Here is a 115,343-nt window from a genome sequence, read left to right as displayed (position 1 = left end):
TCAGATCGGTGTGGATCTCTGCAAGAAATACAAGGAGTCCCCGATCGTTATCAACACGGTTGCGTCTCATCATGGTGATGTGGAGCCGGAATCTCTGATCGCGTGTATTGTACAGGCTGCTGATGCAATTTCCGCAGCAAGACCTGGAGCAAGACGTGAGACCCTGGAAACCTATACTAATCGTCTGAAACAGCTTGAGGATATCACCAATGAATTCAAAGGTGTAGAGAAATCTTTTGCTATTCAGGCAGGAAGAGAAATTCGTGTTATGGTCGTGCCGGATCATGTAAGTGATGCAGATATGGTTCTCCTTGCAAGAGATATTGCAAAGCAGATCGAGGCAGAGCTTGAGTATCCTGGACAGATCAAAGTTAATGTGATCCGTGAAAGCAGAGCGGTTGACTACGCAAAATAAGCTTTCAATGGAAGAAAGTTCTGGAAATATCAAAGGTCGGACAGCTTTTTAGCTGGCCGGCCTTTTTGTCATGTGGAAAAACGGTCATATTACCGGAAAAACAGGCGTAAACTGGTACAGGGTGAGTAAATGGAGAGTAAGACAGAGAACCGGAAGTGGAAAAATGCCGGACGTTTTCCGGCGGAGCTTCTTTTTATGACCGGATTTTTTGCGGGAAATGTGTTGCCAAATCTGATCTGGAAAATGGAGTGGAAACAGAAAACCCTGGCTTCTTTTTATCTGATCCGCAGCTTTGCAGGAAAAGATATTTCCGGCGGAGCTTATTTCCTGGAAGTGCTGCGACGAAGAGGAGGTTTTTTTCTTCTGTTGTTTTTATGCGGATTTACAATATTCGGAGTGCCTTTGACGGTCGCATATATGCTGTTTTTGGGAATAGAGACAGGAATGATCCTGGCATTATCGGTTCTGGAATTTGGTATTTATGGCGGTGTGGCCGGCGCCGGACTTCTGATGCCGCAGTATCTGGTCTATATTCCGGCGTATTTTTATCTTGCAGGTATCGTATACAGACAATCGTATGGGATCTGGAAAAATTATGGACTTGTGCCGCAGAAAACAGGGGCTTATTTTCGGCAGGGAATCACAGTTTTTCTGCTGTATACAGGAGGAATCCTCGCAGAAAGTTTTCTGAATCCCTGGATCGTAGAAAAAGTTATAAAGGGCCTGAAATTTTTTTGAGGAAAATTTCCACAATATCTAGTAATGGTTTCCATAAAATCTGCGATATTTGGTGGTTTGCGCCGGAAAGTGTTGAAATTGTGCGGTTTTACGATGAAAAACTGTTTGATTTTATGTAAAATTCACAGTATAATTCAGTCATAAACGAGTATGATTTTAGAGAAACGGGATGCAGAGAAATGGACATAGAGATACGGGAATTTATTACATATTTACATAATAGAAAAAGGACGTCACATAATACAGAAGTATCTTACCAGAGAGACCTGAAGAAGATGGCAGTGTATTTTGCAGATCGTGGGATCTATGATATCCGAGATGTAGGAGAACTGGAGCTGGAAGGCTATCTCAGCTATATGGAGAGAGGACAGTTCGCTTCCTCAACGATCTCCAGAAATGTAGCATCTATCCGTGCCTTGTTTCAGTATCTTTATCAGGAGAACAGGATCGAGAGGGATCCGTCTCTGGAACTGAAGCCGCCCAAGGTTGAGAAGCGGATGCCGGAGATCCTTACTGTGGATGAGGTAGACCGCCTTTTGAAACAGCCGGATCTGAATACACCGAAGGGAATCCGGGATAGTGCCATGCTGGAGCTTTTGTATGCTACAGGAATGCGCGTCAGTGAACTTTTGCGGCTGAATCTGGAGGATCTCAATCTGCGGCTTGGTTATGTAGTCTGTCACGATGAGGATAAGGAACGGGTGATCCCGATAGGAAATGTATGCAAAACAGCCATGGAGAAATATCTGAAGGAAGCCCGTGGAAAATTTGTGAAAGAAAATGAGACGGAGAGTCTTTTTACCAACTGTTCAGGAAAATCCATGAGCAGACAGGGATTCTGGAAAGTTCTGAAGGGATATGCAGAGGAAGCCGGGATTCAGCATGATATCACGCCGCATACACTGAGACATTCTTTTGCCGCACATATGCTGCAGAATGGAGCGGACGTGAAGAGTGTGCAGGAAATGCTTGGACATTCGGATATTTCCACCACACAGGTCTATCTGAATTTTGGCGTTGCGAAAATGCGAGACGTATATATGAAAGCACATCCGAGGCATTGATCTGTAAGAAATAATATAAAAAACGCGTTCAAAAAAGAACCGGCAGCTTCCAAAATGGGAGAATGCCGGTTCTTTTTTTGAACATAAAGTGTAAAAGGATCACAAATGTCTGTTCCCTGAAGTGCAGATCAGACAGAACTTAGCAATTTTCAGCGATCGTGTAAAGCAGCTTCTCAGACTCATCCCAACCAAGGCAGGCATCTGTGATGGATTTTCCGTAGATGTGATCTCCACCGATCTTCTGGTTGCCTGGCTCGATATAGCTCTCGATCATGAGACCCTTTACCATGGAGTGAAGCTCAGGATCTACCTGACGGCTGTGAAGAACCTCACTTGCGATACGAACCTGCTGCTCGTAATGCTTGTTGGAGTTGGAGTGGTTGGTATCCACGATCACTGCCGGGTTGGCAAGGTTCTTTGCATGGTATTTGTCATAGAGAAGACGAAGATCCTCGTAATGGTAGTTTGGGATTGCTTCCCCATGCTTGTTTACCGCACCACGAAGGATTGCGTGAGAGAGTGGATTACCGGTGGTCTCAACCTCCCAGCTTCTGTAAATAAAACGATGAGCGCCCTGTGCTGCAACAATGGAGTTCAGCATAACGCTGTAGTCACCACTGGTAGGGTTCTTCATACCAGCCGGAACATCCATGCCGCTGACAGTGAGTCTGTGCTGCTGATCTTCAACAGAACGTGCGCCTACAGCAACGTAGGAAAGCAGATCAGAGAGATAACGGTAGTTCTCTGGGTAAAGCATCTCATCTGCACAGGTGAAGCCGCTTTCGCGGATAGCGCGCATGTGCATCTTACGGATCGCGATCAGCCCGGCAAGAAGGTTCGGTTTTTTCTCAGGATCCGGCTGATGGACCATGCCCTTGTATCCTTCACCGGTCGTACGTGGTTTGTTTGTGTAAACACGCGGGATGATAAGGACTTTATCCTCGATCTTTTCCTGAACTTTGCGAAGTCTTAAAAGATAATCGCATACGGCATCTTCGTTATCTGCAGAACATGGTCCGATGATAGCGAGGAATTTATCGGATTTTCCGGTGAAAACGTCGCGAATCTCAGCATCGCGTTTCTCCTTGAGCGCCTGAAGTTCAGCATCGAGCGGATACTGATTGCGGATTTCCTCAGGAGTTGGCAGTTTTTTTATGAATTCAAAACTCATAGTACTTTATTCCTCCATAACTATAGACATTTCGATTATTTATTATAAACGATTATTGGCCGATTGTCGATAGGGAAATTTTAGCGCTTTCACGTGTAGAAGAGTAAGCAGCAGCTCACCCAGAAAAATTCCATAAAAATAGCCTCGGATCCCTGTTGCCGGAATTATAAAAACAACGGAGAAAATGCGGATGAGAATGCTGGCAATACTGTGGATCAGGCAGAGCCCCGGTTTTCCAAGTCCCTGCAGGATGCTGGTGAGCATGGTGTTTGTATAAAGAAAAGGACAGATAAAAGACAGGTACCGTATGTAGGTTCCGGCAGTCTGGCTGTGAAAAAGCAATGCTCCGAGGAATGGGCCAAAAAGAAAGAATCCGCTTCCGCATAGAAATCCCAGGAACATGCACAGAAAAAAGGTCTGATCTGTGACACGGCGAATCTGCTTCTGCTTTCCCAGTGCATCAAGCTGTGCGATGGAAGGCATCAGCATTACAGCGGCGGAAGACGTAAGTGTGGAAGGAAACAGGAGCAGGGGCAGTGCCATTCCTGTAAAGATCCCATAGATCTTCAGTGAGTCTGAGGCTGTCATGCCGGAACGCAGAAGCATCTGTGGGATCAGGACCGCTTCTATGCTGCCGAGAAGTGTCAGAAGGATCCTGTTCAGGGAAATGGGAAAAGACAGTGTGAAAAGGTCCTTTATCAGCGGAAAGATCCTGACGGGAGTCTTTTCGTGTACAGGGTGATTTCCGAAATGAAAGGAAACTACCAGCAGCGACACCAGCGAAGCGGCAGTCTCTCCGGCAAGGGAACCTCCCGCTGCGATCAATGCAGTGATCGGACGTCCTTCGGAAAGAAAGATCAGATACAGGATATAGGTAGTGCCGATCCGTGCAGACTGCTCCGAAAGCTGTACGACTGCCGGAACAGAGGCTTTTTTCCGGGCATAATAATAGCTGTTAATGCAGGAATGAATGGCACAGAGAGGAATACTGACAGCTGTTATGCGAAGAAGACCGGAAGTCTGCGGTGTTTTCAGAATTGCGGAAGCAAAAAAATATGCGTGCTGAAAAAGCAGAAAACCGGCTGCAGCAGAAAAAAAGACAGCCATAAGTGTTCCTGTGACCAGCGAAAAACGTGCCTCCTTTTTCTCCTGAAGGGCAAGTCTGGACGCGATCAGTCGGGAAAGGGCAGACTGGATCCCTGTATAGGATAAAGCGGCCATAAGTCCCTGGAGAGGAAGAACCAGCTGATACAAACCAAGACCTTCCGCACCAATGGCATGGGAGAGGAATATTCTATAAAAGAAACCTGCGATACGGCTGATAAGGCCTGTGCAGGCAAGAATCAGGGTTCCTTTGAGAAATATTTTTTTTGACATGGATAACCTTGAGTCTTTTTTGTCAGTATATGAAGAAGTTAGTCTTGACAGAACCATATGTTTCTGATAGAGTAAACATGAAATCCGAGGAAAACACTGGGAATTGAAAAAAGAGGTGAGCGGATGAAACTGTCAACAAGAGCAAAATACGGACTTAAGGCTTTGATAGACCTTGGTCTTTACAGTGAAAAAGAAGCGGTCTCGCTTCAGAGTATTGCGGGCCGTCAGAATATATCAGTCAGCTATCTGGAGCAGCTGATGGCACTTTTGAAGAAAGCGGGCCTTGTGAAGAGTGTCCGCGGCGCAGCCGGAGGATATTTCCTTGGAAGACCGGCAGAAGAGATTTCAGTGGGAGATATCCTTCGTGTCCTGGAGGGTGGCCTGGAGGCTGCAACATGTCCGGGAACAGAAGGTGACGGTGGCTGCCAGGGTTCCGATCTCTGTGTAGCTAAACTAGTGTGGAAGAGGATCAACGACAGCATCACAGATGCAGTGGATACCCTGATGCTCAGTGAGCTGATCGAAGAAAGCCGGAGAATACACGAAAAATAATTATCCTGAACAGGAGGAAAAGAAAATGGGAAAAATGATATATCTGGACAATGCGGCTACCACAAAGACCGCACCGGAAGTTGTGGAGGCTATGCTGCCGTATTTTACAGAGTTTTATGGAAATGCTTCAACCGTTTATGATTTTGCGGCAAACAGCAAGGCTGCCATCGCAAAGGCAAGACAGCAGATCGCAGATGTGATCGGAGCCAAAAAAGAGGAGATCTATTTTACTGCAGGTGGTTCCGAGTCTGATAACTGGGCTCTGAAAGCGACCTTTGAGGCATATAAAAATAAAGGAAACCATATCATCACAACAAAGATCGAGCATCATGCCATCCTTCATACCTGCGAGTACCTTGAAAAAGAGCGTGGTGCCAAGGTCACATACCTGGATGTAGATGAGAATGGTTTCATTGACCTGGATGAGCTTCAAAAAGCCATTACACCGGAGACCATCCTGATCTCTGTTATGGCTGCAAACAATGAGATTGGTACTCTTGAGCCGCTGAAAGAGATCGGACAGATAGCACATGAGCATGGAATCCTGTTCCATACAGACGCTGTTCAGGCATTCGGCCAGATCCCGATCAATGTAGATGAGTTCAATATTGATATGCTCAGCTCCAGCGGACATAAGATCAACGGACCGAAGGGAATCGGCTTCCTCTATATCCGTAAGGGTGTTAAGATCCGCTCCTTCGTACATGGCGGAGCACAGGAGAGAAAACGTCGTGCAGGTACAGAGAACGTTCCTGGTATCGTAGGATACGGTCTTGCAGCAGAGCGTGCAAACAAGTCCATGAAAGAGCGTACTGCAAAAGAAATCGAGATCAGAGATCATATGATCAACAGGATCCTCACAGAGATCCCGTACGTACGTCTCAATGGAGATAAAGTAAAACGTCTTCCGAACAACGTAAATGTAAGCATCCAGTTCATCGAGGGAGAGTCACTTCTTCTGATGCTTGATAATTTCGGAATCTGTGCATCCAGCGGTTCCGCATGTACATCCGGTTCTCTGGATCCGTCACACGTTCTGTTAGCTATCGGTCTTCCTCATGAGATCGCACACGGATCTCTCCGTATGACCTTAAGCGAGGAGACGACAATGGAGGATGTTGATTTTGTAGTAGATAAGCTGAAAGATATTACTGCAAACTTAAGAAGCATGTCTCCATTATATGAAGATTTTATTAAAAAGCAGAAAAAATAATAAAAATACTTGCCAGGAGGAAAAAATAATGTATAGTGAAAAAGTAATGGATCATTTTCAGCATCCACGTAATGTCGGTGAGATCGAGAACGCAAGCGGCGTGGGTACTGTAGGAAATGCAAAATGCGGTGATATTATGAGAATATTCCTTGATATCGATGACGAAACTCATATTATCAAAGACTGCAAATTTAAAACATTTGGATGCGGTGCAGCAGTTGCAACAAGCAGCATGGCAACAGAACTTGTAATGGGCAAGACCATTGAGGAAGCTATGGAAGTAACCAACAAGGCCGTTATGGAGGCTCTGGACGGACTTCCGCCGGTAAAGATCCACTGTTCCCTGCTTGCTGAGGAAGCAATTCATGCAGCTCTCTGGGATTATGCAGAGAAACATCACATTAAGATCGAGGGTCTTTCCAAACCGAAGTCTGATATCCACGAGGGTGAAGAGGATACAGAAGAGGAGTATTGATCCCTTTTATTTACGATCATAACCGGGGCATGAGCAAGCTTCAGTTGAACAGAACCGTAAGCCATTGAAAGGACAGGTAAGTAAGAAGCATGACAGGACTTACGAACGAAGAAGTTCAGGAAAGAATTGCGCAGGGCCAGGTAAATAATAACGAAAACCCCAACACCAGGACATATAAGCAGATCATTCTGGAGAATACGTTGACATTCTTCAATTTTCTGAACCTGGTGCTGCTGGTTCTCGTACTGCTGGTTGGTTCCTACAAAAACTCCATGTTTGTAGGAATCATTTTTATTAATACCGTGATCGGGATCATTCAGGAGGTCCGTGCTAAGAAGACGATTGACAAGCTGGCCATCCTGACAGAATCCAAGACGGTTGTTCTGCGTGAAGGAAAAAAATGGAAAATTTCTACAGAGAAGCTGGTTGTCGATGATCTGATATTTCTGAAGGCCGGAGAACAGGTTCCGGCAGATGCGAAGATCCTGGAGGGAAGCCTTGAGGTCAATGAATCCCTGCTTACCGGTGAGGCAGACAATCTTCCGAAGAATCCGGGAGATGAGCTTTTTTCTGGAAGTTTTGTGACGGCGGGACAGGCCTGCTGCCAGATCATCCATGTGGGAAGTGACAACTATGCGTCAAGGATCACCAGCGAGGCCAAGGAATTCAAACGCCATAATTCAGAGCTTAGAAATTCCCTGAATGCCATTCTGAAGGTGATCAGTATCATTATCGTACCAATGGGTGCGCTGCTTTTTTATAAACAGTATTATTTTGTGGGAGACAATATCCGGGATTCTGTTGTCAATATGGTTGCAGCGGTCCTGGGAATGATCCCGGAGGGGCTGGTCCTTCTTACCAGTGTGGCACTGACTCTGGGTGCGCTGAAGCTGGCCCAGAAGAAGACGCTGGTGCAGGAGCTGTACTGTATAGAAACTCTTGCACGCGTGGATACGCTCTGCCTGGATAAGACAGGAACTATCACAGAGGGTACCATGTGTGTGGAGGCGGTGGAGAGCTATCCGCCGGTGTATGATGAGATTTCAGAGAAAATATCCGGGAAAGATCCTGAATCCGGCGAAGGTGACGGCAATGGAACTGAGAGTTCTGCGACTTCTGCAGTTTCAGCAACAGATGCGATCGCAAAGGAGGATGGAAGCGCGAATCTCGTATTACAGGAAAAGTCAGAAGCTGACCCGGAGAAACATAGTCAGGAAGATCCGGAGAAGATCCGGGAGATCGAGCATATCATGGGAAATCTGCTTTCTGTGCTGAAGGATCAGAATGCCACTGCCGATGCACTCAGGGCAAGATTTAAAGTATCTCAGGATATGGAGCTGGATCATGTGATCCCGTTTTCTTCTGACAGGAAGTACAGCGGAGCTGCATTTACAGATACAGGTACTTATCTGATGGGGGCAGCGCAGTTTCTTTTTCCGGAAGGGAACCCGGAGTTGATGGAGTATTGTGGCAGATTTGCAGAGGAAGGTCTTCGTGTGCTGGTTCTTGCCCATAGTGTAAATGTGAGTGAGGGAGCGGAGCTTCCGGAGGGACTGGAACCTGTCGGACTTTTGCTTATTACCGATGTGATCCGTGCAGAGGCACCGGATACACTGGCATATTTCGAAAGTCAGGGTGTTGATCTGAAAGTGATCTCCGGTGATGATCCGGTGACGGTTTCTGCAATTGCCAGACGTGCAGGCCTTAAAAATGCAGAGCATTATATAGATGCGACAACGATCACAACCCAGGAACAGATGGACGAGGCAGTTGCAGAATATAGTGTGTTCGGACGTGTAACACCTCAGCAGAAGCAGGCAATGGTGAAGTCTTTACAGGCTCAGAAGCATACGGTTGCCATGACCGGTGATGGTGTCAATGATGTTCTGGCGCTTAAAGAGGCGGACTGCAGTATTGCCATGGCTGAGGGCAGTGATGCTGCCAAGAATATTGCCAATGTGGTATTGCTGGATTCTAATTTTGCAGCAATGCCGGAAATTGTGAATCAGGGACGCCGGGTTGTAAATAATATCCGTACTGCGGCATCTATGTTTCTGATCAAAACGATTTTTTCCGTGCTGCTGTCACTGATCACGATCTTCTTCGGGGATTCCTATCCCTTTGAGCCGATCCAGATGTCTCTGATCAGTGCCTGCGCTGTTGGTATTCCTACATTCCTTCTGGCACAGGAGAATAATTATGAGAAGATCGACCATACATTTTTGCGTCATGTATTTATGAATGCATTTCCGGCTGCTGTGACCATCACGGGCTGTGTGTTCAGTGTGATGCTGGTATGCCAGAATGTATACCATTCCAATGCTATGCTGAATACAGCCTGTGTGCTTGTAACAGGATGGAATTATATGGCGGCACTTAAGACAGTTTACGCACCTCTGAATAAGTATCGAAAGGTGATCATTTACAGTATGCAGGTGATCTTTTTCGGTGCGGCGGTGGTTCTGCAGAATCTTCTGACACTGGGATCGCTGGAATTCGGAATGATCATTCTGGTGTTCCTTCTGATGACATTTTCTCCGATCCTGATCGATGTGATCACGGCCTGGCTCAGAAATATTTACAGCCGTTCGCTGGATAGTGGGGAACAGGGGAAATTTGCTGCATTTATTGATAAGCTGAGAAAATAATAATATGAGAAATAAAAAAGGACACTGCCCGTTGAAAATGGCAGTGTCCTTTTTTTGCAAATAAACTGTGAAGCAGTTATCCAGTTATCCGGTGCAGAGCTGTGTAGAGAATGCAGATTGTGGATATCCGCCTGACAAAGCTATTATTTTGTGTGCATAAGCCAGATAAATCCGAAAGCCGGGATCTCTACAGCCTGTGCGTCTCTCTGAACTCCTGTGAGAAGATCTGTGTAGGTACCGTCCTGTTCGTTGATCCAGGCTACCTTATCCTGGTCGCTGAAGTTGTAGATGCAGATCAGCTTTTCTTCAGAAGTTTCTCTTACCAGGGCAAGGAGAGCTTTTTCCCAGGTTTCCAGTGTATGTGCAGAAACTTCAGGTGCAAATACCGGATGGCTGGCACGGATGGATTCCAGCTGCTCAAGACTGTTGAAAATGCGTCCCTGGATCGTTTCGGCATCGGCTCTGTTCCGGGCAAGTGCCCAGTTGAAACGTCCGTTGTGGAGCCAGCGGGGATCAGCTGCTTTGGAAATGTCTGTTTTATAGGTGTAGTCATTCAGCTGTCCGACCTCGTCACCGCTTCGAAGTACCGGAATTCCGGGGAGGGAAAGAAGCAATGCATGAAGTGCTACGTCATAGCGGATTCCCCGGCTGACACCCTCCATATTTCCTTCATAATCAAAACGCTCGATTCCTGCAAGAGATGCGGTTGTTCCGCAGAGCTCAGATTTCTCGGTTTCCGGATTTACATAAATTTCACCCCGGGCAAAGGAATCAGGGAAAATACCTGCCAGGAATTCATTCAGATAATCTCTGTGAGGCCCTTCTGTGATAAAGCTTCCTTTCAGGAAATCATAATCCAGATTCCAGCGTACCGTGTTGCGGTTACGGAGGTAATTCTGGAATACCGGTGCCTGCGGAAGGTCTGCAGCTCTGTCGATTCCCCGGCGGAGAAGGGCAGTGTCCTTTGTGGCAACGGTATGCCAGAGATCGGACATCAGCTGGGTGCTGTTTACAATGTGAAGTTCCGGCATATCGGAAGTTCCGCCAAATGCAGCAGCCTCTGCAGGTGGGCGGTCTGTTTCGCCAAGGAGAAGAATTCCGGGGCATACGATCTCACACACCATTCGGGTCATACGCAGCAGAGAGTGAAGCTTCCAGAGATTTTCTTCCGGCATCATCGGAAGGACACCAAGGCTGAATACAGAAGCACCTTCATTTGCAAGCTCCAGGATCTGAAGAAGCATTGCATTGAAATAAGCCGGAGTCTGGAGCACACATGGCGCACCGGACTGTGGGTCATCCACAGAAAGACTTAACGGGATCTCAAGAGCCAGGCGGATACCTGCTTTCCTACAGTTAGCTGCAAGTGTGTACAGATCTTCGGAAGTTCCGATCTCCGGGATAATGCGAAGAGAGCAGTTGGAGGTTGCCTGGAAAAGATCTGTCAGGTACAGAGTGTCTGCTTTGCATTCACTGATATAGTCCAGCTTATCGGACAGCCCGGAAAGAGTATCTGCGAAGTCAGCAGGATTTACAGCCATTCCGGTGAAAGTAGTCTTACGGAACCAGTCAGGATCTGCAGCGCAGTTCTGGTCGGCTTCCTTCATGGAAAGAGAACGCTCACGGTAGATTTCTTTCATCTTTTTTGTGAGGCTTGAGAATGTGCCGGCAACTTCCGGATGATCGCGGAACAGTTCGCAGTAGAGCCATTTCAGATCATTGTAGTAGTGTTTCAGACGTTTCTCGTAGAGGGCATCGTAAGCTGTGTCCTCCTTGGAAGTTTCGACTTTCAGAGGCTCAATCTTGGAAGTAGTAACTTTCGCCGGCTCAGTCTTGGAAGTCTCGACCTTGATCGGCTCGGTCTTGGAAGTCTCGACTTTGATCGGCTCAGTCTTGGAAGTCTCAACCTTGATCGGCTCAGTCTTGGAAGTCTCGACCTTGATCGGTTCGGTCTTGGAAGTCTCAACCTTGATCGGCTCGGTCTTGGAAGTCTCGACCTTGATCGGCTCGGTCTTGGAAGTCTCGACCTTGATCGGTTCGGTCTTGGAAGTCTCGACTTTGATCGGTTCAGTTTTGGAGGTTTCGACTTTAAGCGTTTCCTTCTTTACGGTTTCAAGTTTTTTCACTTCGGCTTTAGCATTTTCAACAGATTTGGCAGCACTGGAACTGGTGCCGGCAGCAGAGGTATTTTTTTTCAGCTGCTTTTCTTTTTTTGCCTGCATGGCAGCTTTCTTTTTCTGGAGTCTTTTTGTTGACATATAGAATTCCTCCTTAGATAAAATGATATTTTCGGTATAAAAATGTAAACTCTCTCACTGGAGAGAGAAACAGAGCTACAGCTTATGAAAAACAGGACGGAGGTTTTTAAATACAGCATAATAGGAAAAACCACATTCACGGAGAACATCAGCCGCCTTGTCAAAAGCATAGCCGATTTTATCCGGAGTATGGGCATCTGCACCGATGGTGATGATCTCACCGCCAAGCTCACGGTAACGTCGGATAATATTGACACATGGATTCGGTTCACCAAGCCCGTAGTGATAACCGCCTGTGTTCAGCTCGATTCCCACATTTTTGCGGATCAATGTCCGCAGGATCTCGTCCAGGATCTCCTTATATCTTCCATAAGAATACTGACGGTTCTGATTTGGACCATAACGTACTACATAGTCGATATGTCCGTATACATCCATCTCGTCAAAAGCAGCGATATTTTCCAGGATGGATTCAAAATATTCCATGTAGCATGCGGATTCCTTACGGCCCTCAAAATAAGAAGGATAATAAGGATCGTATCCGTGCACCACATGGGAGGAACCAATAACGAAATCAAAGGGAACTTCTTTCAGAAGATCGGAAAAAGATTCTGCAAGCTGAGGCTGAAGTCCAAGCTCGATCCCGAAGTTAACCTGAATCTGGTCTTTAAAAGCATCCGCAAGACTCTCAAGTTTCTGGCGGTATGCAGGGATGTTCAGGGAAAAATCAAGATTTTCCGGAGTATCGGGATAATCCGGATCAAAATGTTCAGTAAAACAGATTCCCGTGAGACCCTGGTCTGCGGCAGTCTGGATCATTTCTTCCATCGGTGTATCGGAATCTGCGGAAAAAGAGGAGTGCATATGGCAGTCCCATAAAATTTTCTGGTCCATTTTGTACCTCCATATTCAAGCCTTTATATTCTGTGACAATGATCGTATCTGCCTGTTATGAATCCGGGAAAGTCAAACTCCCAGCGGGAATATAGATATCCGTTTTGGGAATCAGCAGGACAGAACTTTCTATCAGAGAATTATAGCACATTTTTCAGAAATTTTCTTAATATTTATTTTAATGTTCTTTTTTATAAATAGCTCTTGAATTTTTGTTTGGAATTAGGTACAATATGAAACAGGTTGATGTTTCTTTAACAAAGGAACGATTTAAATCACCATTCAATTCATAGGAGGAATTTATCATGGCAGTAAAAGTTGCAATTAATGGTTTTGGACGTATCGGTCGTCTTGCATTCCGTCAGATGTTTGGAGCAGAAGGATTTGAGATCGTAGCAATCAACGATCTTACATCTCCTAAGATGCTTGCTCACTTATTAAAATATGATTCTACACAGGGAAGATATGCTCTTGCTGATAAAGTAACAGCAGGCGAGGATTCCATCACAGTAGACGGAAAAGAGATCAAAATCTATGCTAAGGCTAACGCTGCAGAGCTTCCATGGGGAGAGATCGGTGTAGACGTAGTTCTTGAGTGCACAGGTTTCTACACATCCAAAGACAAAGCTCAGGCTCATATCGATGCAGGTGCTAAGCACGTAGTTATTTCCGCTCCGGCTGGAAACGACCTTAAGACAATCGTTTACAACGTAAACCATCAGGGTCTTACAAACGAGGACAAGATCATCTCCGCAGCTTCCTGTACAACAAACTGCCTTGCACCAATGGCTAAGGCTCTTAACGATCTTGCACCGATCAAATCCGGTATCATGTGCACAATCCACGCTTACACAGGCGATCAGATGACACTTGACGGACCGCAGAGAAAAGGCGATCTGAGAAGATCCCGTGCAGCTGCAGTTAACATCGTTCCGAACAGCACAGGTGCTGCTAAAGCTATCGGACTTGTTATCCCAGAGCTTAACGGCAAACTTATCGGTTCTGCACAGCGTGTACCTACCCCAACAGGTTCTACAACAATCCTTACAGCAGTAGTTGAAGGAAACGTTACTAAAGAGCAGATCAACGCAGCTATGAAAGCAGCTTCCAATGAGTCCTTCGGATACAACGAGGATGAGATCGTATCCAGCGATATCGTTGGTATGAGATTTGGTTCCCTCTTCGATGCTACTCAGACAATGGTACTTCCACTTGAGAATGGCACAACAGAGGTTCAGGTAGTTTCCTGGTATGACAACGAGAACTCCTACACAAGCCAGATGGTTCGTACAATCAAGCACTTCGGAAAACTTCTGAACGCTTAATTTTCTGCGAACGGGTGTAGAAGAATAGACTCAGAAAGGGTCCGGTCTGAAGAGGACCGGGCCCTTTTTTTCCAAAAGATCAAACAAAAAAATGTCTGAGGAAATGACTGTTAACAGAGCGGACAACAATACCGCTCGCCCTTATTCATCTGCTTTTGCAGAAATAAAAGTTAAGGAGATATAGAGATGCTGAACAAAAAAAGTGTTGACGATATCAATGTAAAAGGACAGAAAGTACTTGTAAGATGCGACTTCAATGTTCCGCTTCAGGATGGAAAGATCACAGATGAGAACCGTCTTGTAGCTGCTCTTCCTACAATCAAGAAACTGATCGCAGACGGCGGAAAGGTTATCCTTTGCTCCCACCTTGGAAAACCGAAGGGAGAGCCGAAACCGGAGCTTTCTCTTGCACCTGTAGCAGTTCGTCTTTCTGAGCTTCTTGGCCAGGAAGTAAAATTTGCAGCAGATCCTGAGGTAGTAGGACCGAACGCAAAAGCTGCTGTAGCAGAGATGAAAGATGGCGATGTAGTTCTTCTTGAGAACACACGTTATCGTGCAGAAGAGACAAAGAACGAAGACAAGTTCAGCGAAGATCTTGCTTCCCTCTGTGATGTATTTGTAAATGATGCATTCGGAACTGCTCACAGAGCTCACTGCTCTAACGTAGGTGTTACCAAATATGTAAAAACAGCAGTTGTAGGATATCTGATGCAGAAAGAGATCGATTTCCTTGGAAACGCTGTAAACAATCCGGAGAGACCATTCGTAGCAATTCTTGGCGGTGCTAAGGTTTCCAGCAAGATCTCTGTAATCAACAACCTTCTTGACAAGGTAGATACACTGATCATCGGTGGTGGTATGTCCTATACGTTCTCCAAGGCTATGGGCGGACATATCGGAACATCCCTCTGCGAGGATGATTACCTTCAGTATGCTCTTGACATGATGAAGAAAGCAGAGGAGAAGGGCGTGAAGCTTCTTCTTCCTGTAGATAACAGAATCGGTGATAACTTCTCCAACGACTGCAACATCCAGGTTGTAAAACGTGGTGAGATTCCGGACGGATGGGAAGGAATGGATATCGGACCGGAGACTGAGAAGCTTTTTGCAGACGCTGTAAAAGATGCCAAGACTGTTGTATGGAACGGACCGATGGGATGCTTCGAGATGCCGAACTTCGCTCATGGTACAGAAGCAGTTGCCAAAGCTCTTGCTGAGACAGATGCAACAACGATCATCGGTGGCGGTGATTCTGCAGCAGCTGTAAATATCCTCGGATATGGCGACAAGATGACACACATCTCCACAGGCGGCGGTGCTTCTCTTGAGTTCCTTGAGGGAAAAGAGCTTCCGGGTGTAGCAGCAGCTAACGATAAAGACTGATAAAAAATAAAGTGTTCCAAGAACACAAAAAAGGAGATAAAACCATGGCAAGAAAGAAAATCATTGCTGGAAACTGGAAAATGAACATGACACCAAGCGAGGCTGTAAAGCTGGTTGAGACTTTAAAACCGCTTGTTGTTAACGACGAAGTTGATGTAGTATTCTGCGTACCGGCTATCGACATCATTCCTGTTGTTGAGGCAGCTAAAGGAACAAACATCCAGGTTGGTGCTGAGAACATGTACTTCGAGGAGAAAGGTGCTTATACAGGCGAGATCGCTCCTGCTATGCTCGTAGACGCAGGCGTTAAGTACGTAGTACTTGGACATTCCGAGAGAAGAGAATACTTCGGTGAGACAAACGAAGACGTTAACAAAAAAATGCTTAAAGCTTTCGAGCATGGTATCACACCGATCATGTGCTGCGGTGAGACACTTACTCAGAGAGAGCAGGGCGTGACAATGGACTTCATCCGTCAGCAGGTTAAGGTTGGATTCCAGGGTGTTACAGCTGATCAGGCTAAGACAGCAGTTATCGCTTACGAGCCGATCTGGGCTATCGGAACAGGTAAGACAGCTACAACAGAGCAGGCTCAGGAGGTTTGCGCTGATATCCGTAAATGCATCGCTGAGATCTATGATGACGCTACAGCAGCAGAGATCCGTATCCAGTACGGCGGATCTGTAAACGCTGCAACAGCTCCTGACTTATTCGCTCAGGCTGACATCGACGGCGGTCTTGTAGGTGGCGCTTCCCTGAAACCAGATTTCGGAAAGATCGTAAACTACAAATAAGATTCACTTAAAAAGGGGCTTCGGCCCCTTTTTTTATATCTTTTTATAAAAAAACCAGAAAAACTCTCCCTGACACGGATAGCACAGCCAACAAAAAAGCTGCATCTGATCACAGTCAGAGAGAGTTTTTCTTATCTTCAGAGTAAGGATTGTTTTTCTCTGAAGCTTTTTCTGTATGTTCGTTCCTTTCGTCAGGCTCGGGAACATGTTCCACAATGTCCTCGATCTCGCAGTGGAGAATGGAACACAGCCTGTCTATGGTATAAATTTCAACATTTTTATTTTTTCGAAGTCTGTCCAGAAGTGAACGGGTGATCTGGTAATGTTCATAAAGATCATACTGAGTGATCCCACGCTCCTTCATCGTGACCCAAAATCTGTCATATTTTATCATATATATATCCTGTCCGATTCATCCTTGAATTAATCTTATTATGAAGGTAAAATTGGAATCACAACAGTGTCCTTATATCGACACTACAGAAAGGAGAAGCAATGAGGAAGTTTTTTAAAATCTTAATTTCAGTGGTGATCACACTGTATTTTTCAGCTACCATGTTCTACTGCTTTGTGGCAGGAACACCGGATGACGGAAAAGGGGCAGTGATCTATATGATGTCAGCAGCAGGCCTGTCGATACTGTTTCCGACTTTTACCTGCGGCTGCATTCATTACATCCTTTATCTCAGAAAAAAAATGGATGAAAGGAGCAAATGATCAGGATTTATGGTATGATAACAATAAATATCTGGCAGGGTATGTCGTTTCAGAAAATGGTTATCTGATAACGGCAGAAACGCATCAGATGGCTGTGCTGTGATGCAGCCGTTACGTATTATAATAGAAAGAAAGCCTGCAGCTGTGCGTAAGACGCTTATATGATCATTTGCGGAGGATTTTATGGGGAATATTCTGGATTATCTTGACTGGAGAGGAGATCTTACCTTTGAGCAGTCACCCTTTAATGAAGTTGACAATCTGATACTGGCGTGTTTTTCCTATCTTGATCTGGATGAGATGGCAGAAGTAAAAAACGGAAATACTCTTTCTGTAGAAGAACTCTTTGCGGCTTTTTCCAGACAGGAAATGAAGAAGGATCTGAAAGCAGAAAGTGCATTTCTGCAGAATACACCGGTGCTCCTTGAAAAAATGGCCTGTGCGGAGAGATTCCGGAAATGTACAGTAGGGGGCTTTGTCAATGAAATCATTTCCAGTCAGGCTCAGCAGTTTGCGGCAGTGACTATAGGACTGGATGATGGAACCACATATATTTCATTTCGTGGAACCGATGATACCATTGTGGGATGGAAGGAGGATTTTAACTTAAGCAACGGAGTTGTTCCTTCGCACAGAAAAGCGTTGGAATATCTGGAAACGCATGGAACTTATATACAGTCCATGCTGCGGATCGGCGGTCATTCCAAAGGAGGAAATCTGGCTATGTATGCAGCGATGCAGTGCAGTGACATCCTGCAGGAAAAGCTTCTTTCTGTCTATGATAATGATGGCCCGGGTTTTCCAGAAGGATTTTTCAGTCCCGGAAGAGTGGAAAGCGTTTTGCCAAAAGTCACCCGTATCATTCCCGAGGCATCTGTGATCGGTATGCTGCTCAGCCATCAGAAAGATCCGCGGATCGTAGCCAGTACACAGAAGGGAATCCTGCAGCATGATGCTTTTACCTGGGAGGTAATGGGGTCATCCTTTATAGAGAAAGAAAGTTTGACAAGAAGAGCTGCGGCGTCAGATCGAAGTCTTCATAAATGGATCGACCATATGGATGAAAAACAGAGAGAGCATCTCATCGGGGAACTCTTTTCTGTGTTGGAAGCAACCGGAGCAGATACCATTTCCCAAATCCAGGAAGGTGGTCTGAAAAGTCTGGCTGCCATGGTGCGCCAGCTGGATAAACTGGATCCACAGTCAAAAGCTATGGTGCAGGAACTGATCACCGGACTTTTTGGCAGCTGGCTGGAATTGCTTCCTCTGCCGGAACTTGACAAAAAGCGTTTTCTGCCATAACATAGGAGTTACTCTGATAAAAATTGGAAAAAACGGAAAGGGGACATCAGAAAATGAACGAAAAAGTCGTAAATGCGGCCCTTCTTGGTCTCGGAACAGTAGGAACCGGTGTATATAAAGTGATCAAAAGCCAGGAGCAGGAAATGACAGCCAAGCTTGGATGCCAGGTAAAGATCACAAAGATCCTGGTGCGTAACCTTGAGAAAGCGTCCGGGAAGGTAGACGATCCTTCTGTTCTTACAACAGACTGGGCAGATATTGAGGGAGATCCTTCCATTGATATTGTGATCGAGCTGATCGGCGGGATCGAGCCGGCACGTACTTATATCCTTGCAGCACTGAAAGCCGGCAAGAACGTTGTAACTGCAAACAAGGATCTGATCGCAGTCCACGGAAAAGAGATCCTGGAAACTGCCAGGGCAGCGCAGAAGGATTTTCTGTTTGAGGCAGCAGTTGCCGGAGGAATCCCGATCATCAGCCCGTTGAAGAACAGTCTTGAGGCCAACCATGTAACGGAAGTTATGGGAATCGTAAACGGAACTACGAACTTTATCCTTACCAAGATGTCCCAGGAGGGAATGGAATTTTCAGATGCTCTTGCTCTTGCTACAGAACTTGGATATGCAGAGGCAGATCCTACTGCAGATATCGAGGGAATTGATGCTGGAAGAAAGGTTGCCATCCTTGCATCAGTTGCCTTTAATTCCAGAGTTACCCTTGATAATGTTCATATAGAAGGAATCACAAAGATCACGGCAAAGGATATCCGTTACGCAAAAGAAATGGGCTGCGAGATCAAGCTTCTGGGTGTTGCACGCTGTCAGGAGGACGGCGTTGAGGCCTATGTCTGCCCGATGCTGATCCCGGCAGAGCATCCCCTTGCATCCGTCAATGATTCTTATAATGCGGTTTTTGTACACGGAGATGCAGTAGGAGATACCATGTTCTACGGACGTGGAGCAGGTGAGCTTCCTACAGCAAGTGCGGTTGCCGGTGATGTATTTGAGGTAGTCCGTAATATGAAGGCAGATTGCTGCGGAAGAGTAGGCTGCACCTGCTATAAGACACTTCCGGTAAAAAATATGGCAGATACCCATAACCGTTATTTCCTCCGCCTGCAGGTAGAGGACCGCTGCGGTGTGCTGGCTGAAATCCTGGAGCATTTTGCAAAATATCAGGCAAGCGTGGCACAGATCATGCAGAAAGAAAGCAAGAGACCGGATACCGCAGAGGTTGTTGTGATCACCAAACTTGTAAGCGAGGGCGCTTTCTTTAAGGTTAAGGAAGAACTGGAAAACAGCGCATCTGTAAGAAAGATTTCTTCTATGATCCGTGTATACCAGAAATAATATCTTTCGCGTAAATTTACAGATCAGCCGTATCAGTTGTCGGGAAATTGAAAACAGACAAATTTTTGTCAAAGAAAACGTTGCAAAATTTCTGGATTTTGGTACTATATAAAATGGAAAACAAAAGAATCCTGAATGGTACAGAGGGTTTCAGAATCAGTGAAGAGCTGTGCCGGACAGATTTTCGATCAAAGATAAGAAGGGGAAAATTATGAGCAAAAAACCAACAGTTTTAATGATCCTTGATGGATACGGACTCAATGACAGACATGACGGAAATGCTGTATATGAGGCAAAAACACCGGTTATGGACGGACTCATGAAAGATTATCCGTTTGTAAAAGGCAATGCCAGCGGTCTTGCGGTAGGTCTTCCGGACGGACAGATGGGTAACTCCGAGGTTGGTCATATGAACATGGGCGCAGGCCGTATCGTATACCAGGAGCTTACAAGGATCACAAAAGAGATCCAGGACGGCGATTTCTTCAAGAATGAGGCACTTCTTACTGCTATGAAGAATGCAAAAGACAACGATTCCGCGATCCATTTTATGGGACTTCTTTCTGACGGTGGAGTACACAGCCACAATACACATCTCTACGGACTTCTTGAGATGGCAAAGAGAGAGGGACTCAAGAAAGTTTACGTACACTGCTTCCTGGATGGACGTGACACACCGCCTGCATCCGGTAAAGAGTTTGTAGAGCAGCTGGAAGCTAAAATGAAAGAGATCGGCGTTGGTGAGATCGGTGTGATCTCCGGACGTTATTATGCAATGGATCGTGATAACCGCTGGGATCGTGTTGAGCTTGCATATAAAGCTCTTACACAGGGCGAAGGCGTAAAGGGAACAGATGCTGCAGCAGCAGTTCAGGCTTCCTATGATGATGACAAGACAGATGAATTTGTGCTTCCGACTGTTATCGAGAAGGACGGCAAACCGGTTGCAACTATTTCTGATAAGGATTCCGTTGTATTCTTCAACTTCCGTCCGGACCGTGCAAGAGAGATCACAAGAGCTTTCTGTGATGACGATTTTAAGGGCTTTGAGAGAGCAAAGAGACTGGATACCACATTCGTATGCTTCACAGAGTATGATGATACCATCCAGAATAAGCTGGTAGCATTCCACAAGGTTCTTCTTCACAATACCTTTGGTGAGTACCTTGCAGCTCACGATATGACACAGGCACGTATCGCCGAGACAGAGAAATATGCACATGTTACATTCTTCTTCAACGGTGGTGTTGAGGAGCCAAACAAAGGAGAGGACAGAATCCTTGTAAAATCCCCGAAGGTTCCGACCTACGATATGCAGCCGGAGATGAGTGCACCGGAGGTTTGTGAAAAGCTTGTAGAGGCGATCAAATCTGACAAATATGATGTGATCATCATCAACTTTGCGAACCCGGATATGGTTGGCCATACAGGTGTTGAGGCAGCTGCGATCAAGGCTGTTGAGACTGTTGATGCGTGTGTTGGTAAGGCTGTAGAGGCAATCAAAGAGGTTGACGGACAGCTCTTTATCTGCGCTGACCATGGTAACGCAGAGCAGCTTGTAAATTATGAAACAGGTGAGCCGTGGACAGCTCATACAACTAATCCGGTACCGTTTATCCTTGTAAACGCAGATCCGAAATACACACTTCGTGAGAACGGATGTCTTGCAGATATCGTTCCGACTCTGATCCAGCTTATGGGTATGGAGCAGCCGAAGGAAATGACAGGAGAGTCTCTTCTTGTTGAGAAATAAATAAGCTTCACGGAATCCCGGCAGATTTTTACGGATCTGCCGGGATTTTTTCATCCGATTGTTTCTGTTTCCACACATGAAAAAATTTTTCAAAATCATCTTGTAAAATCATTCCATTTCAACTATAATCCCTCTGATACATAAAAACAGGTAACTTTTGAGCAACTGTAAAGTTACAGAAAGAATAATAAAAAGAATAACAAAAAGTAGCACAAAGGTTAGGAACGATCAAATTAAATGGGGGGAAAAAAGATTTCATGAAAACAGACATGACACAGGGAAAACCGATAAAAGTGCTCCTGGGATTTACGATCCCGGTATTTATTGGTAATGTATTTCAGCAGTTCTACAATATGGTAGATGCGGTGGTTGTAGGAAAATTTGTAGGAACAAAGGCACTGGCGGCAGTTGGCTCAACAGGAACTATCATCTTTTTGATCATAGGCTTTCTTCTGGGACTTACTGCCGGTTTTACCGTACTGACTGCACAGAAGTACGGTGCGGGAAAAATGGATGAGATGCGTCAGACCGTGGGAAATGCTCTGATCCTGACAGCGCTGATCTCGGCAGTGATGACAGCAGTCAGCATGACAGGTATGCATGCACTTCTGAAATTTATGCATACGCCGGATGATATTTTCAAGGATGCATATGCTTACGTTATGATCATCTGCGGAGGGATTTTTGCCCAGGCATTATATAATATCCTGGCCAGTATCCTCCGTGCACTGGGAAACAGTAAGGTACCACTGTATTTTCTGATCTTATCTGCAATGCTGAATATTGTGCTTGACCTTGTATTTATCATCGTGTTTAAGCTGGGAGCGCCTGGAGCAGCCTGGGCTACCATTATTTCCCAGGGAGTTTCAGGAGTCTTATGTCTGGTATATATCTGGAAGTTTGTGCCGGAGCTCCGTATGAAAAAAGAAGACTGGTATTTCAGATGTAACCTCGCAGCCAAGCAGATCGGTGTGGGAATCCCAATGGGACTGCAGTATTCCATTACGGCGATCGGAACCATGATGGTACAGTCAGCCTTAAATATGCTTGGCTCTTATGCGGTGGCGGCGTTTACAGCAGGAAGTAAGATCGAGCAGATCTTCACCCAGGCATATGTGGCACAGGGAACTGCCAGCGCTACCTACAATGCACAGAATATCGGAGCCGGAAAGCTTGAGAGAGTGCGGGAAGGCTTCCGGGCTTCGCATTTTATAGGAATTGTATATTCTGTTGTTGTTGGTAGTTTTCTGTTCTTTGCGGGAAAATATTTCGCATATCTGTTTATCTCAGATAACATTAAAGAAGTGCTTCCTATGGTAGCAATCTATGTAAAATGTGTGGCACTGTTTTTTATTCCTCTGTATTTTGTCAATGTACTGCGAAACGGTATCCAGGGAATGGGATATGGTCTTCTTCCTATGATGGCCGGTGTGGCTGAGCTTGCAGGAAGAGGGATCACCGCTACCATTGCAGCCGGAAAAAGTAGCTATATCGGTACCTGTCTTGCAAGTCCGGTGGCCTGGATCTTTGCGTCAGTGCTCCTTTGGGTAATGTACGTCTATGTTATGAAAGATATGGCGCGGAAGCTGTACGGTACAAATAAGTTATAAAAAAACCGTGAAATGAGATGCAATTTCCGGAAAGTATGATATAATGAAAAAGCTGGTGAGTAAGACCAGAAAGTATCAATGGAAAGATGCCTTTTTTGAAGGCACATGAACATAGAGGTGAATAAATATGAGCAACGATGAAAAGAGGGATATCGAGGACAGGATCAATGATGCCATGGCAAAAATCGTCAGTGATACTGCAGGAGAGCCTAAGCCTGAAAATAAAAATAACAGATCAGCTGCTCACAAGTCGGCAAGACCTTCGAAATCAGCAAGGCCAAGGAAGATCACCTACGTACCTATCGATGAATCTGAATTTGAACCTATCGTTATACCCGAAAAGAAAAAGCATAAGGCACTGAAGGTGACCGGAATGATCGCCGCCATGGTTTTGGTAGTGGCAGGCTGTGCATATGCAGGAGTATCTTATTATTACACCAGTCATTTCTTTGAGGGCACAACGATTAACGGGATCGACAGCTCCAACAGGACTGCATATGAGGTTGAGCAGGAGATCGCAAAAAAAATGGAAGGCTATTCCATCCAGGTAAAGGCCAGAGATCAGGAACCGCAGACTATAGAAGGAACGGATATCAGTTATCGTTATATATCCAGTGGTGAAGTTCTGAAGCTTTTGAAAGCGCAGAAGCCCTATGAATGGGTGAGAGGATTTTTTGAAAAGACGACTTACACAGCCAGTGAGCAGACAGCTTTTGACAAGTCAAAGCTGGAGTCAGAAGTGAAAGCACTGAACTGTGCCCAGAAAGAGAATCAGGTAGCACCGGAGAATGCGTACGTAAGCTTTAATGATTCCGAGTTTACGATCGTGCCGGAGACAGTGGGAAGTGAACTGAAGGTAAAAGAAGCCTATCAGATGATCAGTGATGCTATCAGCAGCGATGACGGGGAAGTAGATCTTGGCAGTAACCCGGATGCTTATGTGAAAGCAGATGTGACCAGCGACAGTGCAGATCTGCAGGCAACGGTGGATGCATATAATAACTTTGCGAGGGCAAGCATCACCTACACATTTGGAGATGAGACAGTAACACTTGATGGAAGCACCATCAAGAACTGGCTGCAGTTTGACGAAAAGGGCCAGCTGATCCAGGATGATGCATCCTTCAAACAGCATATCGTGGATTATGTGGCACAGCTTGCAGCGGATCATGATACAGTAGGTACAGAGCGACAGTTCCAGACAACAAGCGGAAGAACTGTTTCGGTTTCCGGTTCTGCATATGGCTGGAAGATCGATCAGGACGGAGAGGTGGCACAGCTTACCCAGGAGATCCAGTCCGGAGCTCAGACGACCAGAGAGCCGGTTTATTCCATGAGAGCCAATTCCTATGGTGTGAATGATCTGGGAAATACCTACATTGAAGTGGACCTTACAGAACAGTATATGTGGTATTATCAGGATGGAAATGTGATCTTTGAATCAGATATCGTATCCGGACTTGCAAGTGATCCGAAGAGAAAAACACCTCCTGGAATCTTCACCTTGTACTATAAGAAGAGCCCGGATGTGTTACGTGGCACCAAGAAACCAGACGGAACCTATTCCTATGAACAGCCGGTAACCTACTGGATGCCGTTTAACGGAGGCATTGGATTCCATGATGCAGACTGGCAGCCGTATTTTGGAGACGATCGGTATCTAACCGGAGGTTCCCACGGCTGTATCAATATGCCGCCGGATAAAGCGGGAGAGCTTTACAACATTATCCAGTATAATGTTCCGATCGTCTGTTTCTATTGATCGGATCAGTAGTCAAAAAACAAACAGGAGCCAGCCGGTGATCCGGTGTGTGGCTCCTGTTCTTTAGCAGGAGGAAAACATTATGTTTGATCAGTCATTCAGCTTTATACTTACAATCGCAGCACTGGTAGTAGGATTTATGCTTTTTACCGGACACGGTTCCTTTTTTATGAAAGGCGGAAACACACAGGCCAGAGCCCAGAAGTATGATGAGAAAAAAATGGAAAAGGTTTCAGGAATCTGTCTGATACTTATCGGAGTGGCTACAGGAGTTGACGCATTCACCACAAGTGTAGCAGCAAAGATTGCCTATGTAGTAATTCTGTTTGTGATACTTGCGGTATTTCTGTTTGTACTCAGAACAAAATGTATCAAAAAATGATCAGAAGTATCAGAACCATCCTTTAGGTAAAAAAGCAGAACTCCCCGTGAAACGGTAACCTGTCTGATCAGGCTCCGGTATCCGCGGGGAGTTTTTCTGTCTGTATTTAGTTTAATTTCGTTCGGCTGGTCTGCCGGAATGTCAGAGTAAAGATGATTCCCTTTACGATAGAAGTAAGGGAAAGTGCCCACCAGATACCATTGAGTCCCATTCCCGCATGAGTCAGCAGCATGGCAAGCGGGATTCTGGCCCCTGTCAGGATAATACTGATGATACTGCAGAGCTTGGTCATACCAAGGCCGGACAGTGCACCGATGGTCATCAGCTCAATGGCCATGAAAGCCTCACAGAAGCCGATGATGATCAGGTAATTTACAGAAATCCCAAGGGATTCCGGATCATGGAAAAACAGTCCGGAGATCGGGCGTGGGAGCAGCACAAAGGCTGCAGTTATGATAAGGCCCCAGATTGTCAGGATACCAAAGGAAATACGGTAGCCCTGGCGGATGCGGTCGTATTTTTTTGCACCGAAATTCTGTGCGGTAAAAGCATTTAAGGCAGAGGCAAAGCCGTCCGCGGTGTTCCAGGAAACGGATTCAATCTGTCCGCCCACACGCTGGACAGCAATGGCAGCAGCACCGAAGGCGGAAACCATTCTGGTCAGTACCATGGAGATCATACAGTAGAGCATGCTCTGGATAGCGGTTGGAAAACCAATGCGGAAGATATTTTTATAAAATTTTCTCGGAAAACGTGAAAAAAGATGAAGTTCACGAAGTACATTTGTTTCCAGCCCGGAAGTAAAGATCCGGAAAACCAGCACTGCAAAAACCAGAAACTGTGCAGTTACTGTGGCAATGGCAGCACCTGCCGTTTCAAGCCGTGGAAAAGGTCCAATGCCAAGGATTAGGAGCGGATCCAGGAGCATATTTCCCACAAGTCCAAGAAAATTGGCCATCAGTGGAGACCTGGAATCTCCCTGGGCTGTAAAAAGTCCGGTGAGAGTCAGGTTCAGGAAGGAAAAAATGATCAGTCCGCAGGTGATCAGCATATAAGATCTGGCAGAAGAATATGCTTCCGGGTCTGTCAGATTAAAAAATCCGATCAGAGGATCAAGAAATATAATACTTGCTGCAGCAAATAAGAGCCCGAAGAGAATGGTCATCTGCAGGGCACTGGCCGCGTAGGAACGTGCCTCTTTATAATCCTTCCGGCCGCAGGACTGTGCGGTGTTTACCTGTCCGCCCATTCTCGGAAGGGCTACAAGTCCCTGGGAAAGCCACACATACATGCCGCCCACACCGACACCGGCAACTGCCTTGGAGCCCAGAAGTCCGATCCAGGCCATATCTGTGATATTATAGGCAGTTCCAAGAAGGGAAGATGCCATGATAGGAAGAGCAAGCTCTGAAAGCGTTTTCAGGATCGGACCGGAAGTAAGGTCTATGGATTTTGATTTTTTCATACTCATCTGCATATCTCCGTAAGGTCAAAAGGCCTGGTGATCCGGTAATCCGGTTTATCCACCTGACCGAAACCGTATTCAGCAAAGATAAAAGGAACTCCTGCTTTCTGGCAGGCATTAAAGTCTCCTATAGTATCACCGATATAAACCGGATCGGAAAGATTATTATCCTCGCGGATCTTCATGATATTTTCCGCTTTGGCCATGCCGGTGTCACCTGGACAGAGATGGCCCTTGAAATAGTGTCCGAAGCCTGTGGATTTCAGGAACACTTCAATATATCCGACCTGGCAGTTACTGACGATAAAAAGAGGAAAACGGCTGGAAAGAATCTTCAGTGTTTCCTCAAGATCCGGATACAGCGGAGCACATTTGCGAAGCAGTGCCTCGTGCTCTGCCTGGCAGCAGCCGTCGATGATACGAAGCTGTTCTGCTTCCGGAAGCTCAGGGAAAAGAGCCTTTGCGATATCCGGCAGCAGCTGGCCGAAAAGCCCCATCAGTCGTTTGGCGCTTACGTCGGTATCCATGTGCTCCGTATGGATAAGGTAATCACTCCAGGCCTCAGCTACGATTCCGGTGGAATCCCAGAGCGTACCGTCAACATCAAAAATAATACTGTCCATCAGAAAAACCTCCCCAAAAAACTATGATATGTAAAAAAAGCAACCCTTTGTACTGGACATAGTACAAAACAAGTTACTGTTCACTCCGTTCTCAGCAATACGCTTCACGATGCACAGAATTTATGCTAATCGAATAAATTCGCGCGGTATGTCTCGGGTTTTCTGTGGCCTTCGCTCACAAAAAACACCTCGCAGAATATTACCAGTGAACAGTTATCAAAACAATTCTATATGAGAAAAGAAAAAAAAGCAACTGCGCTTTTGAAGATTTTATGTTATAGTAAGGGTTACGAGGGAAAAACTATGAATTATAAGAATACGATCAGAGGTATATTCAAAGACAGGCCTAACCGTTTTATCGCTCATGTGCAGATCGGGGATCAGCTGGAAACGGTCCATGTGAAGAATACAGGCAGATGCCGGGAACTTCTTGTTCCGGAAGCAGAAGTGATCCTGGAAAAGAGTGATAATCCTGCCAGGAAAACGAAATACGATCTGATCAGTGTGAACAAGGAGGGCCGCTGGATCAATATGGATTCCCAGGCCCCAAATAAAGCAGCAGAAGAGTGGGTGGCGGCCGGAAATCTTTTTCCGGAGAAAGTGACTGTCAGGAGAGAAAAGACATACGGAAATTCCCGTTTTGACCTGTATGTGGAATCCGGGAAGCGAAAGGCTTTTATCGAGGTAAAAGGCGTCACTCTGGAAGAAAATAATATCGTGCGCTTTCCGGACGCACCTACAGAACGGGGGATCAAGCATCTCTGTGAGCTGATGCATGCAGCAACTGACGGCTATGAGGCGTATCTTCTTCTGGTGATCCAGATGAAGGGTGTAAGGTATTTTGAACCAAATCGGGAGACACATCCGGAATTTGGAGAAACACTTAAGGCGGCAGCAGATGCCGGTGTTCACATTCTGGCCTATGACTGTGCTGTCACGGAAGATTCCATGAAGATCTGTGATCCGATACCGGTAAGATTATAGAAAGGAAACGATATGCCTGAAAACATTGCAGAACCCCTTCTGAAATGGTACGATAAAAACAAAAGGATCCTGCCCTGGAGAGATAAAGACAATGCCTATTATACCTGGGTATCTGAGATCATGCTCCAGCAGACCCGAGTGGAAGCTGTGAAACCTTATTTTCAGCGCTTTATCCAGGAACTTCCGGATGTAGCAGCCCTTGCGGCGGCACCGGAAGAGAGGATCATCAAGCTGTGGGAAGGCCTTGGCTATTACAGCCGTGTCCGCAACATGCAGAAAGCGGCTGTTCAGGTCATGGAAGAATATGGAGGCAGGATTCCTGAGGATTTTGAGACACTTCTCTCGTTAAAAGGAATAGGAAGATATACGGCAGGTGCCATTGCGTCCATTGCCTACGGAAAGAAAGTCCCTGCAGTAGATGGAAATGTGCTGCGGGTATACGCAAGACTCACCGAAAACCGTGGAGATATCATGAAACAGTCTGTACGGAAATCGGTGGAAAATGATCTTACAGAGCAGATGTCTGAGGACAGACCAGGGGATTTCAACCAGGCTATGATGGAGCTGGGAGCTGTAGTCTGTGTTCCAAACGGAGCAGCAAAGTGCGAAGAATGCCCGCTGGGGCATTTTTGCCTTGCCAGAAAGCATGGAACTGTAGAAGAACTTCCCGTAAAAGCACCGAAGAAAGCCCGCACCATAGAACAGCGAACGGTCCTTGTGATCCAGGACGGAGCAGGTACAGCGATCCGTAAACGTCCGGATACAGGACTTCTGGCAGGTCTTTATGAGCTTCCAAATGTGGAAGGACATCTGACGGAGAAGGCGGCACTTGCCCGGGTAAAAGCCATGGGGCTGGAACCACTGCGGATCGAAGCACTGCCGGATGCGAAGCACATTTTTTCCCATATTGAATGGAGGATGTGTGCTTATCGTATCGCTGTATCCTCTCTGGAAGAAGCACCGCAGGGGGAGTTCCTGTTTGTGGATAAGAGAGAATCCGATAAAAAATATGCAATACCATCTGCGTTTCGCGCATACACCAGATATATGAAGGAGGAAAACTCATGAAACTTTTGAGCGTAGCAATACCATGCTATAATTCAGAGGCTTATATGTCAAAATGCATCAATTCCCTGCTGATCGGAGGAGAGGAAGTGGAGATCATCATTGTAGATGATGGCTCCAGTGACCGTACTGCCGAGATCGCAGATGATTATGCCGAGAAATATCCAACTATCGTAAAAGCCATACATCAGGAAAATGGCGGCCATGGACAGGCAGTCAACACAGGAATCAAAAACGCAACAGGACTTTATTTCAAGGTTGTGGACAGTGATGACTGGGTAAATCAGGACGCCTACTATGAGGTCCTGAAAACACTTTATGAACTGACACGTGGGGCTGAGACCGTGGATCTTCTCATCAGTAATTTCGTTTATGAGAAGCAGGGAGCTACCCGCAAAAAGGTCATGCAGTACAGACACTGTTTTCCGACAAACCAGATTTTCGGATGGGATGAGGTACGCCACATGAAAAAAGGCCAGTATCTCCTTATGCATTCCATGATATACCGTACAAAACTTCTCCATGACTGTGGAATGGAGCTTCCGAAGCATACGTTCTACGTAGATAACCTGTTTGCGTTTGAGCCGCTTCCCTATGTAAAAAATCTCTATTATCTGGATGTAAATTTCTATCGATATTTTATTGGAAGAGATGATCAGTCTGTCAATGAGAAAGTGATGATCAAGCGTATCGATCAGCAGATCCGTGTAAACAAACTGATGGTGGACGCCTATCTGAAGGCTAATGTGAGCAACCGCAGACTTCGTGCTTATATGTTCAGCTATCTGGATATCATCACAACCGTTTCTTCGATCATGCTGGTAAGAGCTGCAACGCAGGAATGCCTGGATAAAAAACAGGAGCTGCAGGATTACATCAAAGACCAGAATATGGGACTGTACCGGAAGCTTCGGAGAAGTCTCTTCGGAAGGGTGTCCAATCTTCCCGGAAGAGGTGGAAGAAAGATGTTTGTGGCAGCCTATAAGATCTGTCAGAAGTTTTATGGATTTAATTAAAAAAAGCCCCCAACGGGGCTTTTTTTATAAATTCTGTTCCGGCTTCTTCTTGCGCATATGAGATAGGGAGCGCTGTTCCTCGTAATCCTCCACTCTCTGTGGATAGAACAGGAGATGTCCGAACAGTGCCAGTGTGGTACCAAGACATACATCGATCACGGAGTGCTGCTTGATAAACATGGTGGACAGGATGATCAGAACAGAAAGGATCAGGGCTCCTCGCTGAAGCCATTTCCTGTCTTTCAGTGCCTGGCAGTGATGAATGGCAAAATAAACAGCCAGGGAATTAAATACATGGATACTTGGCAGGATGTTGGTGGGAGTATCTGTCCGATAGAGCTCGGCCACCAGTCGTGTAAAGATGTTGCTTCTGGGGAATACCGCAGGGCGGAGATACTGAACGTTCGGATAGATGTAGGAAACAACAAGGAAAACCGTCATTCCCATCATCAGGTTGAAGATCAGCTGGAAATATTCCTTTTTATTCTTATTGCGAAACAGGAAATACACAACCGTTATTACCACATATGGAAACCATAAAAGGTACGGAATAATAAAAATCTCGCAGAACGGGATCATATCATCAAAAACAGTATGTACAACATGGTAGGCTCGTACAGGCCGCTGCTCCAGATATCCAAACAGGATAAGATAGGCAACGAAATAGATTGCTATGATAAAACCGTGCCTGTATTTTTTTATTTTACTCAACATTTTGCCGCTCCTTTTCTTGAGGTATGGCTGATGTCAGCCTTAAGCTTCTTTTTTGTTAAGTATCTACCTGCTACTATAACACAGGCATTATGATTTTTAAAGGTTTCTTTTCAATGGTCACAGAAAATTCACGCTGGATTCCGCCGGATTCTCCGTCTTTATGCACAGGAAGGGAATGGTCACTTGTAATATGTACGTTCCTGCACTGTAAAATATGTACACCGCGAATGCGGGTATGTTTTCCCCAGAGAGCGCTCGGCAGGCAGAACAGCATTTTCAGCTTGGAGATTCCTTCAATAACGATCACATCCAGTAAACCATCCTCCGGACTGGCGTTTGGACAGAATTTAAAGCCTCCGCCTTCATATTTCTGGTTCATTACAGCCGCAAACCAAGTCCTGCTGAAGGTTTGTGGCTTGTTCCCGTCAAGTGTTATCGTGACCGGGGACGGAGTAAGGAAGAGAAATTGCTTCAGTGCCACCATAAGGTAGATGAGTTTACCCATATGGAGACGGTTGAGAAATTTTTTGCCAGGTGTGATCAGGACTTCCTGACAGATTGCCGCATCGTAGCCCATTCCTGCACTGATGCCGAAACGGTAGGAATGGCTGCCAAGGTGGAGAACAGGAACATCCATGAAAATGGTCCGTCTGTTTTCAAGGATAGAGCGAAGCGCTTCAAAAGGATCAAAGGGCAGGCCCATACTGCGGCAGAAATCGTTGCCGGACCCGACCGGGATAAATCCGAAAACAACCGAAGACAGATCAATGATCCCGGTAAGTACTTCGTAAATAGTGCCGTCACCGCCTACTGTTACCAGAGTTACCGGATCCTCCGGTGTTCCGGCGGCACTGATCCTCTGTGCCAGTACTGTGGCGTGTCCCACATATTCTGTGAGAAAATACTGATATGAGATCCCCTGACTTTCCATGATGCTGCGAAGCCGGTTCCAGACATTACGTCCCTCACCGGATCTTGAATTGGGATTCACAATAAAAGAATACATAATAAAAAACCTCCAAACAACTCTCTGCTTTATCATAACATTGACGTTCGGCTTTTACAAATTAAAATTTCTTAAGGATTTCTATATTTTACATAAACTTAACCTTTTTTCTATGTTGGATTTTACGAATGCACTTTATACTTGCACGTATCAGATGAAAAATGAAGCTGGAGGAAAATTATGATATATCTTGTGGAAGATGATGAAAGTATCCGTGAACTTGTTGTATATACATTAAACAGTCAGGGTCTGGAGGCACAGGGTTTTGAACGGCCATCACTTTTCTGGAAAGCGCTGGAAAAAGAACTGCCTTCACTGGTGCTTCTGGACATTATGCTTCCGGAGGAAGACGGACTGTCTATTTTAAAAAAAATCCGTATCCGTCCGGATGTGCGGAAACTTCCGGTGATCATGCTTACTGCAAAAGGAAGTGAGTTTGATACCGTGGTAGGTCTGGACAGCGGTGCAGATGATTACATTCCGAAGCCGTTCCGTATGATGGAACTGATCTCCAGGGTACGTGCCCTTCTTCGGAGAGCAGAGGACAATGGCGCAGAGGAGTATCGTATGGAAAATCTTTATGTATGTCCGGGAAGACATGAGGTAACTGTTGATCAGGAGCCTGTGAATCTGACACTGAAAGAATACGAGATGCTTTGTCTCCTTCTGAAAAACAGTGGTACGGTTCTTTCCAGAACACAGCTTTTAAATCAGATCTGGGGATATGAATTCGACGGGGAGAGCAGAACCGTAGATGTACATATCCGTACCCTTCGCCAGAAGCTTGGCCCGGCAGGAGATCTGGTGGAAACAGTTCGTGGAGTGGGCTATAAGATCAGCGGAAAATGTGCATGAACAGCTGCTGAGAGTAATATGAAAGTAAAGAGCATTTCGACGGAAAAAGGCTTCGGCCCTTTTCTGGACGAAGTGCTTTTTTCATGCTATAATAGTTGAACCCCGGAGCCATTAGGAAACAGGCTCCAAAGAGTAAGAGGTGAAAGAAAAAAATATGAAATCATTAGTAATTGCGGAGAAGCCATCCGTTGCCAGAGACATTGCCAGAGTCCTCCACTGTAGTCAGAAGGGGAACGGAACCCTGGAAGGAAAAGACTATGTAGTGACCTGGGCCCTGGGACATCTGGTAACACTGGCAGATCCGGAAGAATACGATAAAAAATATACCAAATGGGAGCTTTCCACGCTTCCCATGATGCCGGAGAAAATGAAACTGGTGGTGATACGCCAGACCTCCAAGCAGTACAATGCGGTGAAAACCCAGCTTTACAGGAAGGATATCGGGGAGATCATCATTGCCACAGATGCCGGACGAGAGGGAGAACTGGTTGCAAGGTGGATCCTTGCAAAGGCAGACTGCCATAAACCTATTAAGCGTCTGTGGATCTCATCCGTAACGGACAAAGCAATCCGTGACGGCTTTGCCCACCTTAAAAACGGCCATGATTATGATGATCTTTACCGTGCGGCACAGGCCAGGGCGGAGGCGGACTGGCTGGTGGGAATGAACGGGACCAGAGCGCTGACCTGTAAATATAATGCCCAGCTTTCCTGCGGACGTGTGCAGACCCCCACCCTTGCCATGATCGCAAGAAGAGAGCAGGAGATCCGGGAATTTAAGCCGGAGGATTATTACGGGATCACTCTGCAGGCGGGAAATGTACGCTGGACTTGGCGTGACGGAAAAAGCGGAAGCCTCCGCACCTTTAAGAAGGAGCGTGCCCAGGAGATCCAGACAAAGGCAGGAAAAAGCAACCTTACCATAACAAAGGTTTCCAGAAAGCCGAAGAAGACCTATGCGCCGGGGCTTTATGACCTGACCACTCTTCAGAGAGAAGCCAATCAGAAATACGGCTTTTCTGCAAAGGAAACTCTGAATATCATGCAGAGGCTCTACGAGAATCACAAAGTCCTTACCTACCCAAGAACGGATTCCAGATATATAGGAAAAGATGTCGTTCCTACCATTAAAGAACGTCTTCAGGCATGCGGGACAGGTCCTTACCGGAAACTTGCCGGTGCGTTGGCCAATAAACCAATCCAGGCCAATGCAAGTTTTGTAGACGATAAGAAAGTCAGTGACCATCATGCCATCATTCCTACAGAACAGTTTGTACAGCTGGATCATATGACAAACGAGGAGCGGAAGATCTACGATATGGTTGTGCGCCGTTTCTTAAGCGTTCTGTATCCGCCGGCTGTATATGAGCAGGTTAGTATGGAAGGAACGGCAGCAGGAGAGACTTTTGCGGCAAGCGGACGGATCGTAAAAAGCGCCGGATGGAGAGAAGTCTACGAAGGCGGCTGGCAGGATGAGGAAGAAGAGGATTCATCGGATAAGCTGAAAGACCAGAAGCTTCCGGAGCTTACGGAAGGTCAGATACTTACTGTGGAAGGAGCAGCTCTTACAGCAGGCAAAACAAAACCACCGGCCAGATTTACAGAGGCCACACTTCTTGGTGCCATGGAAAATCCGGTTCATTTTATGGAAAGCCACGACAAAAAAGCGGCAAAAACCCTTGGTGAGACCGGTGGACTTGGAACGGTAGCCACAAGAGCGGACATCATTGAGAAGCTTTTCAACAGCTTTATGATGGAAAAAAGAGGCAATGAGATCTACATTACCTCCAAGGCGAAACAGCTTCTGGAGCTGGTTCCGGAAGAACTGAAAAAGCCGGAGCTTACCGCAGACTGGGAGATGAAGCTCAGTGATATTGCAAACGGAAAGCTCCGTCAGGATAAATTCCTCACAGGGATCCGTAAATATGCCTGTGAGATCGTAGATGAGATCAAAGGCGGACAGGGAACCTTCCGCCATGACAATATGACAAACAAGAAGTGCCCTAACTGCGGCAAACATCTTCTGGCAGTCAACGGAAAGAATGCCAAAATGCTGGTGTGCGAGGACCGGGAATGCGGATACAGAGAGACAGTATCCAGGACCACCAATGCGCGCTGTCCGAAATGCCATAAGCGTATGGAGATGCTTCTGAAGGGAAAAGAAGAGACCTTTGTATGTCAGTGCGGCTATAAAGAAAAGCTTTCATCCTTCCAGGCAAGACGAGCCAAAGAGGGTGCAGGTGTGAATAAGCGTGATGTGCAGCGTTATCTTAAGAAACAGCAGAAAGAGGCCAATGAGCCGGTGAACAATGCATTTGCGCAGGCGTTGTCAGGAATTAAACTGGATTAAATAAATTGCCTGTCCAGATATCCGGGGTTCGGATGAGCGGAGGACCGGATGCAGATACGTCGGTCGGAGAAATGTGTCTGGCAGAACAGGACAGCAGAAAGAGAGGAAAACGATTTGGGATTACAGGATGACAGAATGTCAGGAAATATTCAGGATATCGCAAGACTGATCACAAGACTTCTTCTTAAGGGAGATATGCCGCAGTATACACTTCCTGCAGCAGAGGCAGATTATACAGAGGCAGACCAGCTTTTTAAGAAGGTTATCGGACTTGCTGATGAGGGTGACATCAACGGAGCGGAAAATGAGCTTCTTATGAACATGGAGGAAGATGATCCAGATTATCTGGAGCTTGCCCTTACCTTTTATCTGCATCTCAATGATATGGACGTGGATTACCTGGATGATCACGATTATTCCAGGGAGGAGATCCTGGACGGGTTGAAAAGCCTGGCTGAGGACTGGGGAGTTACAGGACTGGAGGCACTTGTCTAATGCGGCGGGAGGTTACACTGGAGGAAATTTCCGACGGTCGTTTATACGAGGCAAATGACATGGTAAAGGCAGACTGTCAGGACTGTAAGGGCTGTTTTGACTGCTGTACGGGAATGGGAGATTCTGTTGTATTGGATCCGCTGGATGTATGGCGGTTAAGTCAGGGACTTCACTTAAGTGTGGACCAGCTGCTTGCCGGAAAAATAGAGCTTGGCGTCACAGACGGAAATATTCTGCCGCATCTTAGGATGACAGGGGCAGAGGAACGATGCGTATTTCTGAATGGCAACGGAAGATGCTCCATCCACAGTTTCCGTCCGGGCTTCTGCCGTTTGTTCCCGCTGGGAAGATACTATGAGGACGGTGGTTTTAAATACATCCTTCAGATCCACGAGTGCAAAAAGACCAGCCGCAGTAAGATCAAGGTCCGGAAATGGGTAGATACTCCGGATTTTCGAAATTACGAAAAATTTGTCTGTGACTGGCATTATTTTCTTCTGGATGTCCAGTCGGTTCTCTATGAGAGCGAGGACAGTGATCTGATCCGAAACCTGAACATGTATGTGGTAAACCAGTTTTACAGGAAGCCTTATGATGAGAAGCGGGATTTTTATGAGCAGTTTTATGAGAGACTTGCGGCGGGAAAAGAACTCCTGAGCCTTGGAGTGTGAAACAGACCAGGTAGCGAGGTGTCTGAGCTTACCTGCCTGAAAGTCTCTTGCGCGGAGGAAAGAAAGGATTTTTTGACATATGAACTTAAATCAGCTCACATATTTTGTGACTCTTGCCCAGATCGAAAATTATACCAGAGCAGCCAAGCGGCTGGATATAACCCAGCCAAGTCTGAGCCATGCGATCTCCAACCTTGAAAAGGAACTGCAGGTTCCACTTTTTGAGCGTCATGGAAGAAATGTGACCATGACCAAATACGGGGAAATGTTTCTGAAATATGTGCAGGACTCCTTACATATCCTGAATCTTGGTGTGGAGAGGATACAGGAAGCGGCAAGGATTCCGGGAGGAAGTATTTCCATCGGGTATATCCATACCCAGGGACGCAGATTTATCCCGGAGCTTGTCCGGGGGTTCCTTAATGAACAGGAGGGGAAGAAGATTGATTTCCGTTTTCAGAATGCAGCTACCGGAAGTCTGATCCGGGGTCTGAAGGAAGAGAAATTCGACGTGATCTTCTGTTCCCGGGCAGAGGGCGAGAAGGAGATCAGCTTTGTGCCGGTGTCAGAAGAAAAGCTGGTGGCTGTAGTGCCTGAGAACCATGCTCTTGCAGACCGAAATTCAGTGACCATAAAAGAGCTGGGGCAGTATCCGCAGGTGACCTTTACCCCTGCAAGCGGACTGTATTTTGTGATCCGGGAGCTTTTCGAAAAGGAAGGACTTTCACCGGAGACGGCCTTTGAGGTAGAAGAGGATGGTGCACTGGCAGGTATGGTGGCGGAGGAATTTGGTGTAGGCATTGTGCCGGATGTACCGGTGATCCATACACTTCCTGTGAAAATCTTAAATATTGAGAATCTGCACTGCCGTCGTTACATATACATGGGAATGATGAAAAACCGGTATCCAAGTGCGCTTGTGGAGCAGTTCCGGGATTATATATACAAGCATTACCGGATCTATGAAGTGATACAGTAGAATCTTGGTGATAAAATTTCTGTAAAAAATCTCTGCTTCTGTAAAAGGGCGGAGATTTTTTTGACACAGATCCTAGCGTGAATACTATAGCAATTCCATAAATTACTGCAAACAATTCAGTCCATCATAGCGTGAAGTCCGGCGTCAGATATCTTTGCCGTGCCTAAAAATTATAAAAATAATCTATAGATCACATGCGTAAATTCAATGAAAATTTGGGTTGAGATAAAAATGACCAGTTGGTATAATAAGGATAGATGCTTGATTTAAAGTGATAAAGTGATGACGGAAATCCGTAATAAAATGAACGAAGTAAAGGAGATATTATGAACCAGTTAGAAGTATTAAGAGAAAGCCTTGGACAGTGCGATGAGATCATCCTGGACGCACTCCTTATGAGAAACAGGATCGTAGAGGACATCATGGTATACAAGGAAGCTAACGATCTTCCGGTACTTCAGCCGGAACAGGAGGCGAAGCAGAAAGGATGGCTGGAAGCCAGAATGGAAGGCAGACGTCATAAGAAAGAGGTCAATGATGTTTTTGCAAGCATCACACAGAACAGTAAAAGAATCCAGTCCAGAAATCTTTTCAATTATAATATCTTCCTGATCGGATTTATGGGAGCTGGTAAATCTACGATCTCCGATTATCTGAAGAATGTTCTTGCCATGGATGTTGTGGAGATGGATCAGTGTATCGTGGAGAGACAGGGAATGAGCATTTCCGATATCTTTGAGACTTACGGTGAAGAGTATTTCCGTGAGCTCGAGACAAATCTTCTGATCGAGATGCAGTCCAGATCGAATGTTGTAGTATCCTGTGGCGGTGGTGTTCCGATGCGGGAGCGCAATGTTACCGAGATGAAAAAAAATGGCCGTGTTGTACTTCTGACTGCAAAGCCGGAAACTATTCTGGAACGTGTAAAGGATAATCATGACCGTCCTTTACTTGAGAACAACAAAAATGTTTCATTTATCGCGGATCTGTTGGAAAAACGTCGCGCGAAATATGAGGCAGCAGCAGATATAGTTGTTGAGACAGACGGAAAGAGTGAGCTTGAGATCTGCGAGGAGCTGATCCACAGACTTCGTGAGGCAGAGGCAAATAAATAACTGCTGATCATAAAACAGAATAGTTTTACATATAAAAGGGACAGCTGTCCGATAAACCGTACAAAAACAGAACGGAGATCGGGCAGCTGTCCTTTATGATATAAAAGATCCGGACCATATATTTGCAGATGAACAGATCGTTTAATTGGTCTTATAAAAAATCTCCCTCGAGGTTTCCTCGATCACAAATTTTTTAAAGGCTTCCACGACCGGCGGATGGTATACATCCTTCAGCATGGCCATGTAGAAATTCCGCTGCCAGCTTGGAGAGACAAGGGGCAGGATCTTAAGGTTCAGAGAGTGAAGGATCGGGATATCCGGTGCAATGCAGATGCCGAAATCATTGGCAACAAATCCTGCGGCAACCTGATCCTCATCGATCTCAAAAGCCACATCCGGGTACTGACCGATGCTCTTAAATAACTGGTCAATGATCTGGCGGAGACCGCTTCTCTTCTTGAAGATGATCTGCTTGTATGGAAGCGTTTCCTCCAGATGGATCTCGGATTTCTCAGCAAGAGGATGTTCCGGCGGAACGATGACGACCAGATCCTGCTTGGCAACCGGAATAAATTCGATCAGTGGTTCGTCGTCAAATTTGGAACAGAAGCCGATATCGTATTTCTTTTCTTTCAGTCCGGTGAGGATATCGCCGGTAAGCACCTTATCGCAGAACAGATTGAAATGGATCTGTTTTCCCTTATTGGCATTAAGAAAGCTGCGGATGATCTTTGGCATAAAGTCAACACCCAGAGTTCTGAGAAAAGCCACATCGATCTGTCCTTCTCCCTTTCCTGCAAGCTGGAGACCGTTTACGGAGGAATCCAGCCGGTTCAGGGTTTGTTCCACATCCTCCAGAAAAGACTTGCCATATTTGGTGAGAGAAACATTCCGTCCGTTTTTTTCAAATAATTTCACTCCAAGCTCTTCCTCCAGAGAAGAGATCGCGTGACTTAGGCTGGGCTGTGTGATGGCCAGAACATCCGCAGCTTTTGTATAATGTTCCAGATGAGCCAGTGTCACGAAATAGCGAAGATGATACAGATTCATTTTTCAATACTCCTTTCGTAAGTTTATCTGAATGTTTTACTTCGGACAGATCCCCGGTAAGTCTGACAGACATAAGAGATTTGCCGGGCCGTATGCAGTGACGGCGGCAATACGGCTGAATATGTTTTATATAGTATAACATGATATATTGATAAAATCTATGGATTCTCCTGGTACAATCAATTTGTTTTGTATTTAACAAAGTTATATAATGCTTATAGAAAAAAGATACAAAATAATTTAAAAAAACCAAATAAAATTATTTAAATTTTCAGGAGGAATTATCATGTCAAAAGAATTTCCAATCACAATCAGTTCCTGGACACTGGGAGATCAGTGCAAATTTGAGGACCGTGTAAAAGCTGCCAAAGAGGCTGGCTATGAGGGAATCGGCCTGAGAGCAGAAACCTACGTAGATGCCCTGAATGAGGGACTTTTCGACGAGGATATCCTGGCAATCCTGGATAAATATGACATGAAGGTAACAGAGGTTGAGTACATCGTGCAGTGGGCAGAGGAGCATCGTTCCTATGAGCAGAAATACAAAGAACAGCTCTGCTTCCATATGTGTGAATTATTTAACGTAAAACAGATCAACTGCGGACTGATGGAGAACTATTCCGTAGAGTACACAGCACAGAAGCTTCGTGAGCTTTGCCACAGAGCAGGCAAATACATCATCGGTGTTGAGCCAATGCCATACAGCGGAATCCCGGATGTGAAAAAGGGCTGGGCTGTTGTAAAAGCTACTGACTGCGAGAATGCAAAACTGATCCTTGATACATGGCACTGGGTAAGAGCAAACCAGCCGATCGAGCTTTCTGTACTTGAGGGAATCCCGGCAGACAAGATCGTATCCATCCAGATCAACGATGTATGGGAAAGACCATATGCAACAACGATCTTAAGAGATGAGTCCATGCATGACCGTCTTGCTCCTGGAACAGGAATCGGAACAACTGTTCCGTTCGTAAAAATGATCAAAGAAAAAGGCATTAAGCCAAATGCCATCGGCGTAGAGGTTATCAGCGATGCAAACCTTGAAAAAGGTATCGAGTATGCTGCAAAACATACATATGAGAACACAAAGAAGGTACTGGAAGAGGCTTGGCCGGAAGTACTGTAATTAATATAAGAAACTGATATTTCAGACGGGTCCCTGTTTCCGATGTCATACCGGTGACAGGGCGTTCCCGTGAAAGAAACAAAAAGATTGTTTCAGAGGAAAGGAGAACGCATATGAAATTCAATGCGATGTTTCAGCCGATCGAGATCGGTCCTATGACAGTAAAGAACCGTTTTGTTGTTCCGCCAATGGGAAATAACTTTGCAAACACAGACGGAACAATGAGTGAGCAGTCCGCTGCATATTACAGAGAAAGAGCAAAAGGCGGATTTGGTCTGATCACCATCGAGGCTACTGTAGTTCACAAAGGCGCAAAGGGCGGCCCGCGTAAACCATGTCTTTACGACGACACTACGATCGAAAGCTTCCGCAAGGTCATCGACGGATGTCATGCAGAAGGAGCAAAGGTGTCCATCCAGCTTCAGAACGCAGGTCCTGAGGGGAATGCAAAGAACGCAGGAGCACCGATCACAGCAGCAACCAGCATTCCGTCTGTATGCGGACGTGATATTCCGAAGCAGCTTACAACTGAGGAAGTTTACGAGCTGATCAAAGGCTACGGTGAGGCCGCAAGAAGAGCAATGGAAGCAGGAGCGGATGCTGTTGAGATCCATATGGCACACGGTTATCTGGTAAGTACCTTCCTTTCTCCGAGAACAAACAAGAGAGTGGATGAGTTTGGCGGATGTTTTGAGAACCGTATGCGTTTCTCCCGTCTGATCATTGAGGAAGTTAAAAAAGCAACACAGGGAAAAATTGCAGTTCTTGCAAGAATCAACTGTGCAGACGAGGTTCCGGGCGGACTTGATGTCCACGACAGTGCAGCGATCGCAGCATATCTGGAAAGCTGTGGACTGGACGGACTTCATGTATCCCGTGCTGTTCATATCAAGGATGAGTTTATGTGGGCACCGACCGTTATCCACGGTGGATTTTCCGCAGCAGAGGTTGAAGAGATCAAACGTGCGGTAAATATCCCGGTGATCACAGTTGGACGTTATACAGAGCCACAGTTCGCAGAGCTGATGGTAAAAGAAGGAAGAGCTGACCTTGTGGCATTCGGGCGTCAGAGCCTTGCAGATCCGGCTATGCCGAAGAAAGCACAGGAAGAGCGTCTTGAGGATATGACTCCTTGTATCGCCTGTCTTCAGGGCTGTGTTGCAAACATGTATGCAGGAAATCCGGTATGCTGTCTGACAAACCCATTCCTGGGTCATGAGGCAGAGCCGCTTGAGAAAGCGGAAGAGCCGAAGAAGGTTATGGTTATCGGTGGCGGTGTTGCAGGACTTTCCGCTGCATTTATCGCAAAAGAGAGAGGACATGAGGTAACACTTTATGAGGCAGGAGATGTTCTCGGCGGAAACATGAGACTTGCTGCATATCCGCCAGGAAAAGGTGACATCACAAACATGATCCGCAGCTACATCCATCGCTGCCAGAAGGATGGCGTTAAGATCGTGATGAACTGTGAGGTAACTCCGGAGCTTATCAAAGAAGAGAAGCCGGACAGCGTGATCATTGCCACCGGTTCCAAGACTCTGATCCTTCCGATCGAGGGAATCGACAATCCGGCTATCATCCACGGCTCTGATCTTCTGGATGGCAAGAGAGCAGCAGGCAAAAAGGTTCTCGTTGTCGGCGGTGGAATGGTTGGATGCGAGACAGCTGCATTTTTAGGCGAGCAGGAGCATGATGTAACTGTTATCGAGTTCCGTGATACCGTAGGTGCAGACGTGATCCACGAGCACAGAGTATATCTGATGAAGGATTTCGAGGACTACGGAATCAAGGAGATCACCGGAGCAAAGGTATGCAAATTCTATGAAGACGGGGTAGAATATGAGACCGCTGACGGAGTACGTCACGAGTCAAGAGGATATGATTCTGTGATCCTTTCCATGGGATTCCGCAACTACAATCCTCTGGAAGAGAAGATCAAAGACCTTGTACCTGAGACACATGTGATCGGAGATGCTATCCGTGCAAGACGTGCACTGGATGCAACAAAAGAGGCTTATGAGGTAGCTTCCAGGATCTGATCTGCCAGTCGCTGATCGTATTGATACAAAAGAAAATAACTATCCGATAAACCGGACAGTATAAAGATTAAAAAGATGGCCCGACAGACACCGGAGAAAATATATCCGGTGTCTGACAGGGGAAAATGCAGGAGGTAAAAAGAAATGGAACAGAGAATTAAAGGAACAACTGGTTTACTTGCACTGATCGGAAGCCCTGTAGGACATTCCGGATCCCCGGCTATGTACAACTTCAGCTTCCAGTACCATAACCTGGACTATGCTTACATGGCATTTGATATCAAAGAAGATCAGGTTCCGGCAGCTCTTGATGCAATGCGTCTGTTCAAAATGAGAGGATGCAACGTAACCATGCCTTGCAAGAACAAAGTAGCGCAGTGTGTAGATGAGCTTTCACCGGCAGCAAAGATCATCGGCGCTGTAAATACTATCGTAAATGAGGATGGAAAACTTGTTGGACATATCACAGATGGTATCGGATTTGTCCGCAATCTGAAAGAGCACGGTGTTGATGTAAAGGGCAAAAAGATGGTAGTCCTCGGAGCAGGCGGTGCAGCTACAGCCCTTACTGTACAGTGTGCCCTTGACGGAGCTGCATCCATCGCGATCTTCAACCCTGACGATCCATTCCTTGACAGAGCAAAAGGAACTGCTGAGAAGCTTGCAAAAGAAGTACCGGACTGCAAAGTAAGCGTATATTGTCTTGACGACCAGGACAAACTGAGAGAAGAGATCGCAAACGCAGATATCCTCGCGAACGGAACACTTGCAGGAATGAAACCACATGATGACATCACACTGGTTGACAAATCCATGTTCCATAAGGATCTTGTTGTTGCTGACTGCGTATACAATCCGGCAGAGACAAAGATGGTAAAAGAAGCAAAAGAAGCAGGCGTGAAGCTTGCTGTAGGCGGAAAAGGAATGCTTCTGTGGCAGGGTGCAGCATCTTACAAGCTTTACACAGGTCTTGAGATGCCGACAGATGAGTACCAGAAATTCCAGGCTGAGAACGAAGGGAAATAAGAAAAATGAGCCAGACAGGTAAGAAAAATTTAGTGATTACTTCTATCGCACTGTATTTTACATATTTCATCCATGGGATCGGAGCTTCCATCATGGGTCAGTACAAGCCGGAGCTTGCGGCTCACTGGGGAGCAAAGGCTTTAAGTGATGGAACTATGGATGTCAGCATGGTAGTATCTGTAATTGCCGCACTTGGACTTGGAAGACTGATCTCTCTTCCGTTTTCCGGTCCCCTGTCCGACAAATTCGGACGCAGATTAAGCGGAATTATCGGCGTGATCTGTTACGCAGCATACTTTATGGGAATCGCATTTGCTCCGTCTATGGGAGTTGCTTACGCCTTTGCCATTGTAGGCGGTATCGCAAACTCCTTCCTGGACACCTGCGTAAGCCCGACATGTATGGAGATTTACGTAAACAATCCTTCTGTAGCGAACCTGTTTACAAAATTCTCCATGTGTATCAGCCAGTTCCTGCTTCCTTTCCTCATCGGATTTGTAGCGGTAGCGAATATGTCCTACAGAACCATCTTTATTGTTGCAGGTGCTGCGATCTTTATCGATGGAATCCTGATCCTGATCCTGCCATTCCCAGAGAGAAATACAGCAGGTACAGTAAAGAGAGAAAAAACAAAATTAAAGATCACTCCTACAGCTCTTGCAGCGATCCTGATCGGATTTACAAGCTCTTCCACATTTATGCTGTGGCTGAACTGTAACCAGGAGCTCGGAAAGCTTTATAACTTAAGTGATCCTTCCAAGATCCAGTCCTTCTATGCAGTAGGAACCTTTGCAGCAATCCTGTGTTCCTCTGTATTTATCAAAAAAGGACTGAAGGAGATCAATATCCTGATCATTTATCCGCTGATCTCTTTCATCATGCTGGGACTGTGCTACTTTATCCAGAATCCGACAATCTGTCTTATCGGTGGATTTGTGATCGGTTTTGCAGGCGCAGGCGGTGTGCTTCAGCTGGCTGTTTCCACAACTGCGGAGTTCTTCCCGGAAAACAAGGGAACTGCAACATCCATGGTCATGATCGCATCCAGCGTTGCGAACTACACCATTCTGACACTGGCCGGCTACATTACAAAGACTGCCGGAACCAGTGCTCCGAGAATGATCCTGCTTCTCAATATGGCAGTGACATTCATAGGAATCCTTCTTGCACTGTTCGTTAAGATGAACCGTGGAAAAGAGGCTTGACTGGATCAAGGAAATCCCTTGGGGTGAATATCCGTTTGACTACAGTAAAAAAAGTGAATCATTGTATGGATACAGACAATGATGACTGAATCTGTGCAAAACAAAGTTCCAATTCGGGAACAATTCCCGGATTGGACTTTACCGTTTCTGGAAATGTTTGTTAATTAACAAACTTACAAAATAAAAGATACTATATATGTATTATCAAAAAAAAACGACAAAGGAGAATCGTTATGGCACGTGCAGCAAGACAGCGAAGAGAAAACGAACTGCCCTACATTCCGTTTGGGCCATTTCAGATTCGTTTTCCGTTTATTCACTATAAAATTGAGTCCGTAGAGTTTATCCAGGGCCTGATCCTCGGGGTTACGGCACTGGCGGCGGTTCCTTATCTGGAACAATATCTGGGATTGCCTTATGAGCTGGCATGGAGCTGTGTGATCATAGAGACCATGCTGTATATGCTACACAGCTTACTTGGTGATCCGGTTGTACCGGGATGGATCACACCGACCCTTCCGCTGACGATCGTATTCCTGGAAGGCTTCCCTATGGGAAAAGAACGTATCCAGGCAATGATCGCCCTGCAGATGCTGGTTGGTCTCGTGTTCATATTTATGGGCATCACCAAACTTGCGGATAAATTTGTCCATGCAGTACCAAATTCTGTTAAGGGTGGTATCCTTCTTGCTGCGCCGGTGACGGTTATGGCAGGACAGCTGGGAGAGGGCGGCAACATGCATAAGTATCCGCTGGCGATCGTTGCCGGTGTAGGCCTTCTGATCCTGATCAGCTTTTCAGATAAATATCAGGAGAAGAGAAAGAACAACAAATTCCTGGATCTTGTTGCCAGGTATGGAAACCTTTTCCCGTATCTGATCGCCATGGTGGTAGGTCTTCTTGTAGGAGAGCTGGATGCGCCTGATTTGGAGCTGGGAACCTTTATCAAGATCCCGCAGTTCAAAGAGATCATCTCACAGGTAAGTATCTTTGGTGTGGGAATCCCGCCGGTCTCCATGTTTGTCAAAGCGCTTCCTCTGGCACTTGTATGCTATGTTATCGCATTTGGTGATTTTGTTACCACAGAGACACTGGTTACAGAGGCACGCCAGTCCAGAGATGATGAGTACATTGATTTCAATTCCAGCCGCTCCAACCTGGTCAGCGGCATCAGGAACCTGATCCTTTCCGTCATTGCGCCGTTCCCGCCGCTTTCCGGTCCGTTATGGGTTGGAATGACAGTATCCGTTTCCATCCGTTACAAGGAGGGAAAGAAAGCTATGAAGTCTCTGATCGGCGGTATGGCATCCTTCCGTATTGCAACGTTTTTAAGTGTGCTGATCATTCCGGTTGTAAGCTTCTTCCGTCCGATCTTCGGAGTCGGTTCCTCCATTACTCTGATGTTCCAGGCCTTTGTCTGTGCAAGGATCGGTATGGATTACTGCAGAACAGACCGTGACAAGATGATCGCAGGTGTTATGGCAGCTGTGCTTGCAACCCAGGGAACTGCATGGGCATCCGCATGGGCCCTGGCTGTAGGCTTCGGTCTGAATATCTTCCTTTCAAACTGGGACCCCAGAAAGAAAGAGGAGAATGCCATCGAGGATAAAAATTGATCAGAGGAATAACAAAGATATAAAAAACAGAAAAAGAAGAAGTGTGCTGGATGGGTCAGCACGCTTCTTCTTTTTGTCATGAGATTTGTTGTTTTTAATTATTATTTTAATAGATTTGCTATTATGGGATTAAAATTGTAAAAATTTGTTACATCAATTGGGTTTAAAAATTGGTTTATAATTCGCGTTCTGTTACAAAAATCTACTGTAGATCCTTTTTATGGGAGGTTACAGGATCACAGGCTTTTGTGGATAATGTCAAGAACCTGTGCAAGCTCGTTGACATTGATCTGTCCCGGTGCGGAAGCTTTGGTAGCTGCACCGAAGGTAAGGGCGGAACCGAAGGTTTCGCCAGCGAGACGGCTGACAACACCGGTACCTGCCATGGACATGGTAATGATCGGGCGGTCGGCGAACTGCTCGGACATTTCCAGCGTGGCACTTAAGAGTGTAAGCACGTCCTGTTTGTTTCTTGGCATAACAGCCATTTTCGGGATATCTGCGCCATAGTCCTGCATCATGCGAAGACGGCGCACGATCTCATCCTTCTCAGGAGTTGCGTCAAAATCATGGTTGGAAGCGATGACCTTTACGCCATAGCTGTGTGCTTCCTGGATCATGCTTTTTACGATCTCCTCACCTGTGAAGGCTTCTACATCAATGAGATCTACATAGCCGCTTTTTGCGACAGCCATGTTGAGTGCTTTGTAAGCTTCGTTGGAAATCGCTTTTTCTCCGCCTTCCTTTGCAGTACGGAAGGTGAAGAGGATCGGAGTGTCCTTTAAAACGGTCTGGAGATCTTTTGCCACATCCAGAACCTTGTCTGTGTCAAAAACGTCCTCAAACCAGTCAACACGCCATTCCACAACGTCTACGGGGATCCTTGCGAAGGTCCCTGCCTCAAGGAGGATATCATCCTTTGTCTGTCCCACGATCGGGACACAGATCTTCGGTCTTCCCTCTCCGAGTGTGATATTTCTTACCTGAACTGTTTTCATAATGGTCCTTTCTGATACGACAGGAACAGATAGCAGTTTAGTCGTCGTATCTGATGTTAAGAATCTCTTTCATATGTTCGATCGGCATCGGTTCGCCGGTCCACAGTTCAAATGCAGCGGAGCCCTGGAAAAGCATCATGCCAAGGCCGTTCATTGTCTTGCAGCCAACTTCCTTTGCCATAGAACGCATAGCAGTTTCAAGAGGGGAGTAAGGCACATCAACAACGATAAGCTCCGGGCGGAAGTAAGACTTGTCCGGAACAACGGACTGACCTTCCAGTGGTTTCATTCCAACACCTGTCGCATTTACGAAAATATAACTGTCAGCCATTTCTTTTTTCAGCTGGTCAAGATCTGCCAGATCATAGAGAACAGCATGGCTTGAAGTTCTGGTGTTGATCTTTTCTACAGTAGATACTGCACGATCCCAGAATTCATCTTTGCGGTTGAAGATCACGATCTCGCCTACACCGTCAAGTGCTGCCTGGATCTCGATAGCAGTTGCGGCACCACCTGCACCTACGATGGTCATTTTCTTTCCGATGACGTCGATGTTATTGTCTTTCAGTGCTGCCATAAATCCGATACCGTCTGTGATATGGCCTGTAAGATGACCATGATCATTAACGATGGTGTTTACAGCGCCGCACATTTCTGCTGCCGGTGAAAGCTCGTCAAGGTACTGGCCTACCAGGGTTTTGTTCGGCATGGAAACGTTGGAACCTCTCATTTTCAGAGTACGGATGGCCTTTACAGCATCCTCGATCTCGTCTGCACCAACCTCAAATGCAAGATATGCATAATCATAGCCAAGCTTTGCAAAAGCTTCATTCTGCATGGCAGGAGAGTTGGAGTGGCGGATCGGATATGCCATAAGACCAATCAGTTCGGTATGTCCTGTGATTCTTTCTGACATGGTAATAACTCCTCTCATTGGTAAAATCTGGATGAAGATTTGTCTTTTTTAAACCTCCCGCCACATAGATCTGAAGAAGCTGCGGACATTCTCCGGACGACTGCGGGGGAGGAAGACGTGGAAAAACTATGTTACGGATCACCGAGTGAACTGTAACAGATTTATATACACTTTCCGGTAGAAGGATTGAAATACTCCCGGAAAGGGTATAGCGGAAAAAATATTAAAGGTATCCCTTCTGCTCAAGAATGGTAAGGATATTGCGTCCTTCCTGGGTACCGTCAATGATTCGTCTTGCTCTCTGGCTGTCGCCGATGTTCATGATCTCAACATCCTCAGAAGAAAATTCCTCTGTGAGGTTCTGGTAAAGCTGTCCCTGAGCTCTCATTCCGAGACATACGAAGCCGTATTCAAATGGAAGCTCATAAGGCTCGCCGTCGCCTTTGACAAGGAAGGAAGAATCCTTAACCTCAAGGAGAGCAGTTTTTGTAAGCTGATGTACATTGTGTTTTTTCATCATGGTCTTTGTGTCATTCTTGCTTACCGGGTCAAGATCACGTCCGATCTGATCCATCATCTCAACGATAGAGATGTCTGCATTTCTGTCAGCAAAGAATTCCACAACATCAAGACCTACAGCACCGCCGCCTACAACAACAACCTTTTTGCCTTCCAGATCCTTCGGAAAATCATTAATGTGGCTGATCATACCAAGAATAGAATAAATATTATGGTTCTCGTTGTCAATACGATCCTTCAGTCCTGCGATCGGAGGCAGAAGCGGAGCGGAGCCGGTGGAGCTTACGATGATATTCGGATGGAACTTGCGGATGTTTTCCGGTGTTCCTTCTGTGTTTTTGAAGATGTAAAGATTATCAAGCTGTTCAGCACGATGCATGAGATAGTGCGGGAAATCAGCAAGACGGTTCTTTGCAGGAATCTTTGAGATCAGAGATGCAAGTCCGCCAAGCTCATTGCCTTTTTCCAGAAGGAAGGTATTGCATCCAACCTCTGCGGCTGTACAGGCAGCTTCCAGTCCGGCAGTGCCGCCGCCGATAACGACCACGTTGCAGTTTTTATTTACATGTTTTTTCTTATATACATCGCCCTCAAGAACAGATGGGTTTACAGTACAGCGGATCGGACGGTTTACACCGATACGGTTTCCGGCACAGCCAACGTTACAGGAGATACATTTGCGGAGGTCACACTCATGACCTGTGGCAACCTTGTTTACCCATGCAGGGTCTGCGATCAGACCACGGCCCATACCGATCAGGTCTGCATCACCGTCAGCCAGGATACGCTCAGCAACCTTCGGGTCACGGACATTACCCATGGAGATACATGGCTTGTTGAATTTTTCTCTTACGGCCTTTGCCATGTAGGAACGCCATCCGTCCGGGAGATAATTTGCATCGATCTGGTACTGGATGGAACCGTTAAGTCCGCAGGAAACATCGAAGATATCAACCTCTTCCTGAAGATGCTCCAGGTATTCCAGAGTATCCTCCAGTGTATTTCCGCCTTCCATCAGCTCATCCGCACTGAGACGGAGCATGATCGGGAAGAAAGGTCCTACCTGTTTCCTTACCTCATCGATGACCATACGGCAGAAACGGGTACGGTTCTCAACAGATCCGCCGAACTCATCGGTACGCTTGTTTGTGATCGGGGAGAGGAACTGACTAATCAGATAGGAGTGTCCTGCATGGATCTCTACTGCGTCAAAGCCAGCTGTCTGTGCACGTTTTGCAGCCTCACCGTATTTTTTTACGATGTGAAGGATCTCATTTTTGGAAAGAGGACGCGGGATTTCGCCGCCTTCTTTGGATGGAACGTCAGATGCGGAAACCGGCTGCATGTTGATCCTGGAAGAAACAGCGGAAGCTCCGGCATGGTTGATCTGGATCGCAATCTTTGTTCCGTATCTATGAATATTTTCACAGAATTTGAAAAGACGTGGCAGATAGTTGTCATGGTCGATGCGCAGCTGTGTGGTTCCGTTGGAGCCCTGCGGGGAATCGATGCTTGCGTTCTCTACGATGATGAGACCTGTGCCACCCTTTGCACGCTGCTCATAATAATTGATATGAAGAAAACTCATTTCGCCGTTCTGTTCACCGTAGTTGGTGCCCATCGGCATCATAACAATACGGTTCTTGATAGTCATATTTTTAACGGTTAATGGGGAAAAAATATGCGGATAATCATTCTTCATCTGAAAAAAACCTCCCTGGTTATTTTAAATAGAATCGTTTGTTTGTGTTAATTATATAACAGAATAATCCATAAAACTAATTCATAATACGAGCTATATAATAAAAATAATCTATAGATTTTCGCATATCATCTTTCAGGCTGCAGGTACTTGTATGCTTATAATGTGAAAAAAACAGATGTAGAAGGGTAACTGGTTACTGAGAACGGAGTGAACGGTAACGCTAACTGGAAAATGGTATCGGATCCAGGGGTTTACATATATGATTTTAACGTGTTATCATAACAAATAAAAAAGATACAGAAAACGGAGAAACGGGCAGGATGAAACGGATCAAATGTAAGACTGTATTTCCGCGTTCTGTAAAAAGACAGGAGATAGATAAAATGGAATTCTGGGATATTTACGATGCAGATAAGAAACCGACAGGACGAACTATGAAGCGCAATGACTGGTGTTTAAAGGATGGAGAGTATCATCTGACAGTTTTGGGCGTGGTAGCAAGACCGGACAAGACCTTTCTTATTACCAAACGTGTGATGACAAAGGCCTGGGCCCCGGGCTGGTGGGAGGTTTCCGGCGGTGCAGCCCAGGCAGGAGAGGCTTCCCGTGATGCAGTACTCCGTGAGGTGAAAGAGGAGACCGGACTGGACGCCAGTGAGGCAGAGGGCGGATACCTTTTTACATATAAAAGAGAGAATCCCGGGGAAGGAGATAATTACTTTGTGGATGTGTACCGTTTTGTCATGGATGTGGAGGATAAGGATCTGAAGCTTCAGACAGAAGAGACAGACGGATATATGTTTGCAACCCTGGAACAGATCAGGGCGTTTGCCGCAGAGGGAAAATTCCTGCATTATGACAGCATTAAGAAGGCGTTTGAGTTCTGAGCAGATTTCTGACTGGTTTTCCGCGAGGATGTGAAAATAAATGTTGTTTTTTGTGGATTTCTATTTTTAAAAACGTTGTTTTTTGACTTATTTTCGAAGAATTGTCTTGACATTAAAATTGGTAAATAGTAAAATTAAATCAGATGAACTACCAGACTGTTTTTTGACCATGAGCAGGTAGCAGAGCGGATTTCAAAGATCTGCTTGACTTTAGGAAGCTGTAAGCCGGATGAATGAAATCCGGCTTATAAAATTATCCAATATTATCAGATCGAGAATAATATAAAATTTTGAAAGTGAGGAATCATCAATGGCAGATGAACATAGAGATCAGATCAGAATCGTACAGGAAACCGTAGCCGGTAAGGAGATCACATTTGCCCATATCATGGGTGGTCCGGCACCTATTATATATCAGAAGCTTGGACTGAATCCGCAGGTGGACTATGGATCATCTGCAATTGGTATCATGAACATGACACCTTCCGAGTCTGCTGTGATCGCATCCGATATTGCTGTGAAGAGCGGTAATGTGTATCTTGGATTTGCAGACCGTTTTACAGGAACACTGATCATAACAGGAGAGATTTCCGATGTGCAGACTGCAATGGAGGAGATCGTGGATTATTTCCGTGATACTCTGGGATATGTAGTATGCAATATCACCAAGAGATAAGGAAGTGTACCATGGAAGAACGGATAACGAAGGAAGAACTGCTGGAGCGGCTGTTTCATGATGATTATGAGAACCTTAAGGGAAGAAGACTTCGGCTGACCCGGGTGAGAGTACCTGGAAAGGAGCTTTCCTTTGCACATGTTTTTACACCAAGTGATAAATCAGTCTATGAGAATCTTGCGTTACATATCGGTGTTCATGAAGGTGAAGATCACAGTGGAGATGCCATCGGCATGGTCCGTGTCACACCCTGGGAGGCAATCGTGGTTGCGGCAGATGTTGCAGTGAAGGCAGCTCATGTGGAAGTAGGATTTATGGATCGTTTCTGCGGGACGCTGATCCTGACAGGCGGTTTTACGGAAGTGATGACAGCTGTGGAAGAAGTGGTGCGTTTTTTCCATGAGACATTGAAATTCGATGTCTGTAAGATCCACAGAAGCTGAGGCAGGACGGGATAAAAAATGAAAAAAATTTTTCTGATGGGTCGAAGTGAAGCCGGCAAAACATCCCTGACACAGGCGCTTAAAGGGGAAGAGCTTCATTATCATAAGACTCAGTATACCAATACAAATGAAGATACTATTGATTCACCGGGAGAATATGCGGAATCCAAGCATTTCAGCGTAGGACTGGCCTGTTTTTCCTTTGAGGCGGATGTGATTGCCATTGTACAGGCAGCCAATGAGCCCTTTAACCTGTTTAGTGACGGCAGCAGGAATTTTCTACTACGGCCGCTGATCGGGATCATCACCAAGGTGGATTCTCCCCATGCCAACATTCCCATGGTCAGACAGTGGATGGAGAACATGGGCTGTGAACGGATCTTCATGGTAAATAACAAGACCAGGGAAGGCATCAGTGAGCTGATGGATTATCTGCAGGATGATCTCCCGAAGCTTACGCTTGAACAGGCGAAATTCAAGCAGAGCCTTGGCCTTAACGAATGGGATTCCATGCCGGAAGGGGTGGAGTATCCGGAATCCATACGGTAAAATAGTAATATTCACGAAAAATGAATAAAAATACAAAATTCAAACAGAAAAAGTAGAAATTCCTCCGGAACTGTGATATACTGTCATTGTTTGGAAGATTCGTGGGCTGAAATGTAAGATCCCCAGAGCATGAAGGATAAAGAGGATAGAAACGGGGCTCGCAGATATATGGCAGAAGAGCTGTATGTCGGGAACACCGGGTATCCGTATCTGACTTCGTGTTCCGGGGATTTTTTATATTCTATACACAGATTTTCCGAATGGATGCAAAAGACAAACAATAAGAAGGACAGGAGAGGAAAAGATGTTTGAATTATTTGAAAATCTGACCAACTGGCTCTGGGGACTGCCGCTGCTGATCACGATCCTCGCTACAGGCGTATATCTGACAGTACGTTCCGGTTTCTTCCAGTTTCGCCATTTTGGTTACATTGTGAAAAACATGTTCAGTAAAGAACGTCGCCAGGAAGGCGGAGATGACGGAAAGAGCCTGACACCGTTCCAGGCTATTTCCATTGCGATCGGAGGTACTGTTGGTGTATCCAATATGTCCGGTGTTGCAACGGCTATTGCAACAGGAGGACCTGGGGCATTATTCTGGCTCTGGATCGCAGCGCTTCTTGCCATGGTCATCAAGATGGCAGAGGTAACACTTGCTGTATACTACAGAGAGAAACAGCCAAACGGTGAGTACCAGGGAGGCCCGACCTACTACATGCAGAAGGGTCTTGGCGGAGAGAAAAAGCTTCCTTTCTGGAAACTTTTTGCAGTACTGTTCGGCGGCTGTATTTTCATGACATGGTTCATTACTTTGCAGAATTATACAGTATCAGAGGCTGTCGGAAGTACCTTCCACCTGCCGTACATCGTACCGTCACTTTTGTATGTGGCAGCGATCTATCTGATCATCATCGGCGGTGTAAAGAAAGTCGGCGTGATCTCTTCCTATATGACACCGATCATGTGCATGCTTTACATTGTAGGCTCTCTCGCAATACTGGTAGTGAATTTTGACAAGCTGCCGGAAACCTTTGGACTGATCTTCAAGGGTGCATTTACAACACAGGCGGCAGTCGGCGGATTTATGGGAGCCGGTGTTGCAACAGCAATGCGTCTTGGCTTTGCCCGTTCCGTATACAGCAACGAGGCAGGCTGGGGAACATCTCCTATGATCCATGCTTCCGCAAAGACAGACCATCCTGTAAAACAGGGACTGATGGGAGCATTTGAGGTATTTGCAGACACCATCGTAGTCTGCTCCATGACAGGTCTTGTCGTTATCACCACAGGCTACTGGAATTCAGGACTTCAGGGGTCAGAGCTGACACTGACAGCATTTGAGTCCGGAATGGGCTCTGTTGCGAGAGCATTGATCGCGATCAGTATTTTCCTTTTCGGACTGACAACATCAACCGGATGGTTCACCTACTACAGCGTGATCCTGAAGCACTGGCTGAAAAACAATCAGAAGGTTCTGAAGATCGCAGAGAAGATTTTTATCCTTGGAACACCATTATGGGGTCTTCTGGTCACAGTGCTTACTCTTTACGGAAACGGAACACCGGCACAGCTGTGGGTAATTGCAGACTTTACAACCGTATTCCCTACATTTGTAAATGTTGCCACATTATTTATCTTAAGTGGTACCTTCTTTAAACTGCTGAAGGATTACAAGGCGCGTTACATGGGAATCGGTAAAGTAGATAAGGATATGGCACTTTTCTACGAGGATAAAAAAGAAAAAGAGGAAAAATAAACAGTGGATACAATTTTTTTTAACGGATGTATAAGAACACTGGATGACAGTGAAAAAGTGGCAGAGGCTGTGGGAATCGAAAATGGCCGGATTGTTTTTGTGGGAACTGATAAAGAAGCGGAAGCTTTTTCCTGCAAAAAGCGGATCGACCTTAAGGGAAGGCTGATGCTGCCCGGTTTTGTGGATACACATATGCATATGCTGCATTATGCATTTGTGGAAAGATCTGTAAAACTGTTTGACTGTACAAGTGTTGAGGAAATGCTTGCCGCAGCAAAAAAAAGACTGGAGGAGAGCAAAGGTCAGAAGCTGACCTGGCTCTACTGCAGAGGCTGGAATGAGGAGCATTTTGATAAGCCACGCTATCCGCATAAGGATGAGCTGGATGCGCTCTCAACGGAAATCCCCATCATTATGGTGCGTGTCTGCGGGCATGTGGCTGTGTGCAACAGCTGCGGTCTGGAGCTTCTGAAAAAAATCCCGGAGTTCCCGGAGATTGAGAAGGAGGTTGATCTGGATACCGGACTTCTGAAGGAAAATGCAGTACAGTTTTATTCATCTGTGCTGGAAGCACCATCCCAGGAAGAAGTGGAAGGCTACATCAAATACAGTGCGAAGAAGCTGAATGAATGTGGATTTACAGGTGTACAGTCCGATGATCTTGCCTCCCTTCCGGGGAAAAACTGGCGTCGGATCATGGCCTCCTACAAGGCACTGGATGCCAGAGGAGAGCTGAGTATCCGCCATTATGAGCAGTGCCTTTTTGAGCGGGCGGAGGATGCGAAGGCTTTTATCGAGGAAGGATATCGTACCGGGCAGAGGGGAGATCACTTTACGATCGGACCGATGAAGCTGATCCAGGATGGTTCCCTTGGTGCAAGAACAGCGGCCATGAATGAGCCTTACGAGGATTCGCCGGGAAATACCGGGATCATCACATTCAGTCAGGAGGAGCTTGATGATCTGTTTGCTTTTTTTGACCGGCATCAGATGCAGGCGGCAGTACACTGTATCGGTGACAGGGCCATGGATATGGTTATTGAGGCAGTTGCGAAGTCTCCTTACCGGAAGGATAATAAAAAGGGCAGACATGGTATCGTACATTGCCAGATCACCAATCCGCGTATTTTGCAGGGGATGAAAGACCAGGATCTTCTGGCATATATCCAGCCGGTATTTATCGATCTGGATATGAACACAGTGGAACCTGCCATCGGCGCACACCGTATGGATAAGGTGTATGCATGGAAGAGCATGCTGGATATGGGAATCCATACGTCCGGCGGTTCGGATGCTCCTGTGGTAAGCTTTGATGCCATGGAGAATATTTATTTTGCAGTCACCCGCAAAAATATAAAGGGCCAGCCTGAGGAAGGATGGATCCCGTCCGAAAAAATGTCTGTGGATGAAGCGGTGAAGCTTTTTACAAAAAACGCAGCTTACGCTTCCTATACAGAAGAAGAGAACGGAACCATCGAAGTGGGTAAAAATGCGGACTTCGTAGTTATCGAGAAGGATATCTATGAGATCGACCCGGATGAGATCAAGACCACGAAAGTGGATATGACAGTTCTTGGCGGTGAGATCGTTTATGAGAGAAAAGTAGAAGAATAACGGCAGTATAAAAAGAAAAAAGTGAGAGGCAGAGTCTGAGTGGAGCAGGCTCTGCCTTTTTGTGTGGTGCAGTAAAAAGTATAGAACAAATATTCGGTTGCCCTATACTTTTTTTACTCTGAATGATATACTGTAAAAGCAACAATAATAAAGATAAAAGCACTCTCTTTACATATAGTAACAGGCAGTATTTACATATCCACAAATTTCAGAACAACAAGGAGAACCGTATGGATCATTTCAAATTACACTCCGAATACCAACCCACAGGAGACCAGCCTCAGGCTATCGAAAAACTGGTCAAGGGTTTTAAGGAAGGCAACCAGTTCGAGACTTTGCTGGGTGTCACAGGCTCCGGTAAGACGTTTACCATGGCGAACGTCATCGCAAAGCTTAACAAACCAACTTTGGTACTTGCGCACAACAAAACACTGGCAGCACAGCTGTACGGTGAGTTTAAGGAATTTTTCCCTGAGAACGCAGTGGAGTATTTTGTCTCCTACTACGACTACTACCAGCCGGAGGCTTATGTCCCGTCCACAGATACCTACATCGCTAAGGATGCATCCACTAACGATGAGATCGATAAGCTCCGTCTCTCCGCCACAGCAGCCTTATGTGAGCGCAAGGATGTGATCGTGGTTTCGTCGGTATCCTGTATCTATGGCTTAGGTGCACCTCAGGAGTTTTTTGATATGATGATCTCTCTTCGCCCTGGAATGGAGAAGGACCGTGATGAGGTCATCAAACAGCTGATCGATATCCAGTACACAAGAAATGAGATGGATTTCCACCGAGGAACATTCCGGGTGCGTGGCGATGTGCTGGAGATCTTTCCGGCTAACTCTACAGACCGGGCGGTGCGTGTGGAATTTTTTGGAGATGAGATCGAGCGTATCACAGATATCGATGTGCTTACCGGAGAGATCAAAAGTGTGGAAAGCCATGCAGCGATTTTCCCTGCATCTCATTACGTTGTGCCTCAGGAGCAGATCCGTCGTGCAGCAGATGCCATTTTGGAAGAGATGAAGCAGCAGGTGGAATACTTTAAAAGTGAGGATAAGCTGATCGAGGCTCAGAGAATTGCGGAGCGTACCAACTTTGATGTGGAAATGATGAAGGAAACGGGATTCTGCTCCGGGATCGAGAACTACTCCAGGCACCTGACAGGGCTTGCACCGGGGCAGCCACCGTATACACTGATGGATTACTTCGGAGATGATTTTTTACTTATTATAGATGAGTCCCATAAGACAGTTCCCCAGGTTGGCGGTATGTATGCCGGTGATCAGAGCCGTAAACAGACACTGGTGGATTACGGCTTCCGACTTCCATCTGCTAAGGATAACCGTCCATTGAGCTTTGATGAATTCGAGAACAAGCTTGACCAGGTAATGTTTGTATCTGCGACACCGGGAGAATATGAATATGACCATGAGCTTCTCCGCGCAGAGCAGATTATCCGTCCTACAGGGCTTCTTGATCCGAAGGTGGAGGTGCGTCCGATCGAAGGACAGATCGATGATCTTGTAGCAGAAGTAAATAAGGAAATTGAAAAGAAAAATAAAGTCCTGATCACGACCCTGACCAAACGTATGGCAGAGGACCTTACCGATTATATGAAGGATCTGGGAATCCGTGTCCGATACCTTCATTCAGACATTGACACTCTGGAACGTGCGGAAATCATCCGTGATATGCGTCTGGATGTATTTGATGTGCTAGTCGGGATCAACCTTCTGCGAGAAGGACTGGATATTCCGGAGATTACACTGGTAGCGATCTTGGATGCAGATAAGGAAGGCTTCCTTCGTTCGGAAACATCCCTGGTACAGACTATCGGCCGTGCTGCCCGGAACAGCGAAGGCCATGTGATCATGTATGCGGATAACATGACAGAATCCATGGAAAAAGCAATCTCGGAGACAGAAAGAAGGAGAGCGATACAGGAGGCTTACAACAGGGAGCATGGCATCACTCCAACCACGATCAAGAAGGCGGTCCGTGATCTGATCGCTGTTTCGAAGAAGGTGGCAGAGACAGAAGTGAAGCTTAAGAAGGATCCGGAATCCATGAACCGCAAAGAACTGACGAAGGTGATCGCCCAGGTAGAGAAGCAGATGCGTGCTGCTGCAGCAGACCTGAATTTTGAGCAGGCTGCTGAGCTGAGAGACAAGATGCTTGAATTAAAAAAGAATCTGGAAGAATTAACGGAATAGGCTGCAAAGCAGCTGACAATACAATGCCCCTGGCTGTCAGCGTCAGGGGCATTTCTATGGAATAATTAAATAGAGAAGTGAGTTAAGGGTATTTGCCTGAGCTTTTGGGAAGAATTTTTATCAGGATTTTTTTCCATTTTTTCATAGCAATCCCTCCTTCGAAAAAATATGAAGATTCTCTTTATTAATTGATTATAAGTAAAATTCCGGAGAAGGGCACTGGCATTTGTGCCAGTAACTTTGTTATAAAGAAGAGAAGAAGTTATGTATGCTGTTCCCGGTAGGCGGAAGGTGTGATCCCCATTTTCTTTTTGAAGCTGGTGCTGAAATAATATTGATTGGCATAACCACATTTCAGGCTGATCTCCTTCAGACTCATAGTAGTCGTAGTCAGGTAACGGGCGGCTGCGGAAATACGCTGAGATGTGATAAAGTCGCTGATACTGATCCCCTGATTTTTTTTGAAAAGAGCACTTAAATAAGCAGGGCTTACATTGGCAGAGGCAGCAATATCATTGAGGCAGAGCGTATTGTCAGTGTAGTGTTCGTTGATATAGGAAATCACCAGTTCACAGAGCTTCTGGTGATAATCATTCATGGAGGAATCAAGCTTCCGGCATAAAAGATGGCACAGATCCTTCAGCCATTGACATAGCTCTTCCGTATTATGAAACTCATTTATGTGGTTGTAAACATACAAAATTTTAGTTTCAAGGTCATGCGTATCCAGATTTAATTCATAGAAAAATTTCAGGATCCGGCCAAGAAGAGAATAAATCTGTATGAAAGCGAAATTCTTTGTGCGAAATTTCTGAGTGAGCCAGTCGGAAAAATTCTGAAACCAGAGATCTATGGCAGCGGTATCCTTTTTGCAGAGAAGCCGGATCAGTTCATCCTCCTTTGTATCTGAAAAATCTGCAACAGACAGATCGGAACCCAGAGCCTCTCTTCCGTCAAAGATATTCTGATGCGGGAAAAAGAATCTGTATTCCAGTGCATGTACGGCGCTTTTATAAGAATGGTTCAGGTTCCAAAAATCCTGGACAATTGTTCCAATGCCTGCGTTGAGAGAAAGTCCCAGTGGCTGGCAGGCATCTGCGATTGAGGAAATAAGTCCGCTGGTAAGCTGGCGGAAGCTGTTGGACTGACAGCCGCTGTGTCCCAGAATGCACAGATAGCCATCCATATCCGGGAGAAGATACACAAAATCAAGAGAAGCGGTTTCCTCAGTTATCAGATCCTGAAGGTTGAAAAGCTCCATCTGAAACTTTTCAATCCCGTAAACAGCTTTTAGATCCGGAGCATTTTCAAGCTCCAGAATAACAACTGTATAAAAATCATAATTCAGCTCCAGGTTCAGATACTTAAGATAAGGCTTCAGTCGGTAGGCTGCTTCAGAAGACGGAAGGTGTGTGATCTCGCGGAAAAATTTTTCCGTAAGAAGAGGCCTGCTTTGTTTCAGAAGCTGGAGATTTTTCTGTTCCTTTTCCATCAGTGCAAAAGCGTTTTTTACCTTCTGGATAAGATAGGCATAATCCAGAGGCTTTTCGATATAATCCAGAGCACCGAGGAGCAGAGCACGTCTTGCATATTCAAATTTATCATAGGCACTGATCAGGATGATCTTCACCATAGGATTGATCTCAAGAGCTTGACGGCTCATGGAAATGCCGTCAAGATCAGGCATTTCAATGTCAGAAATGATCAGATCTGCCGGTTCTTTTTTCATGGCTTCGATAGCAGAGGTTCCATTGTAGCAGACATGGATGATCTCTGCATTCAGTGTTTCCCAGTCTATGTTTTTTTCGATACCTTCTGCAGATAAGTAATTATCATCTACGATCATTATTTTTTTCATCGATATCTTCCTCCATCTGTTCGAATTCAATGGTGACGTATGTGCCGTTTCCGGGGTTGCTGCGGATCCTTACGGAACCGTTTCCGTATAATGGGTTGGAAATACGGGAACTTACGTTGGAAATTCCAAAATGCTTCTCATAATCAATAACATTATGCTCAATAGCATGGCGCAGCTGTGCAAGGGTTTCGGAGTCCATGCCGGCACCGTTGTCCTCAATGGAGATCACAACCGTATCATCGCCATAAAGAACATGGATCGAAATGAAAACAGCTGGTGTGCCCGAAGAAATCCCGTGCAGAATGGAATTTTCGAGAAATGGCTGAAGTGTAAACTTGCAGATCAGGAAATTTTCGATTCCATCTTCTGCTTCGATCTCCCAGTCTAGATTATCTTTATGACAGAGCTTTTCCATTTCCAGATAAAGCCGGGCAATTTCCAATTCATCTTTAATAGGAATAAGTTCCTTTGATTTACGCAGGGTAAGACGGTAAAAGGCAGTCAGATTTGCAATCATCTGATCAGCAATGTCAAGCTTTCCAAGGGACTGGCAGGTACGGATCGATCCCAGGATATTGTAAAGAAAATGCGGATTGATCTGTGACTGGAGCAGCTGGTATTTCAGACGTTCTTCGTTTACGGAAAGATTTACAATGGACTTCAGGTTTCCGGCTATTGTGTGCTGCATATCTTCAAAGGTGATGCCCAGTCTGTCAATCTCATCATACCTGGAAGGATCATCCGGGTGGGGAACAGTAACGATAGATAGATGTTCCGGGTCATATCCCAGCTGAAAGGCTTCCATTGCATAGGAAAGTGCAGTGATCTTCCGGGTAAGATTTTCGGAAAACAGGATAACGATGATAACAGTAAGGAGCAAGAAAATAAGGACAGTGATCAGTAAGGCACGGATCAGGATGTGCGTGTTGCCCTGAATATAGCTTTCCGGGATTTCGGTAACATGAAGCCAGCCATTGCTTAAGGTGCAGCAGTTATAATATTTGTCGCCGCTGTGAAAAGAAGAATCTGCATTTCCTTTGAGTTTCTGAAACTGTGCTTTGGAAATTCCGGATAAATTCAGTGAGGATGTATTTTTTGCTGCAATCTCTCCGTGATCTGTGAGAATGTAGCTGTATATGCGGGAATCCAAAGCAGCAGGCTGCAGATAAGTGGTAAGCTCTGAGGTGTCCAGAGCAATGCCGTAGGCGTATTCCAGAATACCGGTGGCCTGATTTTTCAGTGCCCGGACGCAGAGAATCACATCGGCAGATGATTTTTTTGTGGACAGTATTTTAGGCAGAGGCATATTGGAAACCGGTATCCAGACAGAGGAAAAGCCTGAACCGGAAACAATATTTTTATCCAGACCATATGCAGAAAGCTCATCTGTGGAAAAGAAGTACAGGCTTTCTTTTGAACCGAGCTGATCGGGCTGCAGAAAAACATATATATGGAAGAAATCGAATGTGGATTTATACAGCGAAATATTGTTTTTTACAGTGGTGAATTTTTTCAGTGCATCTACCTTATTAGAGGAAGGCTGATTTAGGGAGTACATTTGAAACTGTATGGTATCTGCTACATTTTCAACCTGACCGAGGCGGTCGTTCAGCTGAGAGACCAGCTGCTTGTCAGTCATTACGGCAGAATCGATGATACGATCTCTGGCAATGTTATAGGAAATGTGATAGCTGATGAAGGTCAGGGAAATCAGAGGTACCATAGTTGCGATCAGAAATGCGAGCAGGAGCTTATAGCGAAATGAGGAAAAATGGGTGGGATACATTTGTGGAATTTCATAGTACATACTCTCCTTTATGTCGAAAACAAATTAATGAAACCGAATCCAGCTGTGAAAAAAAGCCGTTACAAATATAGATTATATAAAAGGATTATAAAAAATTAACAACAAAAATACAAGAGAACGAAAAATAATATAAAGAAATCATAAAATATTGTATTTAGAATGAGGGGGCTCTCTGGTATCCTTAAACCATCAAAAACAGGTGTGGACAAACACGAAAATGTCCAGAAAGGAAGAAAGATATGAAGAAAAAAGTAATGAGTGCAGTTTTGGCAGCAGCGATGGTTGTGGGTATGGCAGGTAACGTGGTTACTGTTTCCGCAGAGGAGAAATATGATCTTACCTTATACAGCATCGACACCACAGACCCGGATTTTGAGGACTGGCTTGCAAATGTGGAAGATGCCACGGGCCTGAACATTAATGTAATTGCGGCACCTACAGATACAGATACCCGTCAGCAGAAGATCACCACAATGCTTTCCACAGGAGATGCTTCCGTGGATGTCATTCAGATCAACGATGAGATGAGTGCGGCATTTAAAAATTCCGGATGGCTGGAAGGACTGAATGATACAGTAATGACAGATGATATCGCTGATCAGTTTGCCCAGGGATATGTAAAGAATATGATCACAGATAAGGACGGAAACATTATCGGTGTTCCAGGCTATACAGGATATTTTGCATTCTGGGTAAATCAGGAGATCATGGATGAGGTCGGAATCAAATCCATTGATACAAAAGAGGATTTCATGAAGTATATGAAGGCTGTTTCCAAGGACGGAAGATTCGGCTACGGCGGTTCCTGGGAGAAAACTTATGCATTTAACGAGCTTGCACAGTTTGTAAACATGTTCGGCGGCGATTATTTTGACTGGACCAAAGAGGAAAACAAGGAAGCAGTTCAGTTCCTCCACGATCTGGTTGCTGATAAAGAAACATCCATCGAGCAGATCGCTGATAAATATGAGCAGATGAATCCGAAGATCAATGACGGAAAATACGGATGCTGGTTCATGTGGGGCCTTGGAACAGATTATGCAAAGGCAGATATGCTTGGCGCAGATAAGATCCACATGGAAATGGTACCGGATTTCAGCGGCAAGGGAGAGCGTGCGATCTTTACAGATTCCTGGAGCTATGTTCTCAACAAAGCATCCAAGAATAAAGATGCAGCTGTGAAATTCCTCCAGTATATGGCTGATGAAGGCGGAATGGAAGCTTCCTATAAAGCATTTGACAGATATCCTGCAAGAAAGGATGTTGCAGAGAAGGTAGTTCCGGATTCTGACCCGGCAAAAGAAATGTACAGCAGATATGCAAATGAATGCAATGTACAGGGACGTCCGATGGTGGCACAGACAATGGAATTTATCAGCGATATGGGAACAATCTTCCAGTCCTGTATGAAAGACGAGATTACAGTTGATGAGTTCTGCAAGAAGGCTCAGGATGTGGTAGATATGTATAAGTAAAAGATATAAAAAAACAGCAATGTAAAGCAGAGGTAAAAGTCTGCTTTACATTGCTTGATGAACAGGGAGGAAAGTTCCATGACAATAAGCAAAAAAAATATGAAGTGGATACCATGGCTTTTGATCCTGCCGGTTGTACTGATTCGAGGTTTTACAACAGTATATCCCATTCTGATGACTGTGAAAAACAGCTTCTTTAATATCAGTATCCTTGCAGGTATCAATGAATTTATAGGCTTCAAGAATTACCTGAAGGTATTTTCTGATCCTAAAGTGCTCACATCGATCAGCTTTACGGCAATATTTGTGGTTGCTTCCATGATCTTTCATGTGATCCTCGGAGTTATCCTGGCACTGATCCTGAATATGAAATTCAAAGGCCGCCGTTTTCTGAGGACCATCGTGCTGATCCCGTGGGCTATGCCTGCAGTAGTAGCCGGTATGGCTGCAAAATGGGCATTTAACAATGATTATGGTCTGATCAATGATTTTATCCGCTGGTTTGTACCGGGTTACCAGAACAGCTGGCTGATCAATACAGGTACTGCAAGAGCAGCGGTAATTGCAATGGACCTGTGGAAGGACCTTCCGTTCTTTGCAATTCTTGTACTTTCCGGACTTCAGTTTATTTCCGGCGATATCTATGAGGCAGCAAAGGTAGACGGTGCAAACGGGATCCAGAGCTTTTTCCGGATCACACTTCCGCTGATCGCAAAAAATGTCCTGACTTTATGTATTCCGTTCACACTCTGGAGACTGACAACCTTCGATCTGGTTTATTCCATGACATCTGGAGGCCCTGGAGAGGATACTGCGCTGATCGCATACAGAATCACAACAGAAGCATTTACAAATCTAAACGTAGGATATGCTTCGGCGCTGGCTATGCTGCTGTTTGTTGTAATGGCGATCTTCAGCTGGCTGAATATACGTGTTATGAATAAGTTTGACAGTTAGGGGGAATTATCGTGAAGAATACAGGAAAATATAATGTTTATCATGGAGTGGTAGCCGTTGGAAGATGGGTTCTGTTTGCAGTTGTGGCTTTTCTGATCCTGTTCCCGGTTTACTGGATCTTTATTTCTTCGATCACACCGTCAGGAGAACTGTTTAAAACACCGATCGATTATCTTCCGGATCATCCCACACTGGAAAGCTATAAATTTCTGATACAGAATGTAGGACTGCTTTCAAAGATCGGAAATACAGTTCTGATCGTAGGCATTACACTTGTGATCAGTACCGTGCTGTGTGCAATGGCTGCCTATGGCTTCTCAAGATTTAACTCAAAGGGAGTTTCTGTTGCATTTGCGTTTGTTCTGGCTACCATGCTGATCCCTGAGGTTGTCACAGCCCGCCCGCTGTATGAGTTTATGCAGAAGGTAAAGCTGTATGATACATATCCGGGACTTATCCTTCTTTATATCAGTACCGTTATACCGTTTACGGTTCTGATCCTCAGAAACTTTGTCGGTGAGATCCCGATCTCACTGGAGGAGGCAGCTGCTATTGACGGCGCATCTTTTTCACAGAGACTGTTTACGATCGTTCTGCCGCTGATGAAGCCGGCAATTGCTACGGTTTGCATTATCAACTTTATTACCTGTCTGAATAACTTTTTCACACCGTTGTTTTATTCAAATGGTATTCAGGTACTTTCTGTTTCCATCGTACAGCTTCCGTTACGTGACAACATGTATGGAGTTCCGTGGGATCTGGTCAGCGCCATGGGATGGATCATCCTTCTTCCGATCATTATCTTTGTAGCTGTTTTTGAGAAACAGATCATGGATGGTATCATGGCAGGTGGAGTAAAAGCGTAAATATAATATTTTTAATTTCCAAAAGAGAGGAGAAAACAGATATGTATCAGGCATTTACAGGCGGACTGGGAGGGATCGCACTTGCAAAGCATGGAAAAAGCCGTGCGATCAACGCAGAAAATCCTCATGGAGAAAAAGGCAGAGGCGGTATGGCTGCAAGTCATCTGGGACCGTCCAGAAAAGGAAGCCCGTGTCTCAGGGATATTGAGCCGGGAACTGTGGTAACTCTGGCAGAAATGGAAGGACCGGGACAGATCAATCATATCTGGATCACCGTTGATAACAAGACTACAGAGGCAGATTGCTTTGTACTGAGAGATCTTGTAATCCGTATGTACTGGGATGACGAGGAAACTCCTTCCGTGGAAAGTCCTCTGGGTGATTTCTTCTGCTGCGGATTCGGAAGGGAATGTTTTGTAAATTCTGTTCCGGTGGCTGTTGTTCCAAACAGGGGCTTTAACTGCTATTTCCCGATGCCGTTTAAGAAGAAAGCAAAGATCACACTGGAAAACCAGCATGCAAATAAAATCCCGGCTTTCTTTTATCAGGTAGATTACTGTCTCTATGATGAGCTTCCGGACGATATTGCTTATTTCCATGCGCAGTGGAGAAGGGAACGGTTGACAGAAAAAACAAAAGATTATACAATTTTGGATGGAGTAAAAGGAAAAGGCCATTATATAGGAACCTACATGGCACTTACCACACTGGAACGTTACTGGTGGGGCGAGGGAGAAATGAAGTTTTATATTGACGGAGATGAGGAGTATCCGACCATCTGTGGAACAGGAACGGAAGATTACTTTGGTGGTTCCTGGAGCTTTGCCAAACAGGTGGATGGAAAAACCGTGGAACAGAATTATAACACGCCGTATCTGGGATATCCGTATTATTCTGCCCATGACGAGCTGATCCACAATTTTTATCATAATGATGACTGCCCGCCAATGAGAGGCTTTTACAGATGGCATTTACAGGATCCAATCTGCTTTGAAGAGGATCTTCGCGTTACGATTCAGCAGATAGGCGTCGGATACCGTGGCCTGTTTGAACGACAGGATGATGTGGCAAGTGTAGCGTACTGGTATCAGACACTTCCTCATGCACCGTTCCAGCCGTTGATGTCAAAAGAGGATAGATGGCCCAGATAAAAAGGGTGGTAGAGATTGAAAAAACAGGTATTTTGCGGGGTATTTGCCCTGGCTCTGGCAGTGACAGGATGTGGAGTCCAGAAGAAGGAGGCTGCATCTGATATTGTGCCGGAGAACAGACAGGAACTGACGATCCTTCATGTGGATGCAGGCACAGAAGGCTTTGATTCTTTTATCAGCCAGGCGGAAAAAGATCTTGGAATAAAGATCCATATTGAAAAATGTCCGGCCAATGCGGACAATCGCCAGGCCAAAATAGCAACTCTTCTGACATCAGGAGATGATTCTGTTGATCTGATCACAGTAAATGATGAGATGATATCCGAATTTAAACATAAGGGATTTCTTCTTCCGCTGGAAGATACGGTTATGACAGAGGAGACAGCGGCGAATTTTCTGCAGGAATACCTGAAAGAAATATGCATGTCAGACGGACATATTTTTTCGGTACCGTTCAGGATGGATATCATGGCATTCTGGGTGAACCAGGAATTGCTGGATCAGGCTGGTCTGGACAGACTCTCCTGTCTCAGTGATCTTGAGATCCTTCAGAAAAAGCTTCAGAATACGGGAAAATATGCATATGGGGATGCATGGGAGATTTCTTACATATATAATAGTATCAGCGAGTATGTCGATTTTTTCGGAGGAGATTATACAGACTGGACGGATCCGAAAACAAGAGAAGCGGCAGAATATATGAAGCGAATGCTGGATACAGGGATGATATCAGAGGAGAATCTGATCGACCAGCATGACCAGCTGAATGAAAAATTTATAAACGGCCAGTATGGATGTATGTTTATGTATACCGGTGTGTTGAGTACTTTTCAGAATGCAGGCGTGTATGGAAAAGATAAGATCCATATGGCACCATTTCCGGAATTTGACGAGAAGGTGACCAATATCGCAACCTGGCAGTATGTACTGAATAAAAATTCTGATCATAAAGAAGCAGCTCTGAAGTTCCTTCAGTATGTGTCCGGATATGAGGCCAGCAAAAATTACGGACAGCTGACAAAAATGTGTCCGGCAAGACTGGATGTGATCGAGGATAAGAATTTTGATCTGGATGGCATTGAAATGGTCCGGCAATATCTGAAAGATTATAAGCTGAAGGCAAGACCACTGTGTGCCGATTCCATAGAAGCTGTTTCGTCCATGGGAACGGAATTTCAGAAATATGTGCTGGGACAGAAAACAGAAGCGGAATTTTTTGCCGGGGCACAGAACTGCATAGACCAGTATTACAAAAAAGCATCGTACTGATGCTTTTTTTGTTTTGAAAAAATAAGAACTTTTTTTCAAAACATATTGACAAATATTTTACATGGTGATATCTTAAAGACTGTAGATGTTAGCACTCCACTAAAATGAGTGCTAACAGATATAAAAAAAGAATCAACATCCGTCAGGAAGAATAAAAAGGAAAGGAGATGGCTTCATGGAAGAGGTATTGAATGAGCGCAAGCAAAAAATCTTAAAAGCAATCATCAAGACCTATATGGAGACCGGAGAACCGGTTGGTTCCAGGACCATTTCCAAGTATGCGGATCTCAATGTAAGTTCCGCAACGATCCGAAATGAAATGTCAGACCTGACAGATATGGGCTATATCGTCCAGCCTCATACCTCAGCAGGAAGGATTCCTTCAGATAAGGGCTACAGACTTTACGTCAATGAGCTGATGAAGGAGAAGGAAGCGGAGGTCGCAGAGCTGCGAGATCTGATCATTGAGAAGACAGATAAGATGGATAAGGTGCTTAAGAAGGTTGCGAAGGTTCTTGCTTCCAATACCAACTATGCTACCATGGTTTCCGTTCCGCAGTACAGCGGCAACAAGGTCAAGTTCATCCAGCTGTCGAGGATGAGCGAGCTTCAGCTTGTGGCAGTGGTTGTCAGTGACAACAACACAGTCCGGAACCAGATCATCAATCTGGATGAGGAAATGGACGACCAGACGATCCTAAAACTGAATCTTCTTCTTAACACCAATCTCAATGGGATTCCAATCCAGGATATCAACCTTGGGATGATCGCCAGACTGAAGGAACAGGCAGGCAGCCACAGCGGTGTGGTGGCAACGGTTCTGGATGCAGTGGCAGCCACCATTCATGTGGAAGAGGAAGATATGGAGATCTATACTTCAGGTGCAACGAACATCTTCAAGTATCCGGAGCTTGCCGATAAAGAGAAGGCAACGGAGCTGATCTCCGCATTTGAGGAGAAGCATGAACTTGCCGATCTTGTAAAAGAACAGATGTCAGATGGAGAGAATACAGGAATCCAGGTTTACATCGGTGATGAGATGCCGATCCAGACCATGAAGGACTGCAGCATTGTAACTGCCAGATATGAACTGGGAGACGGAATGTACGGAACCATCGGGATCATCGGTCCCAAACGAATGGATTATGAGAATGTAGTGGACAGTCTGAAGGAACTGAAGAATCATCTGGATGACGTTTTGAAAAAGAAGAAAACTTAGAAAGGCGGTAGAAAAAAAGTGTCGGAGGAAACAAAGAAAACATCCGAAGAGCAGGAAGCGGAGAAGGAAATCCCCGTAACTGACGGAGATCAGGAAGAAGAAAACCTGACACCGGAGGGAGAAGATCTGCCGGAGGAAGAAAACAATACTCCAGGCGAAGAAGCTGCCTCAGAGGATAAAAAAGAAGAAAAATCAAAAACTTCCTTCTTCGGAAAGAAGAAAAAAGATAAATCTGAGCAGAAGGTGGAGGAACTTACCGATCGCCTGAAGCGTACCATGGCTGAATTTGATAATTTCCGTAAAAGAACGGAAAAAGAAAAATCCAGCATGTACATCATCGGAGCAAAAGAGATCGTTGAAAAGATCCTGCCGGTTGTGGATAACTTCGAAAGAGGTCTTGCACAGGCACAGGAAGGCGATGCTTTTGCAGATGGAATGAAAATGATCTACAAGCAGCTTACCACAACACTGGATGAGCTTGGTGTGAAGCCGATCGAAGCAGTGGGAAAGGAATTCAACCCGGATTTCCATAATGCAGTGATGCATGTGGAGGATGAAGAGGTTGGAGAGAACATCGTGGTGGAAGAATTCCAGAAGGGTTACACCTACAAGGATTTCGTAGTACGCCACAGTATGGTAAAGGTTGCGAACTAACTGACAACAAACTTTATTTTAACAGATACAGACTAAAACAGGAGGAAAAAATCATGGGAAAGATTATTGGTATTGACTTAGGTACAACAAACAGCTGTGTAGCCGTAATGGAAGGTGGACAGCCGACAGTTATCGCAAATACAGAAGGCGCAAGAACAACACCATCCGTTGTAGCATTCACAAAAACAGGAGAGCGTCTGGTAGGTGAGCCTGCAAAACGTCAGGCAGTTACAAATGCAGACAGAACGATCTCCTCTATCAAAAGAGAGATGGGTACCGATTACCGTGTAACCATCGATGACAAGAAATATTCTCCACAGGAGATCTCCGCAATGATCCTTCAGAAACTGAAAAAGGATGCAGAGGCATATCTTGGTGAGAAAGTAACAGAGGCAGTTATCACAGTTCCGGCTTACTTCAACGATGCTCAGCGTCAGGCTACCAAAGATGCAGGTAAGATCGCAGGTCTTGATGTAAAACGTATCATCAACGAGCCTACAGCAGCAGCTCTTGCATATGGTCTTGACAATGAGAAAGAGCAGAAGATCATGGTATACGACCTTGGCGGTGGTACATTTGATGTATCTGTGATCGAGATCGGTGATGGCGTTATCGAGGTTCTTTCCACAGCTGGTAATAACCGTCTTGGTGGAGATGACTTTGATAAGAAAGTTACAGATTACATGCTTTCCGAGTTCAAGAGAACAGAGGGCGTAGATCTTAGCAACGATAAGATGGCTCTTCAGAGACTGAAAGAGGCAGCTGAGAAAGCTAAGAAAGAGCTTTCTTCCGCAACAACAACAAACATCAACCTTCCGTTCATCACAGCTACAGCTGAGGGACCGAAGCATTTCGATATGAACCTTACAAGAGCTAAATTTGATGAGCTGACACATGACCTTGTAGAGATGACTGCTGAGCCGGTTCGTCGTGCACTGTCTGATGCAGGTATCACAGCTTCCGAGCTTGGCCAGGTACTTCTGGTTGGTGGTTCTTCCCGTATCCCGGCTGTACAGGATAAGGTAAGACAGTTAACTGGCAAAGAGCCAAGCAAGAACCTGAACCCGGATGAGTGTGTTGCACTTGGTGCTTCCGTACAGGGTGGTAAACTTGCAGGTGATGCAGGTGCCGGTGATATCCTTCTTCTGGATGTTACTCCGCTGTCTCTGTCCATTGAGACAATGGGTGGTATCGCAACTCGTCTGATCGAGAGAAATACTACAATTCCTACAAAGAAGAGCCAGATCTTCTCCACAGCAGCAGACAACCAGACAGCTGTAGATATCAACGTTGTACAGGGTGAGCGTCAGTTCGCAAAGGATAACAAATCCCTCGGCCAGTTCCGTCTGGATGGAATCCCGCCAGCACGTCGTGGTGTTCCGCAGATCGAGGTAACATTTGACATCGATGCCAACGGTATCGTTAATGTATCTGCTAAGGATCTTGGAACAGGTAAGGAGCAGCACATCACGATCACAGCTGGTTCTAACATGTCCGATTCCGATATCGACAAAGCTGTCAAAGAAGCAGCTGAGTTCGAGGCTCAGGATAAGAAACGTAAAGAGGCTATCGACACAAGAAACAATGCAGACTCCATGGTATTCCAGGTTGAGAATGCACTGAAAGAAGCTGGCGACAAGCTTGACGCAAACGATAAAGCAAGTGTTGAGGCTGACCTCAATGCACTGAAGGATCTTCTTGCACAGACAGCAAATGCACAGGAGCTTACTGATTCTCAGGTTGCAGACATCAAAGCTGCACAGGAGAAGATGATGGAGAGCGCTCAGAAGCTGTTCTCCAAGATGTATGAGCAGACTCAGGGAGCTCAGGGTCAGGCTGGTCCTGGACCGGATATGGGCAACATGGGCGGAAACTCTGGTGCTCAGGGCGGAAATGAAGCAGGATACGGCGATGATGTTGTAGATGCTGATTACAAGGAAGTCTAAGACAAGTAGGAAATAATTACAATGGCTGATAAAAGAGATTATTATGAAGTCTTAGGTGTGGATAAAAACGCCGATGACGCAACATTAAAAAAAGCATATCGTAAGCTGGCCAAGAAATATCACCCGGATGTAAATCCGGGTGATAAAGAGGCTGAAGCGAAATTCAAAGAGGCGACAGAGGCTTACTCCGTTTTAAGTGATGCCGACAAGAGAAGACAGTATGATCAGTTTGGTCATGCGGCATTTGAAAACGGCGGTGGAGGCGGAGCCGGCGGCTTTGGCGGATTTGACTTCAACGGCGCAGATATGGGAGACATCTTCGGAGATATCTTCGGAGACCTGTTCGGCGGCGGAGGCAGAGCCAGACGGGCCAACAACGGACCGATGAAGGGCGCCAACCTTCGTGCACGTGTGAACATTACTTTTGAGGAAGCGGTTTTCGGATGCGAGAAAGAGCTGGAGATCGTTCTTAAAGATGAGTGTACCACATGTCACGGAACCGGAGCGAAACCTGGAACATCACCGGTCACATGTCCGAAATGTAAAGGCCAGGGTCAGATCGTTTACACTCAGCAGTCCATGTTTGGTATGGTACGTAATGTTCAGACCTGTCCGGACTGTAATGGAACCGGTAAGGTGATCAAGGATAAATGCAGTGCCTGCCGTGGAACCGGATATACCTCTTCCAGAAAGAAGATCCAGGTATCTGTACCGGCCGGTATCGACAATGGTCAGTGCATCCGTATCCGTGAAAAAGGTGAGCCGGGAACCAACGGCGGTCCGAGAGGAGATCTGCTGGTTGAGGTAAATGTAGCCCGTCATCCGATCTTCCAGAGACAGGATATGAATATCTTTTCAACAGCTCCGATCACATTTGCACAGGCTGCACTCGGCGGTGAGATGCGTATTAATACCGTTGACGGTGAGGTTTCCTATGAGGTGAAACCGGGAACACAGACAGATACAAGAATCCGCCTGAAGGGCAAAGGTGTTCCGTCATTACGTAACAAGAATGTTCGTGGTGACCACTATGTAACCCTGGTAGTCCAGACTCCGACAAATCTCAATGAGGAAGCAAAGAAAGCTCTGGAAGCTTTTGATGCGGCATGTGGAAACCGTCCGTCAGAGGACAGCACATCCGAGACTTCCGAAAAAAACGAAAAGAAGAAAAAAGGTTTCCGTGAGAAAGTTAAGGAAATGTTTGAGGAATAAATAAAGTGAAAACAGGAAAGAGGCACAAAATGCCTCTTTCTTTTTTTTCTGTATTCGTGTATATTAAAAGAAGTGCCCGTTTTCGGGACAATAGAAAACAGGCGACAGACTGGAATGAAAATCCGTAAATGTGTATACAGCATAAGGAGATATAAAAGATGAAATGGAACCGTTTTACACTTAAGACAAAAACAGAGGCAGAGGATATTGTGATCTGTACACTTGCCGAGGTGGGAATTGAAGGTGTGGAGATCCAGGACAAGCAGCCGCTGACCGATGAGGATAAGGCACAGATGTTTGTGGATATTATGCCGGAAGGACCAGCAGATGACGGGATCGCATATCTGAACTTCTATCTGGAAGAGGATGCGGATACCGAGGCAATCCTGAAAGATGTGAAGGCTGCACTGGAGGATCTGAGAAGCTTTGTGGATATCGGAGAGGCAACCATCACAGAATCCCAGACAGAGGACAAGGACTGGATCAATAACTGGAAACAGTACTTCCATCAGTTCTATGTAGACGACATTCTGATCGTACCGTCCTGGGAAGAAGTGAAGGCAGAAGATAAGGACAAGATGATCCTCCACATTGATCCGGGAACTGCCTTTGGTACAGGAATGCATGAGACCACACAGCTTGTGATCCGTCAGCTGAAGAAATTTGTGAAGCCGGGAATGGAGATCCTTGATGTGGGAACCGGAAGTGGAATTCTGGGAATCGTTGCACTGAAGCTTGGTGCAGGTCATGTGGTTGGTACAGATCTTGATCCCTGTGCAGTTCCGGCAGTATCTGAGAACAAGGAGGCCAACCAGATCGAGGAGAAATCCTTTGACATGATGATCGGAAACATCATCGATGACAAAGAAGTTCAGGAACAGGTCGGATATGAGAAATATGATATCGTAACTGCAAATATCCTGGCAGATGTTCTGGTACCGCTGACTCCGGTGATCGTTGCACAGATGAAAAAAGGCGCTTACTACATTACATCAGGCATCTTGGATGTAAAGGAGGATGTCGTAGTGAAGGCTGTAAAAGACGCCGGACTGACGCTTATTGAGGTGACTCATCAGGGCGAGTGGGTATCTGTGACAGCAAGAAAGGACTGATCTCATGCAGCGATTTTTTGTGGAACCTCATCAGATCGACAGGGACAGACATGAGATCCGTATCACAGGAAATGATGTCAATCATATTGTCAATGTACTCCGCATGAAAAAAGACGAGGAGCTCTGGATCAGCGATAAGGAAAAAGAATATCACTGTGTGATCGAAAACGCGGGGGAGGATGAAGTCCTACTTCATATCCTCTATGTACAGGAGCCGGATTATGAGCTGCAGAACCGTATTTATCTTTTTCAGGGACTGCCGAAGGCTGATAAGATGGAGCTGATCATCCAGAAGGCAGTAGAGCTTGGAGCATATTCCGTAGTTCCGGTTTCAACCAGACGTTGTGTGGTAAAACTGGACAATAAGAAAGCAGAAAAAAAAGTATCCCGCTGGCAGCAGATCGCAGAAAGTGCGGCAAAACAGTCCAAGCGTATGCTGGTGCCGGAGGTACATTCTGTGATGACCTTTAAAGAAGCCCTTGTCTATGCAAAAGAACTGGACGTTCTATTGATCCCTTATGAGCTTGCAAAGGGAATGAAAGAGACGAAAGAACTGATCCGGTCGATCGAACCGGGAAAAAGCATAGGTGTCTTTATCGGCCCTGAGGGTGGTTTTGAAGAGCAGGAAGTGGCAGATGCCATGGAAGCCGGTGCGAAACCCATCACCCTGGGACACCGGATCTTACGGACAGAAACTGCGGGACTTGCAGTACTTTCTGTTCTGATGTTTCAACTGGAGGATGAATAAACTATGGAAGCATATTTTGACAATTCCGCGACAACGAGATGCTTCGATGAAGTAAAGGATATTGTCTGCAAAACCATGACAGAAGATTTCGGAAATCCTTCTGCCATGCATAAAAAGGGAATGGAAGCGGAGAATTATGTCCGCAGAAGTGCCCAGACCCTTGCAAAATTACTGAAAGTGAATGAAAAAGAGATTCTTTTTACCTCCGGTGGAACAGAATCGGATAACCTTGCTATCATCGGTGGTGTGGAAGCCAATAAGCGTATGGGAAACCATATCATCACAACTGCAGTAGAGCATGCAGCAGTGGCCCAGCCTTTTGCTTATCTGAAGGAACAGGGCTATGAGGTGACTATTCTTCCTGTTGATCATCAGGGCGTTGTAAAGCTGGATGCACTGGAAGCGGCTCTTCGTCCGGATACCATTCTGGTGTCTGTGATGTACGTGAACAATGAGGTGGGAGCCGTGATGCCGGTAGAAGAGATCGGAAAGCTTGTCCATGAAAAAAGTCCGAAAGCACTTTTTCATGTAGATGCCATCCAGGCATTCGGAAAGTATCGTATCTATCCGAAAAAGCTGGGGATCGATCTTCTTTCCGTGAGCAGCCACAAGATCCATGGACCAAAGGGCGTAGGCTTTCTCTATATTAACGAAAAAGTAAGAGTACAGCCGCAGATCCTTGGCGGCGGACAGCAGAACGGTATGCGTTCCGGAACAGACAATGTGCCGGGAATCGCAGGCCTTGGCGTTGCCGCAGAGATGGTATATACGGATTTTGATAAAAAAATGCAGCACCTTTATGACCTGAAAGAACGGATGGCAGAGGGACTTTCAAAGCTTGGCGATATCACTGTCAACGGAATGCCGTTAATGGAGGGAGCGCCACACATCATGAGTGTAACCTTCCACGGAGTACGGAGTGAGGTTCTTCTCCATACGCTGGAAGAATTCGGAGTATATATTTCCGCAGGAAGTGCATGCTCCAGTCATAAGAGAAAACCAAGTGCAACACTGACAGCTATGGGACTTTCAAGAGCGGATGTGGAGAGTACCGTCCGCATCAGTTTCTGTGAGGAAAATACCTTTGAAGAGGTAGATTACTGCCTGGAAGCACTGGGAAAAACAATTCCGATGCTGCGCAGGTATGCACGTCGATAGAGAATACAGAAGAAAGGGATTTTTATGTTAGTACATGCATTTCTGATCAAATATGCGGAAATTGCCCTTAAGGGAAAAAACCGCTATCGTTTTGAAGATGCTCTCGTACATCAGATGGAGATCGCACTCTCCAAGATCGAGGGAGATTTTGAAGTAAAAAAAGAGCAGGGAAGAGTTTATGTATTCTGCCCGGAGAATTATGATTACGATGAGGCTGTAGATGCGCTGCAGCATGTATTCGGTATTGTAGGCATCTGCCCGGTTATGATCTATGAAGAACAGGGCTTTGAGAAGCTTGCCGAAGATGTTGTGGGTTATATGAAGCAGTGGCATCCGGACTTTAACGGAAGCTTCAAGGTCTGGACACGCCGCGCAAAGAAATCCTATCCGATCAGCTCCATGGAAGTCAGCGCTGAGCTTGGCGGACGTATCCTGGATGCGTTCCCGGAGGCAAGTGTAGATGTTCATCATCCGGAGCTGGATCTTTCTGTTGAGATCCGTGACAAGATTTACGTATATTCCCAGACCATTCCGGGCGCAGGCGGAATGCCCATCGGAACAAACGGAAAAGCCATGCTTCTTCTTTCCGGTGGGATCGACAGTCCGGTTGCCGGCTATATGATCGCAAAACGTGGTGTCAAGATCGATGCGGTATATTTCCATGCACCGCCCTACACCAGTGAGCGCGCAAAACAGAAGGTAGTGGATCTTGCCCGCCTGGTAGCCAAATACAGCGGACCGATCCGTCTCCATGTAGTTAACTTTACAGATATACAGCTTTATATTTATGATCAGTGTCCTCATGATGAGCTTACTATTATCATGAGAAGATATATGATGCGTATTGCCGAGCATTTCGCTAAAAAAGACCGTTGTCTCGGACTTATCACAGGTGAGAGCATCGGACAGGTTGCAAGCCAGACCTTACAGAGCCTTGCTTCTACAAATGAGGTCTGCACACTTCCGGTATATCGTCCGGTGATCGGCTTTGATAAAGAGGAGATCGTCCGTATTTCCAGAAAGATCGATACCTTTGAGACTTCTATTCAGCCGTTTGAGGATTGCTGTACCATCTTTGTAGCGAAACATCCTGTAACAAAGCCGAATCTTAAGGTGATCCGCCGTTCTGAGCAGAAGCTTTCTGAGAAAATCGATGAGCTTATGGAAACGGCTCTGAATACCACAGAGATCATTGAAATTCAGTAATCCGTTTTTAGATAAGAAAAAACAAACAGGGAACCTCGCTGCAGAGGTTCCCTGGAATTACCGATATATCAGGAAAAGGGAGTTCATTGAGAACAGAAGGATTCTGAAAGCATGAAAAAAGAGGAACTGTATCCGATACAGTTCCTCTCAAATATACAGTATAGATTAGTCGATTGTATATTTGGAAATAATCTGCATTACGTTATCCAGAGCAGCGCCATCTGCATGGATGTTGAGGTCGATCGGCTTGGAAAGATCCAGGCTGAAGATACCCATGATGGATTTTGCATCGATCACATATCTTCCGGATACTAAATCAAAATCGCAGTCGAATTTGCTGATCTCGTTTACGAATGCTTTCACCTTATCGATGGAATTCAGTGAGATTTTAGCTGTTTTCATTATAATAACCTCCCTTGATAAATTTTTGTTGTTTTACAGCTTTCATCTTACCTGTCAGTACCCAAAAAGTCAAGGTGAAAAGAGATAAAAATTGTTTTAATAATTAGTTAAAGTGTAAAAAAAGTGAGGAAAAATGGGAAATAAAGTTGCATTACACAACCTGGGCTGCAAAGTAAATGCCTATGAGATCGAGGCCATGCAGCAGCTTCTGGAGGAGGCGGGATATGAGATCGTGCCTTTTGAGCCGGGAGCGGATATTTATGTGATCAATACCTGCACAGTAACCAATATTGCAGACAGAAAATCAAGACAGATGCTCCACAAAGCAAAAAAAATGAATCCGGAAGCGATCGTGGTGGCAACGGGCTGTTATGTACAGACCGGTGGCGAGAAACTGGAAAAAGACGAAGCCATTGATCTTGTTCTGGGAAATAACCAGAAGATCAATATTGTGGAGGCACTGGCCGAATATGCGGAAAACAAACCGGGCCATGGTTCCCATGTGATCAAGATCAATCAGACAAAAGAGTATGAGGAACTTTCCATTGATCATACAGCAGAACATGTAAGGGCATATATCAAGGTTCAGGACGGATGCAATCAGTTCTGTACGTACTGTATCATTCCCTATGCAAGAGGCCGTGTCAGAAGCCGAAATATTGAAAGTGTGCTGAAGGAGGTCCGTGCACTTGCGGAAAAAGGGTATAAGGAAGTGGTCCTTACAGGAATCCATTTAAGCTCCTATGGAGTGGATTTCCCGGAGGAGAAAAAAGAGACGCTGCTTTCTCTGATCCGTGCTGTGCATGAGATCGAAGGAATCAGGCGTATCCGTCTGGGATCGCTGGAACCGGGAATCGTTACAAGAGAATTTGCGGAAGGGATCGCGGCGCTGCCGAAGGTATGCCCGCATTTCCATCTTTCTCTGCAGAGCGGCTGTGATGAGACCCTGGAGAGGATGAACCGCAGATACAGAAGCGGGGAATACAGAGAACGCTGTGAGCTTTTAAGAGAAGTGTATGGAAATCCGGCACTGACAACGGATGTGATCGTAGGCTTTCCGCAGGAATCGGAGGAAGAATTCCGGAAATCCTATGATTTTGTGGACAGCATCCGTTTTTACGAGACTCATATCTTCAAATATTCCAGAAGACAGGGAACAAAGGCGGCTGCTATGGACGGACAGCTGACAGAGGCGGAGAAATCCTTCCGCAGTGAGAAGATGATCGAGCTGCATCATCGTCATGCAGGGGATTATGAGAAATCCATGCTTGGTAAAAACCTGGAGGTACTGATCGAGGAAGAGTATACAAAGGATGGACGGACCTGGTATCTGGGACACAGCCGGGAGTATATAAAAACTGCTGTACCGAAATCGGAAGCTTATGGCGTAAATGATATCGTAATCGTAAAGGCAGAAGGTTTTCTTGAAGAGCATATCATGACCGGTGAAGCCGTGGAGTGAAGAACGGGATCGTATGTTGAAAGGTTGTTTGTTCACTGGTAATATTTTGCGAAGCGTGTTACTGAGAACGGAATGAACAGTAACGTTGACAGTTTGTATCCGCAATCCTCGTTAAATTTAAGATTGTAATTTATGTAAATTTATATTAAAATAAAAAAGAATATATTTTAAGGACGTGAGAGACAATGGCAGAGAATAATCTGGGAAATACACAGTATTTCAGAACAAAACCGGATCAGGAGCTTCAGGTAAAAGAAGTCCTGGATCTGGTGTACAATGCAATGGATGAGAAGGGCTACAATCCGGTGAATCAGATCGTAGGATATATTATGTCCGGAGACCCGACCTACATCACAAGCCACAAGGGTGCGAGAAGCATGATCATGAAGGTGGAACGTGATGAACTGGTAGAAGAGCTTCTTACCGAGTATATCAAGAATAAGTCCTGGGAACGGTAATATGAGAGTACTGGGACTGGACTATGGCTCGAAGACCGTTGGGGTTGCAGTGAGCGATCCCCTTGGTCTGACAGCCCAAGGTGTGGAAACCGTATGGCGCAAGCAGGAAAACAAGCTTCGTCGTACTCTGGCACGTATTGAAGAGATCATTTCGGAGTATCAGGTTACGGAGATCGTTCTGGGATACCCGAAAAACATGAACAATACAGTAGGAGAGCGGGCCGAGAAATCTCTGGAGTTTAAGGAAATGCTGGAGAAACGTACGGGTCTGCCAGTTGTTATGTGGGATGAGAGACTGACTACCATGGCGGCAGACCGTACTCTGGAGGAGACCGGTGTGCATAAGGAAGACCGCAAACAGTATCTGGATCAGGTAGCGGCAGTTTTTATCCTGCAGGGATATCTGGATGCTGCCGCACACAGAAGAGAGCAGCAGGAAGGCGTGGAAGAATGATCGGAAACGCAGATAGATATTTTGAGCGGATCAGGTAGCAAATGCGGATTGCGAATATCCGCTTGACAAGAACGGATAAGGAAGAATTAAATATGGAAAAAATAATATTTCAGTCAGACGACGGCACAGCTGCTGAGTTTTACGTAGAGGAGCAGACCAATATTGCGGGTGTGACTTATCTTTTGGTGTCCGATTCACAGGATGAGGAAGCAGACGCATATATTCTGAAGGATATTTCAGCTCCGGGAAGTACAGAAGCCTGTTATGAGATGGTCGAGGATGATGACGAACTTCAGGCTGTATATGCAGTTTTTCAGCAGATGCTGGATGACGTGAATTTTGAATGGAGGAGCGATTTTTGAAAAGCGAGAACAACGATGACAACAAAAATGCGGAGAGCAGAGTACAAGCTTCTGCAGGCGGTGCCAGAAGAACCGCAGCAAGACAAAAGAATGCCGGATCAAGAACAAGACAGTATCGTGGTGGCAGCAAAAACCGTCAGGATAAGCCTTTCCGGCCAACAGCAAAGAAAACAGCAGCCGGTGGCGCTGTAAAAAACAGCAGAAACACACAGAAACCGGCAAAGACCGGCGGCAGGCCATCCGGTCGGAAAACCGGCCGCAGAACAACATCCAAGCTTAAGATCATACCACTTGGCGGTCTGGAGCAGATCGGAATGAACATTACCGCTTTTGAGTATGGCGACAGTATTGTAGTTGTAGACTGTGGCCTTTCTTTCCCTGAGGACGATATGTTGGGAATCGATCTGGTCATTCCGGATGTAACATACCTTAAGGAAAATATTTCCAAGGTGAAGGGATTTGTGATCACTCACGGACATGAGGATCATATCGGAGCCCTTCCGTATGTGTTGAAAGAGATCAATGTTCCGATCTATGCTACCAAGCTGACACTGGGACTGATCCGCAACAAACTGAAAGAGCATAACCTTGTGCGTTCTACCAAATTGAAAGAGGTAAAACACGGGCAGGTGATCAATCTTGGGGATTTCGCTGTGGAATTTATCAAAACGAATCACAGTATCCAGGATGCATCCGCACTTGCTATTTATTCACCGGTGGGAATCGTGATACACACAGGAGACTTTAAAGTTGATTATACACCGGTATTTGGAGATGCCATCGATCTGCAGCGTTTTGCAGAGATCGGCAAGAAGGGTGTGCTTGCACTGATGTGTGAGAGTACCAATGCAGAGAGACCGGGATTTACAATGTCCGAGCGTACAGTGGGACATGTATTTGATAATCTTTTTAATGAGTACCGGACATCCAGGATCATCATTGCAACCTTTGCATCCAACGTGGATCGTGTGCAGCAGATCATTAACACTGCATACCGGTTCGGAAGAAAGGTTGCTGTGGAAGGCCGCAGTATGGTCAATGTTATTTCCGTAGCGTCAGAGCTTGGCTATCTGCAGATCCCGGAGAACACACTGATCGAGATCGATCAGGTGAAGAATTATCCGGACGATAAGGTGGTTCTGATCACAACCGGAAGCCAGGGTGAGTCCATGGCGGCACTTTCCCGTATGGCAGCCAATATCCATAAGAAGATCACGATCAAGCCTAACGATACCATCATTTTCAGCTCCAATCCGATCCCCGGAAATGAAAAGGCAGTTTCCAAGGTCATCAACGAACTGTCTATGAAGGGAGCCAAGGTTATTTTCCAGGATGTCCATGTTTCCGGACATGCCTGCCAGGAGGAGATCAAGCTGATCTACTCCCTCGTAAAACCGAAATATGCCATTCCGATCCATGGTGAGTACCGTCATCTGACTGCACAGAAACACATTGTGGAAGATCTGGGAATCCCGAAGGAGAATATTTTTATCCTTTCTTCCGGAAATGTTCTGGAGTTGGACGGACAGGATGCCAAGGTGACAGGAAGCGTTCATACAGGCGCGATCTTCGTAGACGGACTTGGCGTTGGCGATGTGGGAAATATCGTACTCCGTGACCGTCAGCATCTGTCTGAAGATGGAATCATGATCGTAGTTATGACACTGGAGCGCCACAGTAATGTAGTTCTCGCAGGTCCGGATATCGTTTCCAGAGGTTTTGTGTATGTAAGAGAATCTGAGGATCTTATGGAGCATGCCAGACAGGTTGTGGAAACTGCACTGGATTCCTGCCTGGAGAACAATATCACGGACTGGGGCAAGATCAAAACCGAGGTCAAGGATGCCCTTGGAGAGTATCTGTGGAAACGGACCAAGAGAAATCCTATGATCCTGCCTATCATTATGGAGGCGTAGGTTCATGGATGAGATCAGCATGGAGATCGAGAAGCTTCTCGATGCTGTGCACAGAAGCGATGAATATCAGGAATATCAGAAACAGGCAGCCCAGCTTGAAGCGGATCCTGAGCTGAAAGCCAGAGTGATGAGATTCCGTGGAGATAATTTCAGACTGCAGAACCATTCAGACAAGGATGAGCTGTTCCATATTGCGGAACAGCTCAATCAGGAGTCTGCAAGTCTGAGACAGAACCTGAAAGTAAATGCCTATCTCGACGCTGAGCTTGCGCTGTGCAAACTGATGCAGCGGATATGCAGGACGCTGGTGGACGGGATCGACATACAGATTCCTGACTTATAGGAGGAAAGACTATGGCAGACACAAGAGACAAGGTTGGCAGGGCCGGCGTTTTTCTGGCTGGAGGGGTATTTAAAACCGCTGTATATATCTTTATTATCGTATTTCTGATCTGGGTTGGAAAATCAGCATATCAGTTTGGCTACGATGTGTTTAACCAGCAGGCTATGAGCCCGGGAGAGGGACAGCAGGTCACGGTAGTCATAAAAGAAGGTGCCTCTGCATATAAAGTAGGCAAGACACTGGAGCAGAAGGGCCTTGTCAAGGATGCGCTTGCATTTACCATACAGGAAAGAATGTCCGCATATCACGGACAGATCAAAGCCGGTACATACCTTCTCAGTACAGCCTATACACCGACCAGGATCATGGCAGTGCTGTCAGGAGAAGAGAGCAAGGAAGGATCGAACAGCCAGTGATCGTAGAAGAACGCATGCAGACCTATATCAATTCACTGGATATGGGGAATACTCCATTTCTGCAGGAGTTGGAGACAAAGGCACTTGCAGACCGGGTGCCGATCATCCGGAGAGATATGCAGAGCTTTATGAGGATGCTTCTGGCACTGAAACAACCGAAGCGCATTTTGGAGGTGGGGACTGCCGTAGGCTTCTCCACACTTCTTATGTGTGAGTATGGGCCGGAAGATATGGAAATTGTTACCATAGAGAATTATGAAAAAAGAATTCCTGTCGCAAAGGATAATTTCAGGCGCGCAGGAAGAGAGTCACAGATCACGCTTCTGGAGGGAGATGCCGGAGAGATCCTGAAGAATCTTACCGGAACCTTTGATATGATCTTCATGGATGCAGCCAAGGGCCAGTATATCCACTGGCTTCCTGACGTGCTGAGACTGATGAAAGAGGGAAGCGTACTGGTATCTGACAACGTGCTGCAGGAAGGGGATATTATTGAATCTCATTATCTTGTGGAACGGCGTAACCGTACAATCTATAAAAGAATGAGAGAATATCTCTGGCAGCTGACTCACAGTCCGGTGCTTCGTACATCGGTGCTTCCTCTTGGAGACGGAGCGGCTGTAAGTGTAAAAACAGGAGAACAGGCTTATGAAACGACCAGAACTATTGGTTCCGGCGAGCAGCCTTGAGGTTTTAAAGGTTGCCGTCATATATGGTGCAGATGCTGTTTACATCGGCGGAGAAGCTTTTGGACTTCGCGCAAAGGCTAAGAATTTTTCAAAAGAAGATATGTGTGAGGGAATCGCATTTGCCCATTCCCATGGCGTAAAGGTTTATGTGACAGTAAACATCCTGGCGCATAACCGTGATCTTGAGGGCGTAAGAGAATATCTTCAGGAACTGAAGGAGATCGGACCGGACGCACTGATCATCGCAGATCCGGGAATCTTTATGTATGCAAAGGAAATCTGCCCGGAGATCGAGCGTCACATCAGTACACAGGCAAATAATACCAATTATGAGACTTACCGTTTCTGGTATAACCTTGGTGCCAAACGTGTGGTAAGTGCAAGAGAGCTTTCTCTGGAAGAGATCCGGGAGATCCGGGCACATATTCCGGAGGATATGGAGATTGAAACGTTTATCCACGGCGCCATGTGCATTTCCTATTCCGGAAGATGTCTTCTCAGTAACTTTATGGCAGGAAGAGATGCCAATCAGGGAGCCTGTACCCATCCCTGCAGATGGAAATATTCTGTTGTGGAGGAGAAGCGTCCGGGAGAATACATGCCGGTATTTGAAAATGAGAGAGGAACTTTTATTTTTAATTCCAAGGATCTCTGTATGGTAGAACATATGGAAGATATCCTTACAAGCGGTATTGACAGCCTGAAGATCGAAGGACGTATGAAAACAGCTCTTTATGTGGCAACAGTGGCAAGAACCTACCGCAAAGCCATTGACGACTGTATGGAAAGTCCGGAAAAATATCATGCAAATATGCCGTGGTATCAGGAGCAGATCTCAAACTGTACCTACCGTCAGTTTACCACCGGATTTTTTTACGGAAAGCCGGATGAGAATACCCAGATCTATGACAGCAACACATATGTAAGAGAATACACATATCTTGGATTTGCAGAAGAGATCGATGAGAGAGGTCTGGCAAGACTGACACAGAGAAACAAGTTTTCTGTAGGAGAGACCATCGAGATCATGAAACCGGACGGAAGGAATATTCCGGTCACAGTGGAAGCCATTTATAATGAAGAGGGCGAAGCTATGGAGAGTGCACCATATGCTCAGCAGAGGATCTATGTGAAACTGACTGAGATGCCGGAGGTATTTGATATTCTCCGAAGAGGTGAATGATCCGAAAGGGTGGATAAGAGAGTAAAGGGGAGAACGAAAAGAACGTTCTCCCCTTTACTGATTTTCAGGAAAAAGAGTACGGAGTTTTCGAAGAGCGTTCTTTTCGATACGGGATACATAGGAGCGGCTGATGGAGAGATTTTCAGCAATCTCTCGCTGGGTCAGTGGCTCCTGACCATTCAAACCGTAGCGGCAGCAGATCACCTGGTATTCCTTTGGGGAGAGTACTGTCCGGATATAACGGAGAAGATAGGAAATGCTGTCCCTTTTGAAACAATCATCCACAACATCAACGGGTGGACTTTCAATGATATCGAGAAGGCTGATCTCGTTGCCTTCCCGGTCTGTGCCGATGGGTTCATAGAGAGAAACTTCTCTGGAACGTTTCCTGCGGGCACGGAACATCATGAGAAGCTCATTGTCAATGCACCGTGCAGCATAAGTGGAAAGCTTGGAAGTCCGGCTGGGATCAAAGGTGGAAATGGCTTTGATCAGACCTATGGTGCCTATGGAGATCAGATCATCCTGATCCTCGTCACATCCCTGATATTTTTTTGCAACATGTGCTACGAGGCGGAGATTGTGTTCGATAAGGATATTTTTTGCTTCCGGATCGCCCCTTTGGAGCTGTAGAAGATAGAACTGCTCTTCCGCAAAAGAAAGCGGTTTCAGAAAGGTTTTCAAGGGTTCACCTCAAAGGGGATTTCCTTATAGCTTATGAGCCGGACGTGCTTTTCGTGCTTTTCCAACAGAAACTTTATAAAAAGGACAGAGGCGAACACCTGTTGCGCCACATTCTGATCTGGTGTATAATCATAAAATACGAGTGACAACAATCAGTGTATATTGATGAGGAGTATATATTTTGAAAAAGAGGATAGAACAGCTTCTTAACGGAAAATTTATTTATGAACAGCCTGAGCTTCTGTTTTCACAGGACCGTATTTTCGCTACGCTGAAGGCAGGAGAGACTACAAAGGATGAGATTTATTTCGGTACCGATGACAACCGCAGGATCAGTGGCTTTGTGACTTCATCTGACCGGAGACTGGTGCCCGGATTTGACCGCTTTTCCGGAACCACAGTGCGCATGCCTTATGGGGTAGATGCAGAGGGAATGAGGCCGGGAGAGAGCTTTGAAGGCTGGCTGTGTTTTACTACCAGTATCGGAGAATATAAGCTGCCGTTCACTGTACAGGTACAGACGGAAGAGGTGAAGAGTGCAGGCAGAAAGGTATCTTCTCTGGAAGAATTTCTGCACATTGCAAAGGAAGATTTCCATGAGGCTTACCGGATCTTTACAGAACGACATTTTTTCCTGATTCTGAGTGATCAGAGTGAGAAGATCCGTTCTCTTTATGCAGGAATGTCACAGCAGCCGGTGACCTATCAGCATCTGGAGGAATTTCTGATCGCAGCCGGTGCCAAGGAAAAGGTGACATTGAGTCTGAACAGAGAAGAGGCGAGTTTTTATGATGTCAGTGAATCTGTTCAGGAATCCCTTTATATCCACAGGAGCGGATGGGGACACCTGCGGGCAGATATTGAGGTAAACGGGGATTTTCTGGAGGCAGGCAAGCATGTGGTCACAGAAGAGGATTTTATCGGAAGTACCTGTGAAATAAACTATGTGATCCGCCAGGAAAAACTGGGAAAAGGAAATCAGTACGGCGAGATCATTGTAAAAACCCCATACCAGAAACTGGTATATCACGTTCTTGCATCCAGAGGAACTGAGAGTGCCGTGAACCTGGATCTTCTGGAAAAACAGTACCGGATATCTCTGATGAAGGAATACCTGGGATATCTCTGTAAAAGAACAGATTTTCAGGCCTGGACAGCCTCTACTCATGAGAAGCTTGACCGTATGGGCGAAAACGGACTGAAATATCCGGAATATCAGCTTCTGGAAGCCTATCTTCTTCATCTGGAAGGAGAAGATGACCAGGCTTCAGAAATCCTTGAGCGTTATCAGAATAAATCCTTTCATCACAATGAACTGGAACTGGCAGGGATTTATCTGTATCTGTGTACACAGACCGGGCTGTACCGGGATAAGGAACAGGCCCTCCGCAAGGTACAGAATTTCCAGATGCAGAAGGAAGACAGCTTTATCCTTCTGAAACTGGTATTTGAAATGGATCATACGCTTTCTCCGTCAAAAAAGATCTTTCTGATGGAGGAACTTTTTGAGCGGGGATGTACAAGTCCTTTTCTGTATCTGGAAGCATGGAACCGTATTTGTGCAGATATGTCTCTGCTGCATCGAATCAATGGGTTCTGGGCCCAGGTATTCCTTTTTGCAGGAAAAGAACAGATGCTGACGGAAGAGCTGGTCATGCGCCTGGCATATCTTTCCGGTTATGAGAAAGCTTTTAACGAAAGTCTGTACCGTGCTATGGCCATGGGATGTGAAGCCTTTCCGTCGGATGATACTGTGGAAGCTATCTGTAAATATATTATGAAGGGAAATCCAAGAAAACCGGAATTTTTTCAGTGGTTTTCCGCTGCCGTGGACCGCGGGATCCGGATCACACGGCTGTATGAATATTATGTGGAAACACTGGATACTTCTTATCGGAGAGTCCTGCCGAAACCGCTTTTGATGTATTTTACCTATAACAACAATACTCTCGGTGATTCCAAGCGTGCCTATCTGTATGCATGCATCATTGCAGGGAAGGAACGTGATCCACAGACATACGAAAGTTATCGTGAAAGCATGGAGGAATTTGCTTTCCGTAAGTTACGGGAAGGCCGGATGAATGAAAATTATGCTGCTGTTTATCAGGAATTCATGCGGGAACCATCGGACAGCGAAAAAGCGCAGGTGATCGCCTCCAGAATGTTTACCTGCCGACTGTATACGGATGATCCGAAGGTTCGCAGTGTGATCGTCCGTCACAGACAGATGAAACAGGAAGAAATCTATCCGTGTATCCATGGGATCGCTTACCCAAGGATCTGCAGTGAAGATGCGGCCGTTGTATTTCAGGATGAAAAACAGAGACGTTATGCTGCTACGGTAGATTATAATCTGACACCACTTTTTGATGATCGTGAGATGGTTCCGGCAGTGCTGGAAAAAGGGGCGGATGAACCGGCTGTGCTTTTGTATTACTGTCAGGGTCAGGAGATCAGTCGTAAGAATCTGGGAATTTTTCAGAAACTGGTCCTTTCACCGGCGTTTACTGATGAATATAAGAGGCTGATCCGCAAAAAGATCCTGGATTATTATCGGGATCACGTGCAGGGAGAAGATCTGGATGCCTGTCTGGAGATGATGGATTATCGGGAATATGCCATGGTCGACCGGAAAACCCTTCTGGAGATCCTGATCCAGCGGGGACTGTTTCCGCAGGCTATGAGCGTGGTGGAAGCATTTGGATTTGAAGGAGTAGAGGAGCGTGCGCTTCTGAAGCTGGTAAGCCGTATGATCATCCGCTGTGACTGTGCGGAAGACGAAGAGCTGATCGCACTTTCCTCTCATGTATACCGACAGGGAATCTATGATGAAGTGATCCTCATGTATCTGATGAAATTCCGGTTTGGACCTGTGGAGGAACTTCTGGATATCTGGAAAAGTGCCTGTGGGTTTGATATGGATACCTATAATCTGGAGGAGAGGATCCTTTCTCTTCTGATGTTTAATTGGGATTATCGGCCAGAGGGTGCGGATATCCTGAAAGCATATATCCGCCATTCCGGAAAAGAGAGTGTGATCGGTGCGTATCTGACTCTGATGTCTTACGGAATGTTTGTAAAAGAAATGCCGGAGATGCCTGGACTTAAGGAGTATCTGAAAAATCGCAGAGAAAAGGAGTGGCCCGGAGACCGGATCTGTGACCTGACCCTTCTGAAACTGCTTTCCGAAGAAAAAACTGCTGATGAAGAAAATCTGGAAATGGAGGAAAAAATCCTCTCTTCCTGTGTAAAGGAAGGAATGCTATTTGAGTTTTTCCGGAATCTGGATCAGAGTATCCTGCGACCGTATCAGCTGGATGATAAGACTTTTGTAGAGTATCATACTTCACCGGAGACTTTGGTCACACTGTATTATTCCCTGGATACAGGACTTGGAACTGTACCGGACTATAAAAGTGAACCGCTCAAAAATGTCTATGAGGGAATTTTTGCCAGAGCATTTACATTGTTTTATGGAGAGACCCTGCGATATTATTTCCAGACAGAAGATGAAACCGGTGTACACAAAACGGAAGAAAAAATACTGACCATGAGCCAGAGTAATGACCAGGCATCCAGCAAATATCAGCTGATCAATCAGATACTCTGTGCAAGGAAACTGGAGAAAGACACGGAAGTGAAGGAGAAGCTGGCACAGTATCTCCGGCAGGAACAGTACGTTAATGAAATGTTTGTCATAGAGAAGGAACCGGAAAGATGAATGAAATTCGTGACTTGATCATAGGAATTGATATTGGAAAAGAATACACACAGATCTGTTATTATGACAGAAAAGCAGAAGAAGCCCGTTCTCTTTCCATGAAGGTAGGAGCCAGTCAGTACGAAGCTCCGGGCTGTATCTGCTATCGTACCGATCACGGTGATTACTGCGTAGGCCTGGAAGCAGAGTATTTTGCCAGGGAAAAGGGCGGGATCATGATCGGAAATATTTATGATATCTGTCAGAAGGAAGAAAAGATCCAGGTGGCAGGAGAGGAAAAAGAGCCGGCAGAGCTTCTGGCACATTTTCTAAGGGGAATCCTGAAATTTCTGGGAATCCAGGATATCGTAAAGAATACCCGGTGCCTTTGTATCACATCGCCGGAGCTTAGTACACTTCAGGTACGGAATTATCAGAAGGCCTGCAGCCTTGCAGGTTTTTCACGTGAGAAATATATGCTTATGGACTATGGCGAGAGCTTTTATTATTATGCACTGGGACAGAAGCGGGAAACCTGGAATCGAAGTGTAGGCTGGTATGCCTTTGCAGGCGATACGGTAACCTTCCGGAAGCTGACCATCAACGGCTCTTCCAGACCGGTGCTTGTAAAATTGGAGGATCCGGTCAGTACAAAGCTTGAACCGGAAGAAGAGATCCGTGATGTGGAATTTTACCGTTTTATCAGTAAGACTCTCGGCAAAGAGCTCTTCTCCAGTGTGCAGATCACGGGAGAAGGATTTGACCAGCAGTGGGCACAGCAGTCTGTAAAGCTCCTGTGTCATCAGGGCCGGAAGGTTTTTTACGGAAACAATCTTTTTGCAAAGGGAGCCTGCATAGCCGGTAAGGACAGGCTGGAGGATAAAAAACTCAAAGGTTACCGCTATTTAAGTGATTCGCTGGTGACTGCGGACGTAGGAATGGATATGCGGGTGATGGGCTCTCCGGCTTACTATCCGCTGATCGAAAGCGGCAGCAACTGGTATGAATGCAGTGCATCCTGCGAGCTGATCCTGGATGATACCAGTGAACTGGTATTTGTAGTAAGTATTCCGGAAGAAACCGAGAAGAAACGTGTGGCCATGGCACTTGAGGGTCTGCCAAAGCGGCCTAATCGGACTTCAAGGCTTTCCCTCACGCTGAAATACGTATCGCCGAGAGACTGTGAGATCACAGTAGAGGATCTGGGCTTTGGCGAAATGTATCCTTCCAGTGGGAAGATCTGGAGGGAACTGGTACGATGGGATGAGCAGGAAGAAAGGAAGCAGGCATGAGCGGATATATTTTATGTCAGGTAAAAAAGGCAGAGAAGCCGTTTTATATCGAAAATATCAGTACCAATATCTATTCTATAGAAGAACTCTGCTATTATCTTTATAACAATCTTTATCTTGTGGACAGCTCATTGATCAGCAGTAAGCTCTGTACCTGGCTGGAGGAAGAACTGGAGCTTCCGAAGCTTGCGGCCAAGCTGAAACCTTATATTGGAAGAGAGGCCGGACTTGAAGAAGTACTGTATCCGATATTTAAAGAGATCAATTATCTGGCTTATGAAGAGCTTAAGACCTTAAACGGGCGCATTGAAGCCAGAAAACGTGAACCTGAAGAAATACGGGAGAAACGCAAAGGTGATGCGCTGATGGAGAATCGGATGTATGTGAATGCACTCCGTGTTTATCAGAAGCTTCTGGAGCATGGCGGGAAAGAAATCACCGGAGAGATGCGTGAAAGGATCCTGCATAATCAGGGATGCGCATACAGTTACCTGTTCCAGATGGATAAAGCGCTGGATTGCTTTTGGAAAGCATGGAAGGAGAATCATTCAGAGAAAGCGCTGAAGGTTTATCTTCTGGCCTACCGCAGTGTTCACAGTGAAGAAGAATACAGGAAACGACAGGAAGATCTGAAGACAGATGAAATGGTAAGGCAGGAAACAGACCAGGCTCTGAAAAGCTTTGCCGGTCTCCCGGAGCAGCATATCGCATCCGGAGAAACCGACAGGATCCTGGAGGATCTCACAAGAGAATATCACAGAAGTACCGGCTCTTAAAGCTGTTCAAGAAGTCCCAGCAGGATCTGCCGGGCTTCTTTTTTTGTATATACGGATTCTTCCTCAGACAGGGAACAGAGGTAATCATTCAGGGCCTGTCCGATACTGGTCTCTTTCAGATAGATACAGAGAAAAGTATCTTTTTCGGAAAGAAAGCAGAGAAAAACGGAATAGTCAGACAGAACTTCCAGATGGATCCCGGTTTCAGGAAGTATGGAAGGCTTCAGGATCCTGCATTTTTCATGTCCCATATCTGTGTCAAGAAGATGCTTGAGGGCTTTTTTTCGTTCTTCTTTCGGAAGAGGGGTCTGATGGTAGGAATAAGGTCCGTCAAGGAGTCCGGTACGGGCAAATTTTCGGATCCCGCTCAGTGTAAAATAATTGCAGGAAAAGGCAGCTTCTGTAAAAGAAAAGGAAGTCTGGTTCAGAACCGCTGCCAGCTGGGTATAGACCGGATCGGAAAGATCGATATCCCTGTTATCAAACAATGACTGAATAAAGCCCGGACCATAGGACATCAGTGCAAGGCAGGGATGAGATTCCAGTGCAAAATTTGTTGAGATCTTTGTCTGCATGATAGAACCAAAGATATTAAGGATCCTGTCCGGAGAATCCGACTGCAGGAAGAATTGGCTGGAATTCTCAAGAGCCCGTTGGAATTCCTGTTGATATGCGTGGATCGCTTCCGGATTTTCAGTAAAAATACAGGTCATCATATCCGAGGATAACAGCAGCAGTTTTTTTTCAGTGAGTAAGAAAAAAGGAAACAGTTCATAGCTGGAAAACTCTCGGCCTGTCTGAGTATAGTAATAATATGGCTGGTAGCCCACAAAACCTGACAGGATCGGAAGGAGTGTGCAGAGAAAGGTTTCCAGATTCATGTTGTAATCCGGTGAGGCGGACGGGTTCTGGTGAAGCGGCAGGATCTGGATCACCGGTGGCAGTTTCTCATATTTGGGATAAAGATGGGAAAAGATCTGTACAAGAAGCCGGCAGTTGGCCGGAAGGTTGGTACGGATCGTTTCAGAAGAACCGGAAGACAGGATGTCCTCAAAAAGGCTCAGGACCTTCTTTTCCACATCAAGAGAAAAAGTTCCACGGTAAAAGGGAAAGGATGGAAGCCTGAGAAAACCCTCCCGGGAAATGACCTGCTGGGAGCTGATAACACCCAGAAGCTCTTGTATATATTTGCGGTTGTAATATATTTCTTTTCCGATTTTTTCTATTTTATATAATTCCATCAGTTCCCTGCGCTGGGAAGGATTGATCCGGAGGGAATCGCAGAACTGGCGCACAAAATCAATACCGGGAAGACGTTTCCCTGTGATCATACGTTGTAGCGAGGTACGGTCAAGTCCCGAAGAAGCAGATAACTGATAAACGTTTTCTCCTGTATCCTTTAGGTATTCCCGGCATTTGTTGCTGAAATCAGACATAGTAGTACTCCTTTTGGTGCTTATATGACATTATTATACGAAAACAGATCATGAATTGCAATAATTTGTAAAAAAACAAGGCACAATTAGAAGCACATATTGCGTAGGTCTTTCTTTGAAAATAAAATGTTAATATCAGAAAGAGCATGAGGGAGGAAAACACGGCAATGGCAGTGATGACGATCGCGATATGTGATGAAATACGAAAGGATGCACAGAAGCTGTACAGGCAGCTTTCCACACTGGTCCCTGATGCAGAGCTCCTTCTGTATCGGACCAGAGAGAGTCTTCTGAAAGGACTGGCAGAGGGACACAAGATCTGCGATCTGATATTTCTGGGGCTGGATGGTGATCAGGGCAGGAGTCTGGAAACTGTACGGACAATGCGCCTGAAAGGACATTATATCCCGGTTGTGCTGGTGGCAGAGAATGAAAAATTCTATAAAGAAGCATTTGAAGTGTTTGCCTATAACTATCTGGTCAAACCGGTTGAAAGTGGAGAACTGGAACATGTTCTGGTACATATCCTGGAGGTGTGCAGGCGTGAAGGCGGAAGAGCGTTGTATTTTCGCTACAGGACACGGGTTTATACACTGCAGCACGATCATCTGGCATATATATCCAGTAGTCTTCACAGTGTGACATTTCATCTTACCGATGGAAAAAAGATCAGCTGCAGGGCCAGGCTGGGGGATTTTTCGGGACAGCTGTCAGACAGCAGCTTTCTGAGATGTCATCAGAGCTTTTGTATCAACATGGAGAAGGTAACTTCACTTAAGAAGAACAGTTTTGTGGTCGGACAGACGGAAATCCCAATTTCCAGAACATATCTGAAAACGGCCAGAAAGAAATACAAAGATTATCTGGCAGAGCAGAAGGTTTGCTCTTGACAGCTCCTTTTGGGTATGTTACTATAACCATACGCTTTCGCGTGGTAGAGTGACCATGTGATAAAGAGATAACCGAAAAAAGGAGAATGACCATGAAGAAAAGAACAGTTGCAGTAGTAATGGCGGCAGCGATGACAATAGGAATGATGGTAACAGGAGTGAGTGTACAGGCAGGTGTTGAGGATAAGACCCTGATCGTAGGATTTGATGCTGAATATCCTCCGTTCGGATATAAGGATGATAACGGAGAATATGTAGGATTTGACCTTGACCTTGCCCAGGAAGTATGTGATAATCTTGGCTGGGAACTTGTTAAGAAGCCTATCAACTGGGATTCCAAGGATATGGAGCTGAACTCCGGAACGATCGACTGTATATGGAATGGATTTACTATCAACGGACGTGAGGATGACTATACATGGAGTGATCCATACATCAACAATGAGCAGGTGATCGTAGTTGCCAAGGATTCTGAAATTGAGAAGCTTGCGGATCTTAAGGGCAAGAACGTAGTTGTACAGGCTGCATCCGCTGCACTGGACGCATTGAACAACGATGACAATAAGGAACTGAAGGACAGCTTTGCATCTCTTACAGAGAATCCGGACTACAACACTGCATTTATGAATATTGATTCCGGAGCTGCAGACGCTGTTGCTGTTGATATCGGTGTTGCTAACTATCAGCTTTCCCAGAGAGGCAAGGATAAATATGTGATCCTTGACGAGCCAATCCAGAACGAGCAGTATGGCATCGGATTCAAGAAGGGAAATGATGAACTGAAGGATCTCGTATGGGATGAGGTCAAGAAGCTTGACGAGTCCGGTGAGGTTGACAAGCTTGCAGATAAGTATGAACTGGATAAGAGCATGCTCTGCATCAGCGAGGACAAGGATAAGACAGAGAATTCTGATTCAGCAGAAGCTGACACAGAAGAAAGTGCAGACAGCACAGAGAAAGAAACCGATTCTGAATCCAAATGATCCGGTACAGATCCGGCACAGTAAAAGCTGTGAAGATATTTTTTTAAGCTATCCAACAGCAGTAGAAATAAGAAACATAGCAGAAGCTTTTGAAGCTTCCGCATAAAAAGGAAATGAGGGTGCTTCGGCGCAGAAAGAGCTGCCGTACACGCTCATTTCCTGTTGTTTACAGGAATTACAGGTATCAGTCCGATAAATGGGACTGATACTCCGAACCAGGAGGAAAAAAATGAGTTTTAGTGTAATGCTCCAGCAGCTGGCAGGAGGAATGCTGGTCTCTATTGAGATCTTTTTTGTAACCTTGCTGTTTTCTCTGCCGCTGGGACTTCTGATCTGTTTTGGCAGAATGTCCAGAAACAAAGTGATCCGTACCATTGTATCCGGGTACATATCCATCATGAGAGGAACGCCGCTGATGCTGCAGCTGATGGTTGTATATTTCGGCCCTTATTTTATCTTCGGGATCCGTATTTCCATGGGATATAGTCTGATCGCTGTATTTATCGCATTTGCCATCAACTATGCAGCTTACTTTGCAGAAATCTACCGCGGCGGCATTGAATCCATGCCGGTGGGACAGTATGAAGCTGCAAAGATCCTTGGATACAATAAGGTGCAGACATTTTTCCGCATCATCCTTCCACAGGTGATCAAGAGGATTTTGCCGTCTATTACAAATGAGGTCATTACGCTGGTCAAGGATACTTCCCTTGCGTTCGTTGTGGCAGTTGCGGAGATGTTTACCATTGCCAAGCAGATCGCAAGTGCACAGACAACAATGATGCCATTTGTGATCGCTGCGATATTTTATTATGTGTTCAACCTGATCGTGGCTGTTGTGATGCAGAAGGTTGAGAAAAGTATGAATTACTACCGCTAACAGGAATGGAGAGTATAAAATATGAAATTATTTGAAATGAAACATATCAAAAAAAGCTTTGACGGACTGGAAGTTCTCAAAGATATCTCTCTTGACGTGGAAGAGGGAGAAGTTTTAAGTATCATCGGTCCTTCCGGTTCCGGCAAGTCAACCATCCTGCGTTGTGCCACAGGACTTGAGACGCCGGACAGCGGCGAGATCATCAAAAACGGTGATGTGGGACTGGTGTTCCAGCAGTTCAATCTGTTTCCGCATTTTTCCGTACTGAAAAATATAGTGGATGCACCTTTGAAGGTGCAGAAGAGAAAGAAAGATGAGGTTTACGTCCAGGCAAGAAGCCTTCTTAAGAAAATGGGCCTTGCAGACAAGGAGAAGGCATATCCTTTTCAGCTTTCCGGAGGACAGCAGCAGCGAGTTTCCATTGCCCGTGCGCTCTGTATGAATCCGAAGATCCTGTTTTTTGATGAACCTACATCTGCACTTGATCCGGAACTGACCGGTGAGATCCTGAAGGTTATCAAGGATCTTGCTCAGGAGCATATCACCATGGTGATCGTTACTCATGAAATGAATTTTGCAAGAGATATTTCCGACCGTATCATCTTTATGGATAAGGGTGTGATCGCAGTGGAGGGAACGCCGCAGGAGGTATTTTCTTCCGAAAATGGCAGAATGAAGGAATTTTTGGGAAAATTCCATCAGGGTATGGAGTAACAAACGGTTGCTTTTAAAGAGGCAATGTTATATAATTTCAAGAGGCGTGAATTAACCAGATTCGGGCAGATAACGGATCATTCGCCATTCCGGCCCGGATGTATGTAATCAGGAGGATAATAATGAATACAGACAGATATGTAAGCCCGCTGTCAGAGCGGTACGCAAGCAAAGAGATGCAGTACATTTTTTCCCCGGACATGAAATTCCGCACATGGAGAAAGCTGTGGATCGCACTTGCTGAGACGGAACGTGAGCTTGGCCTTAACATCACCCAGGAGCAGATTGACGAGATGAAAGCTCATGCGGATGATATCAACTATGATGTGGCTAAGGAGCGTGAGCGTCAGGTTCGCCATGATGTAATGTCTCACGTGTATGCGTTTGGTGTACAGTGCCCGAAGGCAAAAGGTATCATCCATCTGGGAGCGACCTCCTGTTATGTAGGAGATAATACGGATATCATCGTTATGACAGAGGCACTGAAACTTGTCCGCAAGAAACTTGTGAACGTGATCGCTGAGCTTTCCAAGTTTGCTGCACAGTATAAGGATCAGCCGACTCTGGCGTTTACTCATTTCCAGCCGGCACAGCCGACAACCGTAGGTAAGAGAGCAACTCTCTGGACTCAGGAATTCCTGATGGATCTTGAGGACCTTGAGTATGTATTAAGCACTATGAAGCTTCTTGGCTCCAAGGGAACAACCGGTACACAGGCTAGCTTCCTGGAACTTTTTGACGGGGATCAGGAGACCATCGACAAGATCGATCCGATGATCGCAGAGAAGATGGGATTCAGATCCTGCTATCCGGTTTCCGGACAGACCTATTCCAGAAAGGTTGATACCCGTGTGCTGAATATCCTTGCGGGAATCGCTGCAAGTGCACATAAGATGTCCAACGATATCCGTCTTCTTCAGCATCTGAAGGAAGTAGAGGAGCCATTTGAGAAATCCCAGATCGGATCTTCCGCTATGGCATATAAGAGAAATCCGATGAGAAGTGAGAGAATTGCTTCCCTGTCCAGATATGTGATGATCGATGCACTGAACCCGGCGATCACATCTGCAACACAGTGGTTTGAGAGAACTCTGGACGACTCTGCAAACAAGCGTCTCAGCGTTCCGGAAGGATTCCTTGCGATCGACGGAATCTTGGATCTCTGCCTCAATGTTGTAGACGGACTGGTTGTTTATCCGAAGGTTATCGAGAAGAGACTGATGTCTGAGCTTCCATTTATGGCAACTGAGAATATCATGATGGATGCAGTTAAGGCAGGCGGAGACCGTCAGGAACTTCATGAGCGTATCCGTGAGCTTTCCATGGAAGCAGGAAAGAACGTGAAGGTAGAGGGTAAAGATAACAATCTTCTTGAGCTGATCGCAGCAGATCCGGCATTTAACCTGACTCTTGAGGATCTTCAGAAATCCATGGATCCGTCCAGATATACAGGACGTGCCAAAGAGCAGACAGAGGCATTTATCGCCAATGTGGTACAGCCGGTTCTGGATGCACATAAGGATCTGCTTGGCGTTAAGGTTGAGATCAACGTATAATTCCAAGATGTTATAAACATTAAGAAATGAACACAGACAGGAATGACGTGTCTCTGTGTATTACAGGCAGAGAACATGCCGTTCCGAATAATAGAGAAAGACACAAGGAGGAACTGTGTTATGGTAACTGCAGTAGTAGGAGCAAACTGGGGAGATGAAGGTAAAGGCAAGATCACAGATATGCTTGCTGAGAAAGCCGATATCATCGTAAGATTTCAGGGTGGAGCCAATGCGGGCCACACCATCGTAAATGATTACGGTAAATTCGCACTTCATACACTTCCGTCAGGTGTGTTTTACGGACATACGACCAGTGTCATCGGAAACGGTGTTGCACTGAACATTCCGGTATTCTTCAAGGAGTACAACGAAGTAGTAGGCCGTGGAGTACCGGCACCGAAGATCCTGATCTCCAACAGAGCACAGATGGTAATGTCTTACCACATTCTGTTCGATCAGTATGAAGAGGAGCGTCTTGGAGGCAAGGCTTTCGGTTCCACAAAATCCGGAATCGCTCCGTTCTATTCTGACAAATATGCAAAGATCGGCTTCCAGGTAAGTGAGCTTTTTGATGAGGAAGCACTGAAAGAGAAGGTTGTACGTATCTGCGAGACCAAGAACGTAACACTTGAGCATCTCTATCATAAGCCTCTTCTGAAACCGGAAGACATCATGAATGAGCTGATGGAATACAAGAAGATGGTTGAGCCATACGTATGCGACGTATCTCTCTATCTCTGGAATGCACTGAAAGAGGGAAAACAGGTTCTTCTTGAGGGACAGCTCGGAACTCTGAAAGACCCGGATCACGGAATCTATCCGATGGTTACATCCTCTTCCACACTGGCTGCTTATGGTGCTATCGGTGCAGGCCTGCCTCCATATGAGATCAAGAAGGTCGTAACCGTATGCAAAGCTTACTCCAGTGCAGTTGGAGCAGGTGCATTCGTTTCTGAAATCTTCGGCGAGGAAGCAGATGAGCTGAGAAAACGTGGCGGTGACGGTGGTGAGTTCGGTGCTACTACAGGCCGTCCGAGACGTATGGGATGGTTCGACTGTGTTGCATCCAAATACGGATGCCGTCTCCAGGGAGCTACAGACGTTGCTTTTACAGTACTGGATGTTCTGGGATATCTGGATGAGATCCCGGTTTGCACAGGCTATGAGATCGACGGAGAGGTGACAACAGAATTCCCGACAACTGTGCAGCTTGAGAAAGCAAAACCGGTTATTGAGAAGCTTCCGGGATGGAAATGCGATATCCGTGGAATCAAAAAATATGAGGATCTTCCGGAGAACTGCAGAAAATATGTAGAGTTCGTAGAAAAACATATTGGATTCCCGATCACAATGATCTCTAACGGACCAGGAAGAAACGACATCATTTATAGATAATTATTTTTACAGTATCAGGATTATGACAACAGGAAGCGCCGGGGAAGAATTTCTCCGGCGCCCTTTTGGTTCAAAGAGATATTCAGTTAAAATAACAGATAGAATAGCGGATGTATCATGTGAAAGGAAGTTCAATGAAAAATTTTAAAAGAATCGCAGCACTTGCAGGTGTTGTCATATTACTTCTTATATTCTGCCTTCCAATGGCATTTGCCTGGGGAAGCAGTGAAAACGCCCAGGCTTTGTTCCGGGGGGCTTTTGCGGCAGCAGTTCTGGTACCGATCGTAGCGTATGTTTTCTGGATGGCGTACCGGATCTGGGGAAATAAGAAGCCGAGAGAGGATGAAAACCGTATGATCGAGAATATTATTTTTGATGTGGGAAATGTGCTGATGGGCTATGACTGGGAAGAGTATCTTCGGAGCTATGACTTCCCGGAAGAAAAGTATCAGAAAATCGCAGATGCAGTATTTCGAAACCCAATCTGGGAGGAACAGGACCGTGGACAGCATGAGGAGTCCTGGTATGTAGATAAATTTGTGGAAAGTGCACCGGAATATGAAGCAGATATTCGTGAGGTGGTACGACGTGATCCGGAGTGTATGCATCTGTATGATTATGCGGAAACCTGGGTGAAATATCTCAAAAATCAGGGATATCATCTCTATGTCCTTTCCAACTACGGAACTTATATGCTGGATCGTACAAAGCAGGATATGTCTTTTCTGAAATATATGGATGGAGTGGTATTTTCCTGTGATGTGCAGCAGATCAAGCCTGAGGTGGATATTTACAAAACACTTCTGAAGCGTTACAGCCTGAAACCGGAGAAATCGGTATTTCTGGATGATCGTGCCGTGAACTGTGAGGGAGCCGGAAAAGCCGGTATCCATACCATCCAGTTTGAGAATCTGAAGCAGGCGGCGAAGGCGCTTGAGAAGCTTGGTGTGAAATGACCTTCAGTGTGAAAAGAGAAACACAGAGGGCCTGCACCATCGCGAAGCCCTCTGCATTCTAAAGGGGAGGATATGATAAGTATCTCCCGGAACGGCATCTGTTATACAGAAAATATATAAGATCTTGTAATCTTTTATTCCCTGTTCTTCTTCCGGTATTCACCGGGAGTCATTCCATATGTTTTTTTAAAAGTACGCATGAAATGCTCCGGACTTTCATACCCTACAAGTTCACAGATCGCAAGATTGCTGAGAGAGGTTTCACGCAGAGCATGACATGCCTGGTTCAGCTTGATATCCCGGATGATCTGTAAAAATGTCCGTCCGGTACTTTCCTTGATCAGGGTACTGAAGTGGGAAGTACTATAGCCAAAATGCTTCGCAGCTTCACGTAAGGTAACGCTCTGGTAGTGACGGTTCAGGTAGTTGAGGATTTCCGTTACAGAATTTCCGGTGCTGTCCTTTGTAAGGATGGATTCAATATCATTTTCGTGAAAACGCAGCAGCATGGCCCAGAACATGACTAGCATGGAGTTGAGAAAGGTGCAGCTGTATTTGGCGTGGCCTAGATATTCGATATAGAGATTTTCCAGCATGTCATGGATCTGTGCATCATTTCCACTGTGAAAGATCAGATAATTTCCCACGGTCTTGCGGTACAGCACATGGGCAAAAAACTGCGTCAGGGCACTGTCAGCAGTCAGTGACTGGAAGAATGTGGAATGAAAGGTGGAGCTACGTACCAGAATATTAAAAGCAACACTGTCATCAAAGATCCCTACACTGTGAGTGGTATGCGGTGGGATGATACAGATATCTCCGGTATGCAAAGTGTGTTCGATCCCCTGTATCGCAGTGTGGGCAGTTCCGTCATACAGACAGAGAATCTCAAAAATTCATGTTCATGGGGAAAAACAGGGGTATAGCGGTAATGCTTGGAAAGTACGATATTGCCATTTATATCATGAAAAAGATCGGTTTCTTTCATATAGGGATACCAGGCTTCAGTCTGAAGCTCCGGTACATAAAGCCGGTGTTCATAAATCTTTTTACGGTCCAGTGTCAGGCAATATTCATGAAAAGTCTCCGGATGTTCCTTCTCCTGCAGATAAAGTGTCTTATAAAAAGTCTCATCGTTGTTGTAGGAATAAATATATTTCTGAAATTCTTCTCTGGTAAGCTTCATAACTGTCCTCTTTCCATGTGGTTATTTCATAACAGTTGAGTAAAGTATATCATAATCACCAAAAAAAACGTCAGTGTTTTATAAGAAAAATCACAATTGGAAGAAAAAGTGAAAAAGTGTATAGTAATGCAGAAAGAATCATCGAAGAACTGGATGAAAGGAGAATGATCATATAATGGCAGAGGTAAGTATTGATCTTAATATGGTCCGTGTGACCAATGAGGATTTTGTAAAAAAAGCAGAAGCATGTACACCGGAGTTACTGAAAACGGTAGTTCGTCCGGTTTCTATTGTAGACATCGTAAAAACAGAAGAGGTCTATCCTGAGGTTCACAAAAAGGATGAGATCAAAAATCTTTCAGGCTATCATCTTGCAAAGGGAGACAAGATCTGTCTGGATTTTGGAGATCATCAGGTAGGATATGTGACTCTGAAGCTGAATTCCGTAGGAAGCCCTCAGGATGCACCGGCATTTTTCAGATTGAAGTTCGGAGAGATCGCCAAGGAGATGACCGAGGATTCTGCAGACTATGACGGATGGATCAGCAGAAGCTGGATACAGGAAGAATTTATCCATATCGATGTTCTTCCGGCAGAGCTGAAGCTTCCGAGAAGATATGCCTTCCGTTATATGGAGATCGAAGCTATAGATACTTCCATGAAATGGCAGATGGTAGTGGAAGATGTGTTCTGTACCAGTGTTTCTTCTGTCAGAATGGAAGATGTGAAGCCGGTGGAAAGCGAGGATGAAATGATCCGCAGACTGGATCGTGTCAGCCTTCGTACTCTGCAAAACTGCATGCAGACCGTATTTGAGGACGGCCCTAAGAGAGACCGCCGTCTGTGGCTTGGAGATTTAAGACTTCAGGCGCTTGCAAATTATGAGACATTCCACAACATGGAGCTGGTAAAAAGATGTCTGTATCTGTTTGCAGGCCAGACAAAGGACAATGGACAGGTAAGTGCCTGCCTTTTCACAGAACCGAAATTTATTGTGGATGATACCTTCCTTCTGGATTATTCCATGTTCTTCGGAGCATCCCTTTGTGACTACTACGAAGCATCCGGTGACAAGGAGACCTTAAAGGATTTAAGTGCCTGTGCATATCGTCAGATGGAGATCGCAAAAGAGCAGTTCGATGAAAACGGACTTATGAAAAACGGAGATGGTTTCTGGGGCTTTATCGACTGGACAGAGGGTCTGAACAAGCAGAGCGCAATGCAGGGTGTTTATATCTACTGTGCGAAGAAAGTACAGAAGATCGCAGAACTCCTCGGAGATATGGAAAAAGCAGAAGAACTGAAACAAGAGGCTGAGGCAAAAACAGCGTCTGCAAAAAAATATCTTTTTGATGAAGAGAGCGGGCTGTTCGTCAGTGGCGACGAAAAACAGATCAACTATGCAAGTCAGGTATGGATGATCCTGGCGGAAGCGGTCAGCGGCGAAGAGGGAGCAGAAATACTGGATCGTCTGGTGGAACTGAAACCGGAAAAAGGAATGGTTTCTCCGTATATGAACCATCATTTTGTGGAAGCGCTTCTGATGTGTGGTAAAAAAGACCAGGCAATGAAATATATGAAATATTACTGGGGCGGAATGATAAACCATGGTGCGGATACATTCTGGGAGCTTTATAATCCTGAAAATCCTGCAGAATCTCCATATGGAAGCAGCATTGTCAACAGCTACTGCCACGCATGGAGCTGCACTCCGACTTATCTTCTCAGAAAGTATTTTAACTGAAGCAGGTAAGTCCCCTGTGGGGGCGCGAATTTATGCGATCAGCATAAATTCTGTACATCGCGAAGCGTGTTACTGAGAACGGAGTGAACAGTAACTCTGAAACAGTTAAGACAGGCGGAAAATCCGCCTGCTCTTGACATGCAGATTTGCAACTGTTGTTATATATAAAACAAGGGCGAAAAGCTCTATGAAAGAACTTTTCACCCTTTATTATCATAGAAGAATCTTATTTACAGACTTTTTCTCACAGTCTCTCTGGAGTTTACTATTGCTTTTTTGGCAGCATCAAAATCCTTTTCTAGTACATAAATACATGTTGTTTCATTCTTATGATCAATTCCCGATGCAAAAGTATGATAAAAAATCAAGAAAAAAAGATTATTGATAAATGTTGCTTTTTTCAATCTGGTTTCATAAGGAATATTATTTTCATTCAACGCTTGTGTTAATCGCACGAGATGATCCATATTATCAGTTTCACATAATTTAATTTTTCCATTATCCTGAATATACTTCATAAAACCACCTCCGTGCTATACGTACACATATAAGAATAAATAATTTTATTTTGCCACTTGATACCTTTTCCCATTATCGTATGTATTATAATTTTCAGTTGTACTTATCAATGATTTTGTTGTTTTTAAATTTTCTGTTTCTTATTAAAAAACATAATTGCAGGATACACTAACCTTTTTTCCATTCACAGTCCCACTGATGTAAGCACCAACTTTATGTCCTAATCCATATCCATACTTTCCTTTTGGCCAATTAGTTGTTGTATTATAGCTATTAATAAAGGTTGCACTACTCGATTTGCTATTAGTACCAAGATCTTGACCCCAAACTATTTTTTTCCCTGTCATATTGTAATTTCCTGATATTTTTGTCCAATCACCTCCTGCAGTTTTAAGGCAAGCCCAAGTTCCATCATCGTACCAAGAAATTCGGGCATTTCCTTTCCACCCATAGAATGTATTGCTATTTGTTTGAGACGGTGCTCTTTTAGCACTGGCTTTTTCATCTCCTACAGATATAATGGCTATAATTTCCTTTCCATCAGCACTACGAGAACACTTAATGTTTTCATCTTCAACATTATATGAAGAGACGAAGCCACTTTTAACATCTTGAATTGTTACAGTTGTTACAATTCTATTTTTTACATCTTTTGCATCCAGCTTTGATGCTACTTTAACGTTATTATTATTTGCAAAAGCAGTTGTACATATAGAAAATAAACATAAAGCAACAATCATACAGCTACATAACCATTTGTTAGTCTTCATAAATGTATCCCTCCACTTCTTATATCATTCGTTCTTTATAATAACTGCTAAGGACTGTAATAAGTGAAATACTGAATCCTATTCTCTATATTATAAAAAAAATTTTCTCAATATTCCCTGTTGTTAACGAAACTGTACTTGCTGAAAAGTAGCTATGTGATTGAAAAATGGCAGAATTGGTAACTTTAACGACAGAATCAGGCGAAGCAATGCAATTTCCCAGAGTATCACATAAATACGTCCGGGAATACGATTCTTCAGACATGCATGTGCCATCAAAACCAGACCAATAAACATACTTGAAATAATCAGCATCTGACGTATCATAGTCCAGCACCTCATTTCTCTAGCATTTTCTTTATCTGCCTACGTTCCTCCTCTGATAATTTTTCATGACTCACAAAGGAAGCAAAAAAATTTATTTTTGATCCGTGAAACAGTTTATCAATGAGTTCCTTTGTTTCAAATTCTTCAACATTCTCTTTGGAAATCAATGGTTTGCACATATAGTTGCTTCCATAACGTTCAATAGCTCCTTTTGCAACACATTTTTTAATAACCGTATAAGTAGTATTTTTATTCCAGCCAATCTCTGCGTTTAAAATTTCCGAAATATGTTTAGCTGAATCATCTCCCTCCTTCCATAAAACCTCCATAACTTTAAGTTCTGAATCATATAATTTCGTATTCATAATTACTCCTCTTAGACTATTGCAATAGTTTATACATTCATACTATCATAATAGTCTCGAATTGTCAATCCAATCTGTTTCAAATCAAATGCCTACTCAGTGTGATAAAATAACTCAGATATGAAACAGATATATTTGATTTCTTCGCCAAAAGATGATATAATAAGTAGAAATTGCGAAGCGGAATATAAATCTCCGTCTTATTTATCTAAAATTTTGGAAAAGAGGATCAGACAATGAGCGATATGACAATTCTTGAGCAGTGGCGTTCCATTGCTTATAATCAGAATGCAGATAAGAATAAGCTTCAGCGCTTCTGGGCAAATTATTTTAACATTGAGAAGAATATTTATGAGCAGCTTCTTGAGAACCCGGATGAGGTTGTTTCCGGAACTGTAAAAGAGCTTGCGGAGAAATACGGTCAGGACGTTATGACTATGGTTGGTTTCCTTGACGGGATCAATGACAGCCTGAAGGTTCCGAACCCAATCGAGACTATGGATGAGGATACCAAGGTAAACCTTGCATTTGATAAAGAGGCACTCTATAAGAACATGGTAGATGCCAAGGCTGACTGGCTTTACAACCTTCCTCAGTGGGACAAGATCTTCACAGAAGAGAAAAAGAAAACCCTCTACATGGAGCAGAAGAAATCCGGCACAGTTGTGAAACCGCACAAGGTCGGAAGAAACGATCCGTGCCCATGCGGAAGCGGCAAGAAATACAAACACTGCTGCGGAAGATAATGAGCGTAAAGAAGAATCTGGATTACATTATCGTGTTAGGTGCCCATGTGGACGGAACACGGATGACACTTGCCCTTCTGGAACGAGCCAGAAGGGCCCTTCTTTATCTTGAAGAAAATCCGGGTACGAAGGCAGTGCTCTCCGGAGGAAAAGGCGATGGAGAAAACATTTCCGAGGCAGAGGCCATGTATCGCTACCTTACCGGTCACGGAATAAACGGGGACAGACTGATACGGGAAGAAGAATCTACCAGTACGAAAGAGAATTTGGAATTCAGCCGCAGAAGGATCGGAACCACAGACTGTTCCGTAGGCGTGGTGACGAACAATTTTCATGTATGGAGAGGAGCAGCCATTGCAAGAAAATGTGGATTCCGGGAAGTGGCCATGGTACCTTCCAGGTATCGAAGCTGGCGTCTTTTTATCTACATTCCCCGTGAGATTTTGGCTATTATCAAAGACAAACTCATGGGAAATCTGTAGATCTGTGCGAGAAGAGAAATCTCAAAAATTTTGTCAACATGCGTTGACAAATAAAAATACTGCGCTTATAATGAACCACAGAAAAAGAAATAAAAAACACGTTGACGAGACGAGTAAGCTGTGAAACGTTACAGAGAGAGATGTGAAGTGCTGGAAACATCTTATCGGGAAACAGCCGAAGACTACCTCCGAGTGGCCCCAATCCGGTCCGGTGATTCCGTTATCATCATAATTGAGAGGCTTTGCATCCTGGCATGACCGGGCAGCAGAGCAAGCAGGGTGGAACCGCGAGAATGAATGAACTCGTCCCTTACAGTATGTGATGTACTGTGAGGGATTTTTTTATTGCAGAATCTCTTGCAAAAGCAGACACATACTGTGTACCATAGAAACTTCATTTCAAATGAAAGGAGAAACAACAATGATCATTACATTAAAAGACGGCTCAAAAAAAGAATATGCAGAAGCAAAAGCTGTGATCGATATCGCATATGACATCAGCGAAGGCCTTGCACGTGCTGCATGTGCAGGAGAAGTAAACGGAGAGGTCGTAGATCTTCGTACAGTTCTTGACAGCGACTGTGAGCTGAATATCCTTACAGCGAAAGACGAGAAGGGCCTTGCAGTTCTCCGTCATACAGCATCTCACGTAATGGCACAGGCTGTACAGAACTTATACCCGGAGGCAAAGGTTGCCATCGGACCATCCATTGATACAGGCTTCTACTATGATTTCGACCACGAGCCATTTTCACGTGAGGATCTTGACGCCATTGAGAAAGAGATGAAAAAGATCATCAAAAAAGGCGCAAAGATCGAGCGTTTTACAAAATCCCGTGAGGATGCCATCGCATACTTTAAAGAGAAAAATGAGCCATACAAGGTTGAGCTGATCGAGGATCTTCCGGAGGGAGAAGAGATTTCCTTCTATTCACAGGGAGACTGGACAGACCTCTGTGCAGGCCCGCACCTGATGAGTGTAAAAGGCATCAAGGCATTCAAGCTTCTTTCTTCTTCCAGCGCATACTGGAGAGGCAGTGAGAAAAACGCAATGCTCACACGTATCTACGGAACAGCCTATGCTACAAAGGATGAGCTGAAAGAGCATCTGGAGCAGATGGAAGAAGCAAAGAGACGTGATCATAACAAGCTTGGCCGTGAGATGAAGATCTTCACAACTGTAGATGTGATCGGACAGGGACTTCCGCTTATCATGCCAAACGGTGTGATCATGATGCAGGAGCTTCAGCGTTGGATCGAGGATGAGGAGACAAAGCGTGGATACGTAAGAACAAAAACTCCTCTTATGGCAAAGAGCGATCTTTACAAGATCTCCGGACACTGGGATCATTACAAAGATGGTATGTTCGTACTTGGTGATGAGGAGAAGGACAAAGAGGTTTATGCACTTCGTCCGATGACATGTCCGTTCCAGTACTATGTATACAAAGCAGAGCAGCACAGCTACCGTGATCTGCCGATCCGTCTCGGCGAGACCTCCACACTGTTCCGTAATGAGGATTCCGGAGAGATGCATGGCCTGACACGAGTTCGTCAGTTTACTATTTCCGAGGGACATCTGATCGTAAGACCGGACCAGATGGTAAAAGAGTTCAAAGACTGTATCGCACTTGCCCAGTACTGTCTGCAGGTACTTGGTGTTGAGGAAGATGTAACCTATCATCTTTCCAAATGGGATCCGACAAACAAAGAGAAATACATCGGTGAGCCGGAGGTATGGGAAGAGACAGAAGGCCATATCCGCCAGATGCTTGAGGAGCTGAACATTCCATTCACAGAGGATGTGGGCGAGGCTGCTTTCTACGGACCGAAGGTTGATATCAACGCAAAGAACGTATACGGAAAAGAAGACACAATGATCACGATCCAGTGGGATGCACTTCTCGCAGAGCAGTTTGATATGTACTATATCGATGAGAATGGCGACAAACAGCGTCCGTACATCATCCACCGTACATCCATGGGATGCTATGAGAGAACACTGGCATGGCTCATTGAGAAATACGCAGGAATGTTCCCGACATGGCTCTGCCCGGAGCAGGTTCGTGTGATCCCGATCTCCGAGAAGTATAACGATTATGCACAGAAGGTTGAAGCTCAGATGAGAGAAGCAGGAATCCGCTGCTCTGTAGACGGACGTTCCGAGAAGATGGGATACAAGATCCGTGAGGCACGTCTTGAGAGAGTACCTTACATGCTTATCGTTGGTGCAAAAGAGGAAGAAGAGGGTAAGGTTTCCGTAAGAAGCCGCTATCTTGGCGATGAGGGAATGAAAGAGCTTGGTGAGTTCATTGACTTCATCAAAGAAGAGATCAAGAACAAAACGATCCGTAAGATCGAGGTTCAGGAAGAGAAGAAATAAACAAAACAGATGATTGACGGATAAATAAAAGGCGACCCGTGTGATAGGCGGGCCGCCTTTATTTTTGATCCGGCAATATTGAGGCCACGCTGTGATGCGGAGGCGGTCAGTATTGTCGGATATTTTTTATTTAAAATATTTCTCCCTGACGAGCTCAACCGGCATGTCCAGTCCGGTCCAGATGTGGAAAGCCTTTACACCCTGGTGGAGCAGCATGTACATTCCGTTAAAGGTCGGACATCCGGCTTCCCGGGCTTCCCTGAGAAGTCTTGTTTCTCTTGGTTCATATACAACATCGGCTACGGTAAGCTCCGGATGGAACAGAGCCTTGTCCGGGATCACGGTGCCTGTCACATCCGGAACCATTCCCACAGAAGTTGCATTGATGAGGAGATTGCTTTCCTCCAGTGCGTCTTTTAGCGCAGTGTGATCATCCATCTCATGAAGGATCATCTCACATTCTGTCATATGAGACATTTTTTCTGCCATGGCAGCGGCACGTTCCCAGTAACGGCTGGTAGGACGTGCAAAAACATGGATCTTTTTTGCACCCTCCAGTGCGGACTGGCCGCAGATCGCCATTCCGGCACCGCCGACGCCCATAACGGTGATGGTGCGTCCTTTTACATCACAGCCGGCATCTCTGGCAGACTGGGTAAATCCATAACCATCCGTATTAAACCCCTTTAATTTTCCATTGTCGTTGCGTACGGTATTTACCGCTCCGATCAGCTGGGCAGTGGGAGAAAGCTCGTCCAGAAGCTCCACGATCTTATTCTTGTTTGGCATGGTCAGGTTAAAGCCCTTGATCCCACAGGCTTTCAGTCCTTCCACAGCCTGGGGAAGGGTCTCCTCTGTTACATCAAAACAGAGATACACATAATCAAGTCCAAGATAACGGAATGCCTCATTGTGCATTAAAGGTGATACGCTGTGTGCCACGGGGCTTCCCAGAAGGCCGGTAAGCCCGGTATGTCCGGTAATATTGATCATTGTTCGATTCCCTCCTGTATCTCATATAATAGAATTTCTTTACGAAATATAATAAAAAATATTTTAGCACTATAAAGTGCGAAAATCAACAAATACAAATATTGTACGGAAATTTATACATTTTTGTCGCCGATTCATAGAAAAAATCTATAAATGTCGAGACAGACAGAAACGACCCGATAAGTTAGAAGAATCGACATCCGGATTTGACAAAATATGCAAAGAGCCTGCCCTATAATAAATACACTTACCAAAGTTGAGAATCGATGGCAGACGAAACAGCAGTGGGGGAAGCTTATGTATCAGAGGATGTACATAGATATCGTTTTTATGACGAATTTCCTTATGGATTACATGCTTTTAAGACTTGTGGGAAAATTTCTGCATCTTGATGGGAAACGCAGAAGATGTGTGATATCCGCTGCCTTTGGATCTTTTGTATCCTGCCTGCTTGTATGTGCACCTTTTAAGATCATTTTTCCTGCCGCTGTACTGATCCATGGCGGCTGCGCTTTTTTTATGGCGTCGTTTGCTTTTCGACTGAAAAAAGGCGGCCTTCTTGTAAAAACCATTCTGGCTCTGTATTTCACAGCTTTTGTGGTTGGCGGGATCTATCAGGCACTGGAAACGGAAAGAACCATGACGGTGAAAATATTTCTGCTTTTTCTGGCAGGGATTTATGGCACACTTTATACTCTGGGATGTGTGACCGAGACCTTCCGGTTTGGAAGAAGAAATATTTTTCCGGTCACTTTGAAATATCAGGGGAAGCTGCAGCAGACATACGGCTTTTATGATACCGGAAATCTCCTTATGGATCCTGTGAAAAAACAGCCGGTATCGATCATCAAACAGGAACTCCTGGGAAGCCTGATATCGAAAGAGCAGGTGAAAAAACTGATGGATATTAAAGATAAACCAGAGGCACTGGAAAATACAGGATTTGTCAGTCTGCAGCCGCATTTTCTGAGCTGTCATACCGCAGATGGAAAAAAAGGACTGCTGCTGGCAGTGATCCTTGATGAACTTCTGATCCAGACTCCCGAAAGGGTGGTACATGTAGGAAAACCGGTGCTTGCTATAACATCCGAGCCCTCAGCTTTGGGAGAAGAGTACGAGATACTTTTGAATTCCAGACTATTAAATTGAGAAGGGGGCTTATGTTATGAACAGAGCAGCTGCAAGATCCTATCCGTTTCAGGTGATCCGGAAATTTATGTTCAATCGTCCGGGAGAGGTTTTTTATATTGGTGGAAATGATATCCTTCCGGCGCCGTTGTCAGCGGAACGGGAGGCTGAAGTGATCGAAATGTTGGGAACAGAAAAGGAAAAAGAGGGAAAGTCGGTTCTGATCGAGCATAATCTACGGCTGGTGGTTTATATTGCAAAGAAATTTGATAATACAGGGGTAGGTGTGGAGGATCTGATCTCCATCGGAACCATAGGGCTCATAAAGGCTATCAATACCTTTGATCCGGTAAAAAATATCAAGCTTGCTACCTATGCATCACGATGTATCGAAAATGAGATCCTGATGTATCTGAGGAGAAACAGCAAAACAAAGATGGAGGTTTCCATTGATGAGCCGCTGAATGTGGACTGGGATGGAAATGAGCTGCTACTTTCGGATATTCTGGGAACGGATGACGATGTGATCTCCAGACGTCTGGAAGATGAGGTGGAGATCGCACTTCTTGGAAAAGCCATCAGCAAACTGACAAAGCGGGAACAGATGATCATCCGTCTGCGATTCGGCATCGGAAACCGGGAAGGAAGCGAGAAAACACAGAAGGAGGTAGCGGATCTTTTAGGAATTTCGCAATCCTACATTTCCCGCCTGGAAAAGCGGATCATGAAGCGGCTGAGGAAAGAAATCGTAAAGTATGAATAGAAGAAACCGGAAAAAACGGTTTACCGGACAGGTTTCCCTTATGGAGGAAGTAAAACCAAAAAATATTTTTGAGACACCACAGAGAGATGAGCGTCTTGGATGGACCGGTGATGCAGAAATCTTCTGCCGTACGGCATGCTTCCTTGAAAATACCTATTCCTTCTACCGAAAATGGCTCCGTGATGTGGAGGCAGACCAGACAGAGGAGGGCGGTGTTGCCCATGTTGTTCCGGATATCATTTCCGGAAACGAAGGGTATAATTGGCTCCTTGAGCAGGGAAGTCATTCGGCAGCAGCGAGAAGATTTAAAATTCCGGGAAATACAGTAGAATTTGTCAGAGACCTTCGATATAATAAATACAGAGTGTTTACAGAACTACAGAATGAACAAAAGAAGAAGGGGTGTGGCAGAATGATCGACATTGCACATGCAAAACAGGAATTCGAAAAATATCTGGATGAATACGACCGGGAGGATGAACAGATCTGTCTGAAGATCGTACATACCTATGGCGTGGTGAAATACGCAGGAGAGATTGCCAGAAAAATGGAATGTTCCGGTGAAGATGTGGAACTTGCGGAGCTGATCGGTCTGCTTCATGATATTGGCCGTTTTGAGCAGATCCGTAGATTTCACAGCTTTGAGCCGGGAACCATGGATCATGCCGTGTTCGGTGCAGAACTTCTCTTCGGGGAGGAGAAGCTGATCCGGCGCTTCGTGGAGGATGATAAATTTGATGAGCTGATCGATGCAGCAATTCGGAAGCACAGTGATTTCAAACTGGAAGGAATCCACGATGCAAGAACACTTTTCCATGCAAAACTGATCCGGGATGCCGACAAGCTGGATAACTGCAGAGTAAAGCTGGAGGCGTCAATAGAGGCCATGCTTGGTGTATCAGAAGAGGTTGCAGGAGAAGGGCTGATCTCACCGGCAGTGTGGGAGTCCTGTCTCAGAAGAGAATCCGTGTTATCCGCAGACAGACATGTGCCGGTGGATTACTGGGTATCTTATCTTGCACAGTATTATGATATTAATTTTCCTGAGACCTGTGAGATCATCGAAGAAGAGGATTATATCACCAGGATCGCAGGTCGGCTGACTTACCAGGAGCAGGATACCAGAACTAAGCTCCATATTCTCACAGAAGATCTGAACAGGTATCTGGAGATGCCGGCTGTGTCTGTGAAGGAATAGGATCATAGCAGTTACTGTTCACTGGTAATGTCCCGCGAGGTGTTTTTTGTGAGCGAAGGTCACAGAAACCCCGAGACATACCATGCGAATTTATGCGATTAACATAAATTCTGTGCATCGCGAAGCGTGTTACTGAGAACGGAGTGAACAGTAACTCATAGCAGAGAGACTTGTTATATTTTTTTGTTTGGGGTTGACTTTGAGGTGGTTTTCGCCTAAAATATATCAAAGATACGGCGATGATGAGAATAGTACACAGGGAATTATCTCAGAGAGGGATCTGCTTTGGTGGAAGGATCCTGTGCGTGAACTGTGGAACCGGCCTCGGAGCTCTGCGTGATTGAAGCGTGGCGTGTGTTTCCGGCGTTAACGGGTGTTGAGAGAACAGCTTTTCAGGCTGTTAACTGGGGTGGTACCGCCGAAGTCATTCGGTCCCTTGTGAGGGATTTGGATGGCTTATTTTTTTGTCCATAAAACGGGATTGTAAATGCAGTGTACGGTTTATGGGACAGAAGAGTGAGCTGGAAGGATTCCGGATTGCTGTGGCTGCTTGACAGCCGGCAATATGTAACAGATCACAAGAAAAAGGAGATTTATCATGGCAAAAGAAAAGAAATTAGTACAGGCCATCACATCTATGGATGAGGATTTTGCTCAGTGGTATACAGACGTTGTTAAGAAGGCTGAGCTCTGTGGCTATACAAGTGTTAAGGGCTGTATGGCGATCAAACCTGCAGGTTATGCAATCTGGGAGAATATCCAGCATGAGCTTGACCGCAGATTTAAAGAAACCGGTGTAGAGAACGTTTACATGCCGATCTTTATCCCGGAGTCTCTTCTTGATAAAGAGAAAGATCATGTAGAAGGTTTTGCTCCGGAGGTTGCATGGGTGACTCATGGCGGCCTTGATCCGCTGCAGGAGAGACTTTGCGTGCGTCCGACTTCTGAGACTCTGTTCTGCGATTTCTACCAGAAAGAGATCCAGTCCCACAGAGATCTTCCAAAGGTATATAATCAGTGGTGTTCCGTTGTCCGTTGGGAGAAGACAACACGTCCATTCCTTCGTTCCAGAGAGTTCCTGTGGCAGGAGGGACATACTGCTCATGCAACAGCTGAGGAAGCGGAGCAGCGTACCATCCAGATGCTGAACATCTATGCAGACTTCTGCGAGGAAGTTCTTGCGATTCCGGTCATCAAAGGCCAGAAGACAGACAAGGAGAAATTTGCAGGTGCTGAGGCTACTTATACCATCGAATCTCTGATGCACGACGGTAAGGCTCTCCAGTCCGGTACAAGCCATAACTTTGGAGATGGCTTTGCCAAAGCATTCGGAATCCAGTACACAGATAAAGATAACACACTGAAATATGTTCACCAGACATCCTGGGGAATGACAACCCGTATGATCGGTGCGATCATCATGGTTCACGGTGACAACAGCGGACTTGTTCTTCCTCCGAGGATCGCTCCGGTACAGACTGTGATCATTCCGATCCAGCAGCGTAAAGAGGGTGTTATGGAGAAGGCTGACGAGCTTCTTGCAGCACTGAAGGCAGCAGGTATCCGTGCAAAGGTTGACGCGACAGACAAGAGCCCGGGATTCAAGTTTGCTGAGCAGGAGATGCGTGGTATCCCGCTTCGTGTGGAATGTGGACCGAAGGATATCGAGAACGGTCAGGCAGTTCTCTGCAGAAGAGATACCCGTGAGAAATACACAGTATCCTTCGAGGAACTTGCAGATAAGGTAAAAGAGCTTCTGGATACCATTCAGCATGATATGCTGGAGCGCGCACGTGCACACAGAGAGGCACATACTTACGTAGCAAAGAATTATGAGGAGTTCGGTGAGATCATCAACAGCAAACCGGGATTCATCAAAGCTATGTGGTGCGGTGATCGTGCATGTGAAGACAAGATCAAGGAAGATTTCCAGGCAACATCCAGATGTATGCCGTTTGAGCAGGAGCAGTTAAGCGACGTTTGCGTATGCTGCGGAAAACCGGCTAAGAAAATGGTTTACTGGGGACGTGCATACTAAAATATAATTTATATTGCAGAAACAGCGGCGGGGCAAAATATGCTCCGCTGTTTTTATCCAATGCGTCGTAAAACCCCTTGCTTCAGCTATGGGGATATAAGACGCGTCCATCGAATTTATGCAAGTAATTGAAGATGGACAAAATAGTAATTGTATTAACTAATGAACCATAGTATAATATAAATATGAACATAACATATAAATTAAACAACAATGTCGTCTATTCCTGTAAATACCATGTAGTATGGTGTC

Annotated in this window: 102 protein-coding genes (1 of these 102 running past the window's edge); 78 read left to right on the top strand and 24 right to left on the bottom strand. The window is 45.5% G+C overall.

The genetic code is table 11. The annotated features are described in order from the left end of the window. The 3 genes from rny to xerD all read left to right on the top strand — a co-directional run. Window positions 1-415, top strand: partial view of a ribonuclease Y gene (gene rny, locus DW694_RS03825; RefSeq protein WP_021650814.1) — the 3' portion only. The gene continues 1,145 nt to the left of window position 1, outside the view; 415 of the gene's 1,560 nt are visible here — the last part of the coding sequence; its start codon lies beyond the left edge, outside the window; the stop codon is at window positions 413-415. A 129-nt stretch (window positions 416-544) separates the two neighbouring features. After that, window positions 545-1,153 (top strand): stage II sporulation protein M, encoded by a 609-nt coding sequence (locus tag DW694_RS03820; protein ID WP_022426694.1) that lies wholly within the window; start codon window positions 545-547, stop codon window positions 1,151-1,153. A gap of 179 nt (window positions 1,154-1,332) precedes the next feature. After that, the gene (xerD, locus tag DW694_RS03815; protein WP_015526990.1) at window positions 1,333-2,217 is read left to right on the top strand and encodes a site-specific tyrosine recombinase XerD; all 885 of its coding nucleotides are present in this window, start codon (window positions 1,333-1,335) and stop codon (window positions 2,215-2,217) included. 139 nt (window positions 2,218-2,356) lie between these two features. On the opposite strand, the gene DW694_RS03810 is transcribed toward xerD, so the two are convergent. Then, window positions 2,357-3,388 carry a 3-deoxy-7-phosphoheptulonate synthase gene (locus DW694_RS03810; RefSeq protein WP_015526991.1) on the bottom strand — a complete coding sequence of 344 codons (1,032 nt, stop codon included), beginning with the start codon at window positions 3,386-3,388 and terminating at the stop codon, window positions 2,357-2,359. A gap of 42 nt (window positions 3,389-3,430) precedes the next feature. Further along, a complete protein-coding gene (locus DW694_RS03805) occupies window positions 3,431-4,765 on the bottom strand; it encodes a polysaccharide biosynthesis protein (RefSeq protein ID WP_118752580.1) in 1,335 nt (444 codons plus the stop codon). Window positions 4,766-4,888: 123 nt separating this feature from the next. Here DW694_RS03805 and DW694_RS03800 point away from each other — a divergent pair, with 123 nt between their 5' ends. From DW694_RS03800 to DW694_RS03785, 4 genes are all read left to right on the top strand, one after another. Then, window positions 4,889-5,317 (top strand): Rrf2 family transcriptional regulator, encoded by a 429-nt coding sequence (locus DW694_RS03800; RefSeq protein WP_015526993.1) that lies wholly within the window; start codon window positions 4,889-4,891, stop codon window positions 5,315-5,317. Window positions 5,318-5,342: 25 nt separating this feature from the next. After that, on the top strand, window positions 5,343-6,530 hold the full coding sequence (gene nifS, locus DW694_RS03795) for a cysteine desulfurase NifS (RefSeq protein ID WP_015526994.1): 1,188 nt from the start codon (window positions 5,343-5,345) through the stop codon (window positions 6,528-6,530). A 28-nt stretch (window positions 6,531-6,558) separates the two neighbouring features. Continuing rightward, window positions 6,559-7,005 (top strand): Fe-S cluster assembly scaffold protein NifU, encoded by a 447-nt coding sequence (gene nifU, locus DW694_RS03790; RefSeq protein ID WP_015526995.1) that lies wholly within the window; start codon window positions 6,559-6,561, stop codon window positions 7,003-7,005. Window positions 7,006-7,094: 89 nt separating this feature from the next. After that, window positions 7,095-9,653, top strand: coding sequence for an HAD-IC family P-type ATPase (locus tag DW694_RS03785; protein ID WP_118752579.1), 2,559 nt, complete (start codon window positions 7,095-7,097; stop codon window positions 9,651-9,653). A gap of 143 nt (window positions 9,654-9,796) precedes the next feature. Here DW694_RS03785 and DW694_RS03780 read toward each other — a convergent pair whose 3' ends face one another. Both DW694_RS03780 and DW694_RS03775 read right to left on the bottom strand, forming a co-directional pair. Next, window positions 9,797-11,911: a hypothetical protein gene (locus DW694_RS03780; RefSeq protein ID WP_114002022.1), complete on the bottom strand. Its 2,115-nt coding sequence runs from the start codon at window positions 11,909-11,911 to the stop codon at window positions 9,797-9,799. 75 nt (window positions 11,912-11,986) lie between these two features. Continuing rightward, window positions 11,987-12,805: a histidinol-phosphatase HisJ family protein gene (locus tag DW694_RS03775; protein WP_118752578.1), complete on the bottom strand. Its 819-nt coding sequence runs from the start codon at window positions 12,803-12,805 to the stop codon at window positions 11,987-11,989. Window positions 12,806-13,110: 305 nt separating this feature from the next. On the opposite strand from DW694_RS03775, the gene gap reads away from it, so the two are divergent. The 3 genes from gap (at window position 13,111) to tpiA (ending at window position 16,307) form a co-directional block, all read left to right on the top strand. After that, entirely contained in the window at window positions 13,111-14,130 is a 1,020-nt protein-coding gene (gene gap, locus DW694_RS03770; protein ID WP_021652276.1) for a type I glyceraldehyde-3-phosphate dehydrogenase, read from the top strand. Window positions 14,131-14,316: 186 nt separating this feature from the next. Beyond that, complete coding sequence (locus DW694_RS03765; RefSeq protein ID WP_015527000.1) at window positions 14,317-15,513, top strand: phosphoglycerate kinase; 1,197 nt, start codon at window positions 14,317-14,319, stop codon at window positions 15,511-15,513. Between the two features lie 44 nt (window positions 15,514-15,557). Beyond that, entirely contained in the window at window positions 15,558-16,307 is a 750-nt protein-coding gene (gene tpiA / locus DW694_RS03760) for a triose-phosphate isomerase (RefSeq protein ID WP_015527001.1), read from the top strand. Between the two features lie 115 nt (window positions 16,308-16,422). Here the strand turns inward: tpiA and DW694_RS03755 are convergent, their stop codons facing one another. Continuing rightward, window positions 16,423-16,701, bottom strand: a complete 279-nt coding sequence (locus tag DW694_RS03755; RefSeq protein WP_015527002.1) for a helix-turn-helix transcriptional regulator — start codon at window positions 16,699-16,701, stop codon at window positions 16,423-16,425. A 101-nt stretch (window positions 16,702-16,802) separates the two neighbouring features. Here DW694_RS03755 and DW694_RS03750 point away from each other — a divergent pair, with 101 nt between their 5' ends. The 7 genes from DW694_RS03750 to DW694_RS03720 all read left to right on the top strand — a co-directional run bounded on the left by DW694_RS03750 (window position 16,803) and on the right by DW694_RS03720 (window position 25,182). After that, window positions 16,803-17,024 carry a hypothetical protein gene (locus DW694_RS03750; protein ID WP_118752577.1) on the top strand — a complete coding sequence of 74 codons (222 nt, stop codon included), beginning with the start codon at window positions 16,803-16,805 and terminating at the stop codon, window positions 17,022-17,024. A gap of 183 nt (window positions 17,025-17,207) precedes the next feature. After that, a complete protein-coding gene (locus DW694_RS03745) occupies window positions 17,208-18,326 on the top strand; it encodes an Mbeg1-like protein (RefSeq protein ID WP_118752576.1) in 1,119 nt (372 codons plus the stop codon). A gap of 53 nt (window positions 18,327-18,379) precedes the next feature. Further along, the gene (locus tag DW694_RS03740; RefSeq protein WP_021652282.1) at window positions 18,380-19,675 is read left to right on the top strand and encodes a homoserine dehydrogenase; all 1,296 of its coding nucleotides are present in this window, start codon (window positions 18,380-18,382) and stop codon (window positions 19,673-19,675) included. Between the two features lie 211 nt (window positions 19,676-19,886). Beyond that, window positions 19,887-21,428: a 2,3-bisphosphoglycerate-independent phosphoglycerate mutase gene (gpmI, locus tag DW694_RS03735; protein ID WP_059085365.1), complete on the top strand. Its 1,542-nt coding sequence runs from the start codon at window positions 19,887-19,889 to the stop codon at window positions 21,426-21,428. Window positions 21,429-21,685: 257 nt separating this feature from the next. Further along, on the top strand, window positions 21,686-23,038 hold the full coding sequence (locus tag DW694_RS03730; RefSeq protein ID WP_114002019.1) for an MATE family efflux transporter: 1,353 nt from the start codon (window positions 21,686-21,688) through the stop codon (window positions 23,036-23,038). A gap of 127 nt (window positions 23,039-23,165) precedes the next feature. Beyond that, window positions 23,166-24,800, top strand: a complete 1,635-nt coding sequence (locus tag DW694_RS03725; protein ID WP_286186811.1) for a L,D-transpeptidase family protein — start codon at window positions 23,166-23,168, stop codon at window positions 24,798-24,800. 82 nt (window positions 24,801-24,882) lie between these two features. Then, window positions 24,883-25,182, top strand: a complete 300-nt coding sequence (locus DW694_RS03720; protein WP_015527011.1) for a DUF3784 domain-containing protein — start codon at window positions 24,883-24,885, stop codon at window positions 25,180-25,182. A gap of 106 nt (window positions 25,183-25,288) precedes the next feature. Here the strand turns inward: DW694_RS03720 and DW694_RS03715 are convergent, their stop codons facing one another. Both DW694_RS03715 and DW694_RS03710 read right to left on the bottom strand, forming a co-directional pair. Then, window positions 25,289-26,653, bottom strand: coding sequence for an MATE family efflux transporter (locus DW694_RS03715; RefSeq protein ID WP_022426436.1), 1,365 nt, complete (start codon window positions 26,651-26,653; stop codon window positions 25,289-25,291). After that, window positions 26,650-27,270, bottom strand: coding sequence for an HAD family hydrolase (locus tag DW694_RS03710; RefSeq protein WP_118752575.1), 621 nt, complete (start codon window positions 27,268-27,270; stop codon window positions 26,650-26,652). Before DW694_RS03710 ends, DW694_RS03715 begins: the two co-directional genes overlap by 4 nt. A 303-nt stretch (window positions 27,271-27,573) precedes the next feature. Here DW694_RS03710 and sfsA point away from each other — a divergent pair, with 303 nt between their 5' ends. Genes sfsA through DW694_RS03695 form a run of 3 tightly spaced genes read left to right on the top strand, consistent with a single transcriptional unit; the run spans window position 27,574 to window position 30,335 of the window. After that, window positions 27,574-28,254 carry a DNA/RNA nuclease SfsA gene (sfsA, locus tag DW694_RS17135; RefSeq protein ID WP_015527014.1) on the top strand — a complete coding sequence of 227 codons (681 nt, stop codon included), beginning with the start codon at window positions 27,574-27,576 and terminating at the stop codon, window positions 28,252-28,254. 12 nt (window positions 28,255-28,266) lie between these two features. Then, on the top strand, window positions 28,267-29,322 hold the full coding sequence (gene mutY, locus DW694_RS17130) for an A/G-specific adenine glycosylase (RefSeq protein ID WP_059085368.1): 1,056 nt from the start codon (window positions 28,267-28,269) through the stop codon (window positions 29,320-29,322). Beyond that, window positions 29,319-30,335, top strand: coding sequence for a glycosyltransferase (locus tag DW694_RS03695; RefSeq protein ID WP_118752574.1), 1,017 nt, complete (start codon window positions 29,319-29,321; stop codon window positions 30,333-30,335). The genes mutY and DW694_RS03695 overlap by 4 nt, the downstream gene beginning before the upstream one ends. Before the next feature lie 24 nt (window positions 30,336-30,359). Here DW694_RS03695 and DW694_RS03690 read toward each other — a convergent pair whose 3' ends face one another. Beyond that, entirely contained in the window at window positions 30,360-31,049 is a 690-nt protein-coding gene (locus DW694_RS03690; RefSeq protein WP_021652290.1) for a phosphatase PAP2 family protein, read from the bottom strand. A 73-nt stretch (window positions 31,050-31,122) separates the two neighbouring features. Then, the gene (locus DW694_RS03685; RefSeq protein WP_118752573.1) at window positions 31,123-32,055 is read right to left on the bottom strand and encodes a diacylglycerol kinase family protein; all 933 of its coding nucleotides are present in this window, start codon (window positions 32,053-32,055) and stop codon (window positions 31,123-31,125) included. A 180-nt stretch (window positions 32,056-32,235) separates the two neighbouring features. On the opposite strand from DW694_RS03685, the gene DW694_RS03680 reads away from it, so the two are divergent. The 6 genes from DW694_RS03680 (at window position 32,236) to DW694_RS03655 (ending at window position 38,520) form a co-directional block, all read left to right on the top strand. Next, window positions 32,236-32,910 (top strand): response regulator transcription factor, encoded by a 675-nt coding sequence (locus tag DW694_RS03680; protein ID WP_118752572.1) that lies wholly within the window; start codon window positions 32,236-32,238, stop codon window positions 32,908-32,910. Window positions 32,911-33,064: 154 nt separating this feature from the next. After that, window positions 33,065-35,260 (top strand): DNA topoisomerase III, encoded by a 2,196-nt coding sequence (locus tag DW694_RS03675; protein WP_118752571.1) that lies wholly within the window; start codon window positions 33,065-33,067, stop codon window positions 35,258-35,260. A 114-nt stretch (window positions 35,261-35,374) separates the two neighbouring features. Next, window positions 35,375-35,755, top strand: a complete 381-nt coding sequence (locus DW694_RS03670; protein WP_022426444.1) for a DUF6483 family protein — start codon at window positions 35,375-35,377, stop codon at window positions 35,753-35,755. Then, window positions 35,755-36,426: a YkgJ family cysteine cluster protein gene (locus DW694_RS03665; protein WP_118752570.1), complete on the top strand. Its 672-nt coding sequence runs from the start codon at window positions 35,755-35,757 to the stop codon at window positions 36,424-36,426. Before DW694_RS03670 ends, DW694_RS03665 begins: the two co-directional genes overlap by 1 nt. 79 nt (window positions 36,427-36,505) lie before the next feature. Continuing rightward, window positions 36,506-37,405 (top strand): LysR family transcriptional regulator, encoded by a 900-nt coding sequence (locus DW694_RS03660; RefSeq protein WP_015527022.1) that lies wholly within the window; start codon window positions 36,506-36,508, stop codon window positions 37,403-37,405. A gap of 326 nt (window positions 37,406-37,731) precedes the next feature. Further along, window positions 37,732-38,520, top strand: a complete 789-nt coding sequence (locus tag DW694_RS03655; RefSeq protein WP_021652296.1) for a shikimate kinase — start codon at window positions 37,732-37,734, stop codon at window positions 38,518-38,520. Window positions 38,521-38,661: 141 nt separating this feature from the next. Here DW694_RS03655 and DW694_RS03650 read toward each other — a convergent pair whose 3' ends face one another. Continuing rightward, a complete protein-coding gene (locus DW694_RS03650; protein WP_021652297.1) occupies window positions 38,662-39,570 on the bottom strand; it encodes a LysR family transcriptional regulator in 909 nt (302 codons plus the stop codon). 286 nt (window positions 39,571-39,856) lie between these two features. Here DW694_RS03650 and DW694_RS03645 point away from each other — a divergent pair, with 286 nt between their 5' ends. The 5 genes from DW694_RS03645 (at window position 39,857) to DW694_RS03625 (ending at window position 46,582) form a co-directional block, all read left to right on the top strand. Beyond that, window positions 39,857-40,696, top strand: coding sequence for a TIM barrel protein (locus tag DW694_RS03645; RefSeq protein ID WP_118752569.1), 840 nt, complete (start codon window positions 39,857-39,859; stop codon window positions 40,694-40,696). Between the two features lie 113 nt (window positions 40,697-40,809). Beyond that, the gene (locus tag DW694_RS03640; protein WP_118752568.1) at window positions 40,810-42,735 is read left to right on the top strand and encodes an FAD-dependent oxidoreductase; all 1,926 of its coding nucleotides are present in this window, start codon (window positions 40,810-40,812) and stop codon (window positions 42,733-42,735) included. Window positions 42,736-42,879: 144 nt separating this feature from the next. Next, complete coding sequence (gene aroE, locus DW694_RS03635) at window positions 42,880-43,761, top strand: shikimate dehydrogenase (RefSeq protein WP_015527027.1); 882 nt, start codon at window positions 42,880-42,882, stop codon at window positions 43,759-43,761. 5 nt (window positions 43,762-43,766) lie between these two features. Continuing rightward, window positions 43,767-44,966: an MFS transporter gene (locus DW694_RS03630; RefSeq protein WP_118752567.1), complete on the top strand. Its 1,200-nt coding sequence runs from the start codon at window positions 43,767-43,769 to the stop codon at window positions 44,964-44,966. A 233-nt stretch (window positions 44,967-45,199) separates the two neighbouring features. Further along, on the top strand, window positions 45,200-46,582 hold the full coding sequence (locus DW694_RS03625) for a hypothetical protein (RefSeq protein WP_118752566.1): 1,383 nt from the start codon (window positions 45,200-45,202) through the stop codon (window positions 46,580-46,582). 236 nt (window positions 46,583-46,818) lie between these two features. Here the strand turns inward: DW694_RS03625 and aroD are convergent, their stop codons facing one another. The 3 genes from aroD to DW694_RS03610 form a co-directional block, all read right to left on the bottom strand. Beyond that, complete coding sequence (gene aroD / locus DW694_RS03620; protein ID WP_015527030.1) at window positions 46,819-47,580, bottom strand: type I 3-dehydroquinate dehydratase; 762 nt, start codon at window positions 47,578-47,580, stop codon at window positions 46,819-46,821. Between the two features lie 37 nt (window positions 47,581-47,617). Continuing rightward, the gene (locus tag DW694_RS03615; RefSeq protein ID WP_118752565.1) at window positions 47,618-48,496 is read right to left on the bottom strand and encodes a shikimate dehydrogenase; all 879 of its coding nucleotides are present in this window, start codon (window positions 48,494-48,496) and stop codon (window positions 47,618-47,620) included. 223 nt (window positions 48,497-48,719) lie between these two features. Beyond that, window positions 48,720-50,717 (bottom strand): FAD-dependent oxidoreductase, encoded by a 1,998-nt coding sequence (locus tag DW694_RS03610; RefSeq protein ID WP_118752564.1) that lies wholly within the window; start codon window positions 50,715-50,717, stop codon window positions 48,720-48,722. 323 nt (window positions 50,718-51,040) lie between these two features. Here DW694_RS03610 and DW694_RS03605 point away from each other — a divergent pair, with 323 nt between their 5' ends. The 7 genes from DW694_RS03605 (at window position 51,041) to uvrB (ending at window position 58,864) form a co-directional block, all read left to right on the top strand. Further along, window positions 51,041-51,607 carry an NUDIX domain-containing protein gene (locus tag DW694_RS03605; protein ID WP_330697397.1) on the top strand — a complete coding sequence of 189 codons (567 nt, stop codon included), beginning with the start codon at window positions 51,041-51,043 and terminating at the stop codon, window positions 51,605-51,607. Window positions 51,608-51,917: 310 nt separating this feature from the next. After that, window positions 51,918-52,283, top strand: coding sequence for a BMC domain-containing protein (locus tag DW694_RS03600; protein WP_015527035.1), 366 nt, complete (start codon window positions 51,918-51,920; stop codon window positions 52,281-52,283). A gap of 11 nt (window positions 52,284-52,294) precedes the next feature. Then, on the top strand, window positions 52,295-52,726 hold the full coding sequence (locus DW694_RS03595) for a BMC domain-containing protein (RefSeq protein ID WP_118752563.1): 432 nt from the start codon (window positions 52,295-52,297) through the stop codon (window positions 52,724-52,726). An 18-nt stretch (window positions 52,727-52,744) separates the two neighbouring features. Continuing rightward, window positions 52,745-53,275, top strand: a complete 531-nt coding sequence (locus DW694_RS03590) for a EutP/PduV family microcompartment system protein (RefSeq protein ID WP_021652307.1) — start codon at window positions 52,745-52,747, stop codon at window positions 53,273-53,275. Between the two features lie 304 nt (window positions 53,276-53,579). Beyond that, entirely contained in the window at window positions 53,580-55,031 is a 1,452-nt protein-coding gene (locus tag DW694_RS03580; RefSeq protein WP_022426453.1) for a sodium:alanine symporter family protein, read from the top strand. Between the two features lie 3 nt (window positions 55,032-55,034). Further along, a complete protein-coding gene (locus DW694_RS03575; RefSeq protein WP_118752561.1) occupies window positions 55,035-56,645 on the top strand; it encodes an amidohydrolase in 1,611 nt (536 codons plus the stop codon). A gap of 230 nt (window positions 56,646-56,875) precedes the next feature. Then, window positions 56,876-58,864, top strand: coding sequence for an excinuclease ABC subunit UvrB (uvrB, locus tag DW694_RS03570; protein ID WP_118752560.1), 1,989 nt, complete (start codon window positions 56,876-56,878; stop codon window positions 58,862-58,864). A gap of 262 nt (window positions 58,865-59,126) precedes the next feature. Here uvrB and DW694_RS03565 read toward each other — a convergent pair whose 3' ends face one another. Together DW694_RS03565 and DW694_RS03560 are read right to left on the bottom strand one after the other, a co-directional pair. After that, entirely contained in the window at window positions 59,127-60,722 is a 1,596-nt protein-coding gene (locus tag DW694_RS03565; protein WP_286186805.1) for a response regulator, read from the bottom strand. Next, window positions 60,697-62,529: a histidine kinase gene (locus DW694_RS03560; RefSeq protein WP_118752559.1), complete on the bottom strand. Its 1,833-nt coding sequence runs from the start codon at window positions 62,527-62,529 to the stop codon at window positions 60,697-60,699. The genes DW694_RS03565 and DW694_RS03560 overlap by 26 nt, the downstream gene beginning before the upstream one ends. A gap of 239 nt (window positions 62,530-62,768) precedes the next feature. On the opposite strand from DW694_RS03560, the gene DW694_RS03555 reads away from it, so the two are divergent. The 13 genes from DW694_RS03555 (at window position 62,769) to thiI (ending at window position 77,502) form a co-directional block, all read left to right on the top strand. Next, on the top strand, window positions 62,769-64,004 hold the full coding sequence (locus DW694_RS03555; protein WP_015527072.1) for an extracellular solute-binding protein: 1,236 nt from the start codon (window positions 62,769-62,771) through the stop codon (window positions 64,002-64,004). A 78-nt stretch (window positions 64,005-64,082) separates the two neighbouring features. Continuing rightward, entirely contained in the window at window positions 64,083-64,961 is an 879-nt protein-coding gene (locus DW694_RS03550) for a sugar ABC transporter permease (RefSeq protein ID WP_044961978.1), read from the top strand. 11 nt (window positions 64,962-64,972) lie between these two features. Next, window positions 64,973-65,827, top strand: a complete 855-nt coding sequence (locus DW694_RS03545; RefSeq protein ID WP_021652326.1) for a carbohydrate ABC transporter permease — start codon at window positions 64,973-64,975, stop codon at window positions 65,825-65,827. Window positions 65,828-65,868: 41 nt separating this feature from the next. After that, entirely contained in the window at window positions 65,869-66,978 is a 1,110-nt protein-coding gene (locus DW694_RS03540) for a glycoside hydrolase family 172 protein (RefSeq protein WP_021652327.1), read from the top strand. A gap of 15 nt (window positions 66,979-66,993) precedes the next feature. Next, window positions 66,994-68,247 carry an extracellular solute-binding protein gene (locus DW694_RS03535; protein WP_244092794.1) on the top strand — a complete coding sequence of 418 codons (1,254 nt, stop codon included), beginning with the start codon at window positions 66,994-66,996 and terminating at the stop codon, window positions 68,245-68,247. Between the two features lie 175 nt (window positions 68,248-68,422). Beyond that, window positions 68,423-69,466 carry a heat-inducible transcriptional repressor HrcA gene (gene hrcA / locus DW694_RS03530; protein WP_059085387.1) on the top strand — a complete coding sequence of 348 codons (1,044 nt, stop codon included), beginning with the start codon at window positions 68,423-68,425 and terminating at the stop codon, window positions 69,464-69,466. Between the two features lie 18 nt (window positions 69,467-69,484). Continuing rightward, window positions 69,485-70,120, top strand: coding sequence for a nucleotide exchange factor GrpE (gene grpE, locus DW694_RS03525; RefSeq protein WP_059085388.1), 636 nt, complete (start codon window positions 69,485-69,487; stop codon window positions 70,118-70,120). A gap of 53 nt (window positions 70,121-70,173) precedes the next feature. After that, on the top strand, window positions 70,174-72,066 hold the full coding sequence (gene dnaK / locus DW694_RS03520; RefSeq protein ID WP_118752558.1) for a molecular chaperone DnaK: 1,893 nt from the start codon (window positions 70,174-70,176) through the stop codon (window positions 72,064-72,066). A gap of 21 nt (window positions 72,067-72,087) precedes the next feature. After that, window positions 72,088-73,278 carry a molecular chaperone DnaJ gene (dnaJ, locus tag DW694_RS03515; RefSeq protein WP_118752557.1) on the top strand — a complete coding sequence of 397 codons (1,191 nt, stop codon included), beginning with the start codon at window positions 72,088-72,090 and terminating at the stop codon, window positions 73,276-73,278. Window positions 73,279-73,436: 158 nt separating this feature from the next. Continuing rightward, on the top strand, window positions 73,437-74,390 hold the full coding sequence (gene prmA / locus DW694_RS03510; protein WP_118752556.1) for a 50S ribosomal protein L11 methyltransferase: 954 nt from the start codon (window positions 73,437-73,439) through the stop codon (window positions 74,388-74,390). 4 nt (window positions 74,391-74,394) lie between these two features. After that, window positions 74,395-75,138, top strand: a complete 744-nt coding sequence (locus tag DW694_RS03505; RefSeq protein ID WP_092071274.1) for a 16S rRNA (uracil(1498)-N(3))-methyltransferase — start codon at window positions 74,395-74,397, stop codon at window positions 75,136-75,138. A gap of 3 nt (window positions 75,139-75,141) precedes the next feature. Continuing rightward, window positions 75,142-76,296, top strand: coding sequence for a cysteine desulfurase family protein (locus DW694_RS03500; RefSeq protein ID WP_118752555.1), 1,155 nt, complete (start codon window positions 75,142-75,144; stop codon window positions 76,294-76,296). Between the two features lie 24 nt (window positions 76,297-76,320). Further along, window positions 76,321-77,502 carry a tRNA uracil 4-sulfurtransferase ThiI gene (gene thiI / locus DW694_RS03495; protein WP_015527083.1) on the top strand — a complete coding sequence of 394 codons (1,182 nt, stop codon included), beginning with the start codon at window positions 76,321-76,323 and terminating at the stop codon, window positions 77,500-77,502. A gap of 165 nt (window positions 77,503-77,667) precedes the next feature. Here the strand turns inward: thiI and DW694_RS03490 are convergent, their stop codons facing one another. Then, the gene (locus DW694_RS03490; RefSeq protein ID WP_015527084.1) at window positions 77,668-77,904 is read right to left on the bottom strand and encodes an HPr family phosphocarrier protein; all 237 of its coding nucleotides are present in this window, start codon (window positions 77,902-77,904) and stop codon (window positions 77,668-77,670) included. A 133-nt stretch (window positions 77,905-78,037) separates the two neighbouring features. Here DW694_RS03490 and mtaB point away from each other — a divergent pair, with 133 nt between their 5' ends. The 9 genes from mtaB to DW694_RS03445 all read left to right on the top strand — a co-directional run bounded on the left by mtaB (window position 78,038) and on the right by DW694_RS03445 (window position 85,187). Next, window positions 78,038-79,366 (top strand): tRNA (N(6)-L-threonylcarbamoyladenosine(37)-C(2))-methylthiotransferase MtaB, encoded by a 1,329-nt coding sequence (gene mtaB, locus DW694_RS03485; RefSeq protein ID WP_021652336.1) that lies wholly within the window; start codon window positions 78,038-78,040, stop codon window positions 79,364-79,366. 185 nt (window positions 79,367-79,551) lie between these two features. Continuing rightward, on the top strand, window positions 79,552-79,824 hold the full coding sequence (locus DW694_RS03480) for an IreB family regulatory phosphoprotein (RefSeq protein WP_015527087.1): 273 nt from the start codon (window positions 79,552-79,554) through the stop codon (window positions 79,822-79,824). Between the two features lies 1 nt (window position 79,825). Continuing rightward, a complete protein-coding gene (gene ruvX, locus DW694_RS03475; RefSeq protein ID WP_092071282.1) occupies window positions 79,826-80,278 on the top strand; it encodes a Holliday junction resolvase RuvX in 453 nt (150 codons plus the stop codon). 92 nt (window positions 80,279-80,370) lie between these two features. Then, window positions 80,371-80,640 (top strand): DUF1292 domain-containing protein, encoded by a 270-nt coding sequence (locus tag DW694_RS03470; RefSeq protein ID WP_059086846.1) that lies wholly within the window; start codon window positions 80,371-80,373, stop codon window positions 80,638-80,640. Between the two features lie 281 nt (window positions 80,641-80,921). Then, window positions 80,922-82,556: a ribonuclease J gene (locus tag DW694_RS03465; RefSeq protein WP_118513134.1), complete on the top strand. Its 1,635-nt coding sequence runs from the start codon at window positions 80,922-80,924 to the stop codon at window positions 82,554-82,556. A gap of 4 nt (window positions 82,557-82,560) precedes the next feature. Further along, the gene (locus tag DW694_RS03460; RefSeq protein WP_118752552.1) at window positions 82,561-82,899 is read left to right on the top strand and encodes a YlbF family regulator; all 339 of its coding nucleotides are present in this window, start codon (window positions 82,561-82,563) and stop codon (window positions 82,897-82,899) included. An 11-nt stretch (window positions 82,900-82,910) separates the two neighbouring features. Beyond that, window positions 82,911-83,315: an endolytic transglycosylase MltG gene (locus DW694_RS03455; protein ID WP_118513091.1), complete on the top strand. Its 405-nt coding sequence runs from the start codon at window positions 82,911-82,913 to the stop codon at window positions 83,313-83,315. After that, window positions 83,312-84,004 carry an O-methyltransferase gene (locus DW694_RS03450; protein WP_118513092.1) on the top strand — a complete coding sequence of 231 codons (693 nt, stop codon included), beginning with the start codon at window positions 83,312-83,314 and terminating at the stop codon, window positions 84,002-84,004. Before DW694_RS03455 ends, DW694_RS03450 begins: the two co-directional genes overlap by 4 nt. Continuing rightward, on the top strand, window positions 83,964-85,187 hold the full coding sequence (locus DW694_RS03445) for a U32 family peptidase (protein WP_118752551.1): 1,224 nt from the start codon (window positions 83,964-83,966) through the stop codon (window positions 85,185-85,187). The genes DW694_RS03450 and DW694_RS03445 overlap by 41 nt, the downstream gene beginning before the upstream one ends. Window positions 85,188-85,241: 54 nt before the next feature. Here DW694_RS03445 and sigK read toward each other — a convergent pair whose 3' ends face one another. Next, entirely contained in the window at window positions 85,242-85,871 is a 630-nt protein-coding gene (sigK, locus tag DW694_RS03440) for an RNA polymerase sporulation sigma factor SigK (RefSeq protein ID WP_059085391.1), read from the bottom strand. Window positions 85,872-86,052: 181 nt separating this feature from the next. Here sigK and DW694_RS17125 point away from each other — a divergent pair, with 181 nt between their 5' ends. From DW694_RS17125 to DW694_RS03425, 3 genes are read left to right on the top strand one after another with little or no spacing between them, the layout of a single operon-like run. Then, window positions 86,053-89,592 carry a DUF5717 family protein gene (locus tag DW694_RS17125; protein WP_286186799.1) on the top strand — a complete coding sequence of 1,180 codons (3,540 nt, stop codon included), beginning with the start codon at window positions 86,053-86,055 and terminating at the stop codon, window positions 89,590-89,592. After that, window positions 89,589-90,863, top strand: coding sequence for a DUF5716 family protein (locus DW694_RS03430; RefSeq protein WP_118752550.1), 1,275 nt, complete (start codon window positions 89,589-89,591; stop codon window positions 90,861-90,863). The genes DW694_RS17125 and DW694_RS03430 overlap by 4 nt, the downstream gene beginning before the upstream one ends. Then, window positions 90,860-91,639 (top strand): hypothetical protein, encoded by a 780-nt coding sequence (locus DW694_RS03425; RefSeq protein WP_015527094.1) that lies wholly within the window; start codon window positions 90,860-90,862, stop codon window positions 91,637-91,639. Before DW694_RS03430 ends, DW694_RS03425 begins: the two co-directional genes overlap by 4 nt. On the opposite strand, the gene DW694_RS03420 is transcribed toward DW694_RS03425, so the two are convergent. After that, complete coding sequence (locus DW694_RS03420) at window positions 91,636-93,075, bottom strand: helix-turn-helix domain-containing protein (protein WP_118752549.1); 1,440 nt, start codon at window positions 93,073-93,075, stop codon at window positions 91,636-91,638. The two genes, DW694_RS03425 and DW694_RS03420, sit on opposite strands and share 4 nt — an antisense overlap. A 167-nt stretch (window positions 93,076-93,242) precedes the next feature. Between DW694_RS03420 and DW694_RS03415 the strand changes: the two genes are divergently transcribed. The 7 genes from DW694_RS03415 to DW694_RS03385 all read left to right on the top strand — a co-directional run bounded on the left by DW694_RS03415 (window position 93,243) and on the right by DW694_RS03385 (window position 100,449). Then, the gene (locus tag DW694_RS03415; protein WP_015527097.1) at window positions 93,243-93,965 is read left to right on the top strand and encodes a LytTR family DNA-binding domain-containing protein; all 723 of its coding nucleotides are present in this window, start codon (window positions 93,243-93,245) and stop codon (window positions 93,963-93,965) included. A 92-nt stretch (window positions 93,966-94,057) separates the two neighbouring features. Further along, on the top strand, window positions 94,058-94,948 hold the full coding sequence (locus tag DW694_RS03410) for an amino acid ABC transporter substrate-binding protein (protein WP_015527098.1): 891 nt from the start codon (window positions 94,058-94,060) through the stop codon (window positions 94,946-94,948). Between the two features lie 229 nt (window positions 94,949-95,177). Further along, window positions 95,178-95,828, top strand: a complete 651-nt coding sequence (locus DW694_RS03405) for an amino acid ABC transporter permease (RefSeq protein WP_022426149.1) — start codon at window positions 95,178-95,180, stop codon at window positions 95,826-95,828. 21 nt (window positions 95,829-95,849) lie between these two features. Beyond that, entirely contained in the window at window positions 95,850-96,542 is a 693-nt protein-coding gene (locus DW694_RS03400; protein ID WP_110102490.1) for an amino acid ABC transporter ATP-binding protein, read from the top strand. 122 nt (window positions 96,543-96,664) lie between these two features. Beyond that, complete coding sequence (gene purB, locus DW694_RS03395; RefSeq protein ID WP_044961987.1) at window positions 96,665-98,098, top strand: adenylosuccinate lyase; 1,434 nt, start codon at window positions 96,665-96,667, stop codon at window positions 98,096-98,098. Window positions 98,099-98,218: 120 nt separating this feature from the next. After that, window positions 98,219-99,493 carry an adenylosuccinate synthase gene (locus DW694_RS03390; protein ID WP_022426147.1) on the top strand — a complete coding sequence of 425 codons (1,275 nt, stop codon included), beginning with the start codon at window positions 98,219-98,221 and terminating at the stop codon, window positions 99,491-99,493. Between the two features lie 134 nt (window positions 99,494-99,627). Further along, window positions 99,628-100,449, top strand: coding sequence for an HAD-IA family hydrolase (locus DW694_RS03385; protein WP_015527102.1), 822 nt, complete (start codon window positions 99,628-99,630; stop codon window positions 100,447-100,449). 134 nt (window positions 100,450-100,583) lie between these two features. Here the strand turns inward: DW694_RS03385 and DW694_RS03380 are convergent, their stop codons facing one another. Beyond that, on the bottom strand, window positions 100,584-101,291 hold the full coding sequence (locus DW694_RS03380) for an AraC family transcriptional regulator (RefSeq protein ID WP_286186839.1): 708 nt from the start codon (window positions 101,289-101,291) through the stop codon (window positions 100,584-100,586). Further along, a complete protein-coding gene (locus DW694_RS03375; protein WP_118752546.1) occupies window positions 101,228-101,635 on the bottom strand; it encodes a hypothetical protein in 408 nt (135 codons plus the stop codon). The genes DW694_RS03380 and DW694_RS03375 overlap by 64 nt, the downstream gene beginning before the upstream one ends. A gap of 175 nt (window positions 101,636-101,810) precedes the next feature. Here DW694_RS03375 and DW694_RS03370 point away from each other — a divergent pair, with 175 nt between their 5' ends. Beyond that, on the top strand, window positions 101,811-103,379 hold the full coding sequence (locus tag DW694_RS03370; protein ID WP_118752545.1) for a family 78 glycoside hydrolase catalytic domain: 1,569 nt from the start codon (window positions 101,811-101,813) through the stop codon (window positions 103,377-103,379). Between the two features lie 230 nt (window positions 103,380-103,609). Here DW694_RS03370 and DW694_RS03365 read toward each other — a convergent pair whose 3' ends face one another. From DW694_RS03365 to DW694_RS03350, 3 genes are all read right to left on the bottom strand, one after another. Then, window positions 103,610-103,897, bottom strand: coding sequence for a hypothetical protein (locus DW694_RS03365; protein ID WP_118752544.1), 288 nt, complete (start codon window positions 103,895-103,897; stop codon window positions 103,610-103,612). A gap of 144 nt (window positions 103,898-104,041) precedes the next feature. Continuing rightward, window positions 104,042-104,668 (bottom strand): hypothetical protein, encoded by a 627-nt coding sequence (locus DW694_RS03360; RefSeq protein ID WP_110102487.1) that lies wholly within the window; start codon window positions 104,666-104,668, stop codon window positions 104,042-104,044. 338 nt (window positions 104,669-105,006) lie between these two features. Further along, window positions 105,007-105,360, bottom strand: a complete 354-nt coding sequence (locus DW694_RS03350) for a BlaI/MecI/CopY family transcriptional regulator (RefSeq protein ID WP_110102485.1) — start codon at window positions 105,358-105,360, stop codon at window positions 105,007-105,009. A 236-nt stretch (window positions 105,361-105,596) separates the two neighbouring features. Here DW694_RS03350 and DW694_RS03345 point away from each other — a divergent pair, with 236 nt between their 5' ends. From DW694_RS03345 to thrS, 3 genes are all read left to right on the top strand, one after another. Next, on the top strand, window positions 105,597-106,106 hold the full coding sequence (locus DW694_RS03345; RefSeq protein ID WP_015527105.1) for an SEC-C metal-binding domain-containing protein: 510 nt from the start codon (window positions 105,597-105,599) through the stop codon (window positions 106,104-106,106). Continuing rightward, window positions 106,106-106,588 (top strand): YdcF family protein, encoded by a 483-nt coding sequence (locus tag DW694_RS03340; RefSeq protein ID WP_118752543.1) that lies wholly within the window; start codon window positions 106,106-106,108, stop codon window positions 106,586-106,588. The genes DW694_RS03345 and DW694_RS03340 overlap by 1 nt, the downstream gene beginning before the upstream one ends. A 421-nt stretch (window positions 106,589-107,009) precedes the next feature. Further along, a complete protein-coding gene (gene thrS / locus DW694_RS03335; RefSeq protein WP_110102483.1) occupies window positions 107,010-108,971 on the top strand; it encodes a threonine--tRNA ligase in 1,962 nt (653 codons plus the stop codon). 126 nt (window positions 108,972-109,097) lie between these two features. Here the strand turns inward: thrS and DW694_RS03330 are convergent, their stop codons facing one another. Beyond that, window positions 109,098-109,964, bottom strand: a complete 867-nt coding sequence (locus DW694_RS03330; RefSeq protein WP_021652363.1) for a shikimate dehydrogenase — start codon at window positions 109,962-109,964, stop codon at window positions 109,098-109,100. A 297-nt stretch (window positions 109,965-110,261) separates the two neighbouring features. Between DW694_RS03330 and DW694_RS03325 the strand changes: the two genes are divergently transcribed. The 4 genes from DW694_RS03325 to proS all read left to right on the top strand — a co-directional run bounded on the left by DW694_RS03325 (window position 110,262) and on the right by proS (window position 115,091). Next, window positions 110,262-111,113: a sigma-E processing peptidase SpoIIGA gene (locus DW694_RS03325; protein ID WP_182465473.1), complete on the top strand. Its 852-nt coding sequence runs from the start codon at window positions 110,262-110,264 to the stop codon at window positions 111,111-111,113. 16 nt (window positions 111,114-111,129) lie between these two features. Then, window positions 111,130-111,855: an RNA polymerase sporulation sigma factor SigE gene (sigE, locus tag DW694_RS03320; protein ID WP_015527110.1), complete on the top strand. Its 726-nt coding sequence runs from the start codon at window positions 111,130-111,132 to the stop codon at window positions 111,853-111,855. After that, entirely contained in the window at window positions 111,848-113,053 is a 1,206-nt protein-coding gene (locus tag DW694_RS03310) for an HD domain-containing protein (RefSeq protein WP_302471765.1), read from the top strand. Before sigE ends, DW694_RS03310 begins: the two co-directional genes overlap by 8 nt. Window positions 113,054-113,651: 598 nt before the next feature. Beyond that, on the top strand, window positions 113,652-115,091 hold the full coding sequence (gene proS, locus DW694_RS03305) for a proline--tRNA ligase (protein WP_015527114.1): 1,440 nt from the start codon (window positions 113,652-113,654) through the stop codon (window positions 115,089-115,091). Window positions 115,092-115,343: the final 252 nt, after the last annotated feature.

It is taken from the genome of Ruminococcus sp. AM26-12LB, assembly GCF_003480785.1.
GTDB classification, from domain to species: domain Bacteria; phylum Bacillota; class Clostridia; order Lachnospirales; family Lachnospiraceae; genus Blautia_A; species Blautia_A fusiformis.
Note: the sequence above shows the minus strand (reverse complement) of the source record. Positions and strands in the feature narration are given on the sequence as shown.

Excerpts from the sequence above, each read along its gene's own strand:
- DW694_RS03820 (WP_022426694.1), top strand. The coding sequence starts at position 545 with ATGGAGAGTAAGACAGAGAACCGGAAGTGGAAAAATGCCGGACGTTTT.
- xerD (WP_015526990.1), top strand. The coding sequence starts at position 1,333 with ATGGACATAGAGATACGGGAATTTATTACATATTTACATAATAGAAAA.
- DW694_RS03810 (WP_015526991.1), bottom strand. The coding sequence starts at position 3,388 with ATGAGTTTTGAATTCATAAAAAAACTGCCAACTCCTGAGGAAATCCGC.
- DW694_RS03805 (WP_118752580.1), bottom strand. The coding sequence starts at position 4,765 with ATGTCAAAAAAAATATTTCTCAAAGGAACCCTGATTCTTGCCTGCACA.
- DW694_RS03800 (WP_015526993.1), top strand. The coding sequence starts at position 4,889 with ATGAAACTGTCAACAAGAGCAAAATACGGACTTAAGGCTTTGATAGAC.
- nifS (WP_015526994.1), top strand. The coding sequence starts at position 5,343 with ATGGGAAAAATGATATATCTGGACAATGCGGCTACCACAAAGACCGCA.
- nifU (WP_015526995.1), top strand. The coding sequence starts at position 6,559 with ATGTATAGTGAAAAAGTAATGGATCATTTTCAGCATCCACGTAATGTC.
- DW694_RS03785 (WP_118752579.1), top strand. The coding sequence starts at position 7,095 with ATGACAGGACTTACGAACGAAGAAGTTCAGGAAAGAATTGCGCAGGGC.
- DW694_RS03780 (WP_114002022.1), bottom strand. The coding sequence starts at position 11,911 with ATGTCAACAAAAAGACTCCAGAAAAAGAAAGCTGCCATGCAGGCAAAA.
- DW694_RS03775 (WP_118752578.1), bottom strand. The coding sequence starts at position 12,805 with ATGGACCAGAAAATTTTATGGGACTGCCATATGCACTCCTCTTTTTCC.
- gap (WP_021652276.1), top strand. The coding sequence starts at position 13,111 with ATGGCAGTAAAAGTTGCAATTAATGGTTTTGGACGTATCGGTCGTCTT.
- DW694_RS03765 (WP_015527000.1), top strand. The coding sequence starts at position 14,317 with ATGCTGAACAAAAAAAGTGTTGACGATATCAATGTAAAAGGACAGAAA.
- tpiA (WP_015527001.1), top strand. The coding sequence starts at position 15,558 with ATGGCAAGAAAGAAAATCATTGCTGGAAACTGGAAAATGAACATGACA.
- DW694_RS03755 (WP_015527002.1), bottom strand. The coding sequence starts at position 16,701 with ATGATAAAATATGACAGATTTTGGGTCACGATGAAGGAGCGTGGGATC.
- DW694_RS03750 (WP_118752577.1), top strand. The coding sequence starts at position 16,803 with ATGAGGAAGTTTTTTAAAATCTTAATTTCAGTGGTGATCACACTGTAT.
- DW694_RS03745 (WP_118752576.1), top strand. The coding sequence starts at position 17,208 with ATGGGGAATATTCTGGATTATCTTGACTGGAGAGGAGATCTTACCTTT.
- DW694_RS03740 (WP_021652282.1), top strand. The coding sequence starts at position 18,380 with ATGAACGAAAAAGTCGTAAATGCGGCCCTTCTTGGTCTCGGAACAGTA.
- gpmI (WP_059085365.1), top strand. The coding sequence starts at position 19,887 with ATGAGCAAAAAACCAACAGTTTTAATGATCCTTGATGGATACGGACTC.
- DW694_RS03730 (WP_114002019.1), top strand. The coding sequence starts at position 21,686 with ATGAAAACAGACATGACACAGGGAAAACCGATAAAAGTGCTCCTGGGA.
- DW694_RS03725 (WP_286186811.1), top strand. The coding sequence starts at position 23,166 with ATGAGCAACGATGAAAAGAGGGATATCGAGGACAGGATCAATGATGCC.
- DW694_RS03720 (WP_015527011.1), top strand. The coding sequence starts at position 24,883 with ATGTTTGATCAGTCATTCAGCTTTATACTTACAATCGCAGCACTGGTA.
- DW694_RS03715 (WP_022426436.1), bottom strand. The coding sequence starts at position 26,653 with ATGAGTATGAAAAAATCAAAATCCATAGACCTTACTTCCGGTCCGATC.
- DW694_RS03710 (WP_118752575.1), bottom strand. The coding sequence starts at position 27,270 with ATGGACAGTATTATTTTTGATGTTGACGGTACGCTCTGGGATTCCACC.
- sfsA (WP_015527014.1), top strand. The coding sequence starts at position 27,574 with ATGAATTATAAGAATACGATCAGAGGTATATTCAAAGACAGGCCTAAC.
- mutY (WP_059085368.1), top strand. The coding sequence starts at position 28,267 with ATGCCTGAAAACATTGCAGAACCCCTTCTGAAATGGTACGATAAAAAC.
- DW694_RS03695 (WP_118752574.1), top strand. The coding sequence starts at position 29,319 with ATGAAACTTTTGAGCGTAGCAATACCATGCTATAATTCAGAGGCTTAT.
- DW694_RS03690 (WP_021652290.1), bottom strand. The coding sequence starts at position 31,049 with ATGTTGAGTAAAATAAAAAAATACAGGCACGGTTTTATCATAGCAATC.
- DW694_RS03685 (WP_118752573.1), bottom strand. The coding sequence starts at position 32,055 with ATGTATTCTTTTATTGTGAATCCCAATTCAAGATCCGGTGAGGGACGT.
- DW694_RS03680 (WP_118752572.1), top strand. The coding sequence starts at position 32,236 with ATGATATATCTTGTGGAAGATGATGAAAGTATCCGTGAACTTGTTGTA.
- DW694_RS03675 (WP_118752571.1), top strand. The coding sequence starts at position 33,065 with ATGAAATCATTAGTAATTGCGGAGAAGCCATCCGTTGCCAGAGACATT.
- DW694_RS03665 (WP_118752570.1), top strand. The coding sequence starts at position 35,755 with ATGCGGCGGGAGGTTACACTGGAGGAAATTTCCGACGGTCGTTTATAC.
- DW694_RS03660 (WP_015527022.1), top strand. The coding sequence starts at position 36,506 with ATGAACTTAAATCAGCTCACATATTTTGTGACTCTTGCCCAGATCGAA.
- DW694_RS03655 (WP_021652296.1), top strand. The coding sequence starts at position 37,732 with ATGAACCAGTTAGAAGTATTAAGAGAAAGCCTTGGACAGTGCGATGAG.
- DW694_RS03650 (WP_021652297.1), bottom strand. The coding sequence starts at position 39,570 with ATGAATCTGTATCATCTTCGCTATTTCGTGACACTGGCTCATCTGGAA.
- DW694_RS03645 (WP_118752569.1), top strand. The coding sequence starts at position 39,857 with ATGTCAAAAGAATTTCCAATCACAATCAGTTCCTGGACACTGGGAGAT.
- DW694_RS03640 (WP_118752568.1), top strand. The coding sequence starts at position 40,810 with ATGAAATTCAATGCGATGTTTCAGCCGATCGAGATCGGTCCTATGACA.
- aroE (WP_015527027.1), top strand. The coding sequence starts at position 42,880 with ATGGAACAGAGAATTAAAGGAACAACTGGTTTACTTGCACTGATCGGA.
- DW694_RS03630 (WP_118752567.1), top strand. The coding sequence starts at position 43,767 with ATGAGCCAGACAGGTAAGAAAAATTTAGTGATTACTTCTATCGCACTG.
- DW694_RS03625 (WP_118752566.1), top strand. The coding sequence starts at position 45,200 with ATGGCACGTGCAGCAAGACAGCGAAGAGAAAACGAACTGCCCTACATT.
- aroD (WP_015527030.1), bottom strand. The coding sequence starts at position 47,580 with ATGAAAACAGTTCAGGTAAGAAATATCACACTCGGAGAGGGAAGACCG.
- DW694_RS03615 (WP_118752565.1), bottom strand. The coding sequence starts at position 48,496 with ATGTCAGAAAGAATCACAGGACATACCGAACTGATTGGTCTTATGGCA.
- DW694_RS03610 (WP_118752564.1), bottom strand. The coding sequence starts at position 50,717 with ATGAAGAATGATTATCCGCATATTTTTTCCCCATTAACCGTTAAAAAT.
- DW694_RS03605 (WP_330697397.1), top strand. The coding sequence starts at position 51,041 with ATGAAACGGATCAAATGTAAGACTGTATTTCCGCGTTCTGTAAAAAGA.
- DW694_RS03600 (WP_015527035.1), top strand. The coding sequence starts at position 51,918 with ATGGCAGATGAACATAGAGATCAGATCAGAATCGTACAGGAAACCGTA.
- DW694_RS03595 (WP_118752563.1), top strand. The coding sequence starts at position 52,295 with ATGGAAGAACGGATAACGAAGGAAGAACTGCTGGAGCGGCTGTTTCAT.
- DW694_RS03590 (WP_021652307.1), top strand. The coding sequence starts at position 52,745 with ATGAAAAAAATTTTTCTGATGGGTCGAAGTGAAGCCGGCAAAACATCC.
- DW694_RS03580 (WP_022426453.1), top strand. The coding sequence starts at position 53,580 with ATGTTTGAATTATTTGAAAATCTGACCAACTGGCTCTGGGGACTGCCG.
- uvrB (WP_118752560.1), top strand. The coding sequence starts at position 56,876 with ATGGATCATTTCAAATTACACTCCGAATACCAACCCACAGGAGACCAG.
- DW694_RS03565 (WP_286186805.1), bottom strand. The coding sequence starts at position 60,722 with ATGAAAAAAATAATGATCGTAGATGATAATTACTTATCTGCAGAAGGT.
- DW694_RS03560 (WP_118752559.1), bottom strand. The coding sequence starts at position 62,529 with ATGTACTATGAAATTCCACAAATGTATCCCACCCATTTTTCCTCATTT.
- DW694_RS03555 (WP_015527072.1), top strand. The coding sequence starts at position 62,769 with ATGAAGAAAAAAGTAATGAGTGCAGTTTTGGCAGCAGCGATGGTTGTG.
- DW694_RS03550 (WP_044961978.1), top strand. The coding sequence starts at position 64,083 with ATGACAATAAGCAAAAAAAATATGAAGTGGATACCATGGCTTTTGATC.
- DW694_RS03540 (WP_021652327.1), top strand. The coding sequence starts at position 65,869 with ATGTATCAGGCATTTACAGGCGGACTGGGAGGGATCGCACTTGCAAAG.
- hrcA (WP_059085387.1), top strand. The coding sequence starts at position 68,423 with ATGGAAGAGGTATTGAATGAGCGCAAGCAAAAAATCTTAAAAGCAATC.
- dnaK (WP_118752558.1), top strand. The coding sequence starts at position 70,174 with ATGGGAAAGATTATTGGTATTGACTTAGGTACAACAAACAGCTGTGTA.
- dnaJ (WP_118752557.1), top strand. The coding sequence starts at position 72,088 with ATGGCTGATAAAAGAGATTATTATGAAGTCTTAGGTGTGGATAAAAAC.
- prmA (WP_118752556.1), top strand. The coding sequence starts at position 73,437 with ATGAAATGGAACCGTTTTACACTTAAGACAAAAACAGAGGCAGAGGAT.
- DW694_RS03505 (WP_092071274.1), top strand. The coding sequence starts at position 74,395 with ATGCAGCGATTTTTTGTGGAACCTCATCAGATCGACAGGGACAGACAT.
- DW694_RS03500 (WP_118752555.1), top strand. The coding sequence starts at position 75,142 with ATGGAAGCATATTTTGACAATTCCGCGACAACGAGATGCTTCGATGAA.
- thiI (WP_015527083.1), top strand. The coding sequence starts at position 76,321 with ATGTTAGTACATGCATTTCTGATCAAATATGCGGAAATTGCCCTTAAG.
- DW694_RS03490 (WP_015527084.1), bottom strand. The coding sequence starts at position 77,904 with ATGAAAACAGCTAAAATCTCACTGAATTCCATCGATAAGGTGAAAGCA.
- mtaB (WP_021652336.1), top strand. The coding sequence starts at position 78,038 with ATGGGAAATAAAGTTGCATTACACAACCTGGGCTGCAAAGTAAATGCC.
- DW694_RS03480 (WP_015527087.1), top strand. The coding sequence starts at position 79,552 with ATGGCAGAGAATAATCTGGGAAATACACAGTATTTCAGAACAAAACCG.
- ruvX (WP_092071282.1), top strand. The coding sequence starts at position 79,826 with ATGAGAGTACTGGGACTGGACTATGGCTCGAAGACCGTTGGGGTTGCA.
- DW694_RS03470 (WP_059086846.1), top strand. The coding sequence starts at position 80,371 with ATGGAAAAAATAATATTTCAGTCAGACGACGGCACAGCTGCTGAGTTT.
- DW694_RS03460 (WP_118752552.1), top strand. The coding sequence starts at position 82,561 with ATGGATGAGATCAGCATGGAGATCGAGAAGCTTCTCGATGCTGTGCAC.
- DW694_RS03455 (WP_118513091.1), top strand. The coding sequence starts at position 82,911 with ATGGCAGACACAAGAGACAAGGTTGGCAGGGCCGGCGTTTTTCTGGCT.
- DW694_RS03445 (WP_118752551.1), top strand. The coding sequence starts at position 83,964 with ATGAAACGACCAGAACTATTGGTTCCGGCGAGCAGCCTTGAGGTTTTA.
- DW694_RS03430 (WP_118752550.1), top strand. The coding sequence starts at position 89,589 with ATGAATGAAATTCGTGACTTGATCATAGGAATTGATATTGGAAAAGAA.
- DW694_RS03425 (WP_015527094.1), top strand. The coding sequence starts at position 90,860 with ATGAGCGGATATATTTTATGTCAGGTAAAAAAGGCAGAGAAGCCGTTT.
- DW694_RS03420 (WP_118752549.1), bottom strand. The coding sequence starts at position 93,075 with ATGTCTGATTTCAGCAACAAATGCCGGGAATACCTAAAGGATACAGGA.
- DW694_RS03415 (WP_015527097.1), top strand. The coding sequence starts at position 93,243 with ATGGCAGTGATGACGATCGCGATATGTGATGAAATACGAAAGGATGCA.
- DW694_RS03410 (WP_015527098.1), top strand. The coding sequence starts at position 94,058 with ATGAAGAAAAGAACAGTTGCAGTAGTAATGGCGGCAGCGATGACAATA.
- DW694_RS03405 (WP_022426149.1), top strand. The coding sequence starts at position 95,178 with ATGAGTTTTAGTGTAATGCTCCAGCAGCTGGCAGGAGGAATGCTGGTC.
- DW694_RS03400 (WP_110102490.1), top strand. The coding sequence starts at position 95,850 with ATGAAATTATTTGAAATGAAACATATCAAAAAAAGCTTTGACGGACTG.
- purB (WP_044961987.1), top strand. The coding sequence starts at position 96,665 with ATGAATACAGACAGATATGTAAGCCCGCTGTCAGAGCGGTACGCAAGC.
- DW694_RS03390 (WP_022426147.1), top strand. The coding sequence starts at position 98,219 with ATGGTAACTGCAGTAGTAGGAGCAAACTGGGGAGATGAAGGTAAAGGC.
- DW694_RS03385 (WP_015527102.1), top strand. The coding sequence starts at position 99,628 with ATGAAAAATTTTAAAAGAATCGCAGCACTTGCAGGTGTTGTCATATTA.
- DW694_RS03375 (WP_118752546.1), bottom strand. The coding sequence starts at position 101,635 with ATGAAGCTTACCAGAGAAGAATTTCAGAAATATATTTATTCCTACAAC.
- DW694_RS03370 (WP_118752545.1), top strand. The coding sequence starts at position 101,811 with ATGGCAGAGGTAAGTATTGATCTTAATATGGTCCGTGTGACCAATGAG.
- DW694_RS03365 (WP_118752544.1), bottom strand. The coding sequence starts at position 103,897 with ATGAAGTATATTCAGGATAATGGAAAAATTAAATTATGTGAAACTGAT.
- DW694_RS03360 (WP_110102487.1), bottom strand. The coding sequence starts at position 104,668 with ATGAAGACTAACAAATGGTTATGTAGCTGTATGATTGTTGCTTTATGT.
- DW694_RS03350 (WP_110102485.1), bottom strand. The coding sequence starts at position 105,360 with ATGAATACGAAATTATATGATTCAGAACTTAAAGTTATGGAGGTTTTA.
- DW694_RS03345 (WP_015527105.1), top strand. The coding sequence starts at position 105,597 with ATGAGCGATATGACAATTCTTGAGCAGTGGCGTTCCATTGCTTATAAT.
- DW694_RS03340 (WP_118752543.1), top strand. The coding sequence starts at position 106,106 with ATGAGCGTAAAGAAGAATCTGGATTACATTATCGTGTTAGGTGCCCAT.
- thrS (WP_110102483.1), top strand. The coding sequence starts at position 107,010 with ATGATCATTACATTAAAAGACGGCTCAAAAAAAGAATATGCAGAAGCA.
- DW694_RS03330 (WP_021652363.1), bottom strand. The coding sequence starts at position 109,964 with ATGATCAATATTACCGGACATACCGGGCTTACCGGCCTTCTGGGAAGC.
- DW694_RS03325 (WP_182465473.1), top strand. The coding sequence starts at position 110,262 with ATGTATCAGAGGATGTACATAGATATCGTTTTTATGACGAATTTCCTT.
- sigE (WP_015527110.1), top strand. The coding sequence starts at position 111,130 with ATGAACAGAGCAGCTGCAAGATCCTATCCGTTTCAGGTGATCCGGAAA.
- DW694_RS03310 (WP_302471765.1), top strand. The coding sequence starts at position 111,848 with ATGAATAGAAGAAACCGGAAAAAACGGTTTACCGGACAGGTTTCCCTT.
- proS (WP_015527114.1), top strand. The coding sequence starts at position 113,652 with ATGGCAAAAGAAAAGAAATTAGTACAGGCCATCACATCTATGGATGAG.